The sequence below is a fragment of the Thioalkalivibrio versutus genome (genome assembly GCF_001999325.1).
Lineage (GTDB): Bacteria > Pseudomonadota > Gammaproteobacteria > Ectothiorhodospirales > Ectothiorhodospiraceae > Thioalkalivibrio > Thioalkalivibrio versutus.
Window position 1 is genome coordinate 1 of record NZ_MVAR01000001.1, and the last position, 105512, is coordinate 105512.

Here is a 105512-nt window from a genome sequence, read left to right on the forward strand (position 1 = left end):
CGCGGCAGTCGGGCGTGTTTCGTGGGTACTTCTTTGCACGAGAAAAGAAGTACCTCGCGGCGCGCTGGCGAGTCAGCGCCTGGCAGGCGGCCGGACGAAAGCACCGTAAACACCAGATGGCGAACCAGGCCCGGCCTCTCCCGGCAGGCAGTAGAAAGAACGCAATTCGCGCTCCGGGATGGCGAGCCTGAAAGGCCTCACGGTGCGCGCTACGGCACGCCAAGGTGATAGTCTTGACGCCCGCAACAACACTTGCTCGCGACCGGAATTCGAATGGCACTTCTCACCCTGCGCAACATCCACCTGGCCTACGGCATGGCCTCCCTGCTCGATGGCGTCAACATGAGCCTGGAGCCCGGCGAACGCGTCGCGATCGCCGGGCGCAACGGCGAGGGCAAGTCCACCCTGCTCAAGGTCATCACCGGCGAAGCCCAGGCCGATTCCGGCGAACTGACCCGCCAGGATGGCCTGACCACCGCCTACCTGACCCAGGAACTACCGCCCGGAATCGAAGGGACGGTCTTTGACGTGGTCGCCGAGGGCCTCGGCGAGGCCGGCCGGTTGCTGGAACGCTTCCACCACCTGAGCCAGGCCGCTGCATCGGGTGACATGGACGCCCTGGACAAGATGGGGCCGGTGCAATCGAAACTCGACGCCATCGACGGCTGGAGCCTGCAGAACCGGGTAGAGACCACGATTTCGCACCTGAGCCTGGATCCCGAGGCGCAGTTCGCCGCGCTGTCGGGCGGGCTGAAGCGACGGGTGTGGCTGGCGCGCGAGCTGGTGCAACGCCCGCAATTGCTGCTGCTCGACGAACCCACCAACCACCTGGACGTGGCCGCGATCCGCTGGCTGGAACAGTTCCTGATCGAGAGCGGACTGACCGTGGTGTTCATCAGCCATGATCGCCAGTTCATGGAGAGCGTGGCCACGCGCATCCTGGAGCTGGACCGCGGGCATCTGTACGAGCACCCACCATCCATCGAGGCCTTCCGCGAGCGCCAGGCCGAAAGGCTGGAAACGGAGGCGACCCAGCGCGCGGAGTTCGACCGCAAGCTGGCCCAGGAGGAGGTCTGGGTGCGCCAGGGCATCAAGGCGCGACGCACCCGCAACGAAGGCCGCGTGCGGGCACTCCAGGCATTGCGTCGCAAGCGTGCCGAACGCCGTGAACGCGGCGGCCAGGTAAAGATGAAGCTGAGTCCGGAGCAGCGCTCCGGACGCCTGGTGATCGAGGCGGAACACGCCGATTTCGGCTACGACACGCCCATCGTGCGCGACGTGAACCTGCTGCTGCAGCGCGGGGATGCCCTGGGCATCGTCGGACCCAACGGGGCCGGCAAGACCACCCTGCTGCGCGGACTCCTGGGCCAGATGGAGCCGCTCGCAGGCAGCGTCAAGCTGGGCACCCAGCTGGAGATCGCCTACTTCGATCAGGCCCGTGCCCGTCTGGACGAGGCGACCACGGTTCAGGATGCGGTCGGCGAGGGCCGCGACCGGGTCATGGTCAACGGCGAGAGCCGCCACATCCTGTCCTATCTGGAAGACTTCCTGTTCCCGCCCGCGCGTGCCCGCCAGCCGGTATCGGCGCTGTCCGGGGGCGAGCGCAACCGCCTGCTGCTGGCGAAGCTGTTCCTGCGCCCGGCGAACCTGCTGGTGCTCGACGAGCCGACCAACGACCTGGACGTGGAGACGCTGGAGCTGCTGGAGCAGCTGCTGATCGAGTACACCGGCACCGTTATCGTGGTCAGTCACGACCGCTCTTTCCTCGACAACGTCGCGACCTCCACCCTGGTCCTGCCGGGCGATGGCGCGGTCGAGGAGTTCGTCGGCGGCTGGTCCGACCTGCCCGAACGGGTCACCCGGCGCCTGCTGGAGGGCGAGTCCGGAGCGACCGCGAAGGCCGAGCCCGCGGCGAAACCCGCGGCGCCCGCACCCGAGCCGGCACCGACGACCCCACGCAAACGGTCCTACAAGACCGCGCGCGAACTGGAGGCCCTGCCGGCACAGATCGAGGCCCTGGAACAGGAACAGCAAAGCCTGACCACGGCCATGACCGAGCCGGATGCCCTGCGCGACGGTGACCGCATGCGCGAACTGCAGGCGCGGCTCGAAGCCGTCGAGTCAGAACTGGCCCTCTGCTACGAGCGCTGGGAACAGCTGGAATCCGACTAAGCCCCGGCACGTCTATCCTCCGGCGACTCCCTGAATAACCGGCTCAACTCTGAGCGCGGCCGGCCGTAACAGGGGTTGAATCACCACCTTTCGAGTCCGCGGTCGTAATGGCCGCGGCCGGTTCGTGAAGCGCCGGACACAAGGCGCCCAGAAGGAGTCATCGCATGCTGGACAAACTCTCCATTCGGGGGCTACTGATTGCCGGCTTTGGCCTGGTGGTCGCCATCCTGATCATCAACTCCCTGCTGGCCCTGCGCGCGATGAGTACGGGCAGCCAAGGGGTTGAACAGCTCACCCAGGCCGACTACCCGGCGGTAGCCCGGGTCAATGACGTCGAGCAATTGCTGCAGGAGAGCGCTGCGTTTCTCGGGTTCTACCTGATGAGCGAGGAGCAGTCCCACCGCGACGCGTGGCAAAACGCGATGCGTGACCTCGATGGCGCAACCCGCGCCCTGAACGACAACCCGGTGATCGCTGCCGACGAGGAACTGTCCGCCAGCGCAACCGAGGTCCGCCGCCTGGTCAACCAGTTCGCCAGCTTCGAGGACCGACTGATCGAGGTTGCCGAAAACGCCGCCGAAAACATGCCGGCGCTGGGAATCGCCAATGCCCGGGCCAACCCTGCCAGCCGCGAGATGACCCAGCAGACCAACATGATGATCAGCGCCGAGATGGGCCTCCCGCGCTTCCAGCGGTCCTGGGATCGTCTCGACACCCTGCATGACCTGCGCATGTCGGTGGTGCAGGTCACCTCGAACCTGCGCGGTTTTATCGCCTTCCGTGACGATGCCTTCCGCGAGAATGTCCGACTGTTCGCGACTCGCACCAACGACATCACCGCACAGCTGATGGACCAGTTCGACGAGCTGGACTTCGAACAGCAGATCGCGCTGGAGGACTTTCAGGGGGCGCTGGACACCCAGAACACGGCGCTGGATGACCTGATCGAGATCCACGGCAGCGAACAGGCGCTGCAAGACGCCTACCTGATCCGTACCGAGATCGGGCCCGTGCTAATCGAGGCGCGTGACCACCTGCAGGGACTCAGCGAGCGGATTACCAATCGCGCCGAGCGCAGCGCCGCCGCCCTGACCGCCGACATGCGCGCGACCCAGACCACCCAGGGCGTACTGGCCCTGATTGGCGTGATTCTGGGCTTGGCCGGCGCGGTGTTCATCATCCTGGTGGTCCGGCGCGCCCTGGCCCACTCGACCGCGGCACTCGAGGAGATCGCGGACGGCGACGGCGACCTGAGCCGCCGCCTGGACGAGAACGGCCTGATCGAAACCGCACAGCTGGGCCGGGCCTTCAACCGCTTCACCGACAAGATCGCCCAGGCCATCGGCAATGCCCGCGGCGGCACCGAGACGCTGAATCGCGCCACCGAGAACCTGAACCAGGAGGCCTACCAGGCCCGCGAGGCCGTCTCGCGCCAGCGCGACGAGACCGACCGCGTCGCCACCGCGATCAACGAACTGCAAAGCAGCGCCGAGGAGATCGCCCGCAACACCGATGCGACCTCCCAGGCGGGCCAGGAGGCCGGGAATGCAGTGAACAACGGCTCCGAGGTGATGAGCAAGAACATCGAGTCCATGGCCTCGCTGCTCGGGACGGTCGAACAGGCGGCCGACACCGTGGCCAAGCTGGGCGAGGACTCGAAACAGATCGGGACCATCCTCGAGGTGATCCGCGGCGTGGCCGAACAGACCAACCTGCTGGCCCTGAACGCGGCCATCGAGGCCGCCCGCGCCGGTGAACACGGCCGCGGCTTCGCGGTGGTGGCCGACGAGGTACGCAAGCTGGCGACCCGTACGCAGGAATCCACCGACGAGATCGAGACCATGATCGCGCGCCTGCAGTCCGCCACCACCAGCGCGGTGAAGGCCATGCAGCACGGCCAGGAAGAGGCCGAGGCCACCATGGAGCACACCTCCGAGGTGAACGGTGCCCTGCAACAGATCCGCCAGTCGGTGACCACGATCGTGGAGATGACCGAGCAGATCGCGGTCGCCTCGCGCGAACAGAGCACGGTAGTCGAGGACATCAACCGCAACATCGTGCAGATCTCCGACGAGGCGGATCAGTCGGCGAATACCGCCGACCGCGTCAGCGCCGCCTCCGACGAGCTCAAGCAGGTAGAGAAGGAGATCCAGCAGGCACTGGCCCAGTTCCGGCTCTGACCGGGCGGGTTACAGGCTCCGGGCCTCCAGCCAGTTCCGGGCGGCGCGACGCAACCTTCGGGTGACGCCGCGCCGCCCGGAAACCTCCAGCTCGCGTGCCAGTCGGTCCCAGTCGATGGGCTGCGCCAGGCTCGCCTCGAGCAGCTGACCTTCCGGCTCGTCCGGCGGCGCCACCGCCAACTGCCGCAGCAACGCGGGAAGCGCCCACTCCAGGGGCCGCGCCCGCTGGGAAAAGGCTCGGACCTCCTTCAGATCCGCCACCGGGTCAACCGGCGGCAAGGGACAATCTCCCTCCGCATCCTGATCCCCAAGGACTTCGCTCACCATGGCCGCGGTCGTGTCCGGCAGGAACCGTGGATGCCAGGCCGGCCAGTCGCGCCGAAAGGCCGCCAATGCTTGTTGCAGCCGGGGCTGCAATCGGGGCGCGGTCGCACGCAGGACCACGCCGCTCACCTGGCCACTGGCCGCATCCGGCTGGATGCCGACTCGCACCAGGCCATAACCCGCGCGCAGCCAAAGGTGCAGCAACACAGGTTGCAGCCCGAAACTCGCGCCAATCAGCGCCACCCCCTTGGCACCAGCCCGGTCCGCGACCGCACGCAACAGACGACTCCCCAGGCCCAGCCCCTGCCAATGCGGATGCACCGCAATGCGCTGAATGCGCCACGCGCCCTCCCCCGCCAGGTCGAAGTCACCCCGGGCCGCAACGGTGCACGGCAGGAAATGCCCCTGCGGGCGCCGTTCGCCCGACCAAACCGCTTCGGCTATCCCGCGTTCCAGTTCGCCCTCTTCCTGGATCAGAACCACCCCGAACAGGGCGCCATCCGCCGCCCCTTCCAGCAGCAACAGGTGAACACCCGCATCATCCAGCCAGCGCGCCAGATCGGAGGGCCGTGTGCGGTAATGGGCATCTGCCAGCAGGCCCATTACTGCCTCCAGGGTTTGCGGCGTGTCCGCGAGCGCCGTGCCCGTGCTCCAGCGCAGCCGCACGGCCTGGGAGACCGGGGGGCGACTCGCCGCCTCCAGCAGGAACAGCCGATTCATCCAGTCCTCGAGCGGATCGCCCCGGGCCCAGCGGACCGGTGTATCCAGGGTCTGTAGCCGCACGCAAAAGCCCGCCCCCTCCAGGGCCGGCAGCGCACGCAGCCGAAAGCCCTGTCCACTCCCCTCGAAGCCGCCGGTCGTGGTCGCCAGCACCAGGCGCCGTGCCAGCCGGGCCAACTGGAGCAGGCGCTCGACCGGCATGCTCGCGGCCTCGTCGATGATCAAGGTATCCAGCGGTTCCGCGTGTTCCAGCAAAACGTCCGGGGCCCGGTAGTGCCATTCCGGCGCGTGCGTCCAATGTCGGGCGCGCGCCAGCAATGCGTCCACGGCCCGTGGTCCCGGCGCCGTCAGCGTGATCGTGGATTCGCCGCGCTGCAGTGCCGCGCCCAGGAACTCGCCCAGCAGGGTCGACTTGCCGCGGCCACGCGGGGCGGTCAACGCCACACATTCGCCCGGCGCGAGTCCCGCCAAATGCCCCAGCGCGACGGCCTGATCCGGCGTCCACGCAAACGGGCCCGCCGCCCTCGGCATGATTCCGGGCAGTCGATCCGCCGACGGCGGCTCCACGGTCCGCACCCACGGCTCGGCCAGTGCCGCCTGCCAGCGGCGGGCAAACGCCCCGTCTCCGCCGGTGCCGTCGAGGATCACCAGGGTGCCACCGCCGAGCAGCAGGCCTGCGACCGTGACCAGGGCATCCACCGCGAGCGGTTGCCGGGCCTCGAATACCAGGGCCTGTACCTCGTGCCCCAGCCAATGCCCAGCCTGCGCCGGCGCCACATGCGGCACCCCGCCGGGCGGCGAACGCCCCACCCACAGCACCGGCCCCTGCGCCGCAGCAGCCCGCAGCCAGTTCGCAGCCGCCTGCCAGCCTGCATTATCGGCAGACAACCGGTAGAGCGTACGGGCCTCCATGTCAGTGGCTCCCTGGGATCAGATCACGCATGAACGAACGAGTTTCCGGGGATGAAAGCGGCCATCTCCTCACGCTGCCGGGCCGAAGATCCAGCCATTGATCGGGCGGCCGGGGTGAAACTTGTCTCAAGGTTTAATGCTTCCAGCCGTACAAGATTTTTACAAAGAACTGGAACAATACTGTACAACACCTGTACAGTGTGACCGAGTTCATAAAAGGGTACTGCAGATGACCCCCATTGCGTTGCCGAAACGCCTGCGCATCGATACCGCAGCCGAATGCTGGCAAGTACTGCGCGCGGCACTGGATGTCGGCGAAGACCTGCAGCTGGATTCGGCGGCCGTGACGGATGTGGATGCCGCCGGCGTGCAGGTCCTGCTGATGGCCCGCCATTCGGCCGCCCGCAATGCGCAAGGTTGTTCGCTAACCCGGACCAGCGCGGTGCTGGCCCAGGCCCTGCAGGCCCTGGGCGTACCCGACGACGGGTTTGGATCGAGCGCCGCACAACACGACGACAAGGATTCAGGAGACATGAATGGCTAAGGTTCTGGTGGTGGACGATTCCGCCTCGATGCGCCAGATGGTGGCATTCACCCTCAAACAGGCGGGGCACGAGGTCGTCGAGGGCCGTGACGGCAAGGATGGCCTGAGCAAGGCCCAGGGTGCCAAGGCGGATCTGGTGATCACCGACGTGAACATGCCGGCCATGGATGGCCTGCAACTGACCCGCGAGCTGCGCAAGCTGGGCGGCTACAAGTTCACCCCCATCCTGGTGCTGACCACCGAGGCCGGGCCGGAGAAGAAGCAGGAAGGCAAGGCCGCCGGCGCGACCGGCTGGCTGGTGAAGCCGTTTGACCCCGATCAGCTGATGAACACCGTCAACCGGGTGCTGCGCTAATCATGTCGATCGACATGGCCCAGTTCATCGATGCCTTTCTCGAGGAGAGCTTCGAGGGGCTGGAGCGCATGGAGACCGAACTCCTGGCGCTGGACGGCGGCGACCCGGAGACGCTGAACACGATCTTCCGCTGCGCCCACTCGATCAAGGGCGGAGCCGGGACCTTCGGGTTCGGCGCGATCTCCGGGTTCACCCATGGTGTGGAGACCCTGCTGGACCGTATGCGCAACGGCGAGCAGGAGGCGGCCCCGGAGACGGTGAACCTCCTCCTGCGCGCAGTGGATACGTTGCGCGCGCAGTTGCATGCCGCCCGCGATGGCGGCGAGGCCGATGCCGCCGAGGTGGCCGAGGTGCGCACCCTGATCGAGGCCCACCTGGGGGATGCCGCACCCACGGGCAGGCCGGCGGACAACCATGGGGTCGCGGACTCTGGCGGCGCGGATGCCCCCGCCGACGGGAACCGTACTGGCCCGCGTGGCTGGCGGATCCATTTCCAGCCCTACGCGGACCTGATGCGCACCGGCAACGACCCCCTGCGGATGTTCGAGGTGCTGGAGGAACTCGGCACGCTCAGCGTGCACTGCGAGACCGATCGCCTGCCGGACAACGCGGATGCCTTCGATCCGGAGGACTGCCACCTCGCCTGGACCCTGGAGCTGGAAGGCGATGCCACCCGCGATCAGGTCCAGGAGGTCTTCGAGTGGGTCGAGGACGAGAGCGATCTCCTGATCGAACCCCTCGACGCGGTCAGCGAGCCGACCACTGAAGCGCCCCCACTGACACCGGAGCCGGCAGAAATGGGCGCGACCACCCCCCGTCCGCCGGAGGCCCCCGCTGCACGCGGCGGCAGCGGTAACCGTGGGGCGGAATCCAGCTCCATGCGGGTGAACGCCGGCAAGATCGACGCCCTGATCGACATGGTGGGCGAACTGGTGATCACCCAGTCGATGTTGACCGATATCAGTGATCAGCTCGAGGAGGACCCGTCAAAGATCGAGGCGCAGATCGAGCGCCTGCGCACCGGTCTCGGCGAGCTGGAACGCAATACCCGCGAGCTGCAGGAAAGCGTGATGAGCATCCGCATGGTGCCGATCGCGCAGGTATTCAACCGCTTCCCGCGCCTGGTGCACGACATCTCCGGGCAGCTGGGCAAGCAAATCGAGCTGACCCTGAAGGGCGAATACACCGAGGTCGACAAGACCGTGATGGAGCACCTGGGCGACCCGCTGGTGCACTTGGTGCGCAACGCCGTGGACCACGGCATTGAAATGCCCGACGAACGCGCGGCGGCCGGCAAGCCGGAGACCGGCCAGGTCACCCTGGAGGCCTTCCACCGCGGCGGTAACGTGGTCATCGAGATCCGCGACGACGGCAAGGGCATGGATGCCGACCGCATCCTGGCCAAGGCCCGCGATGCCGGGCTCGTCGGGCCCAACCAGCACCTGGATCGCCACGAGATCCTGCAGCTGGTCTTCGAGCCCGGTCTGTCCACGGCGGACCAGGTCAGCGACCTGTCCGGTCGCGGCGTCGGCATGGATGTGGTCAAGAAGAACATCCGTGGCCTGGGTGGCAATGTCGAGCTGGAGTCGGAACCCGGCAAGGGCTCGCGCCTGACCATCCGCCTGCCGCTGACGCTGTCGATCATGGATGGCCAGTTGCTGAAGATCGGCGACGAGACCTTCGTAATCCCGCTGATCGCGATCGTCGAGTCGCTGCAGACACTGCCAGAGAGCGTGAAACAGGCCTTCGGCAAGCTGCCGCTATACCGCCTGCGGGACGAATACATCCCGATCGTCGACCTCGCGGCCCTGTTCGGCCGCACCGAACCCAGCCCGCTGCCGGAACGCGCCCTGCTGGTGGTGGCCGAGGCCGACGACCAGCGTGTGGCGCTGCGGGTCGATGACCTGCTCGGTCAGCAACAGGTCGTCATCAAGACGCTGGAAACCAATTTCCGCAAGGTCCCCGGCACCGCCGGCGCGACCATCCTCGGGGACGGCCAGGTGGCCCTGATCCTGGATATCGCCGGGATCGCGCGCATGGCTAGCGGGCGCGATACCCGCGCAGCCTGATCATCAAGGAGCCGAACGCAATGGCGAACGACGCAACCCAATCGATCCACGACCCGGCCACCGCCGGCGAGGACCAGTACCTCACCTTCATCCTCGCGGAGGAAGAATACGGCGTGGACATCCTGCGGGTGCAGGAGATCAAGGGCTGGGAACGCCCCACCCCCCTGCCCAACACCCCGGACTACATCCGCGGCGTGATCAACGTACGCGGCATGATCGTGCCGATCATCGACATGCGCCTGCGCTTCGGCATGGAGCCGATGGACTACGGCCCGACCACGGTGGTGATCATGCTGCGCGTGGTGGGTGAGGAACGCGAACGAGTAATGGGCGTGGTCGTGGATGCGGTCTCCGAGGTCTACAGCATTGGTGCGGACAACCTGCAACCGGCACCCGACTTCGGGACCCGCATCGGGGTCAACTTCGTGCGCGGCCTGGCAACCGTCGAGGAGCAGATGATCCTGGTGCTGGACATCGACACCCTGCTGGGCCCGGGGCTGATTGCCAGCGCGGATGCCATCGAGGCCGAGGCGACGGCGTAAGCCCGACCTCGCACACGAACCATGCGAACCATCGCGGTGATCAACCAGAAAGGCGGGGTCGGAAAGACGACCGTAACCCTGAACCTGTCGCATGCCCTGGCCCTGCGGGGATACCGGGTGCTCGCCATCGACGCCGACCCGCAAGGTCATCTCAGCATGGCCTTCGGGCTGGAAGACCCCGCCGGTCTGGACCGCGTACTGCAGGGTGGGGCGCGGCTGCAGGATGCGTTCAGCGAGGCCGGCAACGGGCTGCAGATCGTCGCTGCCGGGGACCAGCTGCAGGAGGTCGAGAACCTGAACCAGGGCGGCGCCGAACGCGGCTGGCGCCTGAAGAAGGCCCTGGACGCGCTGGAGCAGCCATTCGATTTCGTTCTAATCGACTGCCCGCCCTCCGCCGGCCTGTTGGGCATGAACGCGATCATCGCGGCCGAGGAGATGCTGATCCCGGTGGCCGGTGACTTTCTGGCCCTGAATGGACTTTCGCGGCTGATGCGCATCCTCCAGGGCGTCGAGGCGCGCCTGGGCTCGACCCGCAAGAAGTGGATTGTGCTGTCGCGCTTTGTCGAGCAGCGCCGGCATGCCCGCGAGGTACGCGAACGCATCCGCGAGCACTTCGCCGATGCGCTCCTGCCGACCACCATCCGCGAGACGGTGGTGCTGGCCGAAAGCCCGAGCTTCGGGCAGACGATATTCGAGTACCAGCCGCGTCACCGTGCGGCCGAGGACTTTCAGCAACTGGCCGCCGACCTGGTCGCGGCCGGGGCACTAACAACCACCCGCCCGACGGCGGCACACGCCTGAGCCTCGAGCCAGGGAGAACGGGCCATGACGACACGCAAACGCAACAAGCTGGGCAATGACCCGCTGGGCTGGCTGGACGAATCCAGCGCGGCCGGCGAGGCGAGCGGCGACGAGGTCTCGGGCGCGACCCGGCCGACCGCTACGGCTACGGCCACGCCCGAGCCCCTATCCGGCCCGCAAACCGACACTTCCAAGAAAACGAACAAACCCGCGCGTCGCCGCACCCCGGCATCGCGCCAGACGAACAAGCAAAGCGAGGACACCCCGATGGCCGCCATTCCGCAAACCGACACCGGCAGTGACCAGAACAGCCTCTTCATGCGTGCCGCCGTGCAAGGTGCGCGGACCGCGCTGATGATGTGCGACAGCGAGATGAACATTGTCTACGCCAATCCGGCCGTGGTCGAACTTCTGCGCAACCGGCGCGACACCCTGCGCCGGGAGTTCCCGGGCTTTGATCCGGACAACCTGGTGGGTCAGTCGATCGACCAGTTCCACAAGGACCCGACGCACCAGCGCGCAATCCTTCAGAACCCCAAAAACCTGCCCTTCGAGGCCCGGATCCAGGTCGCCGACCTCAAATTTCGTCTAAACGCGACAGCGGTGCTGGATGACGCCGGCAACTACCTGGGCAACATGGTCGAGTGGCAGGACATCACCGAACAGGAACGCGTGGAGCAAGAACGCACGCGAATGCGCGCCGCGGTCGAGGGTTCGCAAACCGCGCTGATGATGTGCGATCCGGACATGAATATCGTCTATGCCAACCCTTCCGTGGTGAGCCTGCTTCGCAGCCGTAGCGATGTCTTGCGCCGGGAGTTCCCGAACTTCGATCCGGACAACCTGGTGGGGCAGTCGATCGACCAGTTCCACAAGGACCCGACGCACCAGCGTGCGATCCTCCAGAACCCCGCGCGTCTGCCCTTCGAGGCAAACATTCAGGTCGCGGACCTGTATTTCAACCTAAACGCGACCGCCATTATCGATGCCGACGGGAACTACGCCGGTAACATGGTCGAATGGCGTGACACCACCGAGATGCGTCGGGCCGAGGATGCCATTGACGCCCTGATCAAGGACGCGGCTGCCGGCAACCTCGGCGAACGCCTGCTGCCGGAGGACTACCAGGGCTTTGCGCGCAATATTGCCGAGGGTGTCAACGAACTGTTGGACGCGGTGGTCCCGCCGCTGCGCGAGGGCTCCCGGGTCATGCAAGCGATGTCCGAGGGCGATCTGGCCGTGCGTATGGAAGGCGACTTCCAGGGAGAGTTCGGGAAATTCCGCGACGCCATCCACACCTCGCTCGAGAACCTCGACAACCTGGTTGGGCAGATCCTCGAGGGCGCCGGCAACGTGCGCTCGGCCTCGGCCGAGATCGCCCAGGGCAACACCGACCTGTCCCAGCGCACGGAAGAGCAGGCCTCCTCGTTGGAGGAGACGGCCTCGTCGATGGAGGAGATGACCTCCACGGTCAAATCCAACGCCGACAATGCCCGCCAGGCCAACCAGCTCGCCAGTGCCGCGCGCGACAAGGCGCAGGAAGGCGGCCAGATCGTCGAGAAGACGGTCTCGGCGATGGGCGAGATCAACCAGTCGTCAAAGAAGATCGCCGACATCATCGGCGTGATCGACGAGATCGCGTTCCAGACCAACCTGCTGGCGCTCAACGCGGCAGTGGAAGCCGCCCGCGCTGGCGAGCAGGGGCGTGGCTTTGCCGTGGTCGCCACCGAGGTGCGCAACCTGGCACAGCGCAGTGCCCAGGCCGCGAAGGAGATCAAGACCCTGATCAACGACTCGGTAGAGCGCATTGGCGAGGGCAGCAAGCTGGTCGACAACTCCGGCAAGGCGCTGGAGGAGATCGTCGACTCGGTGAAGAAGGTCTCCGACATCATTGCCGAGATCGCCGCCGCCAGCGAGGAGCAATCCACCGGCCTCGACGAGATCAACAAGGCTGTGACCCAGCTCGACGAGGTTACCCAGCAGAACGCCGCGCTGGTCGAAGAAGCCGCAGCCGCCAGCGAGTCGCTGGACGACCAGTCACGCGAGCTGCTGGACCTGATGGGCTTCTTCAAGGGCGTTGAGGCACCGAAGGCCCGCCAGGCCATGCCGCAGTCGACTGCACGACCAGCCACCGGCAGGGCGGCTAGTGGCACGCCCGGACTGAAGCGCCCGGCCTCCGCCGGCGGCAACCACGAAGGCGGATCGGCCAAACGGCCGACCCCGGCTCCCTCGCGCCAGGCGGCGACCGAAGAATGGGAAGAATTCTAAGGCCCCGCAATCAATCCATCTCAGGGAGACACTGATTGGCCGCCTCCGACCGCCTGAGCGAACGCGACTTCCGGCGCGTTGTCCGCCTAACGCAGGAACGCACCGGAATCATGCTCAACGAGAGCAAGAAGGAGCTGGTATTCAGCCGGCTCTCGCGGCGGCTGCGCGTGCTCGGGCTGGATGCCTTCGACACCTATCTGGACCGAGTCGAAGGGGATGACGAGGGCGAAATTGAGGAGTTCATCAATGCGCTGACCACCAACCTGACCGCGTTCTTCCGCGAACCGCATCACTTCGAGATGCTGGGTGGCCCAGTGCTGCAGGAGATCCGACGGCTCAACCCGAACGGCCCGCTGAAGGTCTGGTCGGCGGGGTGCTCCACCGGCGAGGAGCCCTACTCCATCGCCATGACCCTGGCCGAGGCCCTGCCCTCGCCGGATGAGGTACGCATCCTGGCCACCGATATCGACTCGCGCGTGGTCGAGCATGCCGACGCCGGGGTCTATGACGCGAAGCGCGTCACCGGCATCCCGGGCGCACGCCAGCAACGCTGGCTGTTGCGCGGCAAGGGGGCCAACGAGGACCGGGTGAAGATCCGCGACGAACTGCGCGCCATGGTGCACTTCCGCCAACTGAACCTGTTCGATCCGTGGCCGATGAAGGGCCCGCTGGACGTAATCTTCTGCCGCAACACGCTGATTTACTTCGACAAGCCAACCCAGAAGCAGTTGGTGGAGCGCTTTGCCCAACTGCTACGCCCGGAGGGCTATCTTTTTATCGGTCACTCAGAGTCCCTGTTCCGCGTGACTGATGACTTCCGGCTGCTGGAACAGACGCTGTACCGGCGGGCCCGCTGATGCCCACCCTGCCGCAGCTGCACGATGGCGCCTTCGCGCACATCAATCGTTACTGGGATCGGGCGCATGCCTGCCCGGCGGCGAAGCTGCTGCCAGGCGAATGCTATGTCACGGTATCGCGTTCGGAGCTGATCACGACGGTACTCGGCTCCTGCGTCTCCGCCTGCGTATGGTCACCCGAAGCCGGGGTCGGAGGCATGAACCATTTCATGCTGCCGGATGGCGACCGCAACAGCGGCTGGGGGCCGGCCGTCTCCAACGCCACCCGCTACGGCACCCATGCGATGGAATTCCTGGTCAACGAACTGCTAAAGCTGGGAGCCCGGCGCGAGGATCTGCGCATCAAGATGTTTGGTGGTGGCCGCGTGATGGCCGGAATGAGCGATGTCGGCGCGGGCAACATCGCCTTCATGCGCCGGTTCCTGCAGGACGAGAACCTGGAACTGGTGGCGGAAGACGTGGGCGGGCGCTGGCCGCGCAAGGTCGTGTTCTTCCCCGCCACCGGGCGGGCACGGGTCAAGAAGCTCGTGTCCCTGCACAACAACACCCTGCTCGAACGCGAGCAGGACTACCGCCGCCGACTGCAGGACGAACCCCTGCAGGGCGACGTGGAGCTCTTCTAGATGTCTGCCACCTCCAAGCCCATTCGCGTCCTGGTCGTCGACGACTCGGCCCTGATCCGCAAGCTGCTTACGGAAATCCTGTCCCAGGCGCCGGACATCGAGGTCGTGGCTGCCGCCGCCGACCCCTTCGACGCTCGCACCAAGATCAAGCAACACGAACCGGACGTGCTGACCCTGGATGTGGAGATGCCGAAGATGGACGGCATCACCTTCCTGCGCAATCTGATGCGGCTGCGCCCGATGCCGGTTGTGATGGTCTCGTCACTGACCGAGGAGGGGGCCGACGTGACCCTGGAGGCGCTGGAGGTCGGCGCAGTGGATTTTGTCACCAAGCCCAAGGTGGATGTCTCCCATGCCCTGCAGGACTACGCCGACGTGCTGATCGACAAGGTCCGCACGGCCGCGCGCGTCCGTCTGCAGGCACGCAGCGCCACACCCGCCACGGCACCGCAGCGGCTGGCCAGCGCGGGCAGCGGACGTTTCCGAACCACCGACCGGGTCATCGTCCTGGGCGCCTCTACCGGTGGCACCGAGGCCCTGCGCGAGGTGCTGGTCGCGCTGCCGCCGGACGCCCCGGGCATCCTCATCACCCAGCACATCCCGGCCGGGTTCAGCCGCGCCTTTGCCGAACGCATGGACCGCAACACCGCACTCAGCGTGAAAGAGGCCGAGGACGGCGATATCGTGATGCCCGGGCACGCCTATGTGGCCCCAGGCAGCGACTACCACCTGCGCCTGGCGCGCGACGGCGCCCGCTACATTTGCCGCCTCGACCAGGGCGGGCCGGTGAACCGCCACCGCCCCAGCGTCGACGTGCTGTTCAACTCCGCCGCCGAGCAGGCGGGGGCCAACGTCGTCGCCGCCCTGCTGACGGGCATGGGCGACGATGGCGCCCGCGGTCTGCGAGCGCTGCGCGACGCCGGCGCCCACACTATCGCCCAGAACGAGAGCACCAGCCTGGTCTGGGGCATGCCTGGCGAAGCGGTCAAACTGGACGCCGCGGTGCAGGTACTGCCGCTGGGGGGCATCGCCGCGTCCCTGATCCGTGACCACCGCAACGCCGCCGCATCCGGCCAATAGGAGCAATGTGAATGGACGACCGCATGCAATGGCTCACCCGTGATTCGGCCCAGAAAGGCCTGGCGCTGGCACTGACCGCCCTGCTCCTGCTCGCGGCCATCATCGCCGGCTTCTACGCCGCCTGGTGGCAGGCACTGGCCGCCACGACCCTGGCCGGGCTGGCGGCGGTTCTGGCCCTGGGCATCCAGCAGCGCGGGCCGACAACCGCTGACACCGTGTCCGATGAGCGCGCCTCCCCGGGCCAGCCCACCGGCGGGAGCGAACTCTCCGACGAACTGGATCAGGCGATGGATTTCGAACTGGGGCAGCTGTCGGCCGAGATCGGCCGCCAACGCGGGCTGATCGCCGAGGCGGTGAAGGAACTGGGTTCCAGCTTCAACGAGATGCACCAGATCGCCGGACGCCAGATGGAACTGATGACCAGCGAGGTCGCCCAGGACGGTGACGACGAGGGCATGACCCATGCCGAGGTCATCACTGAGCTGACCCGCAAGTCCGACGAGACCCTGCAGATGTTCATCGACACCCTGGTCCAGATCAGTCGCCAGAGCGTCGAGAGCGCCCACCACATGGAAGACATGAGCCAGCACATGGACGGGGTGTTCAAGCTGCTGGACAGTGCCGGCGCGATCGCCGGGCAGACCAACCTGCTGGCGCTGAACGCCAGCATCGAGGCCGCCCGCGCCGGCGAGGCCGGACGCGGCTTCTCGGTAGTTGCCGACGAGGTACGCTCGCTGTCGCAGCGTTCGGCAACCTTCCATGACGACATCCGCAAACAAATCGACCAGGCCCGCGAGTCGATCAGCAAGGTGCATGGCACGGTACACGACATGGCCTCGCGCGACATGAACGAAAGCATGGGCGAAAAAGAGCGCATTACTCACCTGTTCGAATATGCCAGGCGCGCCACCGACGAACTGGACGAGCGTATCCGCGAGGAGGCAGAGTTGAGTGAGCGCATGAATCAGGCGGTTTCCATCGCCGTGCGCTCACTGCAATTCGAGGACATTGCCCGACAGTCGCTGGTCACCGCCGAAGAGGCGGTTACCCACCTGCAGGAACTGCAGGGTATCCTGCACGAGGCCCGCTCGACCGAAGACGCCCGGGCCATGGCGCAGCGCGTGCGCGAGTGGCGCGACCGGCGCCAGGAGAACTACCACCGCGCGGTGGACCAGCAAAACATGGCCACCGGCGACGTGGAATTGTTCTGAAGTCTTGCCATCCAACACCCCGCCGACGTCGCCCTTCCGGCATCACGCCGGCCATCAGCCGCCGGGGAAGCGCAGCTTCATTCGCGCCTCCCCGCGGCACGTCGGATGTGCCACCGGAATCGACCGGACCACACGGTTGATTCCGCCGCAAGCTGCGACTCGGGTTTGCAGCGTCGCTTGCGCCGAACAAGCCAGGGTGGCTTTGTTCAGCGCCTACTTCACCGGGCACGAAGCCCCCAAAGCGCCAGGAATCGCATATGAGTATCGAGCAACACACCTCCGACGACGGCAAGGAAGTCCGCATCCGGGTCAAGGGTCGCTTCGACTTCGAACAGCACCAGGACTTCCGCGCCGCCTACCGCGACACCGCCGGGACTGGTGTGCGTTACACCGTGGACCTCTCGCAGACCGAATACATGGACAGCTCCGCGCTGGGCATGCTGCTCCTGCTGCGCGAACACGCCGGAGGCGAGTTCTCCGATATCACCGTCGCCGGGGCCTCCCAGGGCGTACGCAAGGTGCTGGATATCGCCAATTTCGGCCGCCTGTTCCGCATTCAGTAGCAGGGTCGTGGACGAACAGACCGACATCCCGACCAGCAACGAATCCTCGCCGGGCGATCTGATCTCCGGCGAGGGACTGGTGCTGGTGGTCGACGACGACCCGCACAACCGCCGCCTGCTGCGAATGATGCTGATGGGCGCCGGATACCGAATCCGCGAGGCCAACAACGGTCTTGCGGCCGTGGAGGCCTGCCGCGAGCAAGTGCCGGACCTGATCCTGATGGACGTGATGATGCCGGAGTTGGACGGCTACCAGGCCACCTCCCGCATCAAGGCCGAGATGGGCCACCACTTCGTCCCGGTGATCTTCCTGACCGCCCTGGACGATGAGAATGCCCTGCTGCGCGGCATCGAGTCGGGCGGGGATGATTTCCTCAGCAAGCCGCTGAATCTCGCGGTCCTCAAGGCCAAGATCCATGCGATGGAGCGCCTGCGCGACCTGCACACGGGGCTGCAAAGCCGCAATGAGGCCCTGCTGCGCGCCCAGGCTCGCCAGGCCTGGGAAGAAGAGACCGCCGAAGGCCTGTTCTCGCGCGCCATCACCCGCCGCAATCGCGGCCTGGATCGGTTGCGGCTGCACCGCTACGCGGCCTCCACCTTCAGCGGCGACGTCGTGCTCTCCGGGTACACCCCCGACGGAGCCCTGCGCGTGCTGGTCGGGGACTTCACCGGCCACGGCCTGACTGCCGCGATCGGGACGTATCCGGTCAGCGAGACCTTTCACACCCTGACCCAGGAGGGCGTGGACGACCAGGAACTGCTGCACGAGCTGAACCACGTCCTGTACGACTTCCTGCCAGCCGCGATGTTCATGGGCGCGCTGCTCGCCACGTTTTCCGCGGACGGCCGCCGGGTCCGCCTGTGGAACGGCGGCATGCCCGATGCCTGGCTGTGCAACACGCAACAGGACCGGGTACGGCGCATCCAGTCCCAGGCCATGCCCCTGGGCATCCTCGGCCGCCTCGACCACGATACCGGCGCCCGTTCCTTCGACCTCGACGAGGGCGACTGGCTCACGCTGGTCAGCGACGGGGTGCTGGAGGCCACCGATGTCGCCGGGACCGCGTTCGGCGAAGACACGATCCTTCGGGACTGCCAGGCGAGCCGATCTGCCGAGGACGCCTTCGAGCGCATCCGCGAGGCGCTGGAGGCCCACTGCGGCGATCAGACACCCACCGACGACATGACCCTGGTGACCATCGACTGCTCTCCCGCCGTGGTCACCGAGAGCGAGCACCCGCAGGATCGCCAGCTCCGGGGCACCCTGCGCTGGTCGCTGGAGGCCAGTGACCAGCGCCTGGCCGAGGTTGATCTGGTCGGTGCCGCCCGAACCCAGCTGCTGGAATGGCTGCCGAACCTGGGGGGTGGACACGCAGAGGCGCTGCAGACGGTGATCGCCGAGCTTTGCAACAACGGCTTCGAACACGGCGTATTGCGCCTGGACTCCGACATGAAGGCCACGGTGGAGGGCTTCGAGCAGTACTACCAGCAGCGGACCGAGGGGCTGCGCGACATTCGCGGCCGGATCGGCATCTCCCTGCGCTACCGGCCCATGGCCGGCCAGCACTGCATCCGCATCCGGGTGCGCGACAGCGGGCCGGGCTTTGACCACCGCCAGATCCAGGAGGCCCTGGAAGGCCGTGGCGACAAGCGCCTATGGGGGCGCGGTCTGAACCTGGTGCGTCAGCTCTGCGAGCAGGTTCGCTATCACGGCAGCGGCAACCTGGTGGAGGCGGATTATCGTTGGGGCGCCGCCGCGGGGACCGGGTCCAAGGGTGGAGTGTCAGGATGACCTACGCCCTGGAAGCCATGCACAGCCCGGCGCCGATCGATCTGGTCAACGCCCTGAGCGAGGCGGTGCTGTTCGTCACGGCCGATGGCCACGTGCGCTACGCCAACCCGGCGGCGGAACGCTTGTTCGGCACGACCGCCTGCAGCCTGGACGGACGCGACCTGGCTGCCCTGATCACACCCCGCGATCCGGCCTTCGATCTACTCGAACGGCTGCGCGAATCGACGCGCGCGGATGGCTGGATCCCCCGCCGCGACCCTGTTGAACTCCTCTGCGAGGACGGCCAGTCGCGGCCGGCCCTGCTCGATATCGGAACCTGCCAGCACACGCATGAACACGTGCAGTTCGTGGTGCTGCGCGAGCAGCGGCCGGGGCACCCCGCCGACACGCCGGAACAGGCCGAACACCTGCGCGAGGCCATCGACCTGCTGACCCGTCAGGTGCAAGAGCGCATGCGCGCCGAACAGGCCCTGCAGGACAGTCATCGGCGCCTGGTGGCCGCGCAGCGTGTAGCCCGGATCGGCCACTGGGAGCTCGTACTGGAGACCGCCGAGCTCCAGCTGTCATCCAGTGCCAGCGTCCTGTTCGGGCATGACAAGCAGCCCCGCTCCATGACCCGCGAGGCACTGGTCGAAGCCACCCATCCGGATGACCGCGCGGCCCTAGGCTTTGCCCTGCTGCGTCTGGCCAACGGGGAAACCGAACGTTTCTCGATTCGGCACCGCCTGCTACTGCCCAACGGCGAGGAACGCTATATGCTGGCCGAGGGCGAGCGCGCCGAGGATTTGCCCGCCCGTATCCTCGGCATCCATCAGGACCTGACCGAGCGCGCAAAAACCGAGCAGGCACTGTTCAAGCTCGTAAATTTCGACGCCCTGACGGGCCTGCCCAACCGCACCGGGCTGCGCAGCCGATTGCGGGCCACCCTGAGCGAGGCCGAGCGTCAGGGGGAGTCGCTGGCGGTACTGCTGCTGGACATCGACCGTTTCACATCCATCAACAGCACCCTGGGCCATGACGTCGGGGACGCCCTGTTGAACGCGCTGGCCCAGCGCATGCAGAACCTGCTGCGCCCGCGCGACACTCTGGCCCGCCTGGCCGCTGACGAGTTCGCCGTGATCCTGACCGAGATCGAGAACCTCGCCCATGCGCAGGAACGCGCCCAGACCATTCTGGATCACTGCTCGGAACCGTTTGCCCTCGGGAAGGGCCTGCATGTCGCCACCAGCAGCGTGGGCATCAGCCTGTTCCCGCAGGATGCACGCGGCAAGGACGACCTACTGCGGCACGCCACCAGCGCCCTGCACGAGGCCAAGGGTTCGGGCGGCAACACCTGCCGCTTCTATACCCAGGAGCTGAACACCCAGGCGCGCGAACAGCTGGAGCTGGAACAGGGACTGCGTGGCGCGCTTCGCCAGCAAGAATTCGAGCTCCATTATCAACCCCAGATCGGACTGAATCGCGGCGACCCCGTTGGTGTCGAGGCCCTGATCCGCTGGCATCACCCCGAGCGCGGCATGGTATCGCCGGGCGACTTCATCCCGCTGGCCGAGAAGACCGGGCTGATCGTGCCCATCGGCGACTGGGTCCTGCGCACCGCAACCCGGCAACTGGCGGAATGGGATCGCCTGGGCCTGCCACCGCTGCGCCTGGCCATCAACCTGTCCGCCCGGCAGTTCGCCGACCCCGAACTGCCCGAGCGCATCCTGGAGACCCTGCAGGCGGCCGGGCTCGCCCCCGAGCGCCTGGAGGTGGAGATCACCGAGAGCGTACTGGTCGAGGATATCGACGCGGCGGCCGCGATGCTCCAGCGTCTGGTGCACCTGGGCGTCTCGGTGGCGATCGACGACTTCGGCACCGGGCAGTCGTCCCTGCGCTACCTGCGGCGGCTGCCGCTGACCACGCTCAAGATCGACCGTGAATTCACCTGGGGCATCGGCAACGACCCGGACGACGAGGCGATTACCCGGGCGATCATCGGCCTGGGCAAGACCTTGAAGCTCCGGGTATTGGCCGAGGGCGTGGAGACTGAACAGCAGCACGCCTTCCTGCGCGACATGGGCTGCGACGAGGTCCAGGGCTTCCTGCTCGGCCGTCCGATGCCCGCCGCCCAGCTCGAACGCGAATGGAAGGAACACTCGCACACCGGGGTAACCGCATTGGGTGTACACCACAGAGGACGGGGCGAAAACCGAGGACGGCCTTGAAGCGAGCAGGATGCTGATGAGCGCAGCGAATCGCATCGATCCCACGGGGCAACCCGCCCCCGATGCGTTTCACATAGCTCAACGCATCCGACCGCTGCACGCCGCGAATCCGCCTGAAGGCCTTGTGGTGTCCTCTGTGCCTTCTATGGTGAGAACGCTTTTCACCTGACCCTTCTGCGTGTCTTCGTGGGCTTCGTGGTAGACAATCCCTCCATCGGCAAAACCAAGGAGAAAGAGCATGCAGGACGGCAGTTTCGGTTCGGCACTCGTCACCGGTAACTCCAGCGGTCTGGGCCTGGGCCTCACCCGGGCACTGCTGGAACGCGGCGCGAAGGTCTACGGCATGAGCCGGCGCGGCTGCCCCGAGGCCGGGGTGAGCGGCGACGAAAAAGTGGATCTGGGCGATTTCAACGCCACCGGGGCCGCAATGGAGCGGCTGCTGGGCGGCGTGGACCGCGTTGATCTGGTGGTGCTAAACGCCGGGCTACTGGGCCACATGCAGCGCATGCAGGACGCGCCGATGGACGAGTTGCGTCTGCTGATGGACGTGAACACCTTCGCCAACAAGGTCATCCTCGACGCGCTGCTGAAGCAGCGCGTGGCCGTCGGCCAGATCATCGCGATCTCCTCCGGCGCGTCGGTCTCCGGGCATGCCGGCTGGAGCGGCTATTCGCTATCCAAGGCCGCGCTGAACATGATGATGCAGCTCTACGCGCACGAATTCCCCGAAGAGACCGCCATCAACGCCTTCGCCCCGGGCCTGGTCGACACCGCGATGCAGGACTACCTGTGCGACGAGGCCGACCGCGAGAGCTTCCCGGTGCTCCAGCGCCTGAAGGCGGCGCGCGGCACCCCGGACATGCCCGACCCGGAAAACGCCGCGCGCGCCATCCTGGATGCCCTGCCGCGCCTGCGCCACACGACCCGCGGCAGCTTCGTCGACATCCGCCAACTCTGACGCCCGTTTCGGTTTCGCACGCAGAAAATTGCGGTGGAAACGCTCTTGACGCTGCCCTTCTTCGCGGCTTCGGGCGGTTGGGGCGCGGACCGCGACCCAACCCGGAAAATCGGCTTCGCAGCGCCAAAAAAGGTTCATGAAGGTGCGTTGGATTTTGCCTGGGATGGCGCGTATAGTCGGGAGCGTGATTCGTGGTTGAGCGACAACACTAGGAAGTTTCTAGTTTCTGAACCAGTGCTCCCGTTGATCTGTTGGCAGCATGCCGCGAACACATTTGTTAGTTACATGAAGAGGTTACAAGTTGTGAATACTGGTGTTGTGAAGTGGTTCAACGAGAGCAAGGGTTTTGGTTTCATTACCCCCGATGATGGCGGCAAGGACGTGTTCGTCCATTTTTCCGCGATCAGCGGTTCGGGTTTCAAGACCCTGGCCGAAGGCCAGAAGGTCTCCTTTGAAATCCAGGAAACCGCCAAGGGCCTGGCCGCCGGCGAAGTGACCGCCATCTAAGGCGCCGCTCCCAAGGCTGACGGCTCCTTCGTTGGACCGTCCGAAAAGGCCGCCTCCGGGCGGCCTTTTTCGTGTCCGGCGTTCTGCATTCACCACGAAGCACACGAACAGACGGATTCGCAGTGCTCATCCGCAGTGCAATCGCCCTTGACCCGGACCTCCTGCATGTCTTCGTACGCTTCGTGGTGAATGCAGAAGTTCATCGAGAATGATTCAAGTACACTGCGGGGCTTTCCCGAAGGCTGCTCCCGCACGCGATGAACCGCCTGTTTCGCTCCACCGCCGTCGTCAGTGGCATGACCATGATCTCCCGGATCATGGGCTATCTGCGCGACATGGTGCTGGCGGTCACCTTCGGCGCCGGGCCGGCCACCGACGCCTTTTTCGTCGCCTTCCGCATCCCGAATTTTCTGCGCCGACTGTTCGCCGAAGGCGCCTTCAACCAGGCCTTCGTTCCGGTGTTCGCGGAGTTCCGCGAGAAGCGCGGGCGCGAGGCCCTGCGTGATTTGCTGGATCACACCGCCGGCACCCTGATGACGGTGGTCACCGTCGTGACCCTGATCGGGATCCTGGCGGCGCCGGCACTGATCTGGGTGTTCGCCCCGGGGCTGGGCACCCAGGAGGCCGGGCGCCAGGACCTCGCCGCAGCCATGCTGCGGATCACCTTCCCTTATCTGCTGTTCATCTCGCTGACCGCAATGGCGGCCGGCATTCTCAACAGCATCGGGCGCTTTGCGGTGCCGGCCTTCACCCCGGTCTTCCTGAACCTGTCGATGATCGTCGCCGCGCTGTGGCTGGCGCCGATGTTCGACGAGCCGGTGGTGGCCCTGGCCTGGGGGGTGTTTATCGCCGGGGCCCTGCAACTGGCCTTCCAGATCCCCTTTCTGTGGCGCGCGGGGCTACTGCCGCGCCCGCGCTTTGGACGCGCCCACGAGGGGGTGCGCCGGATCGTGAAGCTGATGCTGCCGGCGATCCTCGGGACCTCGGTGGTACAGATCAACCTGCTGGTGGACACCCTGATCGCGTCGTTCCTGGTGGCCGGATCGATCTCCTGGCTGTACTTCGGCGACCGCTTCGTGGAGCTGCCGCTGGCCCTGTTCGGGATCGCGATCGGCACGGTGATCCTTCCGCGCCTGGCGCGGCAGTACAACCTGGCCGACCCGGCCGCCTTCGGTCGCACCCTGGACTGGGCCCTGCGCCTGGCGATGCTGGTCGCCCTGCCGTCGATGGTCGGTCTGGTCGTGCTCGCAGTGCCGATCCTGGCCACGCTGATCCAGTATCAGGCCTTCACCCAGTTCGATACCTACATGACCGCGATGGCCCTGGCGGCCTATGCCCTGGGCCTGCCCGGCTTCATCCTGATCAAGGTGCTGGCGCCTGGCTTCTTCGCTCGCCAGGACACCAAGACCCCGGTGAAGATTGCGATCATCGCCATGCTCTGGAACATGGTGCTGAACGGCGCCTTTGTGCTGCCGTGGTATCTCTCCGGCACGCCCGGAGCGCACGCCGGACTGGCGCTGGCCACCTCGGCCTCGGCCTATATCAACGCCGGGTTGCTCTACCGCGGGCTGATCCGCGAGGGCATCTACCAGCCAGGACCGGGTTTGCGCTCGTTACGCCTGGGGCTGCCCCTGGGGCTCGCCGCGATGATCGGGGTGCTGATCTGGCTCTCGCCGGAGTTTGGCCAGTGGACCGAGTGGCCCGTCGACACCCGCCTGCTGGCGCTCACCGGCCTGATCCTGGCCGGCACCGCCACACTCGCCGCCACGTTGTGGCTGACCGGCGTGCGCCCGCACCACTTGCTGCTGCGCGAAGGCACCGATCAATGATGCCGGGGAAGGCCCCGGCGGGTTATACTTTCGGTTTTGCGCGGGATCGGGGCGATGCGGCTGATTCGCGGCCTGGGGCCGGCCGACAGCAAGGCGTTCGAGGCAGCCGGCATGCATGGCGCGGTGGTGACCATTGGCAACTTTGATGGTCTGCATCGTGGTCATCAGGCTGTTCTGGGACGGCTACTCGAGGCGGCGCAGGATCGCCAGGCGCCGGCGCTCCTGATGACCTTCGAGCCGTTGCCACGCGAGTACTTCGCCGCACGCTCCCAGGCCCCCGCGCCACCCGGCCGCCTGCAGCGGCTGCGCGATCGCCTGGTGACGCTGGGCGACAGCGCCCTCGGCGCAGCCTGGGTCCTGCGTTTCGACGCGCAGCTGGCGGGGCTTTCGGCCACGGCCTTCATGGAGGAGGTCCTGCATCGCCGTCTGGGCGCCCGCCATGTGCTGGTGGGCGACGACTTCCGTTTCGGACGCGGACGCGAGGGCGATCAGTCGGCCCTGCAGACGGCCGGCAAACGTCTTGGCTTCACCGTCGAATCCACCCCGACGGTGCGTGACGCCGAGGGGCGCATCAGCAGCACGCGGGTGCGTGCCGCCGCCGTCGCCGGCGACTTCGCCCGCGTGGCGGAGCTCCTGGGGCGGCCCTACCGGCTGCACGGCCGGGTTGCACACGGCGACAAGCGCGGGCGCACCATCGGCTTTCCCACCGCGAACCTGCGCCTGGGGCCATGGCCGCTGGCACTGCGCGGGGTGTACTCCGGCTGGCTGCGCCGGGCCTCCGGCGAGGCCCTGCCCGCCGTCGCCAACATCGGCTGGCGTCCGACGGTGGGTGGCACCGAACAGCGTCTGGAGGCCCACGTACTCGAGGGCCAGCCCGACCTGTACGGCGAGGCCGTCTGTTTTGAACCCGTCGCGCAGGTGCGCGGCGAACAACGCTTCGAGGGACTGGAGGCGCTGCGCGCGCAGATCGCGCGTGACGTCGAAACCGCCCGCACGCAACTCTCCGCACACGACTGAAACCGGCCCGCAGGGCCGATCCGGAACTCGCTAATGGCACGCAAACCGGCACCGCCGAACCCCTACAAGGACACCCTCAACCTGCCCGAGACGGCCTTCCCCATGCGCGCCGGCCTGGCGACGCGGGAGCCGGAGTGGCTGGAGGCCTGGAAAGCCGAGGACCGCTACCAGCGCCTGCGCGAATACTGCGCCGGGCGGCCGCGCTTCGTGCTGGCCGACGGCCCTCCGTATGCGAACGGCTCGATCCACGTCGGCCACGCGGTCAACAAGATCCTCAAGGACGTGATCGTGAAGAGCCGCACGCTGGCCGGCTTCGACGCCCCCTACGTGCCGGGCTGGGACTGCCACGGCCTGCCGATCGAGCTGAAGGTGGAACAGAAGCTGGGCAAGGCCGGGCGCGACGTGGACGCCGCGACCTTCCGCAAGGCCTGTCGCGAATACGCCCAGGAGCAGGTGGACGGCCAGAGCGCGGACTTCCAGCGTCTGGGCGTATTGGGAGACTGGGACAACCCCTACCTGACCATGAACTACCAGGTGGAGGCGGACACCGTCCGCGCGCTGGGCACCATCTTCAAGCGCGGCCACGTGCAGATGGGCGAGAAGCCGGTCCACTGGTGTGTGGACTGCGGCTCGGCCCTGGCCGAGGCCGAGGTCGAGTACGAGGACAAGTTCTCGCAGGCGATCGACGTACGCTTTCGCGTGGTCGACGACATCGACTTCCTGCGCCGCTTCGACGGCATCGACGGCTCGCGCGGCCCGATCAGCGTGGTGATCTGGACCACCACCCCCTGGACCCTGCCGGCCAACCAGGCGGTCGCCCTGCACCCGGAACTGGACTACGCCCTGGTGGAGCTGGAACACGAGCGCATCCTGCTGGCGGAGGACCTGGTCGAGGACTGCCTGGCGCGCTACTCCCTGGGCGAAGGCCACATCGTGGCACGCACCAAGGGTCAGGCACTGGAAGGCCTGATGCTGCGCCACCCGTTCCTGGAGCGCGACGTGCCGTTGATCCTCGGCGATCACGTGACCACCGAGACCGGTACCGGTGCGGTCCACACCGCCCCCGGCCACGGCCAGGAGGACTACGCGGTCGGGCTGCAGTACAGCCTGCCGGTGGAAAACCCGGTGGGCCCGGATGGCCGCTTCCTGCCCGACACCCCGCACTTCGCCGGCGAGAACGTGCACCAGGCCAACGGCCACGTGATCGACGTGCTGAAGGAGCACGCCGCGCTGATCGTGGCGGTAAAGTTCGAGCACAGCTATCCGCATTGCTGGCGCCACAAGACCCCGATCATCTTCCGCGCGACGCCGCAATGGTTCATCAGCATGGACCGCGCCGAGCTGCGCGCCGATGCCCTGAAGGCCATCGCCGACACGGAGTGGATGCCGAGCTGGGGCCAAGCCCGGATCCACGGGATGGTGGTCAACCGCCCGGACTGGTGCATCTCGCGCCAGCGCAACTGGGGCGTGCCGATCCCGTTCTTCGTGCACAAGGAAACCAACCGCCTGCATCCGCATACCGCGGAGCTGATCGAGACCATCGCACAGCGCATCGAGCGCGACGGTATCGAGGCCTGGTTCCAGCTGGATCCGCAGGAATTGCTGGGCGAGAAGGCCGACGACTACGTGAAGCTCAACGACACGCTGGACGTCTGGTTCGACTCCGGCGTGCTGCACTCCACGGTCGTGGAGAAACGCCCGGAACTGGGCGAGCTGCCGGTGGACCTGTTCCTGGAGGGCTCGGACCAGCACCGCGGCTGGTTCCAGTCCAGCCTGCTGACCAGCGTGGCCATGCGTGGCGAGGCGCCCTACAAGGCGGTGCTGACCCACGGCTTCACGGTGGACGAGAAGGGCGAGAAGATGTCCAAGTCGCGCGGCAACGTGGTCGCGCCACAAGAGGTGGTCTCCACCCTGGGGGCGGACATCCTGCGCCTGTGGGTCGCGGCGACCGACTTCTCCGGCGAGATGGCGATCTCCAAGGACATCCTCGACCGCACCGCCGATGCCTATCGCCGCATCCGCAACACTACGCGCTTCCTGCTGGGCAACCTGAACGGCTTCGAGCCGGCCGAACACGCCCTGCCGCTGGAGGATCTACTGCCACTGGATCGCTGGATCGTCGCCCGCGCACTGCAGGTACAGGGCCAGGTCACGCAGGCCTACGACGGCTACCAGTTCCACCAGATCTACCAGCGGGTACACAACTTCTGCTCGGTGGAGCTGGGCAGTTTCTACCTGGACGTGATCAAGGATCGTCAGTACACCACCCAGGCAGACTCGCACGCCCGCCGCTCGGCACAGACCGCGCTGTATCACGTAGCCGAGGCCCTGACCCGCTGGGTGGCCCCGATCCTGACCTTCACCGCCGAGGAGATCTGGGAACTGCTGCCCGGCGAGCGTCCGGACAGCGTGCTGTTCGCCACCTGGTACGAGGGGCTGGCGCCCCTGCCGGAAGACGCCACGTTCTCCGATGGCGACTGGGACCGCATCCTGGAGGTGCGCACCCATGTCGCCCGCGCCCTGGAACTGGCGCGCAACGAGCAGGGCATCGGCGCCTCGCTGAATGCCGAGATCGACCTGCACCTGCCGGCCGACTCGAGTGCCCGCAGCCTGCTGGAACGCCTCGGAGACGAATTGCGCTTCGTGCTGATCACCTCCGAGACACGCCTCGCCGAAGGCGCCGCACCGGAAGCTGCGCATGCCGCGGAACTCGGCGACGGGACGCCGCTGGGCGTGGCGGTGCACAAGAGCGAACAGCCCAAGTGCGCCCGCTGCTGGCACCGCCGCCCGGACGTCGGTCAACACACCCAGCATCCGGAACTGTGCGGGCGCTGCGTCAGTAACGTGGACGGCCCGGGCGAGACCCGGCGTTTCGCTTGATGGGCTTGCGGGGGTCCGGCCTCGGCCCGGGGCTGCTGATCGCGGTGGCCATCGTGCTGGCCGACCAGGTCACCAAGGTCTGGGCGGAGCATGCGCTGACGCTGTTCGCGCCGGTCGAGGTCACGAGCTTCTTCAACCTGTCGCTGGTGTACAACCCGGGTGCGGCCTTCAGCTTTCTGGCCGGGGCCGGGGACTGGGGCCGCTGGCTGCTGACCGGCATTGCCGTGGCGATCGGGCTTCTGATCCTCGTCTGGCTGGCCCGCCTGCCGCGCCAGGCCTGGTGGTCGGTGACCGCCCTGGGCCTGGTGCTGGGCGGCGCCATCGGCAACCTGATCGACCGCGTGCGCTACGGCGCGGTGGTGGATTTTCTGGACTTTCACTGGGCGGGCTATCACTGGCCGGCCTTCAACGTGGCGGACATGGCCATTGTTGTAGGGGCGATCACGCTGATCGTCGCGACCTTCATCGAGGGCGATCGCAGCCACTCGGGCAACACAGACTAGTCGGGAGCACACATGACCACGGCCACCAAGGGCGCGCACATCGAGATGCACTACCGCCTGATCCTGGAAAACGGCTTTGTCGTGGACGGGACGGGCGAAGAACCCATCACCCTGGAGATCGGTTCCGGCGAAATCCTGCCCGGGCTGGAGGATCTGCTGGTCGGCCTGATCGCGGGCGACCACCGGGAATTTGCGATCGAGGCCGGCGTCATGTTCCCGTTTCGGGACCAGGCGGCGGTACAGCAGATGCCGCGCTCGCAGTTCCCGGCCGACCTGCCGCTGGAAGTGGACTACATCTACGAGTTCAACAGCCCGGCCGGCGATGCCGTACCCGGCCGCATCGAAGCGGTAGAGGACGACACCGTGACGGTGGATTTCAACCACCCGCTGGCGGGGCAGAACTTCACCTTCGAGGTGGATGTGCTATCGGTAAGTGAACCGCAATAGGTCGCAGGAGAGTCTCCTATGAGCACGCAGGCCCAGCTCGCCAATCCGCGCGGTTTCTGCGCCGGGGTGGAACGCGCCATCGAGATCGTGGAACGCGCCCTGGAGATCTACGGCGCGCCGCTGTACGTCCGCCATGAAGTGGTGCACAACCGGCACGTGGTCGGGCGTCTGACGGATGCCGGCGTGCGCTTCGTCGACGAGCTGGACGAGGTCCCCGACGGCCAGGTGGTGATCTTCTCCGCCCACGGCGTGCCCAAGCGTGTGCAGCAGGAGGCCGAACAACGCGGCCTGACGGTGTTCGACGCCACCTGCCCGCTGGTCACCAAGGTGCATCTGGAGGTAGCGCGCTACGCCCGCGAGGGCCGCGAGGTGGTGCTGATCGGCCACGCCGGGCACCCCGAGGTCGAGGGCACCCTGGGCCAGTTCGATGATTCCCGGGGCGGGAGCATGATGCTGGTCGAGACCATCGCGGACGTCGAGAACCTGGAGGTTGCCAACCCCGACCGGCTTGCCTTCGTGTCCCAGACCACGCTGTCGATGGACGACACCGCCGGGATCATCGACGCCCTGACCGGGCGCTTCCCGAAGATCGAAGGCCCGCGCAAGATGGACATCTGCTACGCCACCCAGAACCGCCAGGACGCGGTGAAGGACCTGGCGAAGCAATGCGACCTGCTACTGGTGGTCGGGTCGAAGAACAGCTCGAACTCCAACCGCCTGAGCGAGATCGGCGCACGCATGGGCGTGGAGTCCTATCTGGTGGACGGCGCAGCCGACATCGACCCGGCCTGGCTCGAGGGCAAGAGCCGCATTGGCGTCACCGCCGGCGCCTCGGCCCCGGAGGTCCTGGTCAACGAGGTGCTCGACTTCCTGCGCGGACACGGCGTCGACGCCGTCTCCGAACTCGCCGGCCGTGAAGAGACCATCACCTTCTCCATCCCCACCGGCCTGCGCCGCGAATCTGCCTGACCCGCCCCGTCCTTCCTTGCGCCGATTTGTTCACCACGAAACGAACGAAGAGATGAAGAGGGCAAGGCGAATGAACCACCGAGGTCACGGAGAAAACCAGGGATGGCTTTGTGGCGGGCAGGAAGCTGATGAGCGCCGCGAATCGCATCGATCCTTTTGAAAGGCCCAAACCCGATGCGTAGCAGAATCTCGTCATCCCGGCCGCAGCGCAACGGAGAGCCGGGATCTTCCAAGGCTGCCACCGACGCATCGCCAACCCCGGGAGATCCCGGATACCGCTGCGCGGTTTCCGGGATGGCTTCGCTTGGGGCGGTGCCCTCTGTGGTAAAAATGCCCATGACCTTCTCCGCGCCTTTGCGCGCTTCGTGGTGAAACCCGCCCTTGACCTTATTCGGGATACTTAAACGACATGGATGATCGACCCCGTTTTCGGCTGAGTATCCGCTGCCCCGATCAGCACGGAATCGTCGCACGCATTGCCAACGCAATCGCGAATACCGATGGCTGGATCACCGAGGCGGCCCAGCACACCGATGCCGAGGCCGGCTGGTTCTTCATGCGCTGGGTATTCTCATTGCCCGTGGACGCCGAGCCCGCCCTGCGTGAACGGCTGGATGAACTGGACCTCGATCTTGGCATGGACTGGTGGCTGGCGGGGGCCGACACCCGCCCGCGCGTGGTCCTGATGGTCTCGCGCGAACCGCACTGTCTCAGCGACCTGCTGGCCCGCTGGAGCAACGACGAACTGCCGATGGAGATCCCCGCGATCCTCTCCAACCACCGCGATCTGGAACCGCTGGCCAAGTGCTACGGCATCCCGTTCGAGCACATCCCGGTGCCGCGCGACGACCGCGAGGCGGCGTTCGCCACCCTGCAGGATCGCCTGGCCGAACTCGCGCCCGATGCCATCGTGCTGGCGCGCTACATGCAGATCCTGCCGCCCACGCTCTGCGACGAATACCCCGAGCGTATCCTCAACATCCACCACAGCTTCCTGCCGTCGTTCGTCGGTGCCCGCCCCTACCACCAGGCCTTCGCCCGCGGCGTGAAGCTGATCGGCGCCACCTGCCACTACGTCACCGAGGACCTCGACGCCGGCCCGATCATCGAGCAGGACGTCACCCGCATCCGCCACGACGACGGCGTGCAGGACCTGATCCGCAAGGGCCGCGACGTCGAACGCTGGGTCCTCGCGCGCGGCCTGCGCTACCACCTCGAGGGCCGCGTCCTCACTCACGGCAACAAGACCATCGTCTTCAACTGACGGGGTGTCGACGCGGCGTTAAAGCGCCCACTGGCCATGACCCCCTTCGCCTAACGCATCACCACCACGGCCGGAACCGCCTGACCTAGACTCGAACCATCGACTGGCGGGGATGGCCCATGGACAGCACGACGAGCAAGCGATCCGCCCTCTTCTTCCGGGGCTTTTCGGCAGACACCTGGCAGCGCGCGAGGAAGACGCTGAAGGTGCTGGCCACGGCGAGCCTTCTGGCCCTGCTGGTTACCCAGCGCCCGGCTGCCGCCGACGGGCTGCCGGACACGATCGAGCGCATCAAGCCCTCGGTAGTCAGTATCGCGACCCACCAGCCGTCGCGCAGCCCGCGAGCCAATTACCTCGCAACCGGATTTGCGGTCGGCGACGGGCGCCTCATCGTTACGAATCACCATGTGATCCCGGAATCACTGGATCATGCAAACCGCGAGCAACTCGTGGTAGTCAGCGGCGAAGGTCGCGACACCTCCATCCACAGCGCGGAGCTTGTGGCCCATTCGGCGAACGACGACCTGGCCCTGTTGCGGATCGCCGGCCCTCCACTGCCCCCCTTGCGACTGGGATCGTCGGACGCCGTGCGCGCGGGCGAGCAGCTGGCCTTTACGGGCTATCCGATCGGCATGATCCTGGGCATCTACCCCGCGACCCATCGTGCCAACGTGGCCGCACGCACCCCCATGGCGATCACCGCCCGCCGCTCGAGAGAACTGAGCGAGGCTCACATCCGGCAACTGCGCGCCGGCGCGCCGATGGTGTTTCAGCTGGATGCCACCGCCTACCCCGGTAACAGCGGCAGCCCCCTCTATCGCATCGACAATGGCGAAGTCGTCGGCGTAATCAACCAGGTCTTCGTCCAGGGCGGGCGCGAGGCCGCAGTAAGCCGGCCCAGCGGGATCAGTTACGCGGTCCCGGCCGACCGGATCCGCCCGCTGCTGGCCGGCTACCAGGAGTAGGCCGATCCGCACCCCCTCCCCTCACGGCAAGTCCGAGCCGGACAAAGGCACACCCATGGCGGCCTCATCGTCCGATAGTCGCTGCGTTTACCGCCAGATCCACATCGATGTGGCGCGCAACGCCACGGACGACTTCAACCCATTCCATGACGGCGACAAGTGGACGCGCATCCGCGGCAATCCGTTTGGCGGACCGATCGTGCTGGGCTTTCAGCTGGAGTGTCTGGCAGAGGCCCTGGTCACCCGGATGCGGATCGCCGAGGGCGATGCCGGAAGCACCTCGCAACTCCCGTTCCGCAACTACCAATTCACGTTCGCCGGCGCCCTGCGCGTGGACGAGCCGTTCACCACCGTCGTCAAACCCACCCTCCGGGGCACGGATGCGTCGGGACAGCCGCAGGTATCCAATCGAATCGCGATGCGCAAAGGCAGCGGACTGGTGCTGCTCGGCCATGTACGCGACTCCCTGACACCCCAGGCGTTGCCTGGCGAGTCATTGCCGCTGCCCGCGGATGTCCGACTCGAGCAGCTCGAGGATCGCTGCGTGCTCGCGGACAACGGGTGGTTCCACAAGCGCAAGTTCATGTCCAACAGCAATGCCAAGAACCTGCTGTCGGGATCACTCGTGCGTCAGGCGGACTACTTCGACGAGCTCGAAGATCGCATCAACTTTCCGGACATGTTTCCCGCCGCGCTAATCTCCTGCGCCCTGCTCGAAAAGGCCGATGCGGACGGCCACGATTTCTACCGCGACCCCATGGTCTACACCGCGCACCACATCAGCGTGGACCAGCGGCTGGCACGCGCCCTGCGCAGCGCCGACGCCCTGCACATCCTGGTGAGCCCCGCGGAGCAAGTGGAAACCGCCGGGCGCGGCCTGGCGGGCTCCGGCATGGCACAACTACGCTATCGGTGCATGGGGCTGGTGGCAGGCCCGCGCATCCTGTTCCGCGGCGAACTGTTTCTCGCACCCCTGATGGCCCTTTCCGAAGCCATGGTTTCCGGCCCCGCAGCCCCCTGAGCCCTAGGGAAACACTGATCAGGGCTCGGCCTGGTTCCTGTTGCCCTTGCGATGGTCCTTGGCCGCCTTGCGCAGCAGGTGCGGAACCAGCAAGTGCAAGGGCATGCGCAGATAGTGCGAGCGTACATACAACAACCAGCGGGCGGTGCCGGACAACCGGCCGTCGCAACTCCAGTGATGCGGTTTCAGGCCGCGCCGGAACAGGCCGTCCATCAGTGCCAGAAGAGGAGGCGCCGGACGCGCCGCGGCCAACGCGCGGAACGCCGAATCGGGGACGGGGGTCTGCAGGAACTCGCGACCATAGCGCAACGCATAGTAGAGCGGGCGTGCCAGATCCATCTCGAAGGCGCGCGCCGTCAGGTGTTCCCAGAAGTCCGAATCCTCCGCCACAAAACGACGCAGTAGCGCATCCATATCCGCCAGGTCCCGCAGGCCGTTCTCCAGTTCGCCATCGTGAAACAGATGCGTCGCACTGTGCAGGACCATGTCGGCCGGCCCCGGAACGTACATTCCGGGAAAGCCATCCAGCGGCAGCGCGGCCGCCCACAGGAGTTCCGGATCGGGATGCAACCGCGCGGTCGGCGGCAGGATGGTGTGATGCACATCCAGCACGCTCTTGCGCCGCATGTGCGTGAGCGGAGGCAGCTCGTGCATCCACTGGCGATAGTAGGTCTGGTCGTAGGTGTCGTAGCCCTCGCAGACCCACCCCTGAACGAACAGGTGCTGTTCCGCCGACTGGATCTGCGCCTGCGGGACCAGGATGTCGACATCGGAGAACTGCCGCCCCGGCGCACTGGGCAGCCCGGCCATCACGTAGGCCGCGCCTTTCAGGAGCATCACCGGGATCGCCTCCGGCGCCAGGGCCTCGTGAATCCGTGCCACCTCCCAGCGAGCCATGGCGTGCTGGCGATCCGCCAGGACCCGCGCGACGTGCAGGTGTCGCCGGGGCGCCGGAGGCACATCCGACAACGCCCCGGCATCCTTGATCAAGGCATGCAACCGCCCCTCCAGAGAGGCCACTCGCGCCACCCGGACCAGCCAATCCCAATCCGCCAGCGAAAGACTGCGGGAGGCTGCCGGCTCGGCGAGGACCGCGAGCAGTTGCTCCAGCACAGGGCGCGTCATGCGGCCCCCCCGGCGAGATCATTCAGCAACCCCAGGGAGGCATCCAGGTCCGCGTACTCCAGATTCAGGCAGGCGCTTTGCTCGATCAGATCGGCAGCTGCCTCGAAACCCGCTCCGCCCACCACGCTGTAATTGAAGGACGAGCCGATCAGCTTCAGCAATGCCTCGGCCCGCTCCAGAGGTTGCAGGCGGTCACGTCCTCCGGCCGCAAAGCGCGGGAAGACCAGCCAAGCCGGCCCGGCCTGCTGGTGCATCCGTTCAATGCTCGAATCCGGTGGCTTCAGATGTGCCACGGTCCCCTTGCTGGTGTCGTGGGAGGCGGGACCGATGATCGCCTGCGGATGGCGTTCGCGGATCAGGTCGATGGCGGCATTCTTCAGGCTGACCGGACGCGGCAGCGCGACCAGCTTGCCGGTCGCCAGCGACAGCAGGGCGAATTCGTCCGACAACAACCGCCAGCCCGACAGGGTCAGGGCCGCGGTCAGCGTGCTCTTTCCCGCCCCGGGCTCACCCGGCATCACCAGCGCCCGGCCGTCGCGCTCCAGCACCGCCGCATGGATCATCAGGAAGTCATGGGCGTGCTGGGCAATGCACCAGTTCAGCCCCCACTCGAACAGCGGATAGGCATGCGCCAGCGGCAGGGGGCGGAAGGGCGAGCGACCATCCAGGAAGAAACGCGCCTGCGGACGCCAAACCGAGCGCAGGCCGGGGGAGGCCGCAAGGGTGACATGGAAATCGGCGAAGGGGGTACTGGCGGCCGGCAAAAGTTGCCGGTCGTAGAACAGGGCCACGGAGCGCTCGACCCGGTCCAGCCGCGAACGCAAGCGGACCACGAAGGGCCCCACCTGGATGGCAAGGCCGGCGTCCCGCAACCCCGCCCTCAGGTCTTCATGGGCAATCACGCGTCCCGCGACTCCGGGGAGACACGGATCAGATCATGCTGCCGCAACTGGCTCAAGCCGGCGTGCATCGCATCCTCCAGGTCCCCTTCCGTGGCGTCATATCGCTGTTCAAGGTACTCGAACAGGGTGGCCGGCGTCATCGGCCCCTCTTGCAGGGCCTGGAAGATGTCGATCAGAGGGGGCTGCAGGACGTGCGTCTCGCCACAGCGCTGATCATAGACAACCACCGATTCACCCCATGCCCGCACGTGAGCGGCGGGCAGCGGGATCAGCGCAAAGGATTCTTCAGAAACGGACAATGGGGCCTCGTGTACCGACCGGCCCAGGAGCGCTGGTGGGCAGCGCCCCGGGATATCAACGATTGAGAGTGCCGGACGAGTTGGTCCGCACCTCCACGCACTCGCCCGCCTCGTTGCGCGTGTAGCCGTCTCCGCAGTCGCCAAGGCCGTTGATCGGGCAGAAGCGCTCGTTCATGTAGGCGAAGACGTTCGTCACCGCGGAGTGCTTGCCCACATCCTCGCGGGCCATCGAATAGGCCTTGATCACCTCGTCGACCGAGGCGCCGAAGTCGATCGAGGTACACGCTGCGTTCAGAACGGCACCCACTGCATGCCAGTCGAGCGACCCCCTGCACACGCCCCAGGCATGGAGCACCTCCATCAGCGAGGGTGTGCCGGTCAGGCATTCCGGCCTGTAACCGAAGACCTCCTCGAAGGAGGTCGCCCCGCCCGTACCCACGGTGGCGTCAAAACGCTGGCAGTTGTTGTCGGTCCCGCTGGTCTGAATGCAGGAACCCGGGGAATACCCGGTGCACTCCCAGGCACCCCAGTTGTCCTTCCAGAACGCCGAGGTACAGCCATCGCCCGCGGTGCACTCGTGGTCAATGTTGGAGACGTTGGCGGAGAAGATGTTGCCCGACAGCGAGCACTGACCCTGAGCGCCCCAGACCGACTTGGCCGGGAGCGACACCAGCATCGCCCCACCCAGGCCGGCCGCGGTCAGGCGGCGCCGGCTGCGACTGCGAAGGCCGGACGAACCCGTGTCCGGGTCCACGGGAGCGGTGGACTTGCCCTCGCCTACGTCTTCGGGGCCATGATTTCCGTTGTGCTCGTGTTCATCACTCATGCTTGCCTGCTCCAGGTCAAACCTCGCCATTTCGCCGTCCGGGCAACGGCACCCGGCCACGCCGCAATGGGCTGCGATCCGGGGGGTACACTGCAATCAGACGCTTTCTCCTGGAACATAGCAAGCGGGATGCCAGCCTTTTGAATAACGGGTAACTTACTGATATAAAGGCTCCGACCCTCGACGACACAAAGCCCGCGGGGCACGCGGAGGCGCCGAGTGGAAAGTTTTCCGACAGCCCTGAGTGGCCCGCCCCTCATACCCGCCGCACCCGCAGAATGAACGAATGACTCAGCCACGCCCCGGCGGCCGGCACCGCCTGCAGGAAACTCCGGGTGCCCCGGTTCTCCAGGAGCGGCTGCAAGCGCGCCAGGCGGCCGGGGGCCAACGGAAGCCAGTACAACGCCTCGGGCCGCAGACCCACGGCCTCCGCCGCCGCGCGAAGACCCTGAGGGTCGTCGTAGCGCAGATGCGGCGGACGCCCTCGCCGACACCGGCGCCATTCGCGAACCGCCGTGGGCAGGCAACGCAGGTTCAGCGCATCGACCCAGGCCTCGCCTCCCGGGCGCAGAACGCGCCGAATCTCGGCAAGTGCCGGCTTTGGATCCGACAAGGCCTGCATGACGCCGAAGCAGAGCACCCCGTCGAAGGCGGCGTCCGCCAGCGGGAGGTGATTAATGTCCGCCGCCAGCCAGGGAATGGCCGGATCACTTCGATCCCGCGCCTTCTGCAGGGAGGGCGTTGAGTAGTCCAGCCCCCAGACCCCATGGCCCTGCGCATGCAGCATCCGTGTGTAGGTTCCCGCGCCACAGCCGACATCCAGCCAGCGACCGGGCTCCAGGTCGGCGCGCCGCCACAGCCGCTCGAACTGCCGGATGCGGCTATGCAGGCCGCTGTGTGTCCAGCCCGCGATCCCGGCATCGTCCTCCAGGTTCGCCCCGCGCTCCAGGAAGCGCTGGCGCCAGCGGCGTTCGAAGCCGGCATCCTTCACCGGTTCGCACCTTGCGCCATCGCCATGACCGCGTGATGGTTCATTCCCGGCCCTCGCTGACCTGACCGATGAGTTCGGTCGCGGCAATCAGCACATGATCGCGGGAGAATCCGGCCCGGCTCATCTCGTCGTACAGCGTGCGCGCCAGCAACCGGGCCACGCGTTCCGGGGCGTGAGTAATGGGGCCCGTTGCCGCCCCCGGCTGTCGCGCCAGCGCCATCTGCGTAAAACTCGTGCGCAACAACCCCTTTAGCCGATGGACGAGGACCGACTTCGCCACCACCAGGGCCAGGATCAACGCCCGGCGCAAATCCTCCTGCGTCAGCCGGCCCCGCCCCTCGGGGCTGTCGATGTTGATCACGCCCAGCAGATCGCCCTCCAGAATCACTGGCACCGCGATCACGTCGACCGGACCCGCGCCCTCGGCCCGCCGCGCCTCGGCTGCAAGATCGGAGGCATGCAGGTCACGAATCAGCAGCCCCTTGCGCGCACTCGCCACCCGCCCCGAAATTCCCGAGCCAAGCGGTTGCCTCACGTCATAGGCCTGATCGGGCAGATACCCGTGATGTGCCTGGACGCGCAAGCGCGCCGCACCCCCGTCCGGGTCCGGCTTCAGCAGCATGATCGAACAGCGCTCGCACTCCATGGCGTGACTGACCAGCGCGGCCAGGCCGGCCAACCCCTTTTCCAGGGACTCGGCCTCCTCCACAAAATGAGCCAGCTCCATCAGCCGCTCGTCGAATGCATCAAAGGCCTCGCCCATCTCCCCGGCCCCACCGCGGTTTCGTCCTGCGAGCTTAACAGCCCGACCGGGCGCCGGATCGAGGCAGCGTTAGGCACAAGCCGAGCGGACCGGACGGCCCCATAACGCCCCGGACCGCGCACCGCACGACTGCCCCAAATTCAACCTGCTCGGGGCTTCGCGGATTGCCTGACGCCCTTTGCGGCCGGCGCTGCGGACGCCGCCACGCCCAGCAACAGCACCAGGTAGAACAACAGGGCGATCCGCGGGGAGTAGAACAGCGTACTGAACACGCCGATCGACAACGCCCCTGTTAACGCGGCAGTCGACGCCAGCGCCACCGCATCGCCCGCCAGCGAACGCCGCACCAGCAAGACCAGGGCCGCCAGTGTCAGCCACACAAAGGCCAGCAGGCCCAGCCAGCCCTGATCGAAATAGATCTCCAGCCACTGATTCTCGACCCGCCACGGCCACAGATGGTCCGTGGTGAAGTACCAGTAACGGCCCAGATGCTCGAAGTCGCCGTTGGCGACGTATTCACGACCGGCCGAATCCCGAACCTGCACGCTGTAAAATTCGGTGACAGACCGCTGGCGCGCATCGACCCCCAGCGACAACACCAGGCCGCGCTGAATGGGCCAGGGGCGTGTCTCCATCGGATCCAGATCGAAGGTCCACTGGAAGGTCTGACGTCCGCCGTCTTCCAGACGCATGCCTTCGCTGCGACAAACGAAGGAATGGCGGATGGGCTTCTCGCAGATGAAGACTCGAAATCCCGTGGGCTGGGCACTGGCGGCCTCCACGGTCAAGGTATAGAGACCGTCGCGGGGCAGGCTCACCCGCTGATTCACGAACAACGAATCGCCACCGCCGATTTGCAGGCGCGGCTCACCCTCCGCGCGGGTGAAGGCCAGATTGCCGGGCAAGCGCCCGTCCCGGTTTCCGGTCCGGTAGTGCTCCGGAAAACTGCCGACACCCCGCCCAAACAGAGGTGAAAGCGGCCCGCCGCCCGGCAGTTCGAGGGCGGCCTGCCAGTGATCCATGCGGACTCCGAAGTCACGTTCGATGTGGCTCATCCGCTGCTCGGCAAACCCGCCCAACGTGGTGCCCGCAACCAGGGCAATCGCCACCACGGGCAACAGCACACCGACCAGTGCCCCCTGCCGAGCCTGCATGCGCCCATGCAACGCCGCCAGCAGCACCCCGACCGCGAGCACGACCACAGCCACCGCCAACCCCAGATAACCGCCGCGCGAATAGGTCATCGCCACGGCGTATGCCGTCCCGACCGCCAGCAGGGCCGAGCCGGCGAGCATCAGGCCGAGGCGCTGGCGCCAGCACCAGATCAGGGCCAGGGGAAAGGCCAGCACCAGAAAGGTCTCGATGCTGGGCCCTCCCGCCTGCATCTCCGAAAACAGCCCTGACAGCCGATAGCCACTATCGAAGTTCAGCAGCCCGGGATAGGTAACCCGCTCGCGCACCACGAACGCCAGTTGCGCCAGCAGGGCCAGCGCCACCCCGGGGAGAAACCAGCGCGTCACCTGCTCCGGCACCGGGACAGGCGCAACCCTCAGCATCGCCAGCAGGACAACCGCCCACAACAGGCCCTTGGCCACCCGCAGGGCATTCCACTGGTGGGCAAAATGCACCGCCTCGCCAGGGTTCCAGGTGCCGGGCGGGAACAGGGCAACCGCCAGGCTGATCAGCGTCGAGGCCACCAGGAGACCCAGCGCCCAACGGATGCCGCGCGGCAACAACGATGCCCCCGCATGCAGCGCATGCGGCCCGAGCCAGAGGGCCATGGCCAGGGTCATCAACAGGAACAGGTCCAGCTCGGAGACGAAAAGGCGCCCGTGGTAGAGCGTCAGGTCCAGGGTGGCCAGCAGCACGGGGATCACGAACAGCCAGCCCTGCGGCCGCCACGCCAGCAATGCGGCATAGGCCAGCAACCCGGCGCTCAGTGCCACGGGCACGACCGGCCAGGTCACCGCCAGCAACAGAGTCGCCAGCGCCAGCAGGCCGGCAAGCGCCTGGCGCAGGCGCTGAAAACCGCGCGGATTCGGGCCCGGCCCGGCCGGCTCCGGGTGGGGACCGCGTGGTTCAGCCGCAGCCCGTCCCGCGGGTGCGCCCCCCACGGCACTGGCACGACCCAGCCATTGCAGCAGCGCGGCCATCGCCCAGGCGGCCAGGCCGGCAAGCACCAGGCTGGCCGGGTCCGGGCGCGCGCCGTCCACGAAGAGCTTGGCGGCCTCGACCAGCAGCGCCAGGACAACCCCTGCCACGACGGCCAGCAGGTTCAGCGCCGACGGCTGCAGGGGACGGCGCAGCTGCCACAACCAGACCAGGAACCCCAGCGGTGCATACATGGCCAGATGCAGCGCCGTACTGCGCAGGGCGTGAATCTCGTCCACGTGATAGTGGTAGTAGAACGGCCACAGGTTCAGGTCGGCCCACTGGGTTCGGGCCGCTTCCACATCGGCGTGGAACGGGCCGAAACCGTGGTTGAGCGCGACCAGCAACAACGCGTAGAACACGGCACCGATCACGAGTATCGGCGTGGCGAACTGCTGCAGCGTCCGGATCACGCCATGGGGATGCGCGGGCAGGTTCCGGAACAGGACCAGGCCGATGCCCATCCCCAGGGCCCGCAACAGCACGGACCGCCCCTCGGCGATGCCCGACAGGGTGGCGAGATTCAACAGCTCCAGCAGCCCCGCAAGAAGCAGGGCCAGCGGGATCCCGGCCCCCAGCAGCGAGGCGCCGCGCCGGTGCAGCCACAATGCCAGGAGCAGCCCCACCGGGATACTGGCGACCACCTCCAGCGTCAGCCAGCTGATACAGCGAATCCCGCTGGTGCAGGCCCCGGCAGCGACCCACCAGCCCCAGGCATCGGATGCCAGGCGAGCCCGCAGCTCGTCCATGGCGAGCACCAGGTCAAAGGGGACAAAGCCGACCATCACATAGGCGGCGGCATAGATCACCAGCCCGGCGGTCAGGGCCTGAGCACCTGCACCCTCCAGCACCCGACGCCAGCGCGCCAACGGGTCGCGCAACGCCAGCCAGGCGAGCGAGCCGGCCACTGCCCCGGAAAAGTTTCCGGCGATATCGGCCGCCGCCGGATGCCGGTACGGCAACCACACCTGCAAGAACTCCACGCCGGCCGTAACCGCCAGGCCCAGGGCGGCCACGAAGACGAACGCGCCGGCCGCAAGCAGCCGGTTGCGGCGACCATGAGTCAGCCATGCGGTCCAGAAGAACCCCAGCGGCAGGAACATCAGGGCATTGGCCATGAACTGCTGGCGGCCACTGGTTCCGGGGCCGGTCAGGCTCATGCCACGGTAGATCTCCCAGGCACGCTCCAGGCTCATCGAGCCGAATTCGAAGGGCAGCAGCGTCAGGTAGACCGCCGCGCCCAGCGACAGCCAGGCCCACAGCGCGCAGGTACGCAGCGAAAGCGGTTCCGAACCGGCGCGCGGCCGGCTCATCGAAGGGTCAGGGAAGCGCCGATCCATGAATCGGTGCAGGCGCGCGTCACGCCCGAATGCACATGGGGCGCAGCGACGCCCCTGCAATCAGGCGGCACGTCGGAAACCATGGGGCAACAACGCGGACGGACACACGGTTCAGCGTCTCCCGGGACGAAAGCGTCCCGCCACTGTAGCTCCGGCCGCGCCCATGAACAGCGCGGGCGTTATGCGGGCGTGGCGTTCGCCATCCGTGCGCCGCGCCGGGGCCCAGGGGAACGGTGCGCGCCGCGCCAGGTCCCGAAGCTTCCCCATCAGGAACCTGGGGGGGCATCAACGCGAACGCTGATGGGCTCGGCGCCCCCTTACAGGCGGAGATCCGTGGCAGTACGGGGGAATACCGATTTCACGTCGAAGATTACCGACTCGGGCCGTGCCAGTTCGCGGATGGCCTCGATCCCCATCTGCAGGAATTCGCGGTGCGGCACGGCCACGATGATTGCATCGAACTGCCCCGGTGCCGGCGTCTCGGTCACCGGCGTGATGCCGTACTCGTGCTCGGCCTCGGCCGGGTCCACCCAGGGGTCGAAGACCGTCACCTCGGCGTTGTAGCCAGCCAGGGTGGCGTGGATGTCGATCACCCGGGTGTTGCGCAGGTCCGGGCAGTTCTCCTTGAAGGTTAGCCCCATCACCAGGATCCGCGCCCCCACCGGGTTGATGCCCTTGCGCACCAGGGCGCGCACCGTGTTGTCCGCGATGTGCGCGCCCATGGCATCGTTCACGCGCCGCCCGGCCAGGATCATCTCCGGGTGATGGCCCACCGCCTGTGCCTTGTGCGTCAGGTAGTAGGGATCCACGCCAATGCAGTGTCCGCCCACCAGGCCCGGCCGGAAGGGCAGGAAGTTCCACTTGGTTCCGGCCGCCTTCAGTACCGCCTCGGTATCCAGGCCCAGGCGCTCGAACAGCAGGGCCAGCTCGTTGATCAGGGCGATGTTCACGTCGCGCTGCGTGTTCTCGATCACCTTGGCGGCCTCGGCCACGCGGATGCTCTCGGCCTTGTGCGTCCCGGCGGTGATCACCCGCGCATACAGCCCGTCCACGAAGTCGGCCACCTCAGGGGTGGAGCCCGAGGTGACCTTCATGATGGAGGTGACCCCGTGTTCCTTGTCGCCCGGGTTGATGCGCTCGGGGCTGTAGCCGGTGAAGAAGTCCCGGTTATGCACCAGCCCGGACTGCGCCTCGAGGATCGGCACGCAATCCTCCTCGGTCGCGCCCGGGTAAACGGTGGATTCGTAGATCACCGTGTCGCCCGGCTTGAGGACCTGCCCCACGCTGCGGCTGGCTCCCAGAAGCGGTCCCAGATCCGGTCGCTTGTGCAGGTCGATCGGCGTCGGGACGGTCACCACGAATACGTTGCATTCGCGCATGGTCTCGAGATCGGCGGTGTACGTCAGCTGCGGGGTCGCGGCGAGCTTCTCCGGCTCCACCTCGCGCGTGCGGTCCACTCCAGCCTGCAGCTGCCGCACCCGCTCCGGGTCGATATCGAACCCGCGGGTGGGCCATTGATGGCCGAATTCCACGGCCAGTGGCAGGCCGACGTACCCCAGACCAACTACTCCGATGGTGACTTCATCCAGCGCGGGAAGCGTATGCATAAGATGTCCGTTCTCGTTGCCAATCGTAATGGAGGGCGCCCGGCCGGTTACCTCTCCGTTTTCGTATGCGATACCGACGCTCGCAACCCGTCAGTGGCAGGGTGCACAGCCCGGGACACGCGGCCCGACACCGTCCGCTCGTCCGGGGTTGGGCCCCGGCGGCCCGGCATAGGCACCCCAGACTGCCTGCTCGCGCAAACGGCCATTGTAGTCGCGATCCGCACCCGTGGCCGGGGCCGAACTCACGCCGGCAGAACGCTCGTGCAGAGCGCCCTCCCGGGGATAGAGATCCAGCGCATCCTGCCCGGCATCCGGTGCCGCCAGATACCGGGCCGCGTCCGCGCGCGCCGCGGTGAAGTTCTCGCCGCCCGCGATACCCCCCGAGAGCTGCAGCGGGTCCCCGGCAAACACGGCGTTGCCGGCCACCTCTTGTTCGTATGCCCGGTCCGGTGCGTCCACGCGGATGCCGAAGCCGGTCGCCAGGACCGTGTTGTTCGCGATCCGGGTCTCGCGCGGCAGGTGATTGTGCGGCCGCACCAGTACCGCGTCGCCGGCATCGTTCACGAACAGGTTGTCGTGGAGCTCGATATTTCCCTCTCCCTGAAACAGACGCTCGTGCGGATTCTGATAGAGCAGGTTCCCCGCGATGCGATAGCGGTCCTGCGACCCCAACCCGGTGGGCGGGAAATGCCCCACCAGCAGGTTGGGCCGCGCCCGCCCCCCGTCGCTGGCGCGCTCTGCCTTGCTCAGCAGGTTGTAGCGAATCCGGGTCTCCCGCGGCTCCGCCGGCATCCCCGGGATCCCGTCGCGGTCCGTCTGGTGCTTGATCTGGATGTTGTACCCCAGGGTGCGGTGAACGTGATTGTGCTCGATCACGCCAGCGACAAACGGGCTGGTCCCGTCCGGCTGTCCCAGATACATCCCGGTCCCCACATCGTGGATCTCGTTGTGCCGGATCACCCAGTCCCGGGCGGGCGCCCGCGTGGTGATCCCGGCGTTGCCCTGCGAATGGTCGTAATGACGGATGGTCAGGTGTTCCAGGATCACGTGATGGACCCCATCACCGCGCGCCTCGGCGACCACCCCGGCCACGGGTTCGCCACCACCATCCAGGGTCAGGTGCCGGATCACGACATGCTCGGCGTCCACCAGACTGATCGTGTTCGCCCCACGCCGCCCGCGCAGGATGGCGGGCTCGCCGTCGACCGGGCCACTGATCACGATGGGTTGCTCCGGCGTTCCGCGCACGCCATGCAGCCGCAGGGCCTGGGGGTAGTCGCCCGGTGCCAGCTGCAGCCAGTCGCCGGGCTCCAGCGACGCCACCCGCGCACGGTAATCTTCCGGACCCGCCCGTACCACGTTCCAGGCCGTATCCGGCAGGTCTGTTCCAGGCTCACTTGTGACCGGAGAAGTGCCTGGATCTGCAATGGCGGCCGGTATCCCCTGCAGCAAGACGCACGCCGCCAGCAACCCGCCAAGGGCACGGCACAGCCCGCGATCGAAACGTTCCATCACCGAGGCCTCCCTTGCCGAAAACGCTTACCCAACCCACTTGCCAAACTCAACGATGGCCCCCGGCCACCCTGTTGTCACGCACTACCACCCACACCGGATCTAACGAGCCATTCACGAAGGCCCAGCATGTTTCTGCAGACACGATAAAGTGATTCAACAGGGATCCCGACCGGGCCTCGCGGACCCATCGCGGATGCCCAGCAGCGCCCGTTGGCGTCGTCGCAAGCGGGCCCCGCCCATGCGCCCACAGGACATCTCGACAGCCCATGACAAGCCATCAGCAATGCGACATCGTGTGCGTCGTTGGCGCACGGCCGAATTTCATGAAGATCGGCCCGGTGATGCGCGCGCTGGCCGGCGCGGGCATCACCGCGCAGCTCGTGCATACCGGCCAGCACTACGATCCGGCGATGAACGAGCGCTTCTTCACCGATCTGAACATCCCGTACCCGGACATCAACCTGGAAGTCGGCTCCTCCTCCCACGCGGTACAGACCGCCGAGGTCATGAGCCGCTTCGAGCCGGTGCTGGACGCGCTGAACCCGCGGGCCGTGCTGGTCGTGGGCGACGTGAACTCCACCATCGCCTGTGCCCTGGTCGCGGCCAAGAAGGGGATCGGCGTGATCCACGTCGAGGCCGGACTGCGCAGCTACGATCGACGCATGCCGGAGGAGATCAACCGGGTTCTGACCGACCAGATCTCCGATCTCCTGTTCACCACCGAAGGCCATGCCATCGACAACCTCGCACGCGAGGGGATCGAGCGCGAGCGCGTCCACTTCGTCGGCAACGTGATGATCGACACCCAGCTCCACAACCTCGAGCGGGCCGTGCCCTGGGACGCATCCCTGCAATCCGCAGGTATCGACCCGGCGCGCTTCGCCCCGGAGGGTGCCTACGGCGTGCTGACCCTGCACCGTCCCTCCAATGTCGACGCCCCGGCGATCCTGGAACGTCTCATCGCCACTCTCGCGACTATCGCCCGCGAACTGCCCCTGGTCTTCCCGCTGCACCCCCGCACCCGCGACCGGCTGCAGGCCTCCGGGCTGGACCACCACCTGAGCGAGGCGCCCATCGCGGTCCTGCCGCCGGCCGGCTATCTGGAAATGCTGGGCCTGATGAAGGACGCACGAGTCGTGCTCACCGACTCCGGCGGCATGCAGGAAGAAACCACGGCCCTGGGCGTACCCTGCATCACCCTGCGGGAGAATACCGAACGGCCCATCACCATCGACGAGGGCACCAATGTCCTGGTCGGACACGACCCGAAGCGTCTGCAGGCCGCCTTCCGCGACGTCATGGACCATGGCGGCAAACAGGGCCGCGCCCCGCAATACTGGGATGGCCGCGCCGGCGAGCGCATTGCCTCCGTCATCGCCCAATGGCTGGGGCACGAGCCGCGCGCCCGCGCCACGGGCTGACCCGCATGCTGCTGCGCTCGCTGCTGTCCCTGATGTCGCCCGGCGGCTCCCGCGCGCGGCTGTCCATCCTGATCTATCACCGCGTCCTGCCCGCACCCGACCCGCTGTTGCCCGGCGATCCGCACGCCGATGAGTTTCGCTGGCAGATGCGCCTGCTGGCCCGCTCCATGAGCCCCTTGCCACTGGACGAAGCCGTGGACCGCCTGCAGGCCGGCACCCTGCCCGCCCGCGCGGTCAGCGTGACCTTCGACGACGGCTACGCCGACAACGCCGAGGTCGCCCTGCCGATCCTGCGCGAGGCGGGCGTGCCGGCCACGTTCTTCATCGCTACCGGGTATCTCGACGGCGGGCGCATGTTCAACGATACCCTGATCGAGACCGTACGCCGCCTGCCAGCGGGCCCCATCGATCTGACGCCGGAGGGTCTGGGACAGCGGCAGCTGGACACGGTCGCCGACCGGCTGGAGTTGATCCGCGAACTGATCGGCCGGTTCAAGTACCAGCCTGCGGAGCAACGCACGGCCGGCACCGAGGCCATTGCCCGGCGCTTCGGGCTGGAGCTTCCAGACGACCTGATGATGACCCGCGCGCAGGTCCACGAACTGGCAGCAGCGGGCATGGGGATCGGCGGGCACACGGCCACCCACCCGATCCTCACCGAGGTGGACGCCACCACCGCGCGCGCCGAGATCCAGCGCGGCAAGGCCGATCTGGAGACGCTGCTGGACCGCCCGCTGCGCCTGTTCGCCTACCCGAACGGCCGCCCGGACCGCGACTACGCCGCCGAGCACGTGCAGATCGCGCGCGAGTGCGGCTTCGATGCCGCCGTCTCCACCGCCGCCGGCGCCGCGCGCGCGGCTTCCGATCCGTTCCAGCTCCCGCGCTTTACCCCCTGGGACCGCACGCCCCTGCGCTTCGGCCTGCGCCTGGCCCGCAACCTCGCCGAGCCCCGGGAACGCCGCGCTGCATGACCCCAATGATATTCATCACCTTAGAGCACAGAACTCGCGAGACGGAAACGGAGGGGCGCCGTATGGATTTGCACTTCATGGGAGCCGGAACGTGAGAGGCCACGTGAAAAACACTGTACGTTCCGTGCTCAACCGCTTGGGCCTCGACCTGGTGACATACGAAAGCATGCAACGCTTCGAGGCCTTCCACCTCGCGGCGCGCCATGCACCCGACCTCATCGAATGCGCCATCAAGGAACAACAGTCGCAAGGCTCAACCGCCCGCTTCATCCAGATCGGAAGCAACGATGGCGTGCGGGACGACAATCTGCGCAAGCACATCATCGCGCATCATCTGAGCGGGCTCATGGTGGAACCGAATCCGGGCCCATTCGAACGTCTCAAGGCGTTGTACGACGATACGGACGGCATCGCCCTCGCCAACTGCGCCGTGGGCCCCGAAGCAGGAGAGAAGACCCTGTACGTCTTCGCCGAGCGGCAGGAAAAAGGCGTACCCCTCGACCTGTACAGTGCCTTCGACCGCCAGCAACTCGAGCGTGTCAAACGTCGCAACGGCTATCGCTCGGCCATTGCCCCCATCACCGTCGAAGTGTGCACCTTGCAGCGCCTGATTGAGGCTCATGACCTCCACGACGCCAGTCTTCTCGTCATCGACACAGAAGGGTTCGACCTGGAAATCCTGAAGAGCATCGACCTGCAGGCATTTCGCCCCCGACTGATCCAGATGGAGCACTACAACCTGAACGGATCCGCCGCCCGGGAGGCCGTGCAACGCCTGGTCGATACCGGGTACGCGACCAGCATGGGATGGCGCGACCTGACCGGAATCCTGCAACCAGGGCCGAATTCATGATGCCAGCCGGACGAAACAGAACTCGTTCGCACAGCCCTGGAAGTGGGAAACACGGAAGGGAGGGCTAAAGGTGACAAGACAGAGCTACAGGAACGTTGGCGGACCCTGGAAATCCCCGAAGGGGACCTCGGTCCACCCGACCTACTTCGGCCGCCACATTGAAGCTCCACGCAGATGCCGGTCCGAAACCGATGCGCTTCAGCTGGAACCGGCACATCGGGGGCCCGATCGATCCAACCGAGTATTGACGAAAAAGGCCGACGAAAGTATCAGCACCGATCCGCTCCATCATCCGCGCTTCGGCCTGCGCCTGGCCCGCAACCTCGCCGAACCCCTGGACCGCCGCGCCGCATGACCACCCGTGTCCACATCACGGTCGACACCGAGTTCAGCATCGGCGGGGCCTTTGCCGACCCGCAGGGCCGGCGGCCGATCGGCCCGCCGTCCGTCTACTGCGAGCGCCATGGTCGCTCGGAAGGTCTGGGCTATCTTCTGGAGACCCTGGAGCAGTACGGCATTCGCGGCACCTTCTTTGTCGAGACCCTGAACACCTGCTATTTCGGAGACGAGCTCATGGGGGGCATCGCGCGCGAGATCGCCGCGCGGGGGCATGACGTGCAACTCCACCTGCACCCCTGCTGGACGTACTTCGAACAGCCGAACTGGTCTCAACAGCTGCAGACGAATCCGCCGAACGATGACATCACCCGCCGCAGCGAGGACGAGCAGGTTCGGCTGATCCGGATGGGCCAGGACACCTTCACCCGCTGGGGCCTGCCCGCGCCCACGGTCCTGCGTACCGGCGGGCTCAAGGTCGGGCTTGGCGTCTACGCGGCGATGCGCCGCTGCGGCATGGGGATCGCCTCGAACATCGGCCTGGCGATCTACCGCCCGCGCGAGCCCGAGCTGCACTTATTCGCCGGACATCACGATATCGACGGCATACGCGAGTTCCCGGTCACCACCTACACGGACTTTTGCCTGCGGGGCGAGCGCCACTACAAGACCCTCACGATCACGGGATGCTCCTGGCCGGAGACCCGGACCGTCCTGAAAAAGGCCCGCGAACAGGGCGTATCGGATGTCGTGGTCCTCACCCACCCATTCGAGTTCGTGAAGCACCGGGGCGACGCCGCCCGGTCGCCGACCCTTGATCGCGTCAATCGTCACCGCCTGAAACGACTGTGCAAATTCGTCGCGGAACAGCCCGGTCTGGAGGCGGCCTGCATGAGCACACTCGGAAACGAGCCGGCAGCACCCCATGACGACACGCTCGATGTCCCCGCCTACCGGGCTCTGGGGCGCATCCTCGTCAACCGCCTCAACCACGCCTCGGTCGGGGTGTGAGCATGGCCCGCTCCCCCAGCGCCACGGCGACCCACCAGAACGATCGTGCCCGCGCAGCGAACTGGGTCCTGCGCCAGGCCTCGCCGAGCGAGACCTTCACGCCCCCGGCGCCGGGCACGATGATGGAGCATGACCCGGAGTGGCTGCTCGCCATACGGCACCCCGGCCACGGCAGCGTGCTGCTGGCCGAGCGGGACCCCCGCCAGTTACCCATCTATGTCCACGACGGGGCCCTCAGCTTCGTCCTCGGTGGCATGGCCCTGAGGCGCATCGAGATCCGCCGCCATGTACTCACCGGCAACCTGCCCGACTGGTCGCAGGATGACCTGACGGCCGTCCTCGGCGAGCTGCGAGGCCACCTGGACCGGCGCGGCGTGGTGTTCCTGATCGGCGTGGTCGAAGGCGAACCGCTCTGGCAGGCGCTGCAATCGGCCGAGCTCCGCCGTCACTACCACGTACTGCAAAGCGGCGAGACAGACACGCGGCGTCTGGCGGACCTGCCAGGCACCTTCGATGCCTATCTCGGCTCGTTGCCACGCAAGGCCCGCCAGGACATCCGCCGCAGTGAACGTCGATTCAGCGAACACTTCGGCCAAAGCGCACGCCTGGATGTCTTCTCCCGACCGGAAGAGATCACGGCGTTTCTTGATACCGTCGAGCCCGTATCGGCCCGCACCTACCAAAGCCGCCTGCTCGGACTGGGGGTAAAGCGAGGGCACTGGATTGAGCGCATGCTGCAGGCCGCCGCCGAACGCGGCTACGCGCGATGTTACGGCTTGTTTGTGGACCAGAAGCTGGTCGCCTGGAGAGTCGGCTTCGTCTTTCAGGGCACCTATTTCAGCCACCACATCGGCTACGACCCGGACTGGTCCGAATGGCATCCGGGCATTGTGCTGCAAGCACGGACCCTCCAGGACCTCTGTTCGCTGTCACCGACCATCCAGCGCGTCGACATGCTGCACGGAGACAACGCGGCAAAGCGCAAACTCTCGAACCAGTCGCGCCGCGAAGGCAAGTTCTACCTGTTCCCCCGAAACGTGCGGGGGACCCTCCTCTACACCTCGCTGGGCAGCTTCAACAGACTCTCTGACACCCTCTCTGCCCTCGCCGCACGCCTGAAATTCAAGGACCGGATCCGAAGGGTTCTGCGGCGGGTTTGAGGCGCGTGACGCCGAAGCCCCGCCGGCGGGTACCGGGGGTGGCGACAAGGCGTCCGGACGTGGTCGCGACAATGATCCCCGCCGGCCGCCAGCCTGCGCGCCGGAATGCCCGACGAGAGGCAATATTGGTGGAGCGGACATGACAGTACGCACGACCGTAGCCTTCCCGAAACAGCATCTCGCAGGCATGCCGAACCAGTGCCTGGGCGTGCCCCCGCCCGCGCTCGGATTCGGGCGTGTACAGGAAGGAGACAAAGAACGCCTCGGCCGGCAGGGAGAACCGCAACGGAATCGGCGTGGAGACATCGAATGCGCCGAACTGCACATTCAGCTGCGACACGATCCGTCCGCCCGTCTCCATTGCATGGATGCGCCCGCCCTCGCGCAACAGGCGCCGGGGTGAGCGACCGGTGTGTCCCGCGATCGACCGGGCCTGATCCTCGGGCAGACCGTCGAACCCCGCCACATCACAAAACTGGTGGTAGCACACTTCCGGCGGCCCCTCGTGCGGACTCCCGCCGTCCGTGGCGTCCGCGCGCAGTTCGTAGAGCCAGTGGACCTGGAGACCGGTCAGTCGCTTGAGCAGCCACAGGGCGGATGCCTCGAACGTCATCGGTGACAGGCGCAGCCGGCGCACGAGCGATCGCCCCTCAGCCTGCCGCGGCCGCCCGGGCACGACGCTTGGCCCGGCCCTTGAGCTGCAAGCGGCTCAGGACATCACTGGCCAGACGCGAAAGGTCCGTGACCGCCAGATACGAGTACACCAGGGCGCGGTTACGCCAGGACGGGCGCAACAGGTACACGTCGGCGCAATAGCGGGAGTCCTTCCCAAACAGGGACTTGTGCGCGCCTTCCCCCGGGCTGAAGTCGAACAGGGCAAAGCGCTCCTCGTGGAACAGCGCCTCCAGCACCAGCCACTGCAGGACCGTGCCGGGGGACAGGTCGGCATGCTCCTGCAAGTAGCCGAGGAATGCGTAACGCAGAATCCCGTCGTCGATCGGACAGTACAGATAGGCAATGGGCTGCCCCTGCAGAAACAGCAGGTACCCGCGCACCCGCCCCTCGCGAGCACGTTCCACCAGTTGCTCGACGAACGCCTTGCCCCCGGGAAGACCGGCATCCAGCAAGCGCTCCTGATAGGTCCGGGCGGACACCTCGCGGGCGAGTTGATGAAACTCCTGGATCCCCTCCGGCGTGTCGTATTGGCGCCAGTCGACCGCGCCGCCGGAGGCCTCCGCCAGCTTGCGCACCTTGCGGCGCATGCTCGCTCTCGTCTTCGCGGTGAACCGTCCCTGATAGGCGTCCCACCCGGTGGTCAAATCGATGAAATGGCGCTGGTATTGGCGTGGCACGAAGCGCAATCGCCCCCGAAACCGCGAGACGCGGGGCAGGGGCGCCTCCACCGGCATGGAGCGGATCAGGCAGTCCTCGTCCGGTGCGGCCGTCAGGATCTCTTCGGCATGCTCGGCACGAATCCGGGTAAACGGAAGCTGCAGCACCTGCATCGTGCGCACCGGCTCCGCCAGGGTGCGATACCCGAAGCGGAAAGGCAGATACACCGTCTGGCGCGCCAGCGGCAGGGCCGGGCTTTCCGGGGGCGCGGCAATAGCGCCGTTCACACCAGGATCTCCACGGGTTCCGGATGGCTGAGGAAGCGCGTGGGGCTCGCGGTGTAGCCGTAGGCGCCCGACTGGAACACCACGATCAGATCGCCCACGTCGGCGCGCGCCAGTTCCATCTGCTGGGCCAGCACGTCCAGCGGCGTGCACAAAGGGCCCACCACGTTCACGACCTCGCGCTCGGTACCGCGCACGCGATTGCCCACCACCACCGGATAGTTCTTGCGGATCACCTGGCCAAAGTTGCCGGAAGCGGCCAGGTGGTGATGCAAGCCGCCATTGGTGACCAGGAACACCTGACCGCGCGACTCCTTGCGATCCAGAACCTCGGCCACGTAAATGCCCGCTTCGCCCACCAGGTAACGCCCCAGTTCGAGAATGATCTCTGCATCCGGGAGCGCATCCCGCACCGCAGGCAGACGGCCTTCCAGGTGCTCCGCGACCGGCCCGAGATCCAGCGGTTGATCGCCCGGGAAATAGGGGATACCGAAGCCGCCGCCGATGTTCAGCATCTCGACCGGCCCCGGGGCGGACTCGGCCAGACGCAGGGCAAGCTCGAACGTCTGCCCCTGCGCCTCGACCAAGGTCTCTGGTCGCAGGTTCTGCGAGCCGGAGAAGATATGGAAACCGCGAAAATGCAGCCCGAGTTCGCCAATGCGGGCCAGCAGGTCGGGGACCCGTTCGGCATCGATCCCGAAGGCCTTGGGGCCGCCACTCATGCGCATGCCGGAGCTCTTCAGCTCAAAATCGGGATTCACCCGGACCGCGACACGGGGCTGATAGCCGGTGCGCGCGGCAATCGCGCCGACCCGCTCGAGTTCGGTGGGAGATTCCAGGTTGATGGTGATCCCGGCCGCGACAGCGGCCTCCAGCTCCGGCACCGACTTGCCCGGTCCGGCGAAGCTGATGTCATCCGGGCCGGTGCCGGTATCGAGCGCCACCTGCATCTCGCGCTGCGAGGCCACGTCGAGCCCGTCCACCTGCCCGGCCATGTGCTGCACGACCGCCGGCATCGGATTGGCCTTGATCGCGTAATGCAGCGAGAGGCCCTCCGGCAGGCTGCGGCGCAGCTGCGCGACCCGGCGAGTCATCGCCTCCCGGGCATAGGCATAAAAGGGGGTCTGCCCGACGCGTGCGGCCAGATCCACGAGCGACTGGCCACCGATTTGCAGGCAGTCGTCCACGACATTGAACTGGTCCATCGGGCTGTGGTCGGGGCGGGTATCGTTCACGCCGGCACCCCTTCCCGGAACAGGTCGCCAAACTCGCTGGCAAGCGCCTTGCGGTCGATCTTGCCGTTGGCGTTGCGCGGCAGTGGCTCGGTGCACAAACCGACATGCGCCGGCAGCATGAAGCCCGGCAAATGGGGGCGCAGCGCGTCGACCAAGTCATCCGCCCGCAGCCCCGGGGCCTGCGGCAGGGCCACCAGCACGATCGCTTGCCCCAGGCCCGCGTGTTCCACCCCCAGCGCGGCGGCCTCCGCCACCAGCCCTGTGGCATAGACCGCTTCTTCCACCTCGTTGGGGCTCACGCGGTACCCGGAAGTCTTGATCATCTCGTCACGGCGCCCAACGAAATAGAGGAACCCATCCGCATCCATGCGTACCGTATCGCCGGACCACACCGCCATCTCGGTCAGTGGCACACCGGACGGTTGGCCCGGCGCGGGGCGGAAACGTTCCGCCGTGCGTTCCGGATCATTCCAGTACCCCATGGCGACCAGCGCACCCCGGTGAACCAGCTCGCCCGGCTCGCCGGGGGCGCAGGGGCTGCCGTCCTCGCGGACCACCTGGATCTCCGCATTGGGGATCGCCCGGCCCATGGAGCCGGAACGCTTGTCCAGTTCGGCCGGCGGGAGATAGGTAGAACGAAATGCCTCGGTCAATCCGTACATCAGGTAGCAATCGGTGCGAGGAAGTTGTTCACGCAGGGCCGCGAGTGTCTCCTTCGGCATCGCACCACCGGAGTTGGTGATATAGCGCAGGGAGGCGCGTGCCGCTTCCGGCCATTCCAGGCGGGCGAGCTGGATCCACAGAGGCGGGACGGCCGCAAGGCCGGTGATGCCGTCGCGCTCCACGGCCCGGATCACGTCGCGCGGCAGCAGGTAATTCAGCAACACGGCCTCGGCCCCGATCCGGAAGGCGGTGGTCAGCTGACTCAGGCCATAGTCAAAACTGAAGGGGAGCACCGCGAGGATGCGATCCTCCGGCCGGTTGTCCAGGTAGGTCGACACGCTCTGCGCGCCCGCGACCATATTGCGGTGCGAGAGCACGACCCCCTTGGGGCGTCCAGTACTCCCGGAGGTGTAGAGGATCGCGGCCATGTCGGTATCGATCACCCGGTGCCCGCTCAAACCATCGCGATCCGGCTCGGCATCCCAGGCGTCCACTCGCACATGCCCGCCCCCGGCATCGCCCGAGTCCTGACCCGAGTCCTGGCTCGGCTCCTGCCCCACCACCAGCACCGTGTGCAGGTCGGGGCACCCGGCGAGTGCCGCACGCAATGCCGCCAGGCGGTCCGCGGAGGTCACCAGGATGCGTACGTTGCAATCGCGCAGGATGTGCGCCACCTGTTCCGCCTTGAGTAGCGGGTTGACCGGAACGAAGACACCGCCGGCGCGAGCCGCACCGAACAGGGCGTGAATCGTCTCCGGCCGCTTGTCGAGGTAGACCGCCACCCGTTCCTGACGCTCCAGGCCGCACCCCATAAGGCGCGCCGCCGAGCGCTCGATACTGGCCGCCAGCGTCGCGTAGTCCTCGACGGCATCCCGATGGCGCAGGGCCGGCACGGCCGCCGAGCGCTCGGCTTGCATCAATACGGAATCGTGCAGGAGAAAGGACATTCGGCGCCAAGGGGTCTCGGAGGCTGACGGATCGATCATACCCCACGCACTTTGCACCGCTGGCCGCCACCCGGCCGCAGCGTTAGTAGTCCGTTCGTCGGCCCGGCCTTAAATGCCTCTCGCCGCGTGTAACATCCGAAAAGACGCGCCATGAGCCATCCCTTTTCCGTCCGTCCCGGCCACAGCGGCGCGAGGTTCGAACTGCATGCGTGATTACCTGCTCGCCCTGATCGTCGTCGTGCTCGTGCCCCTGATCGTGCGCTACGCGTGGATCGGAATCCTGGCCTGGTTCTGGGTCGGGCTCTTTGCGCCCCAGTGGCACACCTGGACCTTCATGCGCGGGGCGCCCCTGGCGACCTACTTCGGCGGGGCGACCCTGATCGCACTGTTCCTGGCAAAGGACCGCAAACCGTTTCCGTTCACGCGCGAGACGGTGATGCTGTTCGCGCTGGCGGCGTATTTCGCGATGACCAGCCACTTCGCGGTGAATTCCAGTGGCGCATGGGACTTCTGGATCCACTTCATGAAGATCCTGCTGATCACCTTCATCACCCCCCTGCTGATCTACGGCGAGCGCCGCATTGTCTGGCTGCTGCTGGTGATCACCGCCTCGCTCGCCTTCTACGGATTCAAGGGCGGCATCTTCGCCATCCAGACGGGCGGGGCTCACATGGTCCTTGGGCCCGTTGGCTCCTACCTTTCCGGCAATACCTACATCGGCCTGGCCATGCTCATGGTGCTGCCACTCATCCTGGCAAGCGCGCGCATGTTCCATCACCAGTGGGTCGACCTCGGATTCGACCTGCTCCGTCGATTCTCGCGCCCCATCAGCTGGTTCCTCTATGGCGTCTTCTGGCTCACCGCCATCGCGATCCTCGCCACTCACTCGCGCGGGGCTTTTGTCGGCCTGCTCGCGATCGTGCCCCTGCTCTTCTGGCACATGCAGAGGAAATGGCTAATGGTCGGCGTCGGCTTTTTCCTGATAGCGGTGGTCGGTGTCACTGCACCGGAGCCACTGGTCGAGCGCTGGCAGACGATCGAGACCTACGAGGAAGACACCTCCGCCATGCAACGCATCCAGTCCTGGGGCATAGCCTGGAACATGGCGCTGGAACGACCGCTCACTGGCATGGGCTTCCGCAACGCCGCGCTGGGCTACGAGTGGTGGATTGGGTATGCCAATTTCGAGGGCGGCTGGCGCCACGTGCTATCCCCGCACAGCGTTTATTTCGGGATCCTGGGGCAACACGGGTTCGGCGGCCTGACCGTATTCCTGCTACTGATCGCCTTTACCTTTCACACACTCAACCGGGTCCGGCGCACGGCGCGCCAACGGACCGGAGAGATCTGGCTGTCGGAGTACGCCTGGGCCCTGCAGATTGGGCTCGTGGGCTATCTGATATCCGGCATCTTCCTGGATGTCGCCTACTTCAACCTGCTGTATGCCTTTATCGCCCTGACCGTCATCATGCGCAGGGAACTGGAACAGGCCCCGCTGGCAGCCACAGCCCCGGCATCCGCCCGGCCCTCCTCGGCATCGGAACCAGGCTCCGATGCCGGTCCCGAACCCGAGTCCGAACCGGCCCCCACCGGCAAGGACACGGTGATGTCCGGCACCCTGATGGGGCCGTCATCGTCCAGGGGCTGACTCGATTGCGGATGCAGACCTGATGGGGGCCATACCGATCATCCCTCCCTCCAACCCGGTAGTACCCGGGTTGGACCCTTGCCTCGACACGCTCGCCGCTGCATTACGCACACACATCCGGCCCGGCTGTGGCTTGCACGATCCAGTCGATGAAGCCCCTACACCCGCAGATCACTACGGCCAAACCGGTGCCGCTCTCGCGCTTGCAATCCTGGATGGGCCCGACTCGCAGACATGGCGGCGCCCCCTGGAGGCATGGGCGACCCTGCCCGCGCAACAGACCGGGCACGCCCCGTTCAACCGCTTCCTGCTGAACCTGCTCGCGGAGCACCTCGAGCGATCCGGGGAACGGGCAAGCGAAGTGGCGCACAGCCGGACATTGGCTCAAGGCTGCAAGTTGGCGCGCCGCTACCCATCCAACAATTGGACCTTGCTGGCCCGGCTGTGCGAACTGCAGGAGGCCAACGGCAAGGCCGAACCCCGGGCGCATGCGCGCCTGCGCGGACTCCTTGACCGCTGGACAACTCCTTCCGGCGCCTTCGTTGATTACCCGGCCCGCCCCGGCACACCGGCACGCGGGGCCACACCCGCGGCCTATCATCACAAAGCGTTATTCGTGGCGGTCATGGCCGCGGAGCTTGGCGAACCGGAAGCATGGCGGCCCACCATCGAGCGCCTGCTGCGATGGAGCCTCTACGTGTGGGACGGCCACGGCCATGCTGGCGGCCTCGGCCGGAGCAGCCATGCGCTCTTTGGAGATGCCTGCATGGTAGCGAGCCTGCTACTGCTCGGGGCCGCAACTGACGCACACCAGGACACCGCATCCGGACGGATGTTGAGCGGCCTTCTTGGGCGCTGGTCCGACCAGATTCGACCCGATGGCTTCCTGGCACTGAACCCCGCCGATACCGCCATTTCGGGCACAGGCTGGGACCCCTACATGCATCTGTCGGTCTACAACGCCTGGGCCGCGGCCATAGTCGCATGGGCGCGCTGTCGCACGAACCGCCCTGATCGCAAGCATGCCGTCCACCTCGATGCGCTCGAGGCCGCACAGCCAGCCCACATGGGGACCGAGCTTCTCCGGGCCGGGACACCGTCTGCCACCCTTGCCCTGGTCGCTACGCACGGGCAGCCTCCACAGGCCTTCAGCCGCGACACCGTGGAGCTGCGTTATGCCGGTGGCGTGCCATTGCACGTGACCTGGCAAGGGAACGTGCTGTGTCCTGCGCCTGCCCGAATACCCGTAAAAGCCCTGCTAGAGGCTCCCGCCCTGGCGGGCTGGACGCCCGTGTTCCTGATCGACGACCGCCTGTTCGGACTCACCGACTTCGAACAGTGCGAAAGCGAGGCTTCGGAAGAACGCTTGCGAGTAACGCTCTCGGGACACCCGCGCCCTTTGCTTCGCCTTGCCGACACAAGCCTACCGGCGCGAACCCTGGCAGCACTCGACTGGCGGTTGCTGGATGGCGCGCTAGGCCGGCGCGCCGCCCTGCGGAGAGCGCCACACCGGGACGTCGTCGGCACTGTCACCCTGATCATTTCCCTGAAGAAGCCTTGCATCGTGCAACGGCTGAACCTCGAATACGGCGGTCGACAGGGTCTCACCCTCCTGAACCCAGGCGGACACGCTGTCACCGACACGCAACGGGTGAATCGCGGGTTCAGACAAGCCGTAAACGGAGCCCAGCACGATTACTCATCTGGCGACTGGCACGAGACGCCCTTGCCCTCCGCCATTGCCGGTGGCATGGCGTTTTGCCAGAGCCCCGAAAGCATCCTGAAAGGCACTTACATGTCCGAACTGACACTCGAATGGCCCAGTCGGCACCGGGACGCGCCATGCTAGCCGCCCAACATCGCTTACGCCGTTGGCCGTCCACCCTTTTGTCCAAGGCGTCCGAAGGCCAGGCCCAGGATGTTCGGCAAGAACAGGACCGCCCCCAGCGGATCTCGACGCAGCGTCGCCCTCACCAAAGACCAGTCCAGGGGTTTACGGTGCCTCAGCTGGTGCAAGACGGCCGCGACGAAAGAACGCCGCGAGTCCGCCAGCTGTCCCCGCACAAATGCCCGCTGCTTCTCATCCAGCCGAATCTCTTCAAGAACCATGCGCGCGAGCGCGATGTAGTTGGATGTCAGGCGAACATAGCCTTCCGTCTTCCAGCCCGACTTGTCGAAGATATTCACGCCCTCGCCTTCGTCGGCATAAATACGGGGCGAAAATGCTACGCGTCGCAACGACTGCCCCAGTTGCAGCTTGAAGAACCGGTCCTCGCCCTGCATCAGACCCTCTGGAAACCGGTTCCTGGAAAATCGATCCAGCCGATATGCCATGGCATTCGCACTAATGATGCTGCTCCGACGTACCAGGAGATCGAAAAAGTCACCAGCAAACTCGTGAAGTTCGTGCTCCGGATCGATCAGCGGATGGTCCTCGGGATGAATATTGTCTTCCGGGGAATCCGCCCACTGGAACCGCGTTCTGGAAATCCCTGTTCGTTGCGTATCGCCAATGAACAGGTCGAAGCCCCGGCCGAGCGCGCGAACCGCATCTCCCAGAAACGGCCCAATCCACTGGTCATCCGAATCGAGAAATGCCACGAACGGTATGTCGCGAGGCACATGATCCAGACCGGTGTTTCTTGCCGCACCAGGCCCACCATTTTCCTTGCGGACGATCACGATCTCTCCATCATCCAGGAGGTCCCCGATCTCTTCGTCAGCCGGCAAGGGCGAACCATCGTCAACCACAATCACGCATATCGAAAGTCCAGCCCGCCAATCGAGAACCGATTGGACACAACGGCGCAAAAGACCGCGCTCTCGCTGAAAATACGGGATGACCACGGCGATCTTCAAAGGACCCTCGGACAAGGCGACTACTCCATCATGGGGATCAAGCGGCTAGCACGTGGCGCTCACCGCCATTTCTTACAAACCCAACATCCGGGAAGCATTCCACCCGATTGTGCTGGAGCCAGAGATGTATCTCTACAGCTATCGTAAACACCCCAACTTTGGGGACGCCCTTAACGACTACCTCTGGCCACGTTTCATCAATGCGCCACTGGAGACTGAGCCAGGATCCGACGAGGTATTTGTCGGCATTGGCACCTTGCTCAACGAACGCCTGCCCACCTCGGGCACTCTCCACATCTTCGGCAGCGGCCTCGGTTATGGAACGGTCCCTGCAGAAGCCATCGCGCGCTGGACGGTCCACTTCGTACGGGGTCCCTTGACCGCCGCCTCCCTGAACCTTGACCCGAAACTCGCCATCTCTGATCCCGGCATCCTCCTCCACCGCACCGAAGACCTCAACCGAAAAAAGGATATCGACTGCGCCTTCATGCCGCATCACGCCCTTTTCTCCGAACGAATGCGCCAGCTTTGCGAGCAGGCCGGCGTTCATTTCATTCATCCGGAAGCCCCTTGCGACAGCGTCATCGACCAGATCGGACGGTCCCGCAAGCTCATCTGCTCCGCCATGCACGGCGCGATCACCGCCGAAGCACTCCGTGTTCCCTGGCTACCCGTAATTACGAACCGCCAAATGTTACTGAGCAAGTGGCATGACTGGTCAGCCAGCATTGAGACTGAAGTCCAATTCCACAAGCTTCCGACAATATGGTCTCGCACCCACCGGTCACCCCATGGCTGGGTCCTTGCGAGATTCAAGGGAAACACCTTTTCCCGCAAACTGAAACAACTCTCACGGAAAGGTAATTTCCAATTAGGGGCCGAACGCATTCTTCAGGATCGCCTCCAGCGAATAGAGAACAAGATCCACGACTTCAACTCACACATATGCAGCCAAGTCGACAGCGCCAACCAACCCACGAAAGGCGCCTCGAAATTAAAGGCCGATTGGACTAAATAGCCCATACACCAAAGTCACTTAACCAAATCGACAAACACCAGGTGTTCGCATGACAGGAAACACAATACACCCGGCCGAGACCGACACGCTGCGCAAGCGAAAACAGAACAATGTCGGTTTCGACTGATATTCAATATCACCCATGGGGACGACTGCCATGACCATCTACGTCGAACGAACGGAGCAACGCGAAGAAGATGGCTGGGCCATTTTCGAAACAGCAGTCCACCATCCACGACTGCCGAACAGCCTTTACTTCCGTACGCTCAGCCGTTATTCCGACCACATATCCGCAGAATCCGACGCGCCCGCGCTAGCTCTCCTTATCCCCGCCATGGCTTTAGGTGAGGACATACACCTATCCACAACCGTTTCCGAGAAACTTCTCCGGAACCTTAACGGCCCAGTTCAGACGATCCTCCTCGCTATTGCGCCGCACCTCACACATGTAAAAGTAATAGCCAAACCCGAACCACGCCCTCCTCACCATGGAGACGGGCTTGTAGCGACTGGCTTTTCTTCCGGGGTCGACTCCTTCTGCACTTTAACGCAATACCGGCCCGACAATGCGCCGCAAGGTTTCGGGCTCTCTTTCTTAACATACAACAACGTAGGATCGCAGAGGCTCTCTAATTCTAAAGAGTTCATCGAACGATACGAGCGCCTAAATGAAAAAGCATCCAAAGAGGGGTTCGCGCTTGTTCCGATCGACTCGAACATGGACGACTTCTTCCACAAATATAAAGACATTGATTTTGCGCAGACGCACTCCGTTCGAAACAGCGCGACAGCACTTCTCCTTCAAAAGCGAACCGGTCGATTTTTGTACTCTTCAGCCTATCCGTATTCGTCTACATTTGTGGGTAAAACGTGCTTTATCGCGCACGCAGACCCGGTCTTGTTGCCCCTTCTTGGGACTGAAGCCATGGAGATCCTACCCGTTGGGGGCGAGCTTAACCGGGTTCAGAAAACGATGACCCTAGAAGCGAATTCGACCGCGCAAAAGGGCTTGGACGTATGCGTAACCAATGAAAAGGGGGAGAACTGCTCGCGCTGCGAAAAATGCCTGAGAACACTTTTGTGCCTAGAAATCACAGGCAACCTACAAAAATTCAGCGAATCCTTCGATCTCAATGTTTATGAAAAAGAGCGAATTCGATACATTGCCGGAACCATTCGAGGACGTAGGACATACGACAAAGAATTACAAGAGGCGATGAAACTATACCGGTTTCGGGGACCCCTGAGGGCGCAAATCATAGCCAGCGCCAGGATTCCAGAGATGCAATACAAGGTTCGGCAGCTACGAAAGGTTGTCCGGAACACGATGCGGGCCGCCCGAGGGAAATGGGGGTAGCAAGGGGGCATAAAGGCGGCCTCCAAACATAGCTTTGGAATAAAGCGCGCGTGGGCCATTGCGGACGTGTACGGAAATCCTGCGTCCGGGACCGGCCCCCACGCCACTGCAGCAGTCAATATGCAACGGCTAGATAGGTCGCTATCGGGAGCGCACATGCCCCCTTAGAAGTCGCCAGTAAGAGTTCCGGACCCGGATAGTCCAATCCTGGAATCGGCCCGAATCGGTGGACATTCGTCGGGAGAGTTTGCTCGTCCCCTGCCAAGCTTCAAATCGCGGACCCACCTCACGTTCGATCAGGCTGACCCACCGGTCGACAGTGTTGGCACGGGACCCTGTACTGGAGACCGACGTGGCCGCAGCACGGATGACGTCAGCTCCCCATTCGGGGTCTCTCTGCAGGCGGCCAAGGTATCGCGACAAATCCTGCTCATTAGCGCACCGCAGGAAGTCCCGTCCGTCTGTTCCCAGTTGAGTATAGGCCGAGTCACAACCACCAAGAAAAACGGATCCGGCTAGCCATGCATTGAACATCTTCGTTGGCGGTTTCTCGTCGTGTTTCTTGCAGGAAAAATCACGCACACCCACGGCCACATCGATATCGTGATAGTCAGTCCACTCGGGGGCCGCCTTCAAACGGAATTCCATTCCGTACAGCGCACAAATACGCTCCCACCACTCTCGGTCGCGACAAAGGTTACGTTCAAGCCCGAAGAAACCAACGGTGCGAAAGTCGGTTCTGGAAGCATCGCGCCTGACCAGGCCTGGCTGGGGCCAGTGGGGGACCCAGAATGCACGACGGGATGTTTGCCGCTGATTCTGGACAATCGAAAGGTTCGCCCATCGAGGGCGCAGTTGATCGGCATCAAGGCTGACCTTGAAAATCTCGGGGCTCACAGGGCGCCGCCGGATATCCGCCGCGAGCCCGAAGTTGATCGCACCGGGGTGAAAGTCCTCGCCCGTGCTGACGTCCAGTCCAGAATTGCGGAGTTCTAACGCCGTCTGACCAATCCAGGCCCAGCTGCTGGTGTGGAAAAGACCGGGACAGTCATCAAGGGGCACACCGACGAACGAATCGACGAACTCGCGAACGGCTGCAGGAGCCAGGAAATGCAGGGGGTAACGATGACCAGTTGCGGCGGGCATGGGTTCAGTCACTGCTGCCCGGGGGGCCAAGAAAGTGCGAAAGCCCGAGCTGCGCACAGACTTCCCGCAAATCGTAGTTGGAAGGGAGGTCCTTGCTCAGGTCGCGTCGAGCATCCGTCGGCGAAGTTTTCCGATAATGTGGGTTTCCGATTCGGGTGCAATGCCCTTCATGCAAGGGCCGGGGGTTGACCGCAACGACATCGCCGCCCGCCTGTTCGTCCCACATAAGGATGCCCACGCCATGGTCCTTCATGTATTTTTTGCGACTGGTCGCTTGCGGACCCGTTGGTGCGTTGGGGTGGGCCATTGGATGCCGCCACCACCCACAGCCCGCGTTGAACTGATCCAGACTGGCTTGCCTGGTTGTACAACCGATTAGCTCCCAGTAACGACCGTAATGGCCTCTGAGTCTGCGCAGCCATCCAAGCCTCATGTCTACCGCTGCTGTCTGGCCGTCCCGGAGGGACTTGAAGCGATCGGACAGACGACGAAACAGAGGCTCGCGGACCAACAGATCGGAGTGCCAGAAAGCGAGACGCGGGGCAAAGAGCCAGGCGAACTCGATTGGGAACATCATCGACATGGCGGGCAGATCGAGGCCCTCGTTGAAATCGACCAACCGGGCACCCTCGATTAGTGGTGGCGGCCCGATCCGGGGGTCGAATCCGACAATCGGAGTCCAGCCCGCAGATGCCACCATCCTCTGCTGGACCAAACACCAGTCACTCTGGACATTCCAGCAGAGCCAGGGGAGATCAATTCCGGTCAGGGCATCCGCCCATTTTCCGGAGGCGAGAGCCTGTGCCTGCTCCGCCTGCTCGCCAGAGATCCAATGCCAGCTCCCCTTCCCAACATAAAAGGGACGGAGCGCTTCTTCCTCTGCCTCTTTGGCATCCTCGACTGCTGCTCTAGACAATGGCTGGCTCCCCCTGATAGGTCAGGTGGCCGGCATAGAGAGTAATCCACCAAAGGTATCTAGGTTGCCTAGCGCACACGCTTTCCCGAATGCGGGATAACGACAAGCCATCCAGGGAAGAGGTGAAAGCTTCTGAACGCAGGTTGAGCATCATTCGAAGCCCCGGGGAGACGCTAACCAAATCGGATGTTTGCGCAAGATGCCATTTGGCCTGGCCCTCGGAACGGCGCACCACCATGGTTACCTCTGGAGGTGCGAGGGTGTGGCGATCAAAACGAGCATCCCGTTCACCATCTAGACCAAGGGCCTTAGGCCGATGGTCTAGATGGTCTAGATGGTCTAGATGGTGCGGAGTTTGCAGACCCCAGTCAGTGCGAAAGCGCACATAACCTACACTCGGTTGGTTTATGCCTCCGGCGCAAAACACCCAGCGGTTTCTACCCCGGTCAATCGAATCGAGCGGTGTTCGATCTGGACCTCGCAGTAATGCAGCCCTCAGGGAGGCGCTGGTTCACGCTTCCGCACTCGAGTTCGCGCTCCGCCGAAGCGTTAGTAGAAGGAGATTGAGGCCATTACGGCCTGTTTTAATCCCTGTTTTCGCCATTTTCGGCTGTTACCGGGGATTCAATGCGGCCCAAAAGGGAAACGCCGCCTGGCACCAGATCGGCGGGTAGCCATGCCAGGCAGGAAGGAAGGAAGGATTCTCAGTCGGTGTTTCCCCAGATGCCGCTCTACAAGCCTCAGGGAACCATCAGGCCAACCCCGATGCCAGTTTCTGGAATTCCTTGCTTTGCGAATTCAGACAGTCCCATGCGCCTTCGGCCGAGACCGCCCCCTTGTCCAACAGGTAAATCGTGTCGCAATTACGCACCGTGGTCAGGCGATGGGCGACCAAGAGGATGGTCTTGTTGCCGGAGAGGTTCTGAATCGCATCCATCACGGCGCGCTCGGTGGCGTTATCCAGGGCGCTCGTCGCTTCGTCGAAGAAAAGCACATCGGGATCACGGTACAGGGCCCTGGCAATGCCGATCCTTTGACGTTGCCCGCCGGAGAGTCGTGTACCGCGTTCGCCGATGACGGTGGCGTACCCGTGAGGCAATTCCTGGGTTACAAAATCGTGCAGGTTGGCGAGGCGAGCCGCTTTCTCGACCGCCGCCTGGTCGATCTGTTCTTCGGGAACACCCAGGGCGATATTCGCGGCCACACTCTGGTCAGCGAGAAAGATGTGTTGCGGGACGTAGCCCAGGGCTGCCTGCCAGCGACGGATATTGGCTCGTGTCAGGGGTTCGCCATCGATCAGGATAGTGCCCTGCTCGGGTTCCAACAGGCCCAGCAACACATCGACCAGGGTGCTCTTTCCGGCACCGGACGAGCCCACGAATCCGACCGTGGTTCTGGCGCGAATCTCCAGAGAGATGTCTTTCAGGGCAGGGTGCTCGTGTTCGGGATACCGATAGGTGAGACCTTGCACCTTGATGGACCGAGTCGGAGCCAGCGGAGCGAGTCGATCGTTGCGCGAAATGGGAGGCGTACTGTCAGAGAACTGGCCAAGGTCCCGAAGAACGCTGTCGACCGCGGCCGCATTGAAACGCAGCGAGGCGACCTGCTGGAAGATCTTCTGAAACGCCGGGATCAACTGGCGTCCGGCCAGCGCGTACAGGCCGATCAGGGGCAAGGCCTGAGCCAGCCCACCGTCCCCCGCCATCAGATAGAGCACCAGGACGAGAACCCCGCCGAATGCAATCGCCTCGATCGCGTATTGCGGGAGGCTCTGCAGCAGGACCGCATTCGCCTGGTGACTCGCAAACCGCTTGGATGGCTTCCGGTACCGCTCCAGGTAATCACGCTCCCGCCCCAAAAGACGGATCTCCTTGGCACCGGCAAAGGCCTCGGCCGCGGCCGTGAAACGCTCGCGATTGGCCTCCACGCGGTCCAGGCCGATGCGGTTCAGCCACGTCCGCGACGCCACATAAATGACCGCATAGATGCCACCGAGGCCAGCCGCTGCGATCAAGGCCAGCCAGGGCTGCACCACAACCAGAAGTGCGATGATGAAGGCCGCGAGTAACAGCTGGCTCGCGAGCTTCAGCGCGGGCATCAGCGCGCCATTGATCGCCTGGGTGGTTTCCTGCAGTACCGTTTTGGCCAGATCACCGGAGTTTCGATTAAGGAAGAAGGTGAACGGGCGGCTGAGGTAGTCCCCCATCAGGCGCCGGGAGAGCTCGTACTGCTGCATGTGGGTGAACCGCGTGATGGCCCACTGGTTGAATGCCTGGAGCGCGGTACCGGTCATGAACAGAACAAAGGCCGCAAGACCCAGGAAGTACAGGAAGCGGCTGGTCGATTCGAAGCCAAGCCATTCGTAGGCAAAGCGCAGCATCTCGTTGTCGTGGACCATGCCCGGATCGGAGAGAACCGCCAGAAACGGCATGACCGAGGCGATGCCGGCGGTCTGCATGAACGCCGTGGCAATCATCAGGATCAGCAGCAAGACGACCTTGCCGCGATCGCGGGGGTCGAGCAGGGCATTCAGCTTGTGCAGAGTTTGCAGCATGGTTTCGCCGAACCGGGATCCTTCGCACGAGGGGCCTTGTCGCAGCCCCGTAGACAACCGCCATCAGGCGGCCGTTAGCCAGGCCTGGCGGCCGGCTTCTCGTCTGGATTGTACGAGATGGGGCGTTCGCGGATGCTGCGCTGAAGGCACCGTGGACGTGCCTGGGTACGACTGGCCAGATGGGCCGCCAGTCCGGGCCGACCCAAAAACCCCCGGAAGCCGCAGCAGTAAAGGGTTCCCGAGGAGAGCGAGGACTGCATCCATGCCAAACGCCAGGATAACGAAGGGTTTACTGACCGGCTTCCTGCGCTCCGTCGAACGCTTCCCGGAACGCCCCGCCCTGGAGGTCGAGGGTCGCGCCCTGAGCTACGAGGAGCTGTTTGCGGCCGGCGCGGATATTGCGGACACGCTGCAGCAGAGCCCGGCCGGGCCCGGCCGGGTCGGTGTACTGGCCCAGCGCTCGCTCGCGATGTACCGCGGGATTCTGGGCACCCTGATGGCCGGCCAAGCTCTGGTTCCGCTAAACCCGGGGTTTCCCACGGAACGTACGGTGGCCATGGCCGAACAGGCCGATCTGTCGGCGTTGCTGGTGGATACCCAGGGTCTTGAGCGGCTCGATGAACTGCTGCAGGCATTCTCCCGCCCGCTCCTGATCCTGCTACCTGATACGCAGCGACTGGAGGACCTGCAAACGCGCTGGCCCCGACACGACGTCCGGGTGGCCGGCGATTCCCATCGGCCCGCGGACTGGGCGCCGGCGGCCGTATCCCCGGATGACCTGGCCTGCCTGTTCTTCACCTCCGGCAGCACGGGCAAGCCCAAGGGCGTGGGCGTTCTGCAGCGCAACGCAGCCCGTTTTGTGGAGATGTCGCAGGAGCGCTACCGCGAGTTCGGCATTAGCGAGACGGACCGCTTTTCGCAGTTCTACGACATCACCTTCGATTCCTCGATGTTCGACCTGTACGTGTCGTGGGCCTTTGGCGCCTGCCTGTGCTGCCCCTCCGCCAAGGAGTGGTTCAACCCCAACCGCTACATCGCGGACAAGGCCCTCACGGTAATCGACATCACCCCCTCGGCCGGGCACGGGATGAATCGCCGCAACGGCTGGGCGCCGGGACGGTTCCCGGATCTGCGCCTGTGCCGCTTTGGCGGGGAGGCCCTGTCAGCGGAGCTGGCCGAGGCGATGGCGGCCGCCGCCCCCAATGCCATTGTCGACAATGCCTACGGGCCCACCGAATGCACGGTGGATGCCTGCTACTACCGCTGGGACGGGGAGCGCTCGCCGGCGGAATGCGAGCACGGCATGGTGCCGATCGGCTACCCGGGAAACCAGGTCGGACTGCGCGTGGCGGACGAGACCCTGCGGGAGGTGCCGGTCGGGGCCGAGGGCGAACTGCTGATCAGCGGCCCGCAGGTGACGCCCGGCTACTGGAAGGACCCCGAACGCACGGCGCAGGCCTTTGTGCACCTGGACGATGGGCGCGTGCACTACCGCACGGGGGACCTGGTGCGTCGCCCGCCCCCGGGCGAACCGATCATCTTTCTCGGGCGCCTGGATCACCAGATCAAGATTGGCGGGGTGCGCATCGAGCTCGGCGAGGTGGAGGCCGCACTGCGCGAGGCCGCCGGCACGGACCAGGCAGTGGCCGTTGGATGGCCACGAACGGAAAGCGGCGCCTCGGGGATCGTGGCCTTCGTGGTCGCGGAAGATATGGACGAATCGGCTATACGCGACCGACTCCGCCAGCGACTGCCCACGGTGATGGTGCCCCGGGCCATCCACTCGCTGGACAACCTGCCGCTCAACGCCAATGGCAAGGCCGACCGAAAGGCACTGATCTCGACCCTGGAAGAGACGGCGACCCCGTAACCACGAGGCTGCGCCGAGCCTCTGGCCAACGTCTGTTTCCAGGCTACGCCGGCGCGACCACTCCAGGCACAGCCAGGTACGTATGCCGGAGATGCAATACCTCGAACCCCTTGCGGAGGTGGTTTTGATAGGACGGGTCCGGCCTGTCCGGTGTCCCCACGGCGGTATCCGTGATCACCGACGTACACCCATGCAGCGACGCGTCCCTGAGGCAAGCGGAGATGAGCGCCCCATGCAGGCCACGTCCACGGTAGTCCGGGCGGGTTGCTTCCCACCCGGCCCAGGCCACCCCGTCCCCGAGATACAACAGGCCGGTTGCCACCACCGTTCCATCGTCGAGCGCCAGCCACTGACGCCATTTGGGTGATCGCGGCAGTTCCGCCAGAAGGGCCTTTGCCTCCTGCGGCACGGAGAACGCATCGACCGCCAGCGCGGCGCCGGCATCTTCGTCTTCTGGCCGCCAGGGGCGGATCTCGAGATCGCTCTTCCCCTCGGGGACGTCGCTGCTGGACCGTATCAGGACCGCAGATGCCGCACCCCGGCGAATCCTGCGATCGCGTAGCCATTGGAGAACAGACTCCGGCCGGGCATGAGGGCTAAGCTCGATTGCCCAGGGAAGGTCATGCTCGGCGTACAGGGCGGCTAATTCATCAATATGGGCCTTGGTCGCCGGGCCTGAAACGCCCAGTCCCAGCACCCGGTTAAAGACCAGCATCTTCTTCAGGCCCGGGGCGATCAGGGCAACATGCGTCCCGCTGCGGACCGCTCGAAAGCCCGGGATGCCCGCGCTTTCGGCCAGCTGCATCATGCTCTCGTAGGCCTCGGCCTCGACCCGCTCGGCCTGGGCGGAAGATGGATCTTCAGTCATGGCACCTCCTCCTGTCTCCGGCTTGGGTCTTGCCGATGGCCCTTAATCACCCCGGACGATGCCGGGCCCGGGCCAATGCCTCACCGCGCCTTGCGTCTCCCTGCCACACTCTTCCCGGCACTCAGGACCAGATAGGCCCAGGTGGACACGGACCAGGGGTCCCGAAGCGTCGACTGCAGGAACGATCGTGCAGCCAGCCTCGGGTCCCCCTCCCAGTAATGGTGATAGCCGAAACTGAAGCAGGTCTCGGCAAGGCGCCTGCGTATCGCGCCGCGTGACGTCTGCTCTCCGCCCGGGCCAACCCGACCCCAGCGGCCAAGCGCCTTGCGGACGACCTCGTATTCATAGTTCGTGTCGGGGTACTTGGTGATGCAGCCCTCGCCATGAAGCCGGTAGAGAGCCGTCACGAGGTTCAACTGATGGATCTCGGTCAAGCGCGACGCCCGCAACCAGTAATCGTAGTCCTGCCCCCTTTTGAGATCAGGGTCGAACTGTCCGACACGTTCCACCAGGTCGCGTCGCATCATCACCGTGATGGTGTGAGGCAGCGACCCGAAGAGCAGACGGTTGTAAAGCCACCCGGACCCGCGATCCACAAGCGGTTCGCCGTCAGGGTTCATCGGGTACGCACCCTTGGCCGCATCGGGTTTCAGGAACGTGCCGGACGGATCGGGCTTCCATGTGGCCCAGGCGGTAAAGGTCATCCCGATCCCGGGATGCTGGTCCATGTAGTCCACCTGAGCCGCGACCTTTCCCGGCAGCCAGACATCGTCGGAGTCGATAAAGGCGATGTAGTCACCGCCCGCCCTCGCGACGCCGGCATTGCGGGCCACGGCCGCCCCCTGGTTCTGCTGGGTCAGCAGTGTCAGGCGGTCACCATATCCGCGCAGGATGTCGAGCGTCCCGTCGGTCGAGCCGTCGTCTACCACGATCAGCTCGATGCCCGGGTAGTCCTGCTCCAGAACACTGTCGACGGACTCGGCAATATATGCGGCCGTGTTGTAGGCCGGCATGATCACCGAGACCAGGGGCTTGCGATCACGACCCTCCGGCGCGGCCGGGGCCCTGCTGCTCGTCCGGGCTTGCTCCACGGACGACATCACTCCCGCCCTCGTTCCGGCAATGTCTGTAGCCAGTCATGCGTCCACTGCGCCACCTGGTCGCGCCACACGCGGCGAGAAAAGGTGTGGTTGGCACCGGGCAGTTCGCGCAGGGTCACGCGCGGCTCCTGCAGCAATCCACTCCATGCCGGCGCGTTCGTCGCCACGTCGCGAAACTCGGCCGCGGTCAGGTCCTCGCCGCTCAGGATGACCAGGATGGGCCCCTGGAAGCGCCGCCAGCCCTCGGCCATCCGGTCCGGCAGGGGGCCTTTGTCGATGCGATCCGGGCTTGTGTTGTCGGGCTCGCCGGAAGCCCTCCCGGAACCGGAGCCAACCGCAGTGCCGACCATGCGCCCCAGGGAGCGCAGGGACACCCAGGGGTTAAAACGCCCCTTGAGGGCCCCGGACCAGAAATCGCGCGAGAACAGGCGCTGGAGGTAGTAGGTCTGCAGGTAGGCCCGAGCCAGCCCTTCCTCGGTGCGGGCCCAGGGGTTGACCAGCACCAGGCCTGTCACACGGGGGTCGCGCCAGGCATAGAACAACGCCGCAGAGGCCGCGCCACACAGACCCCACAGGGCCACCTCGTGCATCCCGGGCACCTCGCCTGCAAAGGTATCGACAGCCGCATGCAGGTCGTCGTCCACGTCGTGGAACGTCCGCTGGGCACCGGAAGAATCGCCCATGCCGCGGAAATCGAAGCGGAAAACGGGTATCCCCTGCGCTGCGAGGTGTCGGGCCAGGAGCAGGAACTGGCGGTGGCTGCCTACCCGGTACTGCGGCCCACCCACGGCGATCAGCACGCCACGCCGGGCGCCCTCCGCGCCGGGATGCAGGATCCCCAGGAGTTCGTCCTCCCCCACGTGGAAGACGACGGCGCGCTCGCTCATGGGAGAGCCTCCAGGCGTTGCATGGTCGCCTCCAGCAATTGCGGCACCTCGACGATGTCCTGGGTGGACCAGAAGGCATCGCCAGCAACGACCGTCGCGGTGACCGCGGCGCCCTCCTCTCGCCAGCGCTCGATCAGACGTTCGCTCGCCGGCGGCAGCGGTGCGGTGTCCTGCGCGGCCACCTCGAACCATTCGATCGCCTCCGCGTGCGGCCGCTGCAGACGGGCCGCCGCCAGGCGCGCGGCCAGCCCGGGCGCCAGGGAATACCCGGCGACTTCCAGCGGCTCTCCCGCATCCAGTTGGGCCCGCAGCTGGGCGGTACCTTCCTTCTGTCCACCCATCAGCCCGGCGGCCATGCGCAGGCGCAGGAACTGGGTCAGGTGCTGTTCGCCATTCGTGACCGGGGCCCAGAAGATCGCGGCCGTCGCCGGTTGCGCACGTGTAGCCAGGAAGTCACCCGCGAGCAGGCAACCCGCCCGCACCCCCCAGACCATGAACGGCGACGGGCAACGCGTCTCGAGGTGTTCACTGCAGCGTGCGAGGTCGTCCAGCCAGAGATCCCAGGCCGCGTCGCCAAAGTCACCACCGCTATCGCCGCACCCGTAGAGGTCCGGGATCAACACGGCGTAGCCCGCCTGCGCCAGACGGCGCGCCTGCAGGCTCACCATGCGACGGGACTTGTTGAGCTCCTCGGCCAGGGGCGGGACAAACAGGACGGCACCCCGGATGGAGGAAGCATCCGGCAGATGGAGCACATGGAATACCGGCCCGGCCTTGCCCTCCAGGAACCCGGCTTCCATGCCGCGCGCCTAGCGGTCGAGCTTGGAGTCGATGAAATCGACCAGAGTGCCGAGCGTCTCGAAGGTCTCGGCGCTGACATCGTCATCATCGATCACGATGTCGAAATGGCTCTCGATCGAGGTGATCAGCGAAACGACCGCCATCGAGTCCAGCTCCGGTACGCCACCCAACAGCGTGGTGTTGCGATCGAAGTGCTGAGCGCGTCCATTCAGACTCAGGGCACTGTCCAGCAGATTCTGGGTGTGATCGAGGGTCGACATATCAAGGTTCCTGAAGTCGGGTATCCGTGCCCGGCCGGGGATGCGGGTTATCCGGCAGGTTACCGCATCTGCACGGGCTGTCCAGATCGGTGCCGGCAGACCGCGCCCCCTGCGTGATCGGCTCGTTAAAGCCCTGGGCCTCCGATCACCTCGCGCACCCGGACCCGCACGTAGAATGAGGTCCAGCACGGCACGGATTCGTGCTCGCGAGCAGTGCGCGCGGCCTCGCCCCGCGCATCCCGCGCCTTGTCAGCAAGCAACAACGACTCGAGCGCGAACGCATACATCAATCAACGTTTCCCTGGCCCGACCAGGCAACAGGCGGACGGATGGCGGGACTTTGTGGATGGTTCGCGGTGAATGCCGCATCACCGGCCGGCGCCCTTGAGGCCCAGGGACAGGCGCTCCCGGGGCTCTCCGGGGCGCCGGACGCCCAATGCACGAACCGCCTGGGCGGCTGCCGGGTCCGGGGCGGCTGGATCGCGCAGGAGGCCGACGTCATTGCCGCCATCACTGGCCATCCGCAATGGCGGGACCCTGCCCTGGCCCGACGGGCGCGAGAGCACGACCCGGCGCAAGCCCTGCTGGAGGCCTGGCGGCAGCACGGCAACGGCCTCTTCGAGCAGGTTGGCGGCGACTATGCACTGGCCATCGTGGATGCCGGGCACGGTCGCCTGGTGGCCGGCATCGACCGCCTGGGCCAGACACCGCTTCACTTTGCGCACCTGGACGGCGGCGTGGCCTTCGGCACCAGTGCCGGATGCGTGGCCGCACACCCGGCGGTTGCCACCGAGGTGACCCGCGAGGGGCTCTACCACTACTGTTTCTTCCACATGCTTCCGGCCCCGGTCAGCCTGTTCTCCGGGCTGGAGAAACTGCCGGGCGCCCACCGCCTGACCCACAACGGCGACCGGGCCGAGGTGTCCCGCTACTGGCGCCCGCGCTTCGAGGAAGACAGCGCGGCCACGCCCGAGGCCCTGGAACATGCCCTGCACGAACACGCGCAAGCAGCGGTGGAACGACGTGCGGACACCCCCCGCCCCGGCGCCTTTCTGAGCGGCGGCCTGGACAGCTCGACGGTGGCCGGGATGCTCGCCGGCATGCACCCCGGGGCCGACAGCTTCAGCATCGGCTTTGATGCGCCCGGATACGACGAAATGGAGTACGCGCGCATCGCCTCGCGGCACTTCGGGACCCAGGCGCACGAGTACTACGTGACGCCGGAGGACGTCGTCGACGCCGTGCCCCGGATCGCCGGCAGCTACGACGAGCCCTTCGGTAATTCGTCGGCCCTGCCGGCCTATTTCTGCGCCCGCATGGCGGCCGACGCCGGCATCACCCGGCTACTGGCCGGGGATGGTGGCGACGAGCTGTTCGCGGGGAATGCGCGCTACGCCAAGCAGGGCGTATTCGAACACTGGGGCCGGATCCCCGCGCCGCTACGCCACCACCTGCTGGATCCGCTGTTCACCCGCCTGCCGCGCGGCCTGCCGCTGGCCGGCAAGGCCCGCAGCTACGTGGAACAGGCGCGTATCCCGCTGCCGGATCGACTGCAGACCTACAACTACCTGCACCGCCTGGCGCCGGAGACGATGTTCGCACCGGAGTTTCTCGCGGCGGTGGACCGCGAGGCCCCCTGGGAGTTGATGCGCGGGATCTACGCGCAGCCCCAATCGGCGTCGTCACTCAACCGCATGATGTACCTGGACTGGCAGCAAACCCTGGCCGACAACGACCTGCGCAAGGTGACCGGGATGTGCCAGCTGGCCGGCGTCGATGTCGCCTTCCCGATGCTGGACGACGATCTGGTCGAGTTCTCCTGCCGCGTACCATCGGACCTGAAGCTGCGCAACGGCCGGCTGCGCCACTTCTACAAGGAGGCGTTTACCGGTTTCCTGCCCGACGCCATCATCGACAAGAAAAAACACGGCTTCGGCCTGCCGTTCGGCGTCTGGATGCAGGAGCACGCGCCGCTGCGGGAGCTGGCATACGACAGCCTGCTGCGACTGAAGGGCCGCAATTTCCTCCGCGACGACTTCATCGACGAGCTGATCCGCCTGCACCGCGAGGGCCACGCAGCCTATTACGGCGATTTCGTCTGGATCCTGATGATGCTCGACCTCTGGCTCGAATCGCACCCCGCCGCCCGCCTGGCATGAGTCACGAAGAGCACGAAGACACGACGCAAGGGCGGGTCACAGGAAGGCGGGAAACGCGCGAACGCTCTGGACGAAATGGCCCGCGATCGACCGCTTGGGGCTCCCGACTGCAACGGTTTCCATATCCCCGTCATCCGGGCCGCAGCACACCACCATCGTCATCCCGGCCGCAGCGAAGCGGAGAGCCGGGATCTCCAGGCCGTGACACCCACGCCGCCCTTCGCCCCGCCCTTTTCAGGTTTTGGAATAGCATGGGACCCGTGATACCGTGTTTCCATGATTGTATGCTTCAAGGATCGAGGCACTGAGGATATCTTCAACGGGCTTTCGTCGAAGGCTGCTCGCAAGGTCTGCCCACAATCTGTATGGCGGGTTGCCGCAAGAAAGCTGGAATTGCTGGATTCGGCCATGAACGTTGAGGAGCTGAGAGCCCCACCGGGTAACCGGCTGGAGGCCCTGGCGGGAGAGCGAAAAGGCCAATACAGCATTCGAATCAACGAGCAATATCGGATCTGCTTCGCCTGGACAGACTCCGGGCCCGGCCAGGTCGAAATCACGGATTACCACTGAGGCACAATCATGGTCCGCATCCCTACCCACCGACAGCCGACCCACCCCGGTGAAATGCTGGCGAAAGAGTTCCTGGAGCCGATGCATATCTCCCAGCGCCAGTTGGCGGACGCGCTCCATGTTCCGTATCAGCGCATCAACGAGCTCGTGAACCAGAAGCGCGGCATTACGCCAAGCACGTCGCTGCGTCTAGCACGCTTTTTCGGCATGTCGCCCGATTTCTGGTTGAACCTTCAGGTGCGCTGGGATTTGTTCAAGGCGGAGCAATCGGAACAGGCGGACCTGGAACAGATCCGGGAATTCCGTTCGTGTAAGCAAACTGCCTGAGCCGGGTTCCCAGTAGCGAGTAGGATGTGTTGAGCGCAGCGAAACGCATCTCGGCCTCCAACCATGCCCACGCACGAGACACCGGCTTCCCGGTCGGTTCACCTCCACGCGCCGCACTGGGGGCTATCATGATCGCCCGGCACGTCCCATCGCCACCGTCACGAATCTTCCCGTTTTCCCTGCTTCCTGTTAACTAGCACTTCTTCCTATCTTCGTGCGCTTCGTGGTGAGTACTCAGGCGTTCCGGGCTGGCTGATCGGTATCGGGAACGCGGCAGACGACGTGACGGTGCTTGCCGTTGGGCTCCGGAGGGATGGCATCCACCGCCCGCACATCCACCTGGACCGCCTGCCCCAGCGCGTCGACCAATGCACGGCGCAGGCGCTCCTCGGCGGCCGCCGGCAATGCGGCGACCAGGCTCAGCAGCACCTCGACGTGGTGTCGGTCGTGCTGGATGACCTTGTAGGCGCGCAGCCCGGGCAGATCGCGCATCAGGTAGTTGAAGCGGCTGCCGTGGATCCAGGAACCGTCCGTCGCGATCAGGCCGTCGTTGGCACGGCCGTCGATGTCGCGCAGCAGCGGCAGGCCGCGCCCGCAGGGGCAGGGACGCGGGTCCAGGGCACCCCGATCCCCGGTGCGATAGCGGATGAACGGGAATTCCGGGCCCACCAGGTTGGTGATGACGATGTTTCCGGTCGCGCCGGGCGGCACCGGTCGATCCTCCGCATCCAGGATCTCGACGATCAGGGCCTCGGCCGTGATGTGCATGCCCCCCGCCGGACATTCGCGGGCGATGAACCCAGCGTCGCGCGCGCCGTATTCGTTGGCGACCCCACAGCCCATCACCTCGCCGATCACCGCGCGCCACTCCGGGCGCAACACCTCGGAGGTTGTGAAGGCGACACGAATCCCGAGATCATCCAGCCGCTGCCCTCGCTCGCGCGCCCGCCATGCCACGCGGGACAATGCCGACGGATACCCGAACAGCATGCGCGGACGCCGCTGGCGGATCTGCTCGATGATGCTGTCGAGCCGCGCCGGATTCAGGTCGCGGGCCGGCACCAGGTACGAACGGAACAGGCGATCGCGCCAGGCACGCATGCCGTTCTGGGCCTCGTTCTCGACGGCGGATCCCCACAGGACCAGTTCGCGGTCGCCCACGTCCACGCCCCACCAGCGGGTTGCCCGCCACTTTGCGGCGATATCCATCCCGATGCGATCCGCGCCCAGCCAGAACCTCAGAGGCTCGCCGGACGACCCGCTGGTGTGCTGCTCTTCGAGGTTCCTCGCGCCCTCCGCGCGCCAGGCCGCGCCCTGTTCGCGGATCAGCGCCTTGTCGACGACCGGGAGGCGCTGAAGGTCCGCGATGCCGGAGAACGCCGCAGGCGACCAGGCCTGTTGCGCAAACCATTCCCGGTAGAACGGCACCTGCCGCGCGACACGTTCCAGAAGCCCCTGCAGCCGCTGCTGCTGCAGGCTCTGCAGGGCCTCCGGCGTCCACCACTGAGTGGCCTCCAGGGCCTTGTGCCACGCCACCGTGGGGTGACCCTTGAGCCGCTCCTGCAGCGGGAACAGGCCGCGCGCCACCCATTGGGTATAAAGCCCCATGTTCAGCCGGACCGCGCGGTCCCGGGGGCCGTCGCGGTATCCGCGGCCGCGATCTGCTCGAAGGCTGCAACCAGCTCCGGGATCCGCGTCTCCCAGGCATTCGCCCGCGCATGGGCCAGGATGGCCTCGCGGTCCCATTGGCGCTCGAGCGCCTCCAGCAGGGCGTCGCGCAGCGCGTCATGGTCGCCGTACGGGACCACGATCCCGACCTGATCGGAATTCACCACCTCGGCGTTGCCTCCAACCCGGGTGGTCACGATCGGCAGGGCGCAGGCCGACGCCTCGAGGAAGACATTCGCCCAGCCTTCGAACCGGGTGGCCAGGACGAACACGTCGCCAGCCGAATAGACGAAACGCAGGTCTTCCGGCGATACCTGCCCCAGGAACCAGACCCGGCCATCCAGACCCAGGCCCTTTACCTGCTGGCGCAACTCGGCCTCGTTGTTGCCCTCGGGGGTCGCGCCGCCGGCAATGACCAAATGCAGGTCGGGTTGCGTGCGCAGCAATTCGGGGAGGGTCGCGATCACCCGGTGAAAGCCCTTGCGCTCGGTCAGCCCCCCCACCGACACGAGGAAGCGGCCCTCCTGCGGCAGACCCAGACGCTGGCGGGCCCCGGCCCGGTCCTCGGGATGGAAACGCCGCAGGTCCGCGCCGTTGCCGACGACCTGCACATGCCCGGGGGCCTGCCCCCAGGCGATCGCATCCTGCCGCAGCGAGTCCGCCACCGAGAACACCCGCGCCGCCGCGCTCATCGCCCGGTTGATCTGGCGCCGATGCAGGGCGCTGCCGGCGAAACGCACGAGGCTGCCGCGCAGGGTGATGGTGTAGGGGCAGCGCAACCAGCGCGCCAGCCAGCGCGCAGCCACGCCATCGGGATAGACAAAGTGGGCGTCGATCAGATCAAACCGGAAATCGCGCCGCAACCGCCGCATCAGCCAGAAACTGCCCAGCGCCAGGAAGAACCCGTCGGTCCACTTGAGCACGCCCGGAAAACAGAAGAACCGCGGGTGATAGACCACAATGCCGTCCTGCTCCTCGTAGCGCGGCAGCGGCGGGCGCGAGTGCGGCCGGAGACGCCCGAGCAGCCCCTGGAAGGGGAACCACGGGGCCGGCGCCACGACGACCAGGTCCAGGTGTTCGGCCACCCGCCGCATGCGTTCGCGCACGAACAGCCCCAGGTTGGGTTGCGCCGCGTTGGGGTAGACGCGGGTGAACACCACCAGGCGCGGGCGCCGGCCAGCGTGACGCCGGTCACCGGGCATGGGCGGGCTCCACGACACCCCGCAGACGTTCGTAAATCGCCTGGTATCGGGCAACACTCCTCGCCCAGGTGCGTTCCTGCTCGACAAAGCGGCGCCCCGCGGCGCGTACCGCATCCCATTCGGGCTCGCGGGCCAGGGTGTCGAGCACCGTGTCCGCCAGCGCCCCCGGGTCGTCGGCGGGGAACAGCCAGCCGGTTTCGCCGTGCCGGATCAGTTCCTGGTGTCCGCCGACGTCCGAGGCCACCAGCAGTCGCCCCTGGGCCATCGCCTCCAGCGGCTTGAGCGGGGTCACCAGCTCGGTCAGCCGCATCGAGTGCCGTGGGTACACCAGCAGATCCACCAGGTCGTAGTAGCGCTGCACCTGGTCATGCGGCACCCGACCCGCAAAGACGACCTGCTCGGCGATGCCCAGGCGCCGGGCCTGCTCCTGCAGCCGTTCCGCCTGCGGCCCGCCACCCACCAGCAGGATGCGGACATCCGGGGCCTGCGCCCGGATGCGCGGAAAGGCCTCCAGCAGCAGGTCCAGCCCCTCGTAGGCATAGAACGAGCCGATAAAACCCAGCACCCGGGCATTGGCCAGCCCGAGCTGCGCCTTGAGTTCGGCGTCCGGCGCCCCGCCCAGGCGGAAGGCCTCGGCATCCACCGCATTCGGGATCACGGTGACGCGGTCCTGCGGGATGCCCCGGGCGACGATGTCCCGCCGCAGGCCTTCGCAAATGGTCGTCACGTGGTCCACCCGGCGGAACACGTATGACTCGAAACCGCGCGTCATGCGGTAGCGCAGTCCGTGTTCGCGGCTGGTCCCGTGATCCACCGCGGCATCCTCCCAGAAGGCCCGCACCTCGTAGACTACGGGGATGCCGAGACGCCGCCCGACCCGCAGGGCCGGAAGGGCATTGAGAACCGGGGAATGGGCATGCAGCACATCCGGCTGCACTTCCCGGGCCACGGCCTCTAGGCGCCGGGTCAGGGCACGCATCAACCCCCATTCGCCAAGCCCCGGCAGCGTCCCGGGGCGATAGCGCGTGCGGTAGAAGTGCAGGCCGTCGACATCCTCCTCGTCCGCCTCCACCGCACCCTGCTTGGGGCTGGTCAAATGAAACGTCTCCCAGCCGAGCCGGTGCTGCTCGCGCAGGATGGCGGCCGTGCGGAAGGTATACCCACTGTGCAGCGGGATGGAGTGATCAAGGACATGCAGGATCTTCATTGCCACCCCCGCATCAGGCCGTCGACCGGGCCAGGAAGCCCTCGAACATCAATAGCGACCACAGGGCCGGGCTGTGGTCGCGGGCGCCACTGGTGTGCTGGTCCACGAGGGTCTTGAGATAGTCCATGTCGAAGATGCCGGAGTCGGCGATGCGCGGCCCCAGCACCTGCGCCCGCATGCGTTCACGCAGCGGTCCGCGAAACCACTCGGCGACCGGGACGGCGAACCCCTTCTTGCGCCGATAGAGGATTTCCTCCGGCAGGTAGGGCTCCATGGCCTTTTTCAGCACGTACTTGCCCTCCGCCCCCCGCAGCTTGAGATCCGGGGGCAGGCCCGAGGTCCACTCGACCAGCTGGTGGTCGAGCAGGGGCACCCGGACCTCCAGCGAATGCGCCATGCTCGCGCGGTCGACCTTGGTCAGGATGTCGCCCGGCAGGTAGGTCTTCATGTCCAGGTACTGCACCAGCGACAGCGGGTGCTCGGTGGGAGCGCGCGCCGCATGCCGACGCAGGACCTCCACCGCGCTGTAGCCCTGAAGCGAGCGCCGGAACGCTGGCGAAAACAGGTGCGCGCGCAGATCGTCGCGCAGGATGGATACCCCCTGGAAATAGCCCTCGACCGAGTCCCGCGCCAGGGCCTGGAAGGTGGCGCGGGCGCGGAACGGGCGCGGTGCCCAGTCGGCCTTGGGATACCACCGCGCCAGGGTCCCGAACACGGCCCGCCGAAGCCCCAGGGGCAGCGGCGCGCGCAGGCGTTCCTCCGCCAGGTGATGGCGATAGCGCCGATAGCCGGCCAGGTTCTCGTCGCCGCCATCCCCGGACAGTGCAACCACGACCTGCTGGCGTGCCTGTTCGCAGACCCGATAGGTCGGCAGCGCGGAACTGTCGGCAAACGGTTCATCGTAGAGCCCGCTCAGGCGGTCCAGCAGCGCAAAGTCGTCGGGATCGACCTCCTGCGTGCGGTGATCCGTGTGGTAGCGCTCGGCGACCATCCGCGCGTAGCGGGATTCGTCGTAGGCCGGATCGGCGAAGCCGATGGAACTGGTGCGCACCGGGTCGTCGGACAGACCCGCCATCATCGCGACCACCGCGCTGGAATCCACCCCGCCCGAGAGGAAGGCCCCCAGCGGGACCTCCGCGACCATGCGGACGTCCACTGCCTCGCGCAGGCGCGCCGTGAGTTCCTCGGCGGCGTTCGTTGCATCCGCCACACCACTGTCGCCGAACGGGATGTCCCAATATTCGCGCGGTTCACTCAGGTTGCCCTGTCCGCGGCGCACGGTCAGCGTATGGCCGGGCGGCAGCTTGTGCACGCCCCGGAAGATGCTGCGCGGCTCCGGCACGTAACCGAAGGCGAAATAGTCCTCCACCGCATGCGGGTCCATATGTCGCGGCATCCCCGGATGCGCCATCAACGCCTTGAGCTCCGAGCCGAAGATCAGGTGCCCGTCCGCCAGCGCACTGTAGTACAGCGGCTTGATCCCCAGGCGGTCGCGGGCGAGGAACAGGGTGTCGCGATTGCGATCCCAGACGGCGAAGGCGAACATGCCACGAAAGCGCTGCACACAGGCCTCGCCCCACTCCTCCCAGGCATGCACGATCACCTCGGTATCACAGTGGGAGCGGAACCGGTGCCCCGCCTGCTGCAACTCGGCGGTCAGCTCCGGGAAGTTGTAGATCTCGCCGTTGTAGGTCACAACGACGGTCTCGTCTTCGTTGAACAGCGGCTGCTGCCCGCCGGAGAGGTCGATGATCGACAGGCGGCGATGCGCCAGCCCGACGCCCGGCTCCAGGTGCACACCCCCCTCGTCCGGACCGCGGTGAAACTGGGTCTCGTTCATCGCCTCCAGCAGGGACCGATTGATCGGCTGCCGGTCGCGCAGATCGAAGATGCCGGTAATGCCGCACATGTCGGGTTCCTGATCGCTTCCTTGCCGAGGCCAAGTGACGCCGGACGGTGCCCCCGGGGAGGCCCTGATCGGGGCAAGCCCCGCCGCACCATCACGGAAAATTCAGCATAAACGACAACCCCGCCGCGGACCGACCGCGATACGCGCCACAGGGCCCCTGGCGTTAGCGCCGGAACTAACGGCGGCGCCGACCCGCGTTCTGTGCCGCCAAGGTAGGCGCTGATCCATCCACGCAGTCGCGTCGATGGATCAGCATCTACCTAACACCCGGTCGTACACCCCCATGTACCCCGCGACCATCGCGTCCATGCTGAACTCCGCCTCGGCCCGCGCACGAGCGGCCACACCTTGCCGTGCGGTCCGTGCCGGGTCGCCGGGATAGGCCATCAGCGCGGCCGCAATCGCGTCCGGATCGCCCGCCGGGACCAGCACCCCGGTCACCCCCGGCTGGACGAGGTCCGGGTTCCCCCCGACATCCGTCGCGACCACCGGGAGCCCGGTGGCCATCGCCTCGAGGATGGTGTTGCAGATGCCCTCGGCCAGCGAGGGAAGGACGAAGAGGTCCAGTGCCCGCAGGCAGTCGGGGATATCCTCCCGGGCACCGGGTATCCAGGCCTGGCCCGCCACCCCGGACTGCTCCAGCAGCTGGCGGACCTCCCCGCGCAGCGGGCCGTCCCCGATCATCGCCAGCCGCAGGCGCGGAAACTCCGTCGGCATCCGGTCGCGCAGTGCGACAAAGGCCCGTGCCAGGTCCAGCGGCGCCTTGACCGCCTGCATGCGCATGACCGAGCCGATCACGAAGGTGCCGGGGCCCCGGAAGCCCTCTGGAAACGGGGGCACGAACGCCTCTGACGTTGGTGCGAAACGGCCGGTATCCACACCATTGAAGATGTGCGAAAGACGCGCTGCGGGCACCCCGATCGCATCCCGCAGGTATCCCTTTTGATGCTGCGAAAGGGCAATGTAGTGTCGGACCAGTGGCCGCATCAGCCGGCGCAATCGGCGGTTGCGGTCGCGCGTGCCGTCCAGGTCGCCGACATCCCAACCGTGTTCGCCATGCACGCGCGCGCGCACACCGGACAGCGCGGCGGTCACCTGCGCCTCCAGCGTGCCGAAGTTCCGGGTATGAACGATATCCGGCTGCAGGGCGCGCAGCAGTCGCCACAGGCGAACGTGGACCTGCGGGTCCTTGCCTTCGCGCTTGTGCAGGGCATGCAGACTGACATCGTCGCGCCGGATGCGCAGGCGAAAATCGGTGTAGTCCGTCATGCAGATGATGGCGTGCCGGAAGCGGTCCGCGGGCATGTGGTTGATCAGGTTGACCAGCCCGTTCTCCATCCCGCCGATGTCCAGGCGATGGATGATATGCGCCACGCAGGGTCGCGGATCGCCATCCCGGACGGTCTTGGCGGATGCGCCCGTCACTGTCGCGCAACAGCGGCGAGCTGCTCGAGGATCTCGGGCAGGACGTCGGCCGCATAGGCCTGTAGCGTCGCCTCCTCTTCCCCGGGCTCGGAGCCATAGGGCACATAGAGCACGACCAGGGCCGCGTCATCGCGGCCACCCACCAGGCGGTTCAGCGCCTCGCGAGCCTTGACCGTATGCGGCAACGTGGTCAGCTGGCCGTCCACCCAATACCAGCGCCAGACCAGCAGTTGCTGCCCGGGCCCGCGCAACAGGAAACGTTCGGGATTGGGGTAACCGTCGACCGTGGCCTGCCCGCGATGGGATTGCGACCAGGACCCCACGCGGTGACGCCCGGCCAGGGTATTGCTCCAGCCCACCATGTTCCCGTAATGGTGCTGTTCGCGGTAGAACAGCACGTGCATGCCCACCGGCGGCCCGCCATATTCCGCCGTGACGAGGCCACCCCGGCCATCGCGGGCGCCGCGATAACCCGGCTCCCAGGCATCGGCCTGATCCTCCAGCACCCGCCAGCCGGGCGGGGCCAGCGGGCCCACGCCCAGACCCGCCACCGGACCGAGATCACGCTGGTTCATCCAATCCGCATACAGCGGGGCCACGCTGGCCAGCACCACCGCCAGCAGGGCCGCCACGGCGAACGGTCCGGCCTGCAACGAGCGTCGCTGTTTCGGCGTGTGCACGCGTGCGGTGGGCGGGTCCATATCTTCGCGCCAGAAGGCCCCGATCCCGAACATCAGCGCAATGACCACCCCGAAGAAGATCCACCCATAGATCAGGTGATCGACCCCGGCCGCATACTCCATGTCGCTCAGATGACCAATCATCACGATCATGTAGGCCCGCAGGCCATTGGCGACGATCGGCACCACGATGGAGACGCCGACAAACACGAGCCGCCGCCAGGGGCTGCGATACATGAGATAGGCGTACAGGGTACCGAGCGCGACCGACGCGATCAGATAGCGCACGCCACTGCAGGCCTCGACTACCGACCAGCGGCCCGTGGGCAGATCGAAATACAACCCGTCGCGATAGACCGGGATCCCGGTGAGCTGTACCGCCGTTACGGTGAAGTCCGCAGTGAAATCCATCAGCGGCGGCACCAGGAACTCACCGAACGGGACCGCGAACAGCAGGTACGCCAGAGGGAATTGCAAGCGCCAGGTGATCGCATTGCCCAGCACGAGCCAGAACAGCGCGGGGATCATCAGGACGGCCGCGAACTGACGCACGGACACCACATCCACCAGCTCTCCCGCCACCCAGACCAGCGAAAAGCCCAGCAAGGGCAACAGCGCCCACCAGGAAGGACGCGGCTCCAGGGCCAGCACCTCCTCGCGCTTGAGAAACAACAGAAACAGCACGATGGGGACAATCAGGAAACCATGGGCAAAGGTCTCCGAACGGTTCCAGACGGCCACAATGGATTCGAACGTCGGGTAGAACATCCATCCCAGCACGACCAGACCCAGCACCAGCACCGGCCCGGCCAGCCACCAGGACGAGCCGCGCACGGACGCCCGGATGTTGAGCGTTTCAGCGTCCATGGGCAGCCTCCGGGACCGGCTCGGCGCCGGGGACCCCGCCGGGGTGCAGGCGGAGAAACTCGCCCAGGTGCGCGAGATTGCGCGCCCAGTCATAGTCCGCCAGCACCCGGGTGCGCGCCGCGTGCCCGAGCGCCGGATCCGGTGCACGCAGATATCCGGAAACGGCCTGCAGAAACGCGCCCGGTTCGGCCTCGGCACGGATCACCTCACGCCCAGCCATCGCGGTCAGGCCTTCCAGAGCCTGCGGGCTGGCCACGACCGGGCGCGCCAGGGCCATCGCCTCCAGGACCTTGTTCTGCACCCCACGGGCAATTCGCAGGGGTGCAATGACGACGGTCGCGTGCGCGATCCACGGTCGCACGTCGTCCACGAATCCGGTCACCGTGACACCGGGGCGATCCGCCAGCGCCATCACCTCCGGGGCCGGCCGGCTGCCAACGATGCAGAACTCCACACCGGGATGTTCGAGCCGCAGCGCAGGCAGGACGTGGTCGGCGAACCAGATCACGGCATCGACATTGGGCCAGTAATCCATCGCCCCCGAGAACACCACGGTGCGCACCCCCTCCGCATAGGGACCGGGTGCCGCAACCGCATCGGGCGAGAAGAAGGCGGCATCGACACCGTTGTTCAGGGCATGCACCCGGCCTGCCACTTCCGGTGCTTGCTCGCGAAAGGTGTCCGCCTCGGCCGGCGACACGAACAGGCTGGCGTCACTGGCCTGCGCGACCTGTCGCTCGTATGCCAGCAGCCGCCGCCCTTCGCGCCGATATATGGCGCTCATGGGCCAGCGCCGCGTCGGCGCATACTGCGTCCACTTGTCGGAATCCACGTCCACGAAGTCGACCACCCGGGTCAGCCCGCCCCCCTCCGGCAGGTACTGGGCCATCGCCGAGGAAAAGGCCAGGGCTCGGGCGACCGGCTGCCTTGCCAGCGTTGCACGGACCCAGCGCGCCAGTTCCCGGTCGCGATACCACGGCACGCTGAGCGCCTCGCCACTCAGCAAGCCGCTCAGGGCGCGCAACTGGGCACGGCGGCGCGGCAATGGACGGGCACAGACACTGGCGCACAGCCCTTCGAGTTCGGGCAGGTAGGCAGCGTCGGCCGGGTCATCGATGAACGTGCCGAGATGCACGCGATAGTGCTGCGCCAGATAGCGCAGGATGTGGTGCGAGCGGATCTTGTCCCCCTTGTTGGGCGGCCACGGAATCCGGTGCACCAGATACAACAGATCATCCATAAGGCTTGTTCACCACGAAGCTCGCGAAGGCACGAAGAAGGGCATTCAAATCAAAGAACCAGGCGTTTGAGGCCATCGTTGAGGCGCACGCTGTTGAAATGGATCAACAGGGCTTGCGCGCTATTCGCGAGTTTCATGTACCTGAGGGTTTGGGCCTCGTGAACCCGTTGCAGGTCATCCACACTTTTCAATTCCATCATCAGTCTGTCCTCGACCAGGATGTCGATACGGCATCCACAATCCAGCGTCTGCCCCTTGTAAGTGACGGGTATCGGAACCTGAGAGACGCAGGACAGGCCCGATTCCAGCATTTCGTGCACCCGGCAGTTCTCGTAAACCGACCTTCGTGGTCAATCCGCCCTTGACCTGCTCAGTGTTCTCTTTGGCCCTGTGGTGAAAAGGCCCTTCAGCCGAGGGAGCGGGAGATCTTGGGGCCCAGCCAGTTGGCCACGGGCAGCGGCAGGCGCTGCCAAGCGGCGATGAAGTAGCGGTACTTCGGGTTGAGGGGATTGACGTCCGGCATCTCGCGGGCACGCACCAGGTCGTATTCGTAGTACAACGGCTGCGGCTCGAAGCCCCAGTTCTTCTTGAAGCTGAAGGACCCGGTATCGCGCTTGCTGCGGCCGAAATCGAATACCCGGTAGCCCGCCTCGCAGGCACGACGCATCAGTTCCCAATAGAGGAAGTCGTAGCCCGCCACTTCGCGGGCTCGCGGGGTTCCCGCGCCGTAGTAGGGCAGCACCTCGTTGCGGAACCAGAAGCTGACCACGCTGGCGATCGCTTCGCCCTCATGCGTCACCGTCAGCACGTCGCAATCATCACCGAACACGTCGAGCAATTTGCGGAAGTAATTCGGGCCGAAGACCGGGGTCCCCATGCGCCGGACATTGGCCGCGTAAATCGGGTAGAAGCGGTCGATGTCATGTTCGACCTCGCTGACTAGGCCCGCCTTGATGCCCTTGCGCACCATGCGCCGCTGTTTGCGCGGGATCGCATTCATGTTCGCGTCGACATCCGGATCCAGAAGGCGGCGGAAGGTGAAGTAGAGCTCGCTCTTGGTCGGCCAGTCCGGGTGCCTCGGTTCGCGCTGGCGATACTCGAGATAATCGACATTCAGGCGGCGGGCGAGCTCCTGTGCTCGGGCATCCAGCGCCGCAGCCGCGCCGTCGGTGACTGCGGCCACACCACCGTAGACACAGAACGGCAGCGATGACAGCGAGTCCCCAAACAGACGGGAACGGATACGGGCCAGCGGCAGCACGCCCTGTATGGCGCCATCCACCTCGGCATAGAGGAAGTGCGTCTCGTGTCCGAACGCCTCGCGCAAAACGGTCGACCAGCCTGCGCGGTGGAAGAAGGTGGCCTGCGGACAGTTCTCCACGAACGCATCCCAGCGCGCATGGTCGGCCGCACACAGCTTCCGGACCTGCAGGGCACCGGTACCGCTGGCACGTTGATCAGGCGGTTCGTACATTGTCTTCCCCTGTCACTCTTGCATGGTCCCCGGGTGCCGCCAGTTCCGCGGCAAACACGCGGTCCATGCGATCCCAGCGAAAGTCCTGCAGAAGACGCTTCAGACGCGACTCCATCCGGTGCAGGTTCACGTAGTGCCGGAAACGGCTCCGCGCCCCGAGCCCGGACACCCGCGGCTGATCGGGATCGATCTCCCAGGGGTGGAAGTAGAAAACCGCCGGCATCCCGTCCAGTGCCCCGATACGCCGAAGGGCCCCGCGCGACATCACATAAGGCAGCAACCGGAAATAGCCGCCACCGGCCGCCGGGAGGTTGCGCCCGCCCATGCGGAGGGTCGCCGGGGGCAGCTCCAGGACCCCGGCAGGCATCGGGCGATGCGGGTGTCGCGGGGCCTTCGGCATACCGTAGTGATCGTGATGCACCGGGTAGATACTCGAGCTGTACTCCAGCCCCGCCTCGCGCAGCACCTCCAGCGCCCAGAGATTGCCCTCGCCGATCGAGAAGCTGGGCGCGCGATAGCCGCGGACCGGGGCTCCGGAGAGGTCTTCGAGGATGCGCTGGGCGCGCTCGATATCGGCGCGGAAGGCGGCGGGCGCCAGATCCGTGACCCGCTCGTGGCCGTAGCCGTGACTCGCCAGCTCATGGCCGGCGTCGACGATGCGGCGGATCGCGTGCGGGTAACGCTCGGCGATCCAGCCGAGGGTGAAGAAGGTCGCCTGCGCGCCGCTCTGATCGAACAGCTGGAGGATGCGATCAAGGTTGCGCTCGATGCGGCATTCGCGGGTGTCCCAGGTATCGCGCGGGATGCGCGGGGCCAGTGCCGAGACCTGGAAGTAATCCTCCACATCGACGGTCAGGGCGTTGGGCCGATCGGCACTTTGCGTCTGCATGTCAGGCCTCGGCCGCTACGACTGCGCGGCACTGGAAACGGGCGCCAGCGCCTCCGTTTCGTAGCCCTCGTCGCGCACGATCTTCAGCACCTCCTGGGTCGCCCGGAAGTTGACCAGGAGATTGCGCTCGATCCGCTGCAGGCGTTCCTCCAGTGCCTCGATATCCTGTTCGATCCGCAGCATGGAGACCTGGCTGGCCACCAGGCGATCATCCAGGCCGTCCGCCCCCGACCCGGCTTCGGGGCGTACCGTGGCAGCCGGCCCCTCATCCAGCAGGACCCCTTCCAGGTCTTCCTCGATCTCGTCGATCACCTGCTGCGCCCGCGCGGCATCCAGGTCGGTACATTCCTCCAGGTACCCCATCAGCAGCAGGCGGTCACAGAAGGTGTTTACCTTGCGCGGGATGCCGCTGGTGTAGTCGTGGATGCGCGCCCAGATGTCGTCGTCGAAATGCGGCCGCTCGTCCCAGCCGACCCGGGCGAGCCGGTGCTCGACGTAGGCCCGGGTATCGTCTGCGTCCATCGGCCCCAGGTGGTAGGTCGCGATCACCCGCTGGCGCAGCTGCTGCATGTCCTCGCTCCGCAACAGGCGCCGGAATTCCGGCTGCCCGAGCAGGAAGCTCTGCAGCAGCGGCCCGTCCTCGCCCTGGAAATTGGAGAGCATGCGCAGCTCCTCCACGGCATCGGGGCCCAGGTTCTGCGCCTCGTCGACCACCAGAAGGGCGCGCTGGCCACGCGCCCGGGTATCGCGCAGGAAGGTCTCCAGACGGCGCAGCTGGCCGGCCTTGTGACTGGGGGCATCGTCCAGCCCGAACGCGAGACAGACCGAACGCAGCAAGTCTTCTGCATCCAGCTGGGTGCTGACCAACTGCGCCGCCACCAGAGGCTTGTCACTCAGGGTCTCGAACAGACTGCGCACCAACGTCGTCTTGCCGGCCCCGACCTCGCCGGTAATAACGATGAAGCCCTCCTCCAGCTGCACGCCGTATTCGAGATACGCCATCGCCCGACTATGGCCCTTGCTGGCATAGAAAAAACGCGGATCGGGGCTCAGGGCAAAGGGCCGACCGGTGAAGCCGTAGAATTCTTCGTACATGCCTCAGAACTCCTTGGTCAGCGTGCCGATGATCGCGTTCTCGCGATACTCGTTGTCCGCGCTGTTCGACTCCCGACGCTGGTGCCGGACGGCCAGGCTCGCGGTGGTGTCCGGGGCCAGCTGACGGCTGACACTGGCACGCAGGTACCAGAGGTCGTCCTCGCGATCGCTGTCGGTAAAATCGGTCTGGGTGACGCCAGCGCTCACCAGGGACGTCGTACGCGGGCCATACCGCCATTGCCAGAAGGCATTGGCCCCGCGCTGGATCCGGTTGTCCTCGAACAGGCCGACATTGGTCTGGGTCTCGGATTCACGCTCGGTCTGCACCAGATTGATCCCGAATACACTGCGGCCGGTGTCATAGCTCCAGCCCGCACGCCAGCTACGAGTAAAGTAGAAGCCTTCAACGAAGGCCTCGTCGCCCAGCTGCGGATTGAGGGCGAACAGGAAGATCTCCTCCAGGGTGTAGTTCTCCAGCAACTCGTCGATGGTCATGAACTGCGCATCCTCCGCCAGCTGGGCAAAGGGGCCCTCACGCCGCTGCCGGGTCGAGCTCACCCCCTCGTCGTAGCTGAGGCGGTAGGTCGAGCGGCGACTGCGATGATTCACGGACAGCGCGCGGTTCTTGCCGAAATAGCGCTCGCCGTAACGCGCCTCGATATTGGTGACCCGGGTCGGGGCCCAGCCTGCGCCGACCTGCCAGAAACTGCCGTCATCGTCTTCGCGGGTCGTCGCGTAATCATTGAAGTCCTCGCCCACCACGCCGAACAGCCGCAGGGACCGCCCGAAACGATAGCCGAGCGTCCCGCTGACCTGCCCGAACTCGCCCTCCAGGCCATTGTCGAAGCGCTCCTCCTCGTAGAACCCGGCGACCTGCCAGAACGGGCGGTTGAAGGCAGCCCCGCTATTGAGGACGTACTCGCCCCGGTGGTAGTCGCTGTCCTGGCGATTGCTCTGGTGGTTCAGGGTCGCGCCATAGGTATAGCGGACCTCCTGCGTGGCGAAACTGCCGTAACGGGTCCGCAGCATCGGCGAAACGCTGTAGGAGGTGGTCTCCTGCAGGTTTCCGCGCGGGGTACTGCCACCGATGCCGACCGGGTCGAGAATCGATGCCACCTGCTCGGTACGCGAGGCCCCGGCATTGACAAAGAAGGTGTCGTCCACCAGCTCCCAGTTGCTGCGCCCGCGCAGGGCGTGCGTCGTGCGCCCCTGGCGCGAGTCGTCGAGATAAAAGCGCGAGTTCAGGCGGTAATCGATACGGGTATCGCTGCGGGCGCCTTCCCCGCGCAGCGTAAATCCGGGGCTGACGGTACCGATCAGGTCCGCTTCCTCCTGGCCTCGCGGGGCCAGACGGGCGTTGTCGGTGACCTCGGCCGACACCGTGACCCGCGGGGTCAATGTCCACTCGACGGCCAGCGCACTTGCGGGCGATGCCAGCGCGACCACCGCCGTGCCGACCAGCCACCAGCGGGCCGGCAACTGCCGCCCCGTGCGCGGGAAGCTAGCGGGCCGAGGTGTCGGCGACATGATCACGCTCGATGCCATAGTAGCTACCCCCGTAATATTGACCGCCGATGCCGATACCGGGCGTCGCGCGGTTGAGGGAGGTGAGCACGACGCCGCAGGAATCCAGCTGATGCATGGCTCGCTCCACCGTGCTCGCCGGGGTGCGATCGGCCTCCACTACCATCACGACCTGCCCCATGTGCGTCGCCAGGACGCCCGGCTCGCTGGTGGCCAGCAGGGGCGGGGAGTCGAACAGGATGATGCGATCCTCGTACCGGTCATGCAGGTCATCGACCAGATCCCGCATCACGTCGCTCGCCAGGATCTCGGTCGAGCGTCCGTGGGGGCGGCCTGCCGGCAAAACGGTCAGGTTTTCCACGTTGGTTCGCAGCAGGACATCGGGGATCTGGATGTCGGGTTCGCTGAGGACATCCATGAGCCCGAGATCAGCGTGAAACCCAAGTGTGCGGGGGATAGCCGGTCGTGATACATCGGCATCCACCAGCAGCACGGTGCGCTCCAGCTCCATCGCCATGCTCAGGGCCAGATTCACGCTGGTGAACGTCTTGCCTTCCCCCGGCAGGGAGCTAGTGATCATGATCAGCCGGCCCTTGGGCACACGCATCGCGGCATGACGCCCGAATGCATTGTTCAGCAGGGGGCGTTTCATCATGCGGAACTCTTCCGCCACGCTGGAACGCTGATCCCCCGGAACGATGAGTCCCTGCTTGCGCAGCCAGGCAAAATCGATGCTGACTTCCTGCGACACCGGCTCTCGCCAGCGTTCGGGCTCGCGCGCGGCGGCTTCGGGGGCGGCCGCCTGTTCGGCCGTTTCTTCAGGGACCGGCTGACGCGCCCGGTTCTTGTCCAGTGCCTTCTCGATAATGCTCATTATGCTGTCAGCCCCTTGCCGGCAACCGACTCCGTCGAGTCGGCCGGTTCCCTGAAAGATAGTCGGCACGCCACCGAATTGCCGGGGCATCCCATCCCGCACCTGCGCGGTTCCGTCATCGCAACAGCCCCAGGAGATCGTCCAGAAGGGCTTCCGATCCGGTCGCGTAAAGTCCCATAACCACGGCATATACCAGCACCAGCGTCCCCAATGCGGCGGTGAACACCATCAGCTCGGACAACCGGCGATGGCGGCTCATCGGCGTACGCACCCGCGAGACACTGCCCAGAACCGGGCGGCCGGTGACCGCCGCCAGCTGCTGGCTGCTACTGATCGTTCGGCGCAGCTGCGACAGCAGGAACGCAAAGCCGGTGCCCGCACCCAGACCGACCAGGAGTACGGCCGTGGCCAGCATGGGTCGATCCGGCGAGGCCGGCGCTGTGGGCTGACGCGGCGGCTCGAGCACACGGAAGTCGACCGCGTCGGTCTGGCTTTCGACGGCCCCCGACATCACCGCCTGCTCGCGGCGATCCTGCAACTGGCGATAGGAGTTGCGCATGACGTCGTAATTGCGGGTCAGGGAGGTCAGCTCGGACTCCACCGCCGGTGCGCGATCCACGTCGCCCTCCAGCCGCGCAACCCGGTCCTCGAATTCGGCGATCCGGGTCGTCAGTGACGCGATCTCGCTTTCGGTTTCGCTGATGGCATTTTGCAGTACCTCGTTACCGCTGCCCGGGCGCTGGATCGCCTGCGGGTTCTGCGTCTCTTGTTCACGACGCGCCTCCAGCTCCTCCAGAATGCGCCGTGACGAGACCAAATCCGGGTGCTCGTCGGTGTAGTGCAGACGCATCGAATCGATGCTTTGCTGCAGGTCGCTGATACGCCGATCCAGCTCCGCGTTCTCGTAACTCCCCGGTCCGCTTCCGGCTCGCCGCACGAGGGTTTGCAACCGGCTCTGCGCCTCCCGCTTTTGCAAGCGTGCTTGCTGCAGCTGGTCACGGGTGCGCTCCAGACGCGAGTAAAAGTTTCCGTCGCCGCTGAGGAAGCGCGCATTGTCGCGCTTGAACTGCTCGATCTTGGCCTCCTTCTCCTGCAGCTGCTGCTCGTAGTTATCGAGCTGGCGCTCGATGAACTGCTGCGAGGTGGTGAGATCGAGGCGCGAGTCGCCCATGCCGCGAGCCATGAACAGATCGACCGTCTCACGAACCACGCGATAGGCCACCTCGGGGTTTCCGTGACGGAAACTCACGCTGTAGATGTTGTCGCGCTCGCCGACGTCCAGCGTCAGCCGTGCGCGCAGCAACGCGACCTGGGCATCCAGGTTGGAGTTGCCGGTCAGAACGTCGAGATCGCTCTCGCGGGCGATCTCCTCGAGGTTGTCACGGCTGAACAGGGTACGAGTGATCATGCGCAGGCGCTGCTCGGTGTTCGGCCGCACCGTCATCCCGCGCAGCAGCGGATCCAGCACCGACTGGGTATTCACATAGACCCGGGCATCTGCCTGATAGGTATCGGGCAGGTTGTGGGCGTAGGCCCAGCCGCCCAGACAGACCAGCCATGCAATGGGCAGGATCCACCAGCGCTTGCGCCAAGTGGAGCGAACATGCTGCCAGAGCTCTTGAACGATCTTTTCCATACAACCCAGCTTCCCGCCGACCGCACCGGCGCCTGGTAGCGCTCGCGGGCCGATCTGCTAACAAATACCTGCCCCCCCGGACGCGTCTGCCTTGCGCCGGGACCCCCCGGGCTCGACACCGGCGTGCCGGTGAGGCCGGGTTGGGAGAAATCCCAGGTTCATTGAAGTGGGTTTGCCAGGAACTGTCCACAGATGTCGGGATTGTTTACAGCTGGCGAACTGACGGGCAAATCACGGCGCAGGGGGCTCGCGCGAGGATGAGCGAATCCCTGTCATTTCTGTGCACTGGTACAGAGTTTGCTGCTGCACACACAGGGTAGAGTTTCACAACTGCAGCGGCCCCTGCACCGACCATCAAGGATCGCTGATGAGTCACGAAAAGTTGGCACTGGAACTCGCGGACTTCTGGTTCCCGGCAATCGCAAACGAGACCTGGGGTCAACGTCTCCGCATCCTCGACGAGATCCATGGCCAGCTATACCAGGACCTGGAAACCGCCGGGGAGTACGAACAGGTCTCCGCCAGCTTCGTCGCGGCGTTGATCAACCGGCTGGGGTCGCCCCCGATCACCGACCCGGCACAGGCACAGATCTACGCCGGATCGGCGGAGGAGCAGCACTGGGGCGCAGCCATCGCGTGGCAATTCGGCGAGGGACAAGAGGCCGACGAGGCCACTAGCGAGCAGAAGGAACGACGGCGCTGGCCGCGCGAGGCGGTCAACCTGCGCACGGAAATGTGGATCCAGGGACGGCCGGCTCACTGCCGTCTGATGGACGTCTCGCGCTCCGGCGCGCGCGTCATGCCGCTGCGCTACCAGCCGCGGCCGCCGCCCGGGACCGCCATCCGGGTAATCGTGCCGAATGGCGGCGCGCGCGACGGCGTCGTTGTGTTTTCCAGCCCACGGGGGGTCGGGCTGCAGTTCGCGAATGCCGCCGCCTGAAGCGAGCGGCTACTAATCCCCAACCCATGGGAGCAGACAGATGAATCACTGGATGGCCACTCAGGCAGAAATCGCAAAAGCGTCCCCGCAACCGCTCGTCGCGTCCGATTTCGGACGCGCCCTATCAGATGGGTAGCCCCGGCCGGATCCGCACCTACCTCGCCCGGTCGGAGGCCGCCCGACGCATTCATTACCGGCTGCGTTACGAGGTGTACTGCCGCGAAACCGGGTTCGAACCCGCCGAGCAGCACCCGGAGGGCATTGAGCGCGACGCCTACGACGAACATGCCGAACACTTCCTGATCAGCCACGAGGGTCGCCCGCCGGAAACGCGCTGGGTCGGCGCGATGCGCCTGATCCTCCCGGGCAAGCGCCCACTGCCGACCACGACAAACTGCCGACTGTTCCCGGAGGTGGAGGCCGACGCCGATGTTCCGGCAGTGGAAGTTTCGCGCCTGATCGTACGCGGGGCTTCGCCCGAGGTGCTTTATCACCTGTGTCAGGCCTCGCAGGAATACGCACGACGGCATGGATACCTGCGCATGTTCTTTCTGGTGCGCCCGGCGCTCGCGCGACTGCTGCGATGTCATGGCCTGCCCGTCGAGGTCTGTGGCTCGCCGCACCGGCATCGCGGCACACGCATACCCTGCCTGACGCACACGGACGAAGCGGGCGAGGCCCTGAAGGCCTGGCGGCAGCGATTGCAGCTTCCGGCACTTTCGGAAGTTCCGCACTACACTGCATGGGAGAGTCCCGGACCGGAATGCACGCCGCGCCATGCGGATGCTCCCGAGCCATGGGGTCCGCCCTCGGATACGGCGGGGCTTGTAGCAGGAGGGAACTAGTCGTGGAAAACGACTCGGTGGTGAGTGCATTCAATCGGTACTTCGACCTCTCCACGCGTACCGGGCAAAGCCTGGAGGAGATCCAGCATCTTCGCTATCAGGTGTACTGCAAGGAGTTCGGCTTTGAGCGCGAGGAAGACTGCCCGGGGCACAAGGAGATCGACGAGTACGATACCCAGGCCTGGCACTGCCTGCTGGAGCACAAGCCCAGCGCCATGGCGGCCGGATGCGTTCGAGTGGTCCATGTCGACGCCCATGACCCGATCACGCAATTGCCGATGGAACGCCATTGCAGCGAGAGCTTTTTCGACAGCGCGTGGCGTCCCGACCGGCTGGACCGCGACAACATCTGCGAGGTATCCCGCCTCGCCGTCCACGGCATGTTTCGGCGGCGCCATGGCGAGACCGCCACACCGTTCGGCGACATCGAGGCACTGGAAATTTCGCCCGACCAGGTTCGCGTATTCCCGATCCTGGCGGTCAGCCTGTTCGTGGCCGCCACCCTGCTCTGCGTGCACCACCGCAAGCAGCATGCCTTTGCCATGATGGAGCCAGCACTCGCCCGCATCCTGCGCCACACCGGACTCGAGTTCACCCAAATCGGCGAGATCGTGCACTATCACGGCAAGCGTGCGGCATTCTATATCGATTCCGGGGAGGCGTACGAAAGCATCCGGCGATCCAGTGCCCTGAGCGAGCTGTGCCGGCACGTGGAGTCGACCCTGCTGCGCAGACCACATCCACTCCCCACCGCGATGCCGATGAAGGCCATCCGGTCACGCGCTGCCCCCATGCGCCCCAAAGTCTTGCCGGCCGGGCGGACGTGGCGCCCGCAACCAACGAGACCTGAAAATGGATACCACGGGTTGAGGAATTGAGCTCCGCCTTCGACTACCAGACGGCATTCGCCCGCACCGTCGGCTGGGTGACCACCAGCGAACTGCAGCGGATGCGTGGGGCGCGGATTGCAATCGCGGGCCTGGGCGGTGTTGGCGGTGCCCATCTGCTGACACTCGTACGCCTCGGGATCGGCCACTTCCGCATCGCTGATCCGGATATCTTCGAACTGCACAACATGAACCGCCAAGTCGGGGCGGCCCTGTCGCGCCTGGACCGGCCCAAGGTCGAGGTGCTGGAAGAGATGGCCCGGGACATCAACCCGGAGCTCGAGATCGACGCGTTCCCGCAGGGCATCAGTCCGGACAACCTCGATGCGTTCCTCGCAGGCGTGGATGTCTATGTCGATGGCCTCGACTTCTTCGCCTTCGACATCCGGCGCCAGGTGTTCGCGGCCTGCGCCGAGCGCGGCATCCCGGCCGTCACAGTGGCGCCCCTCGGTATGGGGGCGGCGCTCCTGAACTTCCGTCCCGGCGGTATGGGCTTCGATGCCTACTTCGACCTGCACGACGGCCTGGACGACGAGGAGCTGGCGCTTCGTTTCATGATTGGCCTGGCCCCCGCCATGCTGCAGATGGGCTACTTGGCCGACCCGACAGCCGTCGACCTGGCCGCGCGGCGCGGGCCCTCCACGCCCATGGCCTGCGACCTGTGCGCCGGCGTCATGGGAACCGAGGTGCTCAAGCTCTTGCTGGGCCGCGGGACGGTCACGTGGGCCCCGCGGGGCGTGCATTTCGATGCCTACCGCCAGCGCCTGGCGCGGACGTGGCGCCCGGGCGGCAACCGCAACCCGCTGCAACGCCTGCTGATCCGCATGGCCCGCAAGCGACTGCACGCCCAGCGCGCCCAACAGCGGGCCGCAAACCCGGGAGTACAATGACGCCATGATGACCCGGATCGCCATATTCGCCGGCACGGCCCTGCTGCTGTCGGCCGCCGTCCTACCCACCGCGGCCCTGGCCGAGGAATCCGCGGCACGCGATCTGGCGCGCGCGGTGCACGAACGCCCGGACGGCGACGACGCCGTCACCCGCGGCATCATGACCCTTACCGGCGGCGGCCGCCGCGAGCGGGTACGCGAAAGCTACGAATACCGCCTGGAAGGCGACGAGCCCGGCGCCAGCCGCAACCTCATCCGCTTCACCTCGCCGCGCAACATCGCCGACACCGCCATCCTGATCCACAACCACCCCGGGGGTGACGTCGATCAGTGGTTGTATCTCCCCGCCATCCAGCGCGAGCGCCGCATCAGCAGCGAGAACCGGGGCGGCAGCTTCGTGCAGTCGGAACTCTATTTCGAGGATCTGGAAGACCGCGAACCACACAAGGACCACCATCGCATCCTGGGCGAGGAAACCTACGAAGGGGCGCCCGTCACTATCCTCGAAAGCATCCCCGTGGACTCCGGCAACTCCGTCTACAGCAAGCGCGTCAGCTGGATCCACAAGGAGACCCTGCTGCCGCTGCGAATTGACCTGTACGAAGGGGGGGACGAACCGTCCAAACGCCTGGAGGTCCAGCGGATCGAGGACATCCAGGGCTACTGGACGGTCACCCGCAGCGCCATGACCGATCTCGCCAGCGACCGCACCACCATCCTCGAGGTCGAGGACGTGACCTACAACAGCGGGCTGCCGAGCGAGTTGTTCACCATCCGCGGCCTGTCGGACCCGAGCCTTGCGCGCCCCTATCGCCCATAACGTCGACGGCCTCCGGGCTGGGGGGCACCCCGTCCTGGCCCTCGCCGCGTTGCTGGTGCTGGCCCCCCTGCCCCTGGCGGCCGCCTCTCCGGGTCCCTATACGGTTCAGCCGGGCGACACCCTCTGGGACTTGGCCGAGCACCTGCGCCCGGACGAACACACCTCCATCCAGGAAACGGTCCGGCTTCTGTTCGAGCACAATCCGCACGCCTTCACCGGCGATGAACGCACCCTGCAGGTGGGCGCCGTCCTGTCGAGCCCGGATACCCCTGCCGGCCAGGCCAGGGCCGCCGACCCAGCGAACGCCGCACCTCCGCGAGACCCCCAACCCACCGACTCGGCATCGGCGGACAGCGTTGCGGCCACCCCCGACGGCAAAACACGGCGCGAATTTGTCTTTGGCGACAGGCCGGACGAGGACACAGAGGCGGAAACCGAAACCGGCACCTCCGCCTGGGACCTGCGCGTCGACGAGGCGATGGTCGAACTCGGGGTCCTGGGCACGTCCGGGCGCCCCGTGGATTACGTGCAGCACGGGCGCGCCGTGGTCAGCGCCCGGCACAACCTGAACGAGGACTGGGACCTGCGCCTGGGCGCCCGCCTGGACGTCCAGGCGCAACAGGGTGGCGACTATCCGCGCACGACGCGGGCCCGCGCCGACTACGACGAGAACTTCCTGCGTTACCGCGGCGACCGCACGCGCATCACGGTCGGCACCCAGCGCATCCTGTGGGGACGGGTGGACGAGATTCCACCCACCGACCGGCTCAGCACCAAGGATCTGACCCGCTTCGGGCTGGACCCCTACGGCGAACGCCGCCGCGCGAATCCCGCCATCCGCGCGGAATTCTTCGAGGGGCCCTGGCACGCCGACCTGGTGTTCCTGCCCATCTTCCGGCCGGCGGAGCTGCCCGGTCGCGACAGCCTCTGGCACCCGGTGGACCGCAACCGCGGCCGCCTGCTGGGGCTGCCGCAGGACCCGGCGCTGGCGCCCCTGATCGAACAGGCCACGCTCGACGACGATGTCTCCGGCAACGGCGGCGCCGGGGTGCGGCTGGGGCGCTCCGGGCGGGGCGCCGACTTTGCCGTAACAATCCAGCGCGCCCGGCACTCGCAGCCCTACTACCGCTTCGATGCCGATACCCGCCAGGCCATCCTGACCGGCCAGCCCGCCGGCGACCCGACGCTGGAGGCCGTGCACCCGCGCACCTGGGTGGTCGGCGGTGACACCGCCTTTGCCACCGGCGCCTGGACCTGGCGGGCCGAGGCCGCCTGGCTCAGCGATGTACCGGTCACCCGCGCGGACGATCTGCGCCAGACCACGGTGGAAGGCGTCGACTGGGTGATCGGTGCCGAGGGCTTCCCCGGTGACGGAGATTTCCGCATGACCACGCAACTGGCCGGCCAGCACCTCCTGAATGCCGGGGACATGCTGGATGCCCGGGAGAGCTACTTCCTGACCGGGGAACTGGAAAGCCCGTTTGCCGGCCACAACTGGCGCGCCCGCATGCGTTACTCGGTTGGCCTGAACCGGCGCGACATCTACCTGAATCCGGAACTCGCGTGGATTGCCCGCGAGCCCATGGAATTTTATATCGGCCTGCACTGGCTGGACGGTGCCGAGGGTACCGCCGGGGGCTTCTATCGCGATAACCGCATGCTGGTAACGGGCTGGCGGGGTCAGTTCTGATGCGCTGGCTCCGGGGGCACCCCCTGCTCGCACTGGGCATCCTGGCCCTGCTGATCCTCCTGCCCGGCCCCGTTCTGCTGCAGGTCAATCTGGACAACGCCCCAGAATCCTATTTCCCCGAGGACGCAGCGGCCGTCACCTTCGATCGTGAACTGCGCGAACGCTTCCCCCAGGATCAGGTGCTGGTCGGCCTGTTCACCGGAAGCGATCTGTTCGAAGCGGACTTCCTGGAGCGCATCGATGCGCTGGCACGGGACATGGAGGCCGACCCCGCCGTCGAACGGGTGCTGTCGGTCACCACCCTGGATCACATCCGGGCGACGGCGGACGGCTTCACGGTAGATCGTCTGGTCGACGGCCGGGCACTGGACGAACGCACCCCGGAACAATGGCGCGAGCGGGTGCTGCGCGATCGCTTTGCCCCCGGACTGGTGGCCGGCACCGGAGGCGAGGCCCTCGCCGTGATCGTGCGCCCGCACGCCCTCGACAACAGCCTGCAACGCCTGCAACTGGAACGCCTGCTGCGCGACCGGATCGGCGCACACGACCTGGAAGACGAGCTGGCGGCCATTGCCGGACATATTGCCCTGGATGTCGCCCAGCTCCGGGCCATGGTCAAGGACCTCGCCTTCCTGGTTCCGGGCACCATGACCGTAAGCCTCCTGCTCCTGTGGTGGCTGTTCCGGCGCCCGCTGGTGGTCGTACTGTCCGCCGCCACCATCAGTGCGGTGACCGGCCCCGCGATCGCCCTGCTGATCCTGCTGGACCGCCCGTTCACGCTGATCTCCGCCATCCTGCCGCCGTTGCTGACGGCGCTCACGGTGGCGATGCTGATGCATTTCTTCAACGCCACGCTGCACGCCGCGCAACGCGGCCACCAGGGGCGCGCGCGCGTGGAAGCGGCGCTTGCCGCCGTAGCCCGGCCCACGTGGTTCATGGCGCTGACCACCGCGGCGGGGCTTGCCTCGCTGCAAGTCAGCAGCATCCGGCCGATCGAGACCTTTGGCCTGATCGGGGCCTTTGGCGTCCTCCTCGCCGCGGCGATTGTGCTGCTACTGCTGCCCGCGATCATGGGACGCTGGGACCGCGGCGACTGGCTCACGCCCAAGCGCGGATTGCTCCTACTCGATCGCGTGACCGCGCTGGCGGCACACCTGGCAATCCGCCGGGCTGGCTGGGTGCTGCTAGCCACGGCCATCCTCCTGGCCCTGGCGATCCCGCAGATCCGGCATGTCGAGGTCGAGACCGATCTCTACGCCTTCTTTGACGACAACCACTCGATTACCCAGGCCACCCGCGCGGTGGAGAGCGAACTCTCCGGGGTGATGGCACTGGAGGTGGTGTTCGACGGCCCGGACTGGGACAGCCTCCAGGATCCGGGCCGGCTGCAGGCGATCCAGCGCGTACAGCACTGGCTGGACCAGCGACCGGAGGTCGACTACAGCCTGTCCCTGCCGGACCTGGTCGCGGAGATGCACTGGGCCTTCAACGAGGAAGACCCGGCGTACCGCCGGATCCCCGACGACCCCAACCTGGTCGCCCAGTACCTGTTCATCTACGACGGCCGCGATCTGTTCGATGCCGTGGACCGCGACTTCGAACGCAGCCGCATCCTGCTCAACCTGAACGCCCACGGCGCCCGGTCCATCAACGCGCTGATGGACGATCTGCGGGGGTATCTGGAGGCCAACCCACCGGCCGATCTCGAGTGGGACATGGCCGGCATGGCAAGGCTGTTTGCGGATCAGGAACGCCTGCTGATTCAAGGCCAGCTCCACAGCCTGTATGCCGTGGCGGCGATGATCACGCTGCTGATGCTGCTGATGTGGCGCTCCGTTCCCCTGACCCTCCTCAGCATGATCCCCAACCTGGCACCGGTGGCGATGATCTTCGCCCTGATGGGCCTGCTGGGCATCTGGCTGGACATGGCCACGGCCATGATTGCCAGTGTCGCCATCGGGATCGCCGTGGACGACACCATCCACATCCTGCACAACTATCGCCGGCGCCGCGGGCGTGGCAGCCCGGTTGCCTGGGCACTCGCCCGCAGCTTCCGCCGCAGCGGTCGCGCGATTACCGCCACCACCATCGTGCTGGTGGCTCAGTTCCTGCTGCTTGCGCTGTCCGACTTCCAGCCCACGGCCGCCTTTGGCTGGCTGACCGCCTTCGGGCTGATCGCGGCCCTGCTGTTCGACCTGCTGGTACTCCCCGCCATGCTGGTCGTCGCGCATCGACTGTCGCGGGCGCGTACCGCCTAGGGAGACGCTGATCAATGCGCACGTCCGCGCTCGAGTCGACTTTGCGGGCTGACAAGGCGCGGCGAGTGAAGTGTAGCCGAGCTACATGAGCGAGCCGCAACGCGGTCAGCGGGCAAAATCGGCCGAGCCCCTTCGGGGTTGGGCCCCATTTTCCCCGATCCTGCGTTGCGCCGCTTGACCGTAGAATGACTACGGCGCTGCGCTGCGCGCCTTGTCTCGGGAAAAATGGGGCACCAACGCGGACGTGCGCATTGATCAGCGTCTCCCTAGGCCCGTCGCGCCCGCCAGACCCGACCGGTCCTTCGGTGTTCGCGTACCCCGCACATCACGCCCCACCCTCGCAAACGGCCCTTCGCCCCGATCCTTTGTCGATCCCGGGGCCTCCCGTGGCCCGTTGTCGATGGGCTTTACAAGGGGGTAATTTCCGACAGCTCGCTGATTTTATGGAACTTGTTGTCCATGGGCCCCTGCCCATCGGCCTGAAACCCCGAACCCACGCCAGCCTTCGTCGACCCCCTTTACAGTTCCGCCCCGGGATCGCGGGCAAACCACCCGCACGCGGCGGCGAATCCAAAACCCGCCGCTAAGCCCCAACATTTTCTATCGCACAAACAATGGGTTGTGAGCGATTAATTTTCGAGGCCGAAATTGGCACGGCATCTGCTTTGTAATAACTGCGACAACAACAGACTCGGCCACCAGGCCAAACCACGGCGATGGTTGAATCGTTTTAAATTGAGCATCAGGAGAATCCCTTGAACGCGAAAAAAGTACTTCTTTCTTCGCTCTGCGTCGGCATTTTCGCCGCAGGTGCGAGTACCGCGACGGCAGCGGAAGTGATCGACTTCGACATGAACCTCGACGCCACCGCGGGCTACAGCGGATCGGTCGAAAACGTCCGCCGAATCATGTTCGACCTGAACACCCAGACCTTCCAGTATATTCAGGACCCGAACAACCCGGTTCAGGTCGGCGATGTGTTCTATGACCGCGGGTACGGCGATGCCACGTCCTACCGGACCTCCACCAACGCGGCCGCACCCCAGTCCGGCGACATCCTTGGCAACGACTACTCCATGGGGCTCCTCTGGGACGAACTCCGCGGCGTGGTAACCGGCACCGATACGGTGGGCGGCAATTACGTCGTCAACGCCAACTACACCGCGGTGGGCACCGACAACTTCCAGCTGTTCATGTCCGGCGTGACTCCCGGTTTCGGTCAGGACTATGAAGCGGCGGCGGCACACTACAGCGCCGGCGAACAGATCATGGAGTTGGCCCTGCAGTCCGGGAACAGCATCCTGGAATTCGACAGCCAGGGCGGGGCCTTCATCGAAGGGACCTTCACCTTCGAATTCGAGGTGGTGAACGTGCTGCCGGGCTTCTGGTTTACCAGCGACGGCATCGACTTCGCCGACCTGCTGGAAGACGAAGAAGGCAATCCGACCTTCATCGTCTCGGCCTTTGCCAGCGCCGGCACCATCCAGGAACCGCCGCCGGAGACCTTCTTCGGTGACGATGCCAACAACGTGTACGGCGACACCCGCGAAGGCCAGTCCCTGTTCAGCGAAACCCAGTCCACCCACGATGGCAGCCTGCGCTTCGCAGTGCCGGAACCGGGCACCCTGGCGCTGATGGGCCTGTCCCTGCTGATCCTGGCCGGCTTCATCGGGGTCGGTGGCATCCGCCGCCGCTCCGCCTACCGCCAGGCCGCATAACCGACGCTAGAACGATTTCTAGTCTTGATGGCCCTCCCCCCGGGGCATCGAGTTGAGGGCTCCCTTCGGGGAGCCCTTTTTTTGTTCCGCGATCCGGGCCCGGTACTACAGCGGTCATGAACCCTCATGCGAACCAGCCGCCAACCGTCCAGTGTGCTGGTCCAATCATGGTGGGCACATCGATTGGTGGAATGATGAGCATGGGATCGAGGAGCTCGAGAAGCATGCTCTCGGTTGCCCCCCCCTCGTCGCCGTCCTGCAGGCTCAACGGACCGGTCACTTCCGGCTGGAGCTCCTGCAGACGCTGTGCCCACTCGAGCGCCTCGTCGTAGCGTCCTGTCTGCAACAGGTACAGCACCAGCGTGGTATCCACCTGCTGGGCCGAGGCCTCGCCGCCTCCGGCGGCGCGCAGCGCATCCAGACCTTCTTCCGTCTCCCCGCCCCGGAGCAGCGCCACCGCCAGCAATTCCTGGAGACCCTGCGAACCCGGGCTCGACGCAGCCGCGTCGCGCAACGCATTGATGCCGGCTTCGGAATCGCCGGCAACCAGCAGCAGTCGCCCGCGCAGCTCGGCCATGTCGGCCGGCTCGCCGGTGTAGTCACGGCTTGCCCGCTCCACGAACTGCAGGGCATCCTCCACGCGACCCTGTTCCAGATAGACCGCCGTCAGCGTACGAATACCCTGCAGCAACCCGGGGCTCTCCTGAACATAACGATTGAGGTTGTGTTCGGGCTGATCGCGGGCCTGCTGTTCGACCTGCTGGTACTTCCCGCCATGCTGGTCGTCGCGCATCGACTGTCGCGGGCGCGCACGGCCTGACCCCATGGCTTCTCGCGAGGCGCGACCGGTCCTTCGGTAGCCGCGCTCCCCCGCACATCACGCCCCCTCCCAATCGGCCCGTCGCCCCGATCCTTTGCCATTACCCGGGACCTCTTGTAACGCCCCCTGTCGATACGCCTTACAACCAAAAAAATACCCTCAACTTCCTGATTTTCTTTTATTTGTTCTCCATGCACCCCCTACCCGGCGGCCTGACGCCCGCAAGCCACGCCAGCCTCCGTCGACCGCCTTTACAGTTCCGTCCCAGAACTGGGGCCTATCGCCCGCACGCTGCCAACAATCCAATACCCGCCGGGAAAACATCAAACTTTCCCCCTACATAACAAAGCCTTACGAACGATCACTCCTCGAAGTGAAACTTGGCACGTTGTCTGCCTATAACAACTCGGCAGCAACTGAATTGGCCATCAGGCCAAGCCCCGGCGATGGTTAAATCGCTTCAAATTGAGCATCAGGAGAAATCCATGAACGCGAAAAAAGCACTTCTTGCTTCGCTCTGCGTCGGCATTTTCGCCGCAGGTGCGAGTACCGCGACGGCGGAGACGATCGACTTCGACATGAACCTCGACGCCACCGCGAACTACAGCGGATCGGTCGAAAACGTCCGCCGGATCCAATTCGACCTGAACACCCAGACCTTCCAGTACATTCAGGACCCGAACAACCCGGTTCAGGTCGGCGATGTGTTCTATGACCGCGGGTACGGTGATGCCACGTCCTACCGGACCGTCACCAACGCGGCCGCGCCCCAGACCGGCGACATCCTTGGCAACGACTACTCCATGGGGCTCCTCTGGGACGAACTCCGCGGCGTGGTAACCGGCACCGATACAGTCGGCGGCAATTACGTCGTCACCGCTGACTACACCGGGGTCGGTTGCTGCTTTTCGCTGTTCATGGCCGAACCGACCCCCGGTTTCGGTCAGGACTATGAAGGGGCAAGGGCACACTACACCGACGGCGAACTGGTCATGGAGATGGGCCTGAAATCCGGCAACAGCATCCTGGAATTCGACAGCCAGGGCGGGGCCTTCATCGAAGGGACCTTCACCTTCGAATTCCAGGTGGACATGGTACTGCCGGGCTTCTGGTTCACCAGCGACGGCATCGACTTCGCCGACCTGATCGCGGACGAGGAAGGCGCCCCGACCTTCCAGGTCACGGCCTTCGCCAGCGCCGGCACCATCCAGGAACCGCCGCCGGAGACCTTCTTCGGTGACGATGCCAACAACGTGTACGGCGACACCCGCGACGGCCAGACCCTGTTCAGCGAAACCCAGT

Annotated in this window: 84 protein-coding genes and 3 pseudogenes; 49 read left to right on the top strand and 38 right to left on the bottom strand. The window is 65.9% G+C overall.

The window, feature by feature from the left end; all coding sequences use genetic code 11:
* Positions 1-273: 273 nt before the first annotated feature.
* Together B0684_RS00010 and B0684_RS00015 are read left to right on the top strand one after the other, a co-directional pair.
* The gene (locus B0684_RS00010; protein ID WP_018175594.1) at positions 274-2172 is read left to right on the top strand and encodes an ATP-binding cassette domain-containing protein; all 1899 of its coding nucleotides are present in this window, start codon (positions 274-276) and stop codon (positions 2170-2172) included.
* A gap of 164 nt (positions 2173-2336) precedes the next feature.
* A complete protein-coding gene (locus tag B0684_RS00015) occupies positions 2337-4352 on the top strand; it encodes a methyl-accepting chemotaxis protein (protein ID WP_018169250.1) in 2016 nt (671 codons plus the stop codon).
* 9 nt (positions 4353-4361) lie between these two features.
* Here the strand turns inward: B0684_RS00015 and B0684_RS00020 are convergent, their stop codons facing one another.
* Positions 4362-6308, bottom strand: a complete 1947-nt coding sequence (locus B0684_RS00020) for a GNAT family N-acetyltransferase (RefSeq protein WP_018650609.1) — start codon at positions 6306-6308, stop codon at positions 4362-4364.
* 229 nt (positions 6309-6537) lie between these two features.
* Here B0684_RS00020 and B0684_RS00025 point away from each other — a divergent pair, with 229 nt between their 5' ends.
* From B0684_RS00025 to B0684_RS00140, 25 genes and pseudogenes are all read left to right on the top strand, one after another.
* Complete coding sequence (locus B0684_RS00025; protein ID WP_018650610.1) at positions 6538-6852, top strand: STAS domain-containing protein; 315 nt, start codon at positions 6538-6540, stop codon at positions 6850-6852.
* Positions 6845-7207, top strand: a complete 363-nt coding sequence (locus B0684_RS00030) for a response regulator (RefSeq protein ID WP_018650611.1) — start codon at positions 6845-6847, stop codon at positions 7205-7207. The genes B0684_RS00025 and B0684_RS00030 overlap by 8 nt, the downstream gene beginning before the upstream one ends.
* A 2-nt stretch (positions 7208-7209) precedes the next feature.
* A pseudogene (locus tag B0684_RS14060) lies at positions 7210-7600 on the top strand (Hpt domain-containing protein); the annotation flags it as partial.
* Between the two features lie 68 nt (positions 7601-7668).
* A pseudogene (locus B0684_RS00035) lies at positions 7669-9276 on the top strand (chemotaxis protein CheA); the annotation flags it as partial.
* Positions 9277-9296: 20 nt separating this feature from the next.
* A complete protein-coding gene (locus B0684_RS00040) occupies positions 9297-9818 on the top strand; it encodes a chemotaxis protein CheW (RefSeq protein ID WP_018650613.1) in 522 nt (173 codons plus the stop codon).
* A gap of 21 nt (positions 9819-9839) precedes the next feature.
* Entirely contained in the window at positions 9840-10619 is a 780-nt protein-coding gene (locus B0684_RS00045; RefSeq protein ID WP_018650614.1) for a ParA family protein, read from the top strand.
* Between the two features lie 24 nt (positions 10620-10643).
* Entirely contained in the window at positions 10644-12887 is a 2244-nt protein-coding gene (locus B0684_RS00050; RefSeq protein ID WP_018650615.1) for a methyl-accepting chemotaxis protein, read from the top strand.
* A gap of 35 nt (positions 12888-12922) precedes the next feature.
* Positions 12923-13744, top strand: a complete 822-nt coding sequence (locus B0684_RS00055; RefSeq protein ID WP_018650616.1) for a CheR family methyltransferase — start codon at positions 12923-12925, stop codon at positions 13742-13744.
* Positions 13744-14367, top strand: coding sequence for a chemoreceptor glutamine deamidase CheD (cheD, locus tag B0684_RS00060; RefSeq protein ID WP_018175588.1), 624 nt, complete (start codon positions 13744-13746; stop codon positions 14365-14367). The genes B0684_RS00055 and cheD overlap by 1 nt, the downstream gene beginning before the upstream one ends.
* The gene (locus B0684_RS00065) at positions 14368-15447 is read left to right on the top strand and encodes a protein-glutamate methylesterase/protein-glutamine glutaminase (protein WP_018169260.1); all 1080 of its coding nucleotides are present in this window, start codon (positions 14368-14370) and stop codon (positions 15445-15447) included.
* 11 nt (positions 15448-15458) lie between these two features.
* Positions 15459-16658 (top strand): methyl-accepting chemotaxis protein, encoded by a 1200-nt coding sequence (locus B0684_RS00070; RefSeq protein WP_018650617.1) that lies wholly within the window; start codon positions 15459-15461, stop codon positions 16656-16658.
* Positions 16659-16915: 257 nt separating this feature from the next.
* Positions 16916-17221 (top strand): STAS domain-containing protein, encoded by a 306-nt coding sequence (locus B0684_RS00075; protein WP_018650618.1) that lies wholly within the window; start codon positions 16916-16918, stop codon positions 17219-17221.
* A 7-nt stretch (positions 17222-17228) separates the two neighbouring features.
* The gene (locus tag B0684_RS00080; protein ID WP_018650619.1) at positions 17229-19013 is read left to right on the top strand and encodes a SpoIIE family protein phosphatase; all 1785 of its coding nucleotides are present in this window, start codon (positions 17229-17231) and stop codon (positions 19011-19013) included.
* The gene (locus B0684_RS00085; protein WP_018650620.1) at positions 19010-21220 is read left to right on the top strand and encodes a putative bifunctional diguanylate cyclase/phosphodiesterase; all 2211 of its coding nucleotides are present in this window, start codon (positions 19010-19012) and stop codon (positions 21218-21220) included. The genes B0684_RS00080 and B0684_RS00085 overlap by 4 nt, the downstream gene beginning before the upstream one ends.
* Before the next feature lie 238 nt (positions 21221-21458).
* Positions 21459-22178: an SDR family NAD(P)-dependent oxidoreductase gene (locus tag B0684_RS00090; protein WP_018650621.1), complete on the top strand. Its 720-nt coding sequence runs from the start codon at positions 21459-21461 to the stop codon at positions 22176-22178.
* A gap of 303 nt (positions 22179-22481) precedes the next feature.
* Positions 22482-22685: a cold-shock protein gene (locus tag B0684_RS00095; protein WP_026182047.1), complete on the top strand. Its 204-nt coding sequence runs from the start codon at positions 22482-22484 to the stop codon at positions 22683-22685.
* 257 nt (positions 22686-22942) lie between these two features.
* Positions 22943-24514, top strand: a complete 1572-nt coding sequence (murJ, locus tag B0684_RS00100; RefSeq protein WP_018169266.1) for a murein biosynthesis integral membrane protein MurJ — start codon at positions 22943-22945, stop codon at positions 24512-24514.
* A gap of 54 nt (positions 24515-24568) precedes the next feature.
* Entirely contained in the window at positions 24569-25531 is a 963-nt protein-coding gene (ribF, locus tag B0684_RS00105) for a bifunctional riboflavin kinase/FAD synthetase (protein WP_018650622.1), read from the top strand.
* Between the two features lie 33 nt (positions 25532-25564).
* On the top strand, positions 25565-28411 hold the full coding sequence (ileS, locus tag B0684_RS00110; RefSeq protein WP_018650623.1) for an isoleucine--tRNA ligase: 2847 nt from the start codon (positions 25565-25567) through the stop codon (positions 28409-28411).
* Entirely contained in the window at positions 28411-28914 is a 504-nt protein-coding gene (gene lspA, locus B0684_RS00115; RefSeq protein ID WP_018650624.1) for a signal peptidase II, read from the top strand. The genes ileS and lspA overlap by 1 nt, the downstream gene beginning before the upstream one ends.
* Positions 28915-28926: 12 nt before the next feature.
* Positions 28927-29361, top strand: coding sequence for an FKBP-type peptidyl-prolyl cis-trans isomerase (locus B0684_RS00120; protein WP_018169270.1), 435 nt, complete (start codon positions 28927-28929; stop codon positions 29359-29361).
* Between the two features lie 18 nt (positions 29362-29379).
* On the top strand, positions 29380-30330 hold the full coding sequence (ispH, locus tag B0684_RS00125; protein WP_018650625.1) for a 4-hydroxy-3-methylbut-2-enyl diphosphate reductase: 951 nt from the start codon (positions 29380-29382) through the stop codon (positions 30328-30330).
* A 409-nt stretch (positions 30331-30739) separates the two neighbouring features.
* The gene (gene purU / locus B0684_RS00130; RefSeq protein WP_018650626.1) at positions 30740-31594 is read left to right on the top strand and encodes a formyltetrahydrofolate deformylase; all 855 of its coding nucleotides are present in this window, start codon (positions 30740-30742) and stop codon (positions 31592-31594) included.
* 119 nt (positions 31595-31713) lie between these two features.
* Complete coding sequence (locus B0684_RS00135; protein ID WP_018175581.1) at positions 31714-32559, top strand: S1C family serine protease; 846 nt, start codon at positions 31714-31716, stop codon at positions 32557-32559.
* Between the two features lie 55 nt (positions 32560-32614).
* Positions 32615-33580: a hotdog family protein gene (locus B0684_RS00140; protein ID WP_018175580.1), complete on the top strand. Its 966-nt coding sequence runs from the start codon at positions 32615-32617 to the stop codon at positions 33578-33580.
* 18 nt (positions 33581-33598) lie between these two features.
* Here the strand turns inward: B0684_RS00140 and B0684_RS00145 are convergent, their stop codons facing one another.
* The 9 genes from B0684_RS00145 to B0684_RS00185 form a co-directional block, all read right to left on the bottom strand.
* Entirely contained in the window at positions 33599-34705 is a 1107-nt protein-coding gene (locus B0684_RS00145) for a nucleotidyltransferase domain-containing protein (protein ID WP_018650627.1), read from the bottom strand.
* The gene (locus B0684_RS00150) at positions 34702-35607 is read right to left on the bottom strand and encodes an HprK-related kinase A (protein WP_018650628.1); all 906 of its coding nucleotides are present in this window, start codon (positions 35605-35607) and stop codon (positions 34702-34704) included. Before B0684_RS00150 ends, B0684_RS00145 begins: the two co-directional genes overlap by 4 nt.
* Positions 35604-35906, bottom strand: coding sequence for an HPr-rel-A system PqqD family peptide chaperone (locus B0684_RS00155; protein ID WP_018144789.1), 303 nt, complete (start codon positions 35904-35906; stop codon positions 35604-35606). The genes B0684_RS00150 and B0684_RS00155 overlap by 4 nt, the downstream gene beginning before the upstream one ends.
* Positions 35907-35961: 55 nt before the next feature.
* Positions 35962-36732: a hypothetical protein gene (locus B0684_RS00160; RefSeq protein WP_018650629.1), complete on the bottom strand. Its 771-nt coding sequence runs from the start codon at positions 36730-36732 to the stop codon at positions 35962-35964.
* 256 nt (positions 36733-36988) lie between these two features.
* The gene (locus B0684_RS00165; RefSeq protein WP_018650630.1) at positions 36989-37723 is read right to left on the bottom strand and encodes a class I SAM-dependent methyltransferase; all 735 of its coding nucleotides are present in this window, start codon (positions 37721-37723) and stop codon (positions 36989-36991) included.
* A 40-nt stretch (positions 37724-37763) separates the two neighbouring features.
* Positions 37764-38486 (bottom strand): GAF domain-containing protein, encoded by a 723-nt coding sequence (locus B0684_RS00170; protein ID WP_018650631.1) that lies wholly within the window; start codon positions 38484-38486, stop codon positions 37764-37766.
* 140 nt (positions 38487-38626) lie between these two features.
* Positions 38627-41950, bottom strand: a complete 3324-nt coding sequence (locus B0684_RS00175; RefSeq protein ID WP_018650632.1) for a VanZ family protein — start codon at positions 41948-41950, stop codon at positions 38627-38629.
* Positions 41951-42294: 344 nt separating this feature from the next.
* Complete coding sequence (locus B0684_RS00180; protein ID WP_018650633.1) at positions 42295-43584, bottom strand: nucleotide sugar dehydrogenase; 1290 nt, start codon at positions 43582-43584, stop codon at positions 42295-42297.
* A 90-nt stretch (positions 43585-43674) separates the two neighbouring features.
* The gene (locus B0684_RS00185) at positions 43675-44805 is read right to left on the bottom strand and encodes a right-handed parallel beta-helix repeat-containing protein (RefSeq protein WP_026313104.1); all 1131 of its coding nucleotides are present in this window, start codon (positions 44803-44805) and stop codon (positions 43675-43677) included.
* 560 nt (positions 44806-45365) lie between these two features.
* Here B0684_RS00185 and wecB point away from each other — a divergent pair.
* The 5 genes from wecB (at position 45366) to B0684_RS00210 (ending at position 50851) form a co-directional block, all read left to right on the top strand.
* Entirely contained in the window at positions 45366-46520 is a 1155-nt protein-coding gene (gene wecB, locus B0684_RS00190) for a non-hydrolyzing UDP-N-acetylglucosamine 2-epimerase (protein WP_018650635.1), read from the top strand.
* A 5-nt stretch (positions 46521-46525) separates the two neighbouring features.
* A complete protein-coding gene (locus B0684_RS00195; RefSeq protein WP_026313105.1) occupies positions 46526-47491 on the top strand; it encodes a polysaccharide deacetylase family protein in 966 nt (321 codons plus the stop codon).
* A 103-nt stretch (positions 47492-47594) separates the two neighbouring features.
* On the top strand, positions 47595-48344 hold the full coding sequence (locus tag B0684_RS00200) for an FkbM family methyltransferase (protein ID WP_233123337.1): 750 nt from the start codon (positions 47595-47597) through the stop codon (positions 48342-48344).
* 351 nt (positions 48345-48695) lie between these two features.
* Positions 48696-49691 (top strand): polysaccharide deacetylase family protein, encoded by a 996-nt coding sequence (locus B0684_RS00205; RefSeq protein WP_018650639.1) that lies wholly within the window; start codon positions 48696-48698, stop codon positions 49689-49691.
* A gap of 2 nt (positions 49692-49693) precedes the next feature.
* Positions 49694-50851, top strand: coding sequence for a GNAT family N-acetyltransferase (locus B0684_RS00210; protein ID WP_018650640.1), 1158 nt, complete (start codon positions 49694-49696; stop codon positions 50849-50851).
* Here B0684_RS00210 and B0684_RS00215 read toward each other — a convergent pair.
* From B0684_RS00215 to B0684_RS00230, 4 genes are read right to left on the bottom strand one after another with little or no spacing between them, the layout of a single operon-like run.
* Positions 50814-51464: a GNAT family N-acetyltransferase gene (locus B0684_RS00215; RefSeq protein ID WP_026313106.1), complete on the bottom strand. Its 651-nt coding sequence runs from the start codon at positions 51462-51464 to the stop codon at positions 50814-50816. The genes B0684_RS00210 and B0684_RS00215 overlap by 38 nt on opposite strands.
* Positions 51465-51501: 37 nt before the next feature.
* Positions 51502-52470 carry a GNAT family N-acetyltransferase gene (locus B0684_RS00220; RefSeq protein WP_018650642.1) on the bottom strand — a complete coding sequence of 323 codons (969 nt, stop codon included), beginning with the start codon at positions 52468-52470 and terminating at the stop codon, positions 51502-51504.
* The gene (locus B0684_RS00225) at positions 52467-53702 is read right to left on the bottom strand and encodes a pyridoxal-dependent decarboxylase, exosortase A system-associated (RefSeq protein WP_018650643.1); all 1236 of its coding nucleotides are present in this window, start codon (positions 53700-53702) and stop codon (positions 52467-52469) included. Before B0684_RS00225 ends, B0684_RS00220 begins: the two co-directional genes overlap by 4 nt.
* On the bottom strand, positions 53699-55312 hold the full coding sequence (locus B0684_RS00230; protein ID WP_018650644.1) for an acyl-CoA ligase (AMP-forming), exosortase A system-associated: 1614 nt from the start codon (positions 55310-55312) through the stop codon (positions 53699-53701). Before B0684_RS00230 ends, B0684_RS00225 begins: the two co-directional genes overlap by 4 nt.
* Before the next feature lie 205 nt (positions 55313-55517).
* On the opposite strand from B0684_RS00230, the gene B0684_RS00235 reads away from it, so the two are divergent.
* Both B0684_RS00235 and B0684_RS00240 read left to right on the top strand, forming a co-directional pair.
* Entirely contained in the window at positions 55518-56960 is a 1443-nt protein-coding gene (locus tag B0684_RS00235) for a putative O-glycosylation ligase, exosortase A system-associated (RefSeq protein ID WP_018650645.1), read from the top strand.
* Positions 56961-56982: 22 nt separating this feature from the next.
* Positions 56983-58809: a hypothetical protein gene (locus B0684_RS00240; protein ID WP_018650646.1), complete on the top strand. Its 1827-nt coding sequence runs from the start codon at positions 56983-56985 to the stop codon at positions 58807-58809.
* Between the two features lie 14 nt (positions 58810-58823).
* On the opposite strand, the gene B0684_RS00245 is transcribed toward B0684_RS00240, so the two are convergent.
* Positions 58824-59834, bottom strand: coding sequence for a glycosyltransferase family 2 protein (locus B0684_RS00245; protein ID WP_018650647.1), 1011 nt, complete (start codon positions 59832-59834; stop codon positions 58824-58826).
* 109 nt (positions 59835-59943) lie between these two features.
* Here B0684_RS00245 and B0684_RS00250 point away from each other — a divergent pair, with 109 nt between their 5' ends.
* Together B0684_RS00250 and B0684_RS00255 are read left to right on the top strand one after the other, a co-directional pair.
* Positions 59944-60837, top strand: a complete 894-nt coding sequence (locus B0684_RS00250) for a glycosyltransferase family protein (protein ID WP_018650648.1) — start codon at positions 59944-59946, stop codon at positions 60835-60837.
* Positions 60838-60994: 157 nt separating this feature from the next.
* Positions 60995-62194, top strand: coding sequence for a hypothetical protein (locus B0684_RS00255; protein WP_233123341.1), 1200 nt, complete (start codon positions 60995-60997; stop codon positions 62192-62194).
* Between the two features lie 141 nt (positions 62195-62335).
* Here the strand turns inward: B0684_RS00255 and B0684_RS13910 are convergent, their stop codons facing one another.
* The 3 genes from B0684_RS13910 to B0684_RS00270 form a co-directional block, all read right to left on the bottom strand.
* Entirely contained in the window at positions 62336-63340 is a 1005-nt protein-coding gene (locus tag B0684_RS13910) for a hypothetical protein (protein WP_233123343.1), read from the bottom strand.
* A 4-nt stretch (positions 63341-63344) separates the two neighbouring features.
* A complete protein-coding gene (locus tag B0684_RS00265) occupies positions 63345-64256 on the bottom strand; it encodes a hypothetical protein (protein ID WP_018650650.1) in 912 nt (303 codons plus the stop codon).
* Positions 64257-65007: 751 nt separating this feature from the next.
* Positions 65008-66810 carry an ABC transporter ATP-binding protein gene (locus B0684_RS00270; protein WP_018650651.1) on the bottom strand — a complete coding sequence of 601 codons (1803 nt, stop codon included), beginning with the start codon at positions 66808-66810 and terminating at the stop codon, positions 65008-65010.
* A 262-nt stretch (positions 66811-67072) separates the two neighbouring features.
* Between B0684_RS00270 and B0684_RS00275 the strand changes: the two genes are divergently transcribed.
* Positions 67073-68680, top strand: coding sequence for an amino acid adenylation domain-containing protein (locus B0684_RS00275; protein ID WP_018650652.1), 1608 nt, complete (start codon positions 67073-67075; stop codon positions 68678-68680).
* A 43-nt stretch (positions 68681-68723) separates the two neighbouring features.
* Here B0684_RS00275 and B0684_RS00280 read toward each other — a convergent pair whose 3' ends face one another.
* The 5 genes from B0684_RS00280 to B0684_RS00300 all read right to left on the bottom strand — a co-directional run bounded on the left by B0684_RS00280 (position 68724) and on the right by B0684_RS00300 (position 72596).
* Entirely contained in the window at positions 68724-69548 is an 825-nt protein-coding gene (locus tag B0684_RS00280; RefSeq protein WP_018650653.1) for a GNAT family N-acetyltransferase, read from the bottom strand.
* A gap of 80 nt (positions 69549-69628) precedes the next feature.
* Positions 69629-70648 carry a glycosyltransferase gene (locus B0684_RS00285; RefSeq protein WP_018650654.1) on the bottom strand — a complete coding sequence of 340 codons (1020 nt, stop codon included), beginning with the start codon at positions 70646-70648 and terminating at the stop codon, positions 69629-69631.
* On the bottom strand, positions 70648-71535 hold the full coding sequence (locus B0684_RS00290; protein ID WP_018650655.1) for a hydrolase 1, exosortase A system-associated: 888 nt from the start codon (positions 71533-71535) through the stop codon (positions 70648-70650). The genes B0684_RS00285 and B0684_RS00290 overlap by 1 nt, the downstream gene beginning before the upstream one ends.
* On the bottom strand, positions 71532-72335 hold the full coding sequence (locus B0684_RS00295; protein WP_018650656.1) for a hydrolase 2, exosortase A system-associated: 804 nt from the start codon (positions 72333-72335) through the stop codon (positions 71532-71534). Before B0684_RS00295 ends, B0684_RS00290 begins: the two co-directional genes overlap by 4 nt.
* A gap of 9 nt (positions 72336-72344) precedes the next feature.
* The gene (locus B0684_RS00300; RefSeq protein ID WP_018650657.1) at positions 72345-72596 is read right to left on the bottom strand and encodes a phosphopantetheine-binding protein; all 252 of its coding nucleotides are present in this window, start codon (positions 72594-72596) and stop codon (positions 72345-72347) included.
* 329 nt (positions 72597-72925) lie between these two features.
* Here B0684_RS00300 and B0684_RS00305 point away from each other — a divergent pair, with 329 nt between their 5' ends.
* From B0684_RS00305 to B0684_RS00315, 3 genes are all read left to right on the top strand, one after another.
* Positions 72926-74755 (top strand): asparagine synthetase B family protein, encoded by a 1830-nt coding sequence (locus tag B0684_RS00305; protein WP_416200028.1) that lies wholly within the window; start codon positions 72926-72928, stop codon positions 74753-74755.
* A gap of 276 nt (positions 74756-75031) precedes the next feature.
* Positions 75032-75325 carry a type II toxin-antitoxin system RelE/ParE family toxin gene (locus B0684_RS00310; RefSeq protein WP_026313107.1) on the top strand — a complete coding sequence of 98 codons (294 nt, stop codon included), beginning with the start codon at positions 75032-75034 and terminating at the stop codon, positions 75323-75325.
* A 9-nt stretch (positions 75326-75334) separates the two neighbouring features.
* Positions 75335-75652, top strand: a complete 318-nt coding sequence (locus B0684_RS00315) for a HigA family addiction module antitoxin (protein ID WP_018144822.1) — start codon at positions 75335-75337, stop codon at positions 75650-75652.
* A 234-nt stretch (positions 75653-75886) separates the two neighbouring features.
* Here the strand turns inward: B0684_RS00315 and B0684_RS00320 are convergent, their stop codons facing one another.
* From B0684_RS00320 to B0684_RS00385, 14 genes and pseudogenes are all read right to left on the bottom strand, one after another.
* The gene (locus B0684_RS00320) at positions 75887-77260 is read right to left on the bottom strand and encodes a phenylacetate--CoA ligase family protein (protein WP_018650661.1); all 1374 of its coding nucleotides are present in this window, start codon (positions 77258-77260) and stop codon (positions 75887-75889) included.
* 2 nt (positions 77261-77262) lie between these two features.
* Positions 77263-78522, bottom strand: coding sequence for a glycosyltransferase (locus B0684_RS00325; RefSeq protein ID WP_018650662.1), 1260 nt, complete (start codon positions 78520-78522; stop codon positions 77263-77265).
* Positions 78512-79729 carry a TIGR04063 family PEP-CTERM/XrtA system glycosyltransferase gene (locus B0684_RS00330; RefSeq protein WP_018650663.1) on the bottom strand — a complete coding sequence of 406 codons (1218 nt, stop codon included), beginning with the start codon at positions 79727-79729 and terminating at the stop codon, positions 78512-78514. Before B0684_RS00330 ends, B0684_RS00325 begins: the two co-directional genes overlap by 11 nt.
* A 13-nt stretch (positions 79730-79742) precedes the next feature.
* The gene (locus B0684_RS00335) at positions 79743-81638 is read right to left on the bottom strand and encodes an XrtA/PEP-CTERM system amidotransferase (protein WP_018650664.1); all 1896 of its coding nucleotides are present in this window, start codon (positions 81636-81638) and stop codon (positions 79743-79745) included.
* Between the two features lie 249 nt (positions 81639-81887).
* The gene (locus B0684_RS00340; RefSeq protein WP_026313108.1) at positions 81888-83012 is read right to left on the bottom strand and encodes a TIGR03088 family PEP-CTERM/XrtA system glycosyltransferase; all 1125 of its coding nucleotides are present in this window, start codon (positions 83010-83012) and stop codon (positions 81888-81890) included.
* A 47-nt stretch (positions 83013-83059) separates the two neighbouring features.
* Positions 83060-84610 (bottom strand): exosortase A, encoded by a 1551-nt coding sequence (xrtA, locus tag B0684_RS00345; protein WP_018650666.1) that lies wholly within the window; start codon positions 84608-84610, stop codon positions 83060-83062.
* Positions 84600-85850 (bottom strand): TIGR03087 family PEP-CTERM/XrtA system glycosyltransferase, encoded by a 1251-nt coding sequence (locus tag B0684_RS00350; RefSeq protein WP_018175549.1) that lies wholly within the window; start codon positions 85848-85850, stop codon positions 84600-84602. Before B0684_RS00350 ends, xrtA begins: the two co-directional genes overlap by 11 nt.
* A gap of 50 nt (positions 85851-85900) precedes the next feature.
* Positions 85901-86179: pseudogene (locus B0684_RS00355) on the bottom strand (GxxExxY protein); the annotation flags it as partial.
* A gap of 77 nt (positions 86180-86256) precedes the next feature.
* Positions 86257-87324: a FemAB family XrtA/PEP-CTERM system-associated protein gene (locus tag B0684_RS00360; RefSeq protein ID WP_018650668.1), complete on the bottom strand. Its 1068-nt coding sequence runs from the start codon at positions 87322-87324 to the stop codon at positions 86257-86259.
* On the bottom strand, positions 87308-88213 hold the full coding sequence (locus B0684_RS00365) for an XrtA system polysaccharide deacetylase (RefSeq protein ID WP_018650669.1): 906 nt from the start codon (positions 88211-88213) through the stop codon (positions 87308-87310). Before B0684_RS00365 ends, B0684_RS00360 begins: the two co-directional genes overlap by 17 nt.
* Before the next feature lie 15 nt (positions 88214-88228).
* Positions 88229-89308 (bottom strand): XrtA/PEP-CTERM system-associated ATPase, encoded by a 1080-nt coding sequence (locus B0684_RS00370; protein WP_018169317.1) that lies wholly within the window; start codon positions 89306-89308, stop codon positions 88229-88231.
* Between the two features lie 3 nt (positions 89309-89311).
* On the bottom strand, positions 89312-90787 hold the full coding sequence (locus B0684_RS00375; protein ID WP_018169318.1) for a TIGR03016 family PEP-CTERM system-associated outer membrane protein: 1476 nt from the start codon (positions 90785-90787) through the stop codon (positions 89312-89314).
* Between the two features lie 22 nt (positions 90788-90809).
* The gene (locus B0684_RS00380; protein WP_018650670.1) at positions 90810-91706 is read right to left on the bottom strand and encodes an XrtA-associated tyrosine autokinase; all 897 of its coding nucleotides are present in this window, start codon (positions 91704-91706) and stop codon (positions 90810-90812) included.
* A 115-nt stretch (positions 91707-91821) separates the two neighbouring features.
* Complete coding sequence (locus B0684_RS00385) at positions 91822-93342, bottom strand: XrtA system polysaccharide chain length determinant (protein WP_018650671.1); 1521 nt, start codon at positions 93340-93342, stop codon at positions 91822-91824.
* A 367-nt stretch (positions 93343-93709) separates the two neighbouring features.
* On the opposite strand from B0684_RS00385, the gene B0684_RS00390 reads away from it, so the two are divergent.
* The 8 genes from B0684_RS00390 (at position 93710) to B0684_RS00425 (ending at position 103390) form a co-directional block, all read left to right on the top strand.
* Complete coding sequence (locus tag B0684_RS00390) at positions 93710-94282, top strand: PilZ domain-containing protein (protein ID WP_018650672.1); 573 nt, start codon at positions 93710-93712, stop codon at positions 94280-94282.
* A gap of 128 nt (positions 94283-94410) precedes the next feature.
* Positions 94411-95127 (top strand): acyl-homoserine-lactone synthase, encoded by a 717-nt coding sequence (locus tag B0684_RS00395; RefSeq protein WP_018650673.1) that lies wholly within the window; start codon positions 94411-94413, stop codon positions 95125-95127.
* A 2-nt stretch (positions 95128-95129) separates the two neighbouring features.
* Positions 95130-96005, top strand: coding sequence for a PEP-CTERM/exosortase system-associated acyltransferase (locus tag B0684_RS00400; protein WP_018650674.1), 876 nt, complete (start codon positions 95130-95132; stop codon positions 96003-96005).
* Positions 96002-96904, top strand: coding sequence for a ThiF family adenylyltransferase (locus tag B0684_RS00405; protein WP_018650675.1), 903 nt, complete (start codon positions 96002-96004; stop codon positions 96902-96904). Before B0684_RS00400 ends, B0684_RS00405 begins: the two co-directional genes overlap by 4 nt.
* A 4-nt stretch (positions 96905-96908) precedes the next feature.
* Positions 96909-97724 (top strand): outer membrane lipoprotein-sorting protein, encoded by an 816-nt coding sequence (locus B0684_RS00410; protein ID WP_018650676.1) that lies wholly within the window; start codon positions 96909-96911, stop codon positions 97722-97724.
* Positions 97702-99414, top strand: coding sequence for a LysM peptidoglycan-binding domain-containing protein (locus B0684_RS00415; RefSeq protein ID WP_026313109.1), 1713 nt, complete (start codon positions 97702-97704; stop codon positions 99412-99414). The genes B0684_RS00410 and B0684_RS00415 overlap by 23 nt, the downstream gene beginning before the upstream one ends.
* A complete protein-coding gene (locus tag B0684_RS00420) occupies positions 99414-101672 on the top strand; it encodes an efflux RND transporter permease subunit (RefSeq protein WP_018650678.1) in 2259 nt (752 codons plus the stop codon). The genes B0684_RS00415 and B0684_RS00420 overlap by 1 nt, the downstream gene beginning before the upstream one ends.
* A 755-nt stretch (positions 101673-102427) precedes the next feature.
* Positions 102428-103390 carry a PEP-CTERM sorting domain-containing protein gene (locus tag B0684_RS00425; RefSeq protein ID WP_026313110.1) on the top strand — a complete coding sequence of 321 codons (963 nt, stop codon included), beginning with the start codon at positions 102428-102430 and terminating at the stop codon, positions 103388-103390.
* A gap of 124 nt (positions 103391-103514) precedes the next feature.
* Here B0684_RS00425 and B0684_RS00430 read toward each other — a convergent pair whose 3' ends face one another.
* Entirely contained in the window at positions 103515-104183 is a 669-nt protein-coding gene (locus B0684_RS00430; RefSeq protein ID WP_233123345.1) for a tetratricopeptide repeat protein, read from the bottom strand.
* Between the two features lie 512 nt (positions 104184-104695).
* Between B0684_RS00430 and B0684_RS00435 the strand changes: the two genes are divergently transcribed.
* Positions 104696-105512 (top strand): hypothetical protein (locus B0684_RS00435; RefSeq protein WP_077276930.1); only part of this gene is annotated, 817 nt, incomplete at its 3' end.

Coding starts and splice junctions, on each gene's coding strand:
- B0684_RS00320 (WP_018650661.1), bottom strand. CDS start 77,260: ATGGGGCTTTATACCCAATGGGTGGCGCGCGGCCTGTTCCCGCTGCAG.
- B0684_RS00090 (WP_018650621.1), top strand. CDS start 21,459: ATGCAGGACGGCAGTTTCGGTTCGGCACTCGTCACCGGTAACTCCAGC.
- B0684_RS00350 (WP_018175549.1), bottom strand. CDS start 85,850: ATGGATGATCTGTTGTATCTGGTGCACCGGATTCCGTGGCCGCCCAAC.
- B0684_RS00120 (WP_018169270.1), top strand. CDS start 28,927: ATGACCACGGCCACCAAGGGCGCGCACATCGAGATGCACTACCGCCTG.
- B0684_RS00140 (WP_018175580.1), top strand. CDS start 32,615: ATGGCGGCCTCATCGTCCGATAGTCGCTGCGTTTACCGCCAGATCCAC.
- B0684_RS00365 (WP_018650669.1), bottom strand. CDS start 88,213: ATGCAGACGCAAAGTGCCGATCGGCCCAACGCCCTGACCGTCGATGTG.
- B0684_RS00040 (WP_018650613.1), top strand. CDS start 9,297: ATGGCGAACGACGCAACCCAATCGATCCACGACCCGGCCACCGCCGGC.
- B0684_RS00010 (WP_018175594.1), top strand. CDS start 274: ATGGCACTTCTCACCCTGCGCAACATCCACCTGGCCTACGGCATGGCC.
- ispH (WP_018650625.1), top strand. CDS start 29,380: ATGAGCACGCAGGCCCAGCTCGCCAATCCGCGCGGTTTCTGCGCCGGG.
- cheD (WP_018175588.1), top strand. CDS start 13,744: ATGCCCACCCTGCCGCAGCTGCACGATGGCGCCTTCGCGCACATCAAT.
- ribF (WP_018650622.1), top strand. CDS start 24,569: ATGCGGCTGATTCGCGGCCTGGGGCCGGCCGACAGCAAGGCGTTCGAG.
- B0684_RS00270 (WP_018650651.1), bottom strand. CDS start 66,810: ATGCTGCAAACTCTGCACAAGCTGAATGCCCTGCTCGACCCCCGCGAT.
- murJ (WP_018169266.1), top strand. CDS start 22,943: ATGAACCGCCTGTTTCGCTCCACCGCCGTCGTCAGTGGCATGACCATG.
- B0684_RS00305 (WP_416200028.1), top strand. CDS start 72,926: ATGGCGGGACTTTGTGGATGGTTCGCGGTGAATGCCGCATCACCGGCC.
- B0684_RS00015 (WP_018169250.1), top strand. CDS start 2,337: ATGCTGGACAAACTCTCCATTCGGGGGCTACTGATTGCCGGCTTTGGC.
- B0684_RS00380 (WP_018650670.1), bottom strand. CDS start 91,706: ATGAGCATTATCGAGAAGGCACTGGACAAGAACCGGGCGCGTCAGCCG.
- B0684_RS00275 (WP_018650652.1), top strand. CDS start 67,073: ATGCCAAACGCCAGGATAACGAAGGGTTTACTGACCGGCTTCCTGCGC.
- B0684_RS00160 (WP_018650629.1), bottom strand. CDS start 36,732: ATGAGTGATGAACACGAGCACAACGGAAATCATGGCCCCGAAGACGTA.
- ileS (WP_018650623.1), top strand. CDS start 25,565: ATGGCACGCAAACCGGCACCGCCGAACCCCTACAAGGACACCCTCAAC.
- B0684_RS00295 (WP_018650656.1), bottom strand. CDS start 72,335: ATGGAAGCCGGGTTCCTGGAGGGCAAGGCCGGGCCGGTATTCCATGTG.
- purU (WP_018650626.1), top strand. CDS start 30,740: ATGGATGATCGACCCCGTTTTCGGCTGAGTATCCGCTGCCCCGATCAG.
- B0684_RS00390 (WP_018650672.1), top strand. CDS start 93,710: ATGAGTCACGAAAAGTTGGCACTGGAACTCGCGGACTTCTGGTTCCCG.
- B0684_RS00145 (WP_018650627.1), bottom strand. CDS start 34,705: ATGACGCGCCCTGTGCTGGAGCAACTGCTCGCGGTCCTCGCCGAGCCG.
- B0684_RS00195 (WP_026313105.1), top strand. CDS start 46,526: ATGCTGCTGCGCTCGCTGCTGTCCCTGATGTCGCCCGGCGGCTCCCGC.
- B0684_RS00240 (WP_018650646.1), top strand. CDS start 56,983: ATGGGGGCCATACCGATCATCCCTCCCTCCAACCCGGTAGTACCCGGG.
- B0684_RS00410 (WP_018650676.1), top strand. CDS start 96,909: ATGATGACCCGGATCGCCATATTCGCCGGCACGGCCCTGCTGCTGTCG.
- wecB (WP_018650635.1), top strand. CDS start 45,366: ATGACAAGCCATCAGCAATGCGACATCGTGTGCGTCGTTGGCGCACGG.
- B0684_RS00175 (WP_018650632.1), bottom strand. CDS start 41,950: ATGAGCCGGCCGCGCGCCGGTTCGGAACCGCTTTCGCTGCGTACCTGC.
- B0684_RS00235 (WP_018650645.1), top strand. CDS start 55,518: ATGCGTGATTACCTGCTCGCCCTGATCGTCGTCGTGCTCGTGCCCCTG.
- B0684_RS00370 (WP_018169317.1), bottom strand. CDS start 89,308: ATGTACGAAGAATTCTACGGCTTCACCGGTCGGCCCTTTGCCCTGAGC.
- B0684_RS00330 (WP_018650663.1), bottom strand. CDS start 79,729: ATGAAGATCCTGCATGTCCTTGATCACTCCATCCCGCTGCACAGTGGG.
- B0684_RS00075 (WP_018650618.1), top strand. CDS start 16,916: ATGAGTATCGAGCAACACACCTCCGACGACGGCAAGGAAGTCCGCATC.
- B0684_RS00050 (WP_018650615.1), top strand. CDS start 10,644: ATGACGACACGCAAACGCAACAAGCTGGGCAATGACCCGCTGGGCTGG.
- B0684_RS00310 (WP_026313107.1), top strand. CDS start 75,032: ATGATTGTATGCTTCAAGGATCGAGGCACTGAGGATATCTTCAACGGG.
- B0684_RS00230 (WP_018650644.1), bottom strand. CDS start 55,312: ATGTCCTTTCTCCTGCACGATTCCGTATTGATGCAAGCCGAGCGCTCG.
- B0684_RS00065 (WP_018169260.1), top strand. CDS start 14,368: ATGTCTGCCACCTCCAAGCCCATTCGCGTCCTGGTCGTCGACGACTCG.
- B0684_RS00215 (WP_026313106.1), bottom strand. CDS start 51,464: ATGACGTTCGAGGCATCCGCCCTGTGGCTGCTCAAGCGACTGACCGGT.
- B0684_RS00280 (WP_018650653.1), bottom strand. CDS start 69,548: ATGACTGAAGATCCATCTTCCGCCCAGGCCGAGCGGGTCGAGGCCGAG.
- B0684_RS00395 (WP_018650673.1), top strand. CDS start 94,411: ATGGGTAGCCCCGGCCGGATCCGCACCTACCTCGCCCGGTCGGAGGCC.
- B0684_RS00255 (WP_233123341.1), top strand. CDS start 60,995: ATGACCATCTACGTCGAACGAACGGAGCAACGCGAAGAAGATGGCTGG.
- B0684_RS00325 (WP_018650662.1), bottom strand. CDS start 78,522: ATGCCCGGTGACCGGCGTCACGCTGGCCGGCGCCCGCGCCTGGTGGTG.
- B0684_RS00315 (WP_018144822.1), top strand. CDS start 75,335: ATGGTCCGCATCCCTACCCACCGACAGCCGACCCACCCCGGTGAAATG.
- B0684_RS00250 (WP_018650648.1), top strand. CDS start 59,944: ATGTATCTCTACAGCTATCGTAAACACCCCAACTTTGGGGACGCCCTT.
- B0684_RS13910 (WP_233123343.1), bottom strand. CDS start 63,340: ATGCCCGCCGCAACTGGTCATCGTTACCCCCTGCATTTCCTGGCTCCT.
- B0684_RS00385 (WP_018650671.1), bottom strand. CDS start 93,342: ATGGAAAAGATCGTTCAAGAGCTCTGGCAGCATGTTCGCTCCACTTGG.
- xrtA (WP_018650666.1), bottom strand. CDS start 84,610: ATGGACGCTGAAACGCTCAACATCCGGGCGTCCGTGCGCGGCTCGTCC.
- B0684_RS00335 (WP_018650664.1), bottom strand. CDS start 81,638: ATGTGCGGCATTACCGGCATCTTCGATCTGCGCGACCGGCAGCCGATC.
- B0684_RS00020 (WP_018650609.1), bottom strand. CDS start 6,308: ATGGAGGCCCGTACGCTCTACCGGTTGTCTGCCGATAATGCAGGCTGG.
- B0684_RS00045 (WP_018650614.1), top strand. CDS start 9,840: ATGCGAACCATCGCGGTGATCAACCAGAAAGGCGGGGTCGGAAAGACG.
- B0684_RS00030 (WP_018650611.1), top strand. CDS start 6,845: ATGGCTAAGGTTCTGGTGGTGGACGATTCCGCCTCGATGCGCCAGATG.
- B0684_RS00085 (WP_018650620.1), top strand. CDS start 19,010: ATGACCTACGCCCTGGAAGCCATGCACAGCCCGGCGCCGATCGATCTG.
- B0684_RS00300 (WP_018650657.1), bottom strand. CDS start 72,596: ATGTCGACCCTCGATCACACCCAGAATCTGCTGGACAGTGCCCTGAGT.
- B0684_RS00205 (WP_018650639.1), top strand. CDS start 48,696: ATGACCACCCGTGTCCACATCACGGTCGACACCGAGTTCAGCATCGGC.
- B0684_RS00025 (WP_018650610.1), top strand. CDS start 6,538: ATGACCCCCATTGCGTTGCCGAAACGCCTGCGCATCGATACCGCAGCC.
- B0684_RS00170 (WP_018650631.1), bottom strand. CDS start 38,486: ATGGGCGAGGCCTTTGATGCATTCGACGAGCGGCTGATGGAGCTGGCT.
- B0684_RS00210 (WP_018650640.1), top strand. CDS start 49,694: ATGGCCCGCTCCCCCAGCGCCACGGCGACCCACCAGAACGATCGTGCC.
- B0684_RS00285 (WP_018650654.1), bottom strand. CDS start 70,648: ATGTCGTCCGTGGAGCAAGCCCGGACGAGCAGCAGGGCCCCGGCCGCG.
- B0684_RS00180 (WP_018650633.1), bottom strand. CDS start 43,584: ATGCATACGCTTCCCGCGCTGGATGAAGTCACCATCGGAGTAGTTGGT.
- B0684_RS00420 (WP_018650678.1), top strand. CDS start 99,414: ATGCGCTGGCTCCGGGGGCACCCCCTGCTCGCACTGGGCATCCTGGCC.
- B0684_RS00135 (WP_018175581.1), top strand. CDS start 31,714: ATGGACAGCACGACGAGCAAGCGATCCGCCCTCTTCTTCCGGGGCTTT.
- B0684_RS00290 (WP_018650655.1), bottom strand. CDS start 71,535: ATGAGCGAGCGCGCCGTCGTCTTCCACGTGGGGGAGGACGAACTCCTG.
- B0684_RS00360 (WP_018650668.1), bottom strand. CDS start 87,324: ATGTACGAACCGCCTGATCAACGTGCCAGCGGTACCGGTGCCCTGCAG.
- lspA (WP_018650624.1), top strand. CDS start 28,411: ATGGGCTTGCGGGGGTCCGGCCTCGGCCCGGGGCTGCTGATCGCGGTG.
- B0684_RS00070 (WP_018650617.1), top strand. CDS start 15,459: ATGGACGACCGCATGCAATGGCTCACCCGTGATTCGGCCCAGAAAGGC.
- B0684_RS00430 (WP_233123345.1), bottom strand. CDS start 104,183: ATGCGCGACGACCAGCATGGCGGGAAGTACCAGCAGGTCGAACAGCAG.